Origin of the sequence: Rhodovulum imhoffii (assembly GCF_003046545.1) — a bacterium.
Classification (GTDB): Bacteria; Pseudomonadota; Alphaproteobacteria; order Rhodobacterales; family Rhodobacteraceae; genus Rhodovulum; species Rhodovulum imhoffii.
On sequence record NZ_QAAA01000010.1, the window covers coordinates 1 to 112080 of the forward strand.

110 protein-coding genes, 1 tRNA gene, 4 pseudogenes and 1 riboswitch (1 of these 116 only partly in view) are annotated in these 112080 nt (G+C 64.5%); of the genes and pseudogenes, 48 read left to right on the plus strand and 67 right to left on the minus strand.

The annotated features are described in order from the left end of the window. Positions 1-626: 626 nt before the first annotated feature. The 6 genes from C8N32_RS09205 to C8N32_RS09230 all read right to left on the minus strand — a co-directional run bounded on the left by C8N32_RS09205 (position 627) and on the right by C8N32_RS09230 (position 6719). Complete coding sequence (locus C8N32_RS09205) at positions 627-1619, minus strand: ABC transporter ATP-binding protein (RefSeq protein WP_107892701.1); 993 nt, start codon at positions 1617-1619, stop codon at positions 627-629. Beyond that, a complete protein-coding gene (locus C8N32_RS09210; protein ID WP_107892702.1) occupies positions 1616-2605 on the minus strand; it encodes an ABC transporter ATP-binding protein in 990 nt (329 codons plus the stop codon). Before C8N32_RS09210 ends, C8N32_RS09205 begins: the two co-directional genes overlap by 4 nt. Before the next feature lie 3 nt (positions 2606-2608). Further along, positions 2609-3517, minus strand: coding sequence for an ABC transporter permease subunit (locus tag C8N32_RS09215; RefSeq protein ID WP_107892703.1), 909 nt, complete (start codon positions 3515-3517; stop codon positions 2609-2611). 5 nt (positions 3518-3522) lie between these two features. Further along, on the minus strand, positions 3523-4530 hold the full coding sequence (locus C8N32_RS09220; RefSeq protein ID WP_107892704.1) for an ABC transporter permease subunit: 1008 nt from the start codon (positions 4528-4530) through the stop codon (positions 3523-3525). A 78-nt stretch (positions 4531-4608) separates the two neighbouring features. Next, positions 4609-6201, minus strand: a complete 1593-nt coding sequence (locus C8N32_RS09225) for an ABC transporter substrate-binding protein (RefSeq protein WP_107892705.1) — start codon at positions 6199-6201, stop codon at positions 4609-4611. A 122-nt stretch (positions 6202-6323) separates the two neighbouring features. After that, entirely contained in the window at positions 6324-6719 is a 396-nt protein-coding gene (locus C8N32_RS09230) for a DUF2147 domain-containing protein (RefSeq protein ID WP_107892706.1), read from the minus strand. Positions 6720-6841: 122 nt separating this feature from the next. Between C8N32_RS09230 and hisA the strand changes: the two genes are divergently transcribed. Genes hisA through C8N32_RS09245 form a run of 3 tightly spaced genes read left to right on the plus strand, consistent with a single transcriptional unit; the run spans position 6842 to position 8637 of the window. Further along, on the plus strand, positions 6842-7561 hold the full coding sequence (gene hisA, locus C8N32_RS09235) for a 1-(5-phosphoribosyl)-5-[(5-phosphoribosylamino)methylideneamino]imidazole-4-carboxamide isomerase (RefSeq protein WP_107892707.1): 720 nt from the start codon (positions 6842-6844) through the stop codon (positions 7559-7561). 4 nt (positions 7562-7565) lie between these two features. Then, complete coding sequence (gene hisF, locus C8N32_RS09240; protein ID WP_107892708.1) at positions 7566-8324, plus strand: imidazole glycerol phosphate synthase subunit HisF; 759 nt, start codon at positions 7566-7568, stop codon at positions 8322-8324. A 1-nt stretch (position 8325) separates the two neighbouring features. Beyond that, positions 8326-8637: a phosphoribosyl-ATP diphosphatase gene (locus C8N32_RS09245; RefSeq protein WP_107892709.1), complete on the plus strand. Its 312-nt coding sequence runs from the start codon at positions 8326-8328 to the stop codon at positions 8635-8637. Positions 8638-8783: 146 nt separating this feature from the next. Here the strand turns inward: C8N32_RS09245 and C8N32_RS09250 are convergent, their stop codons facing one another. Together C8N32_RS09250 and rlmB are read right to left on the minus strand one after the other, a co-directional pair. Beyond that, positions 8784-9071, minus strand: coding sequence for a hypothetical protein (locus C8N32_RS09250; protein WP_107892710.1), 288 nt, complete (start codon positions 9069-9071; stop codon positions 8784-8786). A gap of 8 nt (positions 9072-9079) precedes the next feature. Then, positions 9080-9859, minus strand: coding sequence for a 23S rRNA (guanosine(2251)-2'-O)-methyltransferase RlmB (gene rlmB, locus C8N32_RS09255; RefSeq protein ID WP_107892808.1), 780 nt, complete (start codon positions 9857-9859; stop codon positions 9080-9082). A gap of 111 nt (positions 9860-9970) precedes the next feature. On the opposite strand from rlmB, the gene C8N32_RS09260 reads away from it, so the two are divergent. From C8N32_RS09260 to C8N32_RS09270, 3 genes are all read left to right on the plus strand, one after another. Next, positions 9971-10054 (plus strand) — tRNA-Tyr (locus C8N32_RS09260). A 620-nt stretch (positions 10055-10674) separates the two neighbouring features. Further along, positions 10675-11673 (plus strand): hypothetical protein, encoded by a 999-nt coding sequence (locus tag C8N32_RS09265; protein WP_107892711.1) that lies wholly within the window; start codon positions 10675-10677, stop codon positions 11671-11673. Positions 11674-11820: 147 nt separating this feature from the next. Further along, a complete protein-coding gene (locus C8N32_RS09270) occupies positions 11821-13113 on the plus strand; it encodes an O-acetylhomoserine aminocarboxypropyltransferase/cysteine synthase family protein (RefSeq protein WP_107892712.1) in 1293 nt (430 codons plus the stop codon). A gap of 34 nt (positions 13114-13147) precedes the next feature. On the opposite strand, the gene C8N32_RS09275 is transcribed toward C8N32_RS09270, so the two are convergent. Next, complete coding sequence (locus C8N32_RS09275) at positions 13148-14938, minus strand: hypothetical protein (RefSeq protein ID WP_107892713.1); 1791 nt, start codon at positions 14936-14938, stop codon at positions 13148-13150. 104 nt (positions 14939-15042) lie between these two features. Here C8N32_RS09275 and C8N32_RS09280 point away from each other — a divergent pair, with 104 nt between their 5' ends. Together C8N32_RS09280 and C8N32_RS09285 are read left to right on the plus strand one after the other, a co-directional pair. Beyond that, on the plus strand, positions 15043-15717 hold the full coding sequence (locus C8N32_RS09280) for an SIMPL domain-containing protein (RefSeq protein WP_107892714.1): 675 nt from the start codon (positions 15043-15045) through the stop codon (positions 15715-15717). A gap of 107 nt (positions 15718-15824) precedes the next feature. Next, positions 15825-17702 (plus strand): cation:proton antiporter domain-containing protein, encoded by a 1878-nt coding sequence (locus C8N32_RS09285; RefSeq protein ID WP_107892715.1) that lies wholly within the window; start codon positions 15825-15827, stop codon positions 17700-17702. A 51-nt stretch (positions 17703-17753) separates the two neighbouring features. Here the strand turns inward: C8N32_RS09285 and C8N32_RS09290 are convergent, their stop codons facing one another. From C8N32_RS09290 to C8N32_RS09310, 5 genes are all read right to left on the minus strand, one after another. After that, positions 17754-18263 (minus strand): CarD family transcriptional regulator, encoded by a 510-nt coding sequence (locus C8N32_RS09290; RefSeq protein ID WP_107892716.1) that lies wholly within the window; start codon positions 18261-18263, stop codon positions 17754-17756. 282 nt (positions 18264-18545) lie between these two features. Continuing rightward, positions 18546-18884, minus strand: coding sequence for a ferredoxin FdxA (fdxA, locus tag C8N32_RS09295; protein WP_107892717.1), 339 nt, complete (start codon positions 18882-18884; stop codon positions 18546-18548). A gap of 52 nt (positions 18885-18936) precedes the next feature. Continuing rightward, a complete protein-coding gene (locus tag C8N32_RS09300) occupies positions 18937-19290 on the minus strand; it encodes an RNA-binding S4 domain-containing protein (RefSeq protein ID WP_107892809.1) in 354 nt (117 codons plus the stop codon). Between the two features lie 15 nt (positions 19291-19305). Continuing rightward, positions 19306-22056, minus strand: a complete 2751-nt coding sequence (locus C8N32_RS09305; RefSeq protein WP_107892718.1) for a helicase-related protein — start codon at positions 22054-22056, stop codon at positions 19306-19308. A gap of 21 nt (positions 22057-22077) precedes the next feature. Beyond that, entirely contained in the window at positions 22078-22629 is a 552-nt protein-coding gene (locus C8N32_RS09310; protein WP_242509589.1) for a tetratricopeptide repeat protein, read from the minus strand. Between the two features lie 57 nt (positions 22630-22686). On the opposite strand from C8N32_RS09310, the gene C8N32_RS09315 reads away from it, so the two are divergent. The 3 genes from C8N32_RS09315 to C8N32_RS09325 all read left to right on the plus strand — a co-directional run bounded on the left by C8N32_RS09315 (position 22687) and on the right by C8N32_RS09325 (position 25801). Then, positions 22687-22980: an SCP2 sterol-binding domain-containing protein gene (locus C8N32_RS09315; RefSeq protein WP_107892719.1), complete on the plus strand. Its 294-nt coding sequence runs from the start codon at positions 22687-22689 to the stop codon at positions 22978-22980. Then, on the plus strand, positions 22981-23910 hold the full coding sequence (locus tag C8N32_RS09320) for an alpha/beta fold hydrolase (RefSeq protein WP_107892720.1): 930 nt from the start codon (positions 22981-22983) through the stop codon (positions 23908-23910). It abuts the gene before it with no gap. Positions 23911-23980: 70 nt separating this feature from the next. Further along, complete coding sequence (locus tag C8N32_RS09325) at positions 23981-25801, plus strand: M3 family oligoendopeptidase (protein WP_107892721.1); 1821 nt, start codon at positions 23981-23983, stop codon at positions 25799-25801. Positions 25802-25842: 41 nt separating this feature from the next. Here C8N32_RS09325 and C8N32_RS09330 read toward each other — a convergent pair whose 3' ends face one another. From C8N32_RS09330 to C8N32_RS09370, 9 genes are all read right to left on the minus strand, one after another. Next, positions 25843-26151: a DUF4389 domain-containing protein gene (locus C8N32_RS09330; protein ID WP_107892722.1), complete on the minus strand. Its 309-nt coding sequence runs from the start codon at positions 26149-26151 to the stop codon at positions 25843-25845. A 119-nt stretch (positions 26152-26270) separates the two neighbouring features. After that, on the minus strand, positions 26271-27164 hold the full coding sequence (gene rpoH, locus C8N32_RS09335; RefSeq protein WP_107892723.1) for an RNA polymerase sigma factor RpoH: 894 nt from the start codon (positions 27162-27164) through the stop codon (positions 26271-26273). Between the two features lie 398 nt (positions 27165-27562). Further along, on the minus strand, positions 27563-28189 hold the full coding sequence (locus tag C8N32_RS09340) for a hypothetical protein (protein ID WP_107892724.1): 627 nt from the start codon (positions 28187-28189) through the stop codon (positions 27563-27565). Positions 28190-28507: 318 nt separating this feature from the next. Beyond that, on the minus strand, positions 28508-29536 hold the full coding sequence (gene ruvB / locus C8N32_RS09345; protein ID WP_107892725.1) for a Holliday junction branch migration DNA helicase RuvB: 1029 nt from the start codon (positions 29534-29536) through the stop codon (positions 28508-28510). Between the two features lie 3 nt (positions 29537-29539). Next, positions 29540-30193 carry a Holliday junction branch migration protein RuvA gene (gene ruvA / locus C8N32_RS09350; RefSeq protein WP_107892726.1) on the minus strand — a complete coding sequence of 218 codons (654 nt, stop codon included), beginning with the start codon at positions 30191-30193 and terminating at the stop codon, positions 29540-29542. Continuing rightward, the gene (ruvC, locus tag C8N32_RS09355) at positions 30190-30696 is read right to left on the minus strand and encodes a crossover junction endodeoxyribonuclease RuvC (RefSeq protein ID WP_107892727.1); all 507 of its coding nucleotides are present in this window, start codon (positions 30694-30696) and stop codon (positions 30190-30192) included. Before ruvC ends, ruvA begins: the two co-directional genes overlap by 4 nt. 88 nt (positions 30697-30784) lie before the next feature. Then, the gene (locus tag C8N32_RS09360) at positions 30785-31654 is read right to left on the minus strand and encodes a 50S ribosomal protein L11 methyltransferase (protein ID WP_107892728.1); all 870 of its coding nucleotides are present in this window, start codon (positions 31652-31654) and stop codon (positions 30785-30787) included. Positions 31655-31706: 52 nt separating this feature from the next. Beyond that, on the minus strand, positions 31707-32357 hold the full coding sequence (gene msrA / locus C8N32_RS09365; protein ID WP_107892729.1) for a peptide-methionine (S)-S-oxide reductase MsrA: 651 nt from the start codon (positions 32355-32357) through the stop codon (positions 31707-31709). 51 nt (positions 32358-32408) lie between these two features. Then, entirely contained in the window at positions 32409-33638 is a 1230-nt protein-coding gene (locus C8N32_RS09370; RefSeq protein WP_207186987.1) for an MFS transporter, read from the minus strand. A 118-nt stretch (positions 33639-33756) separates the two neighbouring features. On the opposite strand from C8N32_RS09370, the gene C8N32_RS09375 reads away from it, so the two are divergent. Next, on the plus strand, positions 33757-34827 hold the full coding sequence (locus C8N32_RS09375; RefSeq protein ID WP_107892731.1) for a YeeE/YedE family protein: 1071 nt from the start codon (positions 33757-33759) through the stop codon (positions 34825-34827). Here the strand turns inward: C8N32_RS09375 and C8N32_RS09380 are convergent. From C8N32_RS09380 to C8N32_RS09410, 7 genes are all read right to left on the minus strand, one after another. Further along, the gene (locus tag C8N32_RS09380) at positions 34815-35552 is read right to left on the minus strand and encodes a glutamine amidotransferase (RefSeq protein ID WP_107892732.1); all 738 of its coding nucleotides are present in this window, start codon (positions 35550-35552) and stop codon (positions 34815-34817) included. The genes C8N32_RS09375 and C8N32_RS09380 overlap by 13 nt on opposite strands. A 12-nt stretch (positions 35553-35564) precedes the next feature. After that, the gene (argE, locus tag C8N32_RS09385; protein ID WP_107892733.1) at positions 35565-36731 is read right to left on the minus strand and encodes an acetylornithine deacetylase; all 1167 of its coding nucleotides are present in this window, start codon (positions 36729-36731) and stop codon (positions 35565-35567) included. Between the two features lie 14 nt (positions 36732-36745). Continuing rightward, the gene (locus tag C8N32_RS09390; RefSeq protein WP_107892734.1) at positions 36746-38029 is read right to left on the minus strand and encodes a DUF3422 family protein; all 1284 of its coding nucleotides are present in this window, start codon (positions 38027-38029) and stop codon (positions 36746-36748) included. A 73-nt stretch (positions 38030-38102) separates the two neighbouring features. Further along, complete coding sequence (locus tag C8N32_RS09395; protein WP_107892735.1) at positions 38103-38480, minus strand: RidA family protein; 378 nt, start codon at positions 38478-38480, stop codon at positions 38103-38105. A gap of 3 nt (positions 38481-38483) precedes the next feature. Continuing rightward, positions 38484-39743, minus strand: a complete 1260-nt coding sequence (gene clpX / locus C8N32_RS09400) for an ATP-dependent Clp protease ATP-binding subunit ClpX (protein ID WP_107892736.1) — start codon at positions 39741-39743, stop codon at positions 38484-38486. Between the two features lie 118 nt (positions 39744-39861). Next, positions 39862-40491, minus strand: coding sequence for an ATP-dependent Clp protease proteolytic subunit (locus C8N32_RS09405; protein WP_107892737.1), 630 nt, complete (start codon positions 40489-40491; stop codon positions 39862-39864). A gap of 83 nt (positions 40492-40574) precedes the next feature. Further along, positions 40575-41075 carry a MarR family winged helix-turn-helix transcriptional regulator gene (locus tag C8N32_RS09410; protein ID WP_244905912.1) on the minus strand — a complete coding sequence of 167 codons (501 nt, stop codon included), beginning with the start codon at positions 41073-41075 and terminating at the stop codon, positions 40575-40577. A gap of 248 nt (positions 41076-41323) precedes the next feature. On the opposite strand from C8N32_RS09410, the gene ectA reads away from it, so the two are divergent. The 10 genes and pseudogenes from ectA to C8N32_RS09465 all read left to right on the plus strand — a co-directional run bounded on the left by ectA (position 41324) and on the right by C8N32_RS09465 (position 53147). Beyond that, positions 41324-41833: a diaminobutyrate acetyltransferase gene (ectA, locus tag C8N32_RS09415; protein ID WP_107892739.1), complete on the plus strand. Its 510-nt coding sequence runs from the start codon at positions 41324-41326 to the stop codon at positions 41831-41833. 28 nt (positions 41834-41861) lie between these two features. Beyond that, the gene (gene ectB, locus C8N32_RS09420; protein ID WP_107892740.1) at positions 41862-43151 is read left to right on the plus strand and encodes a diaminobutyrate--2-oxoglutarate transaminase; all 1290 of its coding nucleotides are present in this window, start codon (positions 41862-41864) and stop codon (positions 43149-43151) included. Positions 43152-43155: 4 nt separating this feature from the next. Then, a complete protein-coding gene (locus C8N32_RS09425; protein WP_107892741.1) occupies positions 43156-43551 on the plus strand; it encodes an ectoine synthase in 396 nt (131 codons plus the stop codon). A 44-nt stretch (positions 43552-43595) separates the two neighbouring features. Then, on the plus strand, positions 43596-45017 hold the full coding sequence (locus C8N32_RS09430; protein ID WP_107892742.1) for an aspartate kinase: 1422 nt from the start codon (positions 43596-43598) through the stop codon (positions 45015-45017). Between the two features lie 76 nt (positions 45018-45093). After that, positions 45094-46281, plus strand: a complete 1188-nt coding sequence (locus C8N32_RS09435; protein ID WP_107892743.1) for an ABC transporter substrate-binding protein — start codon at positions 45094-45096, stop codon at positions 46279-46281. Further along, positions 46281-47957 carry an ABC transporter permease gene (locus C8N32_RS09440; RefSeq protein WP_107892744.1) on the plus strand — a complete coding sequence of 559 codons (1677 nt, stop codon included), beginning with the start codon at positions 46281-46283 and terminating at the stop codon, positions 47955-47957. Before C8N32_RS09435 ends, C8N32_RS09440 begins: the two co-directional genes overlap by 1 nt. Beyond that, a complete protein-coding gene (locus tag C8N32_RS09445; RefSeq protein WP_107892810.1) occupies positions 47954-48583 on the plus strand; it encodes an ATP-binding cassette domain-containing protein in 630 nt (209 codons plus the stop codon). Before C8N32_RS09440 ends, C8N32_RS09445 begins: the two co-directional genes overlap by 4 nt. A 416-nt stretch (positions 48584-48999) precedes the next feature. Then, a pseudogene (locus C8N32_RS09450) lies at positions 49000-49985 on the plus strand (NnrS family protein). A 416-nt stretch (positions 49986-50401) separates the two neighbouring features. Next, the gene (locus C8N32_RS09460; RefSeq protein ID WP_107892747.1) at positions 50402-52684 is read left to right on the plus strand and encodes a Tex family protein; all 2283 of its coding nucleotides are present in this window, start codon (positions 50402-50404) and stop codon (positions 52682-52684) included. A 124-nt stretch (positions 52685-52808) separates the two neighbouring features. Further along, positions 52809-53147, plus strand: coding sequence for an acyl-CoA thioesterase (locus C8N32_RS09465; protein WP_107892811.1), 339 nt, complete (start codon positions 52809-52811; stop codon positions 53145-53147). On the opposite strand, the gene C8N32_RS09470 is transcribed toward C8N32_RS09465, so the two are convergent. Next, the gene (locus C8N32_RS09470) at positions 53144-53383 is read right to left on the minus strand and encodes an Lrp/AsnC ligand binding domain-containing protein (RefSeq protein WP_107892748.1); all 240 of its coding nucleotides are present in this window, start codon (positions 53381-53383) and stop codon (positions 53144-53146) included. The two genes, C8N32_RS09465 and C8N32_RS09470, sit on opposite strands and share 4 nt — an antisense overlap. A 127-nt stretch (positions 53384-53510) precedes the next feature. On the opposite strand from C8N32_RS09470, the gene hisB reads away from it, so the two are divergent. Further along, a complete protein-coding gene (hisB, locus tag C8N32_RS09475; RefSeq protein ID WP_107892812.1) occupies positions 53511-54098 on the plus strand; it encodes an imidazoleglycerol-phosphate dehydratase HisB in 588 nt (195 codons plus the stop codon). Between the two features lies 1 nt (position 54099). After that, positions 54100-54738, plus strand: coding sequence for an imidazole glycerol phosphate synthase subunit HisH (hisH, locus tag C8N32_RS09480; RefSeq protein WP_107892749.1), 639 nt, complete (start codon positions 54100-54102; stop codon positions 54736-54738). Here hisH and miaB read toward each other — a convergent pair. Further along, complete coding sequence (miaB, locus tag C8N32_RS09485; protein ID WP_107892750.1) at positions 54735-56060, minus strand: tRNA (N6-isopentenyl adenosine(37)-C2)-methylthiotransferase MiaB; 1326 nt, start codon at positions 56058-56060, stop codon at positions 54735-54737. The genes hisH and miaB overlap by 4 nt on opposite strands. Before the next feature lie 115 nt (positions 56061-56175). Here miaB and C8N32_RS09490 point away from each other — a divergent pair, with 115 nt between their 5' ends. Continuing rightward, positions 56176-57057 carry a hypothetical protein gene (locus C8N32_RS09490; protein WP_107892813.1) on the plus strand — a complete coding sequence of 294 codons (882 nt, stop codon included), beginning with the start codon at positions 56176-56178 and terminating at the stop codon, positions 57055-57057. A gap of 39 nt (positions 57058-57096) precedes the next feature. Here the strand turns inward: C8N32_RS09490 and irrA are convergent, their stop codons facing one another. Next, the gene (irrA, locus tag C8N32_RS09495; protein WP_107892751.1) at positions 57097-57537 is read right to left on the minus strand and encodes an iron response transcriptional regulator IrrA; all 441 of its coding nucleotides are present in this window, start codon (positions 57535-57537) and stop codon (positions 57097-57099) included. Between the two features lie 149 nt (positions 57538-57686). On the opposite strand from irrA, the gene fabA reads away from it, so the two are divergent. The 3 genes from fabA to C8N32_RS09510 are packed head-to-tail and all read left to right on the plus strand — an operon-like array spanning position 57687 to position 60241. Further along, entirely contained in the window at positions 57687-58193 is a 507-nt protein-coding gene (gene fabA, locus C8N32_RS09500) for a bifunctional 3-hydroxydecanoyl-ACP dehydratase/trans-2-decenoyl-ACP isomerase (protein ID WP_107892752.1), read from the plus strand. A gap of 23 nt (positions 58194-58216) precedes the next feature. Then, a complete protein-coding gene (gene fabB, locus C8N32_RS09505) occupies positions 58217-59446 on the plus strand; it encodes a beta-ketoacyl-ACP synthase I (protein ID WP_107892753.1) in 1230 nt (409 codons plus the stop codon). A gap of 6 nt (positions 59447-59452) precedes the next feature. Next, on the plus strand, positions 59453-60241 hold the full coding sequence (locus tag C8N32_RS09510) for an enoyl-ACP reductase FabI (protein WP_107892754.1): 789 nt from the start codon (positions 59453-59455) through the stop codon (positions 60239-60241). A gap of 35 nt (positions 60242-60276) precedes the next feature. Here the strand turns inward: C8N32_RS09510 and C8N32_RS09515 are convergent, their stop codons facing one another. Together C8N32_RS09515 and C8N32_RS09520 are read right to left on the minus strand one after the other, a co-directional pair. Beyond that, positions 60277-60705: an FKBP-type peptidyl-prolyl cis-trans isomerase gene (locus C8N32_RS09515; protein ID WP_107892755.1), complete on the minus strand. Its 429-nt coding sequence runs from the start codon at positions 60703-60705 to the stop codon at positions 60277-60279. A gap of 110 nt (positions 60706-60815) precedes the next feature. After that, positions 60816-61196 (minus strand): VOC family protein, encoded by a 381-nt coding sequence (locus C8N32_RS09520; protein ID WP_170106767.1) that lies wholly within the window; start codon positions 61194-61196, stop codon positions 60816-60818. A 95-nt stretch (positions 61197-61291) separates the two neighbouring features. On the opposite strand from C8N32_RS09520, the gene C8N32_RS09525 reads away from it, so the two are divergent. The 11 genes from C8N32_RS09525 to C8N32_RS09575 all read left to right on the plus strand — a co-directional run bounded on the left by C8N32_RS09525 (position 61292) and on the right by C8N32_RS09575 (position 70465). Next, entirely contained in the window at positions 61292-61975 is a 684-nt protein-coding gene (locus tag C8N32_RS09525; RefSeq protein WP_107892757.1) for a haloacid dehalogenase type II, read from the plus strand. After that, the gene (locus tag C8N32_RS09530; RefSeq protein WP_107892758.1) at positions 61972-62790 is read left to right on the plus strand and encodes an alpha/beta fold hydrolase; all 819 of its coding nucleotides are present in this window, start codon (positions 61972-61974) and stop codon (positions 62788-62790) included. Before C8N32_RS09525 ends, C8N32_RS09530 begins: the two co-directional genes overlap by 4 nt. Further along, positions 62787-63761: a threonine ammonia-lyase gene (locus C8N32_RS09535; RefSeq protein ID WP_107892759.1), complete on the plus strand. Its 975-nt coding sequence runs from the start codon at positions 62787-62789 to the stop codon at positions 63759-63761. Before C8N32_RS09530 ends, C8N32_RS09535 begins: the two co-directional genes overlap by 4 nt. A 57-nt stretch (positions 63762-63818) precedes the next feature. Next, positions 63819-64604, plus strand: coding sequence for a 3-oxoadipate enol-lactonase (gene pcaD, locus C8N32_RS09540; protein WP_107892760.1), 786 nt, complete (start codon positions 63819-63821; stop codon positions 64602-64604). Then, positions 64597-65325, plus strand: coding sequence for an alpha/beta fold hydrolase (locus tag C8N32_RS09545; protein ID WP_107892761.1), 729 nt, complete (start codon positions 64597-64599; stop codon positions 65323-65325). The genes pcaD and C8N32_RS09545 overlap by 8 nt, the downstream gene beginning before the upstream one ends. Continuing rightward, positions 65322-66152 (plus strand): 3-oxoadipate:acetyl-CoA acetyltransferase, encoded by an 831-nt coding sequence (locus C8N32_RS09550; RefSeq protein ID WP_107892762.1) that lies wholly within the window; start codon positions 65322-65324, stop codon positions 66150-66152. Before C8N32_RS09545 ends, C8N32_RS09550 begins: the two co-directional genes overlap by 4 nt. 1 nt (position 66153) lies before the next feature. Continuing rightward, complete coding sequence (locus C8N32_RS09555) at positions 66154-66840, plus strand: lyase family protein (RefSeq protein ID WP_107892763.1); 687 nt, start codon at positions 66154-66156, stop codon at positions 66838-66840. Positions 66841-66896: 56 nt separating this feature from the next. After that, a complete protein-coding gene (locus C8N32_RS09560; protein ID WP_107892764.1) occupies positions 66897-68153 on the plus strand; it encodes a TCR/Tet family MFS transporter in 1257 nt (418 codons plus the stop codon). Positions 68154-68478: 325 nt separating this feature from the next. Continuing rightward, positions 68479-68634, plus strand: a complete 156-nt coding sequence (gene pufB / locus C8N32_RS09565; RefSeq protein WP_107892765.1) for a light-harvesting antenna LH1, beta subunit — start codon at positions 68479-68481, stop codon at positions 68632-68634. Positions 68635-68649: 15 nt separating this feature from the next. Further along, positions 68650-68844: a light-harvesting protein gene (locus tag C8N32_RS09570; RefSeq protein WP_107892766.1), complete on the plus strand. Its 195-nt coding sequence runs from the start codon at positions 68650-68652 to the stop codon at positions 68842-68844. 190 nt (positions 68845-69034) lie between these two features. Next, positions 69035-70465, plus strand: a complete 1431-nt coding sequence (locus tag C8N32_RS09575; RefSeq protein ID WP_107892767.1) for a PucC family protein — start codon at positions 69035-69037, stop codon at positions 70463-70465. Here the strand turns inward: C8N32_RS09575 and C8N32_RS09580 are convergent. The 9 genes from C8N32_RS09580 to glpD are packed head-to-tail and all read right to left on the minus strand — an operon-like array spanning position 70417 to position 80651. Continuing rightward, positions 70417-71583 carry an iron-containing alcohol dehydrogenase gene (locus tag C8N32_RS09580; protein WP_107892768.1) on the minus strand — a complete coding sequence of 389 codons (1167 nt, stop codon included), beginning with the start codon at positions 71581-71583 and terminating at the stop codon, positions 70417-70419. The genes C8N32_RS09575 and C8N32_RS09580 overlap by 49 nt on opposite strands. Further along, positions 71580-73064 (minus strand): glycerol kinase GlpK, encoded by a 1485-nt coding sequence (glpK, locus tag C8N32_RS09585; RefSeq protein ID WP_107892769.1) that lies wholly within the window; start codon positions 73062-73064, stop codon positions 71580-71582. The genes C8N32_RS09580 and glpK overlap by 4 nt, the downstream gene beginning before the upstream one ends. 60 nt (positions 73065-73124) lie before the next feature. After that, the gene (locus C8N32_RS09590) at positions 73125-74828 is read right to left on the minus strand and encodes an ABC transporter substrate-binding protein (protein ID WP_107892770.1); all 1704 of its coding nucleotides are present in this window, start codon (positions 74826-74828) and stop codon (positions 73125-73127) included. A 40-nt stretch (positions 74829-74868) separates the two neighbouring features. Then, on the minus strand, positions 74869-75141 hold the full coding sequence (locus tag C8N32_RS09595; RefSeq protein WP_107892771.1) for a DUF2160 domain-containing protein: 273 nt from the start codon (positions 75139-75141) through the stop codon (positions 74869-74871). A gap of 12 nt (positions 75142-75153) precedes the next feature. Beyond that, positions 75154-75993, minus strand: coding sequence for a carbohydrate ABC transporter permease (locus C8N32_RS09600; protein WP_107892772.1), 840 nt, complete (start codon positions 75991-75993; stop codon positions 75154-75156). A gap of 1 nt (position 75994) precedes the next feature. Further along, the gene (locus C8N32_RS09605) at positions 75995-76867 is read right to left on the minus strand and encodes a carbohydrate ABC transporter permease (RefSeq protein WP_107892773.1); all 873 of its coding nucleotides are present in this window, start codon (positions 76865-76867) and stop codon (positions 75995-75997) included. Beyond that, on the minus strand, positions 76867-77943 hold the full coding sequence (locus C8N32_RS09610; RefSeq protein WP_107892774.1) for an ABC transporter ATP-binding protein: 1077 nt from the start codon (positions 77941-77943) through the stop codon (positions 76867-76869). The genes C8N32_RS09605 and C8N32_RS09610 overlap by 1 nt, the downstream gene beginning before the upstream one ends. 11 nt (positions 77944-77954) lie before the next feature. Next, positions 77955-79043 carry an ABC transporter ATP-binding protein gene (locus tag C8N32_RS09615; RefSeq protein ID WP_107892775.1) on the minus strand — a complete coding sequence of 363 codons (1089 nt, stop codon included), beginning with the start codon at positions 79041-79043 and terminating at the stop codon, positions 77955-77957. A 15-nt stretch (positions 79044-79058) separates the two neighbouring features. Then, positions 79059-80651: a glycerol-3-phosphate dehydrogenase gene (glpD, locus tag C8N32_RS09620; protein WP_107892776.1), complete on the minus strand. Its 1593-nt coding sequence runs from the start codon at positions 80649-80651 to the stop codon at positions 79059-79061. A 215-nt stretch (positions 80652-80866) separates the two neighbouring features. Between glpD and C8N32_RS09625 the strand changes: the two genes are divergently transcribed. Beyond that, entirely contained in the window at positions 80867-81625 is a 759-nt protein-coding gene (locus C8N32_RS09625; RefSeq protein ID WP_107892777.1) for a DeoR/GlpR family DNA-binding transcription regulator, read from the plus strand. A 2-nt stretch (positions 81626-81627) separates the two neighbouring features. Here the strand turns inward: C8N32_RS09625 and C8N32_RS09630 are convergent, their stop codons facing one another. The 4 genes from C8N32_RS09630 to C8N32_RS09645 form a co-directional block, all read right to left on the minus strand. After that, on the minus strand, positions 81628-83253 hold the full coding sequence (locus tag C8N32_RS09630; RefSeq protein ID WP_107892778.1) for an ABC transporter ATP-binding protein: 1626 nt from the start codon (positions 83251-83253) through the stop codon (positions 81628-81630). 1 nt (position 83254) lies between these two features. Continuing rightward, positions 83255-84376 (minus strand): ABC transporter permease, encoded by a 1122-nt coding sequence (locus C8N32_RS09635; RefSeq protein WP_107892779.1) that lies wholly within the window; start codon positions 84374-84376, stop codon positions 83255-83257. Beyond that, positions 84369-85286, minus strand: a complete 918-nt coding sequence (gene oppB / locus C8N32_RS09640) for an oligopeptide ABC transporter permease OppB (RefSeq protein ID WP_107892780.1) — start codon at positions 85284-85286, stop codon at positions 84369-84371. The genes C8N32_RS09635 and oppB overlap by 8 nt, the downstream gene beginning before the upstream one ends. 87 nt (positions 85287-85373) lie before the next feature. Beyond that, positions 85374-86960, minus strand: a complete 1587-nt coding sequence (locus tag C8N32_RS09645; protein ID WP_107892781.1) for a peptide ABC transporter substrate-binding protein — start codon at positions 86958-86960, stop codon at positions 85374-85376. 237 nt (positions 86961-87197) lie between these two features. Between C8N32_RS09645 and C8N32_RS09650 the strand changes: the two are divergent. Both C8N32_RS09650 and C8N32_RS15520 read left to right on the plus strand, forming a co-directional pair. Further along, positions 87198-87803: pseudogene (locus C8N32_RS09650) on the plus strand (IS5 family transposase); the annotation flags it as partial. A 243-nt stretch (positions 87804-88046) separates the two neighbouring features. Next, a complete protein-coding gene (locus C8N32_RS15520; RefSeq protein ID WP_338110840.1) occupies positions 88047-88136 on the plus strand; it encodes a hypothetical protein in 90 nt (29 codons plus the stop codon). 100 nt (positions 88137-88236) lie between these two features. On the opposite strand, the gene cobF is transcribed toward C8N32_RS15520, so the two are convergent. From cobF to cbiE, 6 genes are read right to left on the minus strand one after another with little or no spacing between them, the layout of a single operon-like run. Then, complete coding sequence (gene cobF, locus C8N32_RS09660) at positions 88237-88983, minus strand: precorrin-6A synthase (deacetylating) (protein ID WP_107892782.1); 747 nt, start codon at positions 88981-88983, stop codon at positions 88237-88239. Next, positions 88976-89707: a uroporphyrinogen-III C-methyltransferase gene (cobA, locus tag C8N32_RS09665; protein WP_107892783.1), complete on the minus strand. Its 732-nt coding sequence runs from the start codon at positions 89705-89707 to the stop codon at positions 88976-88978. Before cobA ends, cobF begins: the two co-directional genes overlap by 8 nt. Then, positions 89704-91014, minus strand: a complete 1311-nt coding sequence (locus tag C8N32_RS09670) for a cobyrinic acid a,c-diamide synthase CobB (protein WP_107892784.1) — start codon at positions 91012-91014, stop codon at positions 89704-89706. The genes cobA and C8N32_RS09670 overlap by 4 nt, the downstream gene beginning before the upstream one ends. Next, entirely contained in the window at positions 91007-91777 is a 771-nt protein-coding gene (gene cobM / locus C8N32_RS09675) for a precorrin-4 C(11)-methyltransferase (protein ID WP_107892785.1), read from the minus strand. The genes C8N32_RS09670 and cobM overlap by 8 nt, the downstream gene beginning before the upstream one ends. After that, on the minus strand, positions 91774-92136 hold the full coding sequence (locus C8N32_RS09680) for a cobalamin biosynthesis protein (RefSeq protein WP_342352790.1): 363 nt from the start codon (positions 92134-92136) through the stop codon (positions 91774-91776). Before C8N32_RS09680 ends, cobM begins: the two co-directional genes overlap by 4 nt. Positions 92137-92138: 2 nt before the next feature. Further along, positions 92139-93335, minus strand: a complete 1197-nt coding sequence (gene cbiE, locus C8N32_RS09685) for a precorrin-6y C5,15-methyltransferase (decarboxylating) subunit CbiE (protein ID WP_107892787.1) — start codon at positions 93333-93335, stop codon at positions 92139-92141. On the opposite strand from cbiE, the gene C8N32_RS09690 reads away from it, so the two are divergent. Beyond that, the gene (locus C8N32_RS09690) at positions 93334-94089 is read left to right on the plus strand and encodes a cobalt-precorrin-6A reductase (protein ID WP_107892788.1); all 756 of its coding nucleotides are present in this window, start codon (positions 93334-93336) and stop codon (positions 94087-94089) included. The two genes, cbiE and C8N32_RS09690, sit on opposite strands and share 2 nt — an antisense overlap. Here the strand turns inward: C8N32_RS09690 and cobJ are convergent. From cobJ to C8N32_RS09750, 11 genes and pseudogenes are all read right to left on the minus strand, one after another. Then, a complete protein-coding gene (cobJ, locus tag C8N32_RS09695; RefSeq protein WP_107892789.1) occupies positions 94062-94814 on the minus strand; it encodes a precorrin-3B C(17)-methyltransferase in 753 nt (250 codons plus the stop codon). The two genes, C8N32_RS09690 and cobJ, sit on opposite strands and share 28 nt — an antisense overlap. Then, complete coding sequence (gene cobI, locus C8N32_RS09700; RefSeq protein ID WP_107892790.1) at positions 94811-95533, minus strand: precorrin-2 C(20)-methyltransferase; 723 nt, start codon at positions 95531-95533, stop codon at positions 94811-94813. The genes cobJ and cobI overlap by 4 nt, the downstream gene beginning before the upstream one ends. A 2-nt stretch (positions 95534-95535) precedes the next feature. After that, on the minus strand, positions 95536-96165 hold the full coding sequence (locus C8N32_RS09705; protein ID WP_107892791.1) for a precorrin-8X methylmutase: 630 nt from the start codon (positions 96163-96165) through the stop codon (positions 95536-95538). Positions 96166-96197: 32 nt separating this feature from the next. Then, a pseudogene (locus C8N32_RS14960) lies at positions 96198-96646 on the minus strand (cobaltochelatase subunit CobN); the annotation flags it as partial. 249 nt (positions 96647-96895) lie between these two features. Continuing rightward, a pseudogene (locus C8N32_RS15325) lies at positions 96896-97524 on the minus strand (GTP-binding protein); the annotation flags it as partial. Between the two features lie 75 nt (positions 97525-97599). Continuing rightward, positions 97600-97786: riboswitch (cobalamin riboswitch) on the minus strand. A 17-nt stretch (positions 97787-97803) separates the two neighbouring features. Beyond that, the gene (gene tcuA / locus C8N32_RS14855; RefSeq protein ID WP_146159700.1) at positions 97804-100224 is read right to left on the minus strand and encodes an FAD-dependent tricarballylate dehydrogenase TcuA; all 2421 of its coding nucleotides are present in this window, start codon (positions 100222-100224) and stop codon (positions 97804-97806) included. Positions 100225-100276: 52 nt separating this feature from the next. Further along, positions 100277-100504 (minus strand): FeoB-associated Cys-rich membrane protein, encoded by a 228-nt coding sequence (locus C8N32_RS09730; protein ID WP_107892794.1) that lies wholly within the window; start codon positions 100502-100504, stop codon positions 100277-100279. Beyond that, positions 100501-102984: a ferrous iron transport protein B gene (feoB, locus tag C8N32_RS09735; RefSeq protein ID WP_107892795.1), complete on the minus strand. Its 2484-nt coding sequence runs from the start codon at positions 102982-102984 to the stop codon at positions 100501-100503. The genes C8N32_RS09730 and feoB overlap by 4 nt, the downstream gene beginning before the upstream one ends. Next, complete coding sequence (locus C8N32_RS09740; protein ID WP_201132406.1) at positions 102977-103408, minus strand: FeoA family protein; 432 nt, start codon at positions 103406-103408, stop codon at positions 102977-102979. The genes feoB and C8N32_RS09740 overlap by 8 nt, the downstream gene beginning before the upstream one ends. A 4-nt stretch (positions 103409-103412) precedes the next feature. Beyond that, on the minus strand, positions 103413-104201 hold the full coding sequence (locus tag C8N32_RS09745) for a DUF4198 domain-containing protein (RefSeq protein ID WP_107892796.1): 789 nt from the start codon (positions 104199-104201) through the stop codon (positions 103413-103415). Then, the gene (locus C8N32_RS09750; protein WP_107892797.1) at positions 104201-104518 is read right to left on the minus strand and encodes a carboxypeptidase-like regulatory domain-containing protein; all 318 of its coding nucleotides are present in this window, start codon (positions 104516-104518) and stop codon (positions 104201-104203) included. Before C8N32_RS09750 ends, C8N32_RS09745 begins: the two co-directional genes overlap by 1 nt. Before the next feature lie 195 nt (positions 104519-104713). On the opposite strand from C8N32_RS09750, the gene C8N32_RS09755 reads away from it, so the two are divergent. The 3 genes from C8N32_RS09755 (at position 104714) to rpsD (ending at position 108314) form a co-directional block, all read left to right on the plus strand. Then, complete coding sequence (locus C8N32_RS09755; protein WP_107892798.1) at positions 104714-107137, plus strand: heavy metal translocating P-type ATPase; 2424 nt, start codon at positions 104714-104716, stop codon at positions 107135-107137. Beyond that, positions 107134-107535: a Cu(I)-responsive transcriptional regulator gene (cueR, locus tag C8N32_RS09760; RefSeq protein ID WP_107892799.1), complete on the plus strand. Its 402-nt coding sequence runs from the start codon at positions 107134-107136 to the stop codon at positions 107533-107535. Before C8N32_RS09755 ends, cueR begins: the two co-directional genes overlap by 4 nt. 158 nt (positions 107536-107693) lie before the next feature. Next, entirely contained in the window at positions 107694-108314 is a 621-nt protein-coding gene (gene rpsD / locus C8N32_RS09765; protein WP_107892800.1) for a 30S ribosomal protein S4, read from the plus strand. A 49-nt stretch (positions 108315-108363) separates the two neighbouring features. Here rpsD and C8N32_RS09770 read toward each other — a convergent pair whose 3' ends face one another. Further along, the gene (locus C8N32_RS09770; protein WP_107892801.1) at positions 108364-108942 is read right to left on the minus strand and encodes a transglycosylase SLT domain-containing protein; all 579 of its coding nucleotides are present in this window, start codon (positions 108940-108942) and stop codon (positions 108364-108366) included. A gap of 152 nt (positions 108943-109094) precedes the next feature. Between C8N32_RS09770 and gatB the strand changes: the two genes are divergently transcribed. Further along, entirely contained in the window at positions 109095-110603 is a 1509-nt protein-coding gene (gene gatB, locus C8N32_RS09775) for an Asp-tRNA(Asn)/Glu-tRNA(Gln) amidotransferase subunit GatB (RefSeq protein WP_107892802.1), read from the plus strand. A 74-nt stretch (positions 110604-110677) separates the two neighbouring features. Beyond that, positions 110678-112030: an aminotransferase gene (locus tag C8N32_RS09780; RefSeq protein WP_107892803.1), complete on the plus strand. Its 1353-nt coding sequence runs from the start codon at positions 110678-110680 to the stop codon at positions 112028-112030. Here C8N32_RS09780 and C8N32_RS09785 read toward each other — a convergent pair. Then, positions 112027-112080: the final stretch of an ABC transporter permease gene (locus C8N32_RS09785; protein ID WP_107892804.1), read on the minus strand. 1605 nt of this gene lie beyond the right edge of the window; 54 of the gene's 1659 nt are visible here — the last part of the coding sequence; its start codon lies off the right edge, out of view; the stop codon is at positions 112027-112029. The two genes, C8N32_RS09780 and C8N32_RS09785, sit on opposite strands and share 4 nt — an antisense overlap.

Genomic DNA, 112080 nt, shown 5'->3' on the forward strand with positions numbered 1-112080 from the left:
GGTCCGCATCCTCACCTGGTACGACAACGAGTGGGGCTTCTCAAACCGCATGGCAGACACCGCCGTCGCCATGGGAAAACTCATCTGAAAAAAAAACAAGGCAGCCCCAAAAACGGGGCTGCCGGTTCCGGGAGGCTTTGCCCCCCGCTGTGACCTCACCACAGCTTTTCAGCGCATTGCGGCGATCAATCCCGCAAAGGAATTTTCTGTCTCTGACCGGTTCGGCTGGCTTTTCGTCACAACGAAACTGTCCCAACGGCACGGCCGGCCCGAAAAGCCCGCCTCCTTGCCATCGCTTTCCATGGGGCACAAACCGCCCCGGATCTGCCGGAAAACGCCTGGTTCAATGCTCCCGCGAGCCTTTCAACAGCACCCTGGTTTGGGTAGACGGCCCTCAACTCTGGGATGGGGCGTTCCGTGGCCTTTGAGAGAAAGGTCGTTTTACGCGAGTACCGGGGCCGGAACGAAAGCGCACAGGCGCACTCTCTGCGGGTTTCCCTCGTTTCCCAACCATCGCCGATCTTCCAAATTGCAAGAGAAACCCCTCCCGGTTGCGGGACCGCTTTCAGGAGATATGCAGACCTGCCGAAACTCTGAAAAGCGTTGAAGGCGGTATTCCGATCTGCTCACCCGGCTCCCGGATGGCCGTCTTCCCCCGGCTCGACAGGATGAAAACAGGCATAGCGATGGGTATTTCCGCTGATATCGGGAAAATTCTTCCGGCAGGCCTCGGTCGCTTTCCAGCAGCGCGGGTTGAACGGGCAGCCCTCCGGCACGGACATCGGCGAAGGCAGTTCACCCTCCAGCTTGATGCGATTGCGCTTGCGGCGCGGGTCCGCCATCGGTGTGGCCGAAAGCAGCGCCCGCGTATAGGGATGCCGCGGGTTGGTAAAGACATCCTCTTTCGGCCCCTGCTCCACCGGGCGGCCCAGATACATGACCATCACCTCATCCGCGAAGTGACGTACCACCGACAGATCGTGGCTGATGAACAGGTAAGCAAGCTCAAGCCTCTCCTGCAGGTCGACCAGAAGATTCAGAATCTGGCTCTGGATCGACAGATCCAGCGCCGAGACCGGCTCATCCAGAACGAGAATCTTCGGGTCCAGCATCAGCGCACGTGCCACGGCCACGCGCTGCCGCTGCCCCCCGGAAAACATGTGGGGATAGCGGTCGAAATGCTCGGGGCGCAAGCCGACCATGCCCAGCATATCACGGGCGCGCTGCTCACGTTCGGCAGACGAAACCTCCGGGCGGTTCAGCTTCAGTGGCTCCATCAGCGTCTGACCGATCGTCTGACGCGGGTTGAGCGACCCATAGGGATCCTGGAACACGATCTGCACCATTGCGCGCAAGGCGCGGTCACGGCTGGCACCTTCGGCCCCGATAGGATTGCCCCCGATGCGCATGGCCCCCCCGGAGGGCGGTTCGATCATGGTCACGACCCGGGCGAGCGTGGATTTGCCGCAACCCGACTCTCCCACCACGGCCAGGGTACGGCCCGGTGTCAGCTCGAAACTGGCCCCGTTGAGGGCCCGGACAACGGCGTGTTTTCCGAATCCGGCCTTGATCTCGTAGTGACGGGTCAGGTCCTCGGCTTGCAGGATCGGCGCGGTCATGCGGTATCCTTTCGGGGTTGCGGCACCCCCTTGTCCAGTGGGTAATGACACAGGGCAAAGCCCATCCCGGCATTGGCGCGAACCGGCACCTCAGCCCGGCAACGGGCGTCGGCAAAGCGACAGCGGGGTGAAAACAGGCACCCTTGCGGCCGGTCGAACTGCCCCGGTACGACGCCGGGAATGGTCGGCAGATGCCTCTCAGTCGCACGTTCGGGCAATGCGGCCAGCAGCGCGGCGGTATAGGGATGGTGCGGATTTTCAAAAAGATCCGTTACGGGCTGCTCCTCCACCCGTTGACCGGCATACTGGACCGAGACCCGCTGCACCGTTTCCGCCACCACACCCATGTCATGGGTGATCAGGATCAGTGCCATCCCCGTGGTTTCCTGAAGTTCGATCAAGAGTTCGAGGATCTGGGCCTGGATAGTCACATCCAACGCCGTGGTGGGTTCGTCCGCGATCAGCAGCTTGGGGCGGCACGCCAGCGCCATGGCGATCATGGCGCGCTGGCTCATCCCGCCAGAAAGCTGGTGGGGAAAGGCCGAAAGGCGCTTTTCAGGCGCCGGGATTCCCACAAGCGTCATCAACTCGACCGCACGGTCATGGCGCTGGCGGCGGGTCAGATCAGTATGAAGGCGCAAGCTCTCCTTGATCTGGAACCCGACGGTAAAGCACGGATTGAGGCTCGACATCGGTTCCTGAAAGATCATCGAGATGTCGCGTCCGACGATCTGCCGGCGCGCCCTGGGACTGATCTTTTGCAAATTCCTGCCGTCGAACGTCATGACGTCGGCAGTGATGGTCGCCGTCCAGGGCAGCAGCCCCATCAGCGCCAGCATCGACACGGACTTCCCCGAGCCGGACTCCCCCACAATAGCCATCAGATCGCCCTGATCGACAGTCACGTCGACCCCGTCCACGGCACGGAAAGCCCCGCTTGCGGTCGCGAACTCAACCGAAAGGTTGCGGATTTCCAGTAGAGACATGGCTCAGCTCCGCTTCAGTTTCGGATCAAGCGCATCACGCAGGCCATCGCCCATCAGGTTGATGGCCAACACGGTGATCAGGATGCACAGCCCCGGAAAGGTCACCACCCACCAGGCGCGCAGGATGAACTCCCGCGCTTCGGCCAGCATCGTCCCCCATTCGGGCGTGGGTGGTTGCGCCCCCATTCCCAGAAAGCCCAGCGCCGCCGCGTCAAGCACCGCAGTGGAAAAGGACAGTGCCGCCTGAACGATGATCGGCGCAAGGCAGTTGGGCAAAACGGTACGAAACATGATCCGAAGGCGCCCGGCCCCGGCCACCCGCGCCGCAGTGACATAATCCTTCGTGCGCTCCGACATCACCGCGGCGCGCGTCAACCGCACGAAATGCGGCTGAAGAACGATGGCAATCGCGATCATCGCATTAATCAGAGACGGTCCGAGGATCGCCACCAGAACCAGCGCCATCAGCAGGCTGGGAAAGGACAAAACGATATCCATCACCCGCATGATAAGCGTGTCCAGCCAGCGCGGGGCGAACCCGGCGATCACGCCGATCGTCACCCCGAAAAACGAAGCCACCCCGACAACAACAACCCCGATGAAAAACGAATACCGCGCCCCGTGCAGAAGACGGGAAAGCATGTCCCGCCCAAGCGGGTCGGTCCCGAGCGGAAACCGCCAGTTCCCCCCCTCGGACCACGCGGGCGGTTGCAGGAGATGCTCGCGAAACTGTTCAGAGGGCGAATAAGGGGCCAGCAACGGCGCAAAGATGGCAATGAACAGGAAAAGCGCAAAAACGAAAAGGCCGATCACCGCGCCACGATTTTCCCTGAAGGAGTTCCAGAAATCGCGCAGCGGCCCCGGCGGTGCGGGCGGCCTATAGGCGGTGGTGTCGGAGGTCGCGTCGCTCATGGCAGTCACCCCTTGCGGATCTTCGGGTTGATCAGGCCGTACAGCACGTCGACCGTCAGGTTTACGACCATCACGATGGTTGCAATCATCAGCAACCCGCCCTGTACCACCTGGTAATCGCGGCGGAAGATCGAATCGACCATCCACTTGCCGATTCCGGGCCAGGAAAAGATGGTTTCCGTCAGGATGGCCCCTGCCAGCAACGTCCCCACGGACAGGCCGATCACGGTAATCACCGGAATCATCGCATTGCGCAGCGCATGCACGCCGTTGATGACAAGCGGCGCCAACCCTTTGGCGCGGGCGGTACGGACGTAATCCTCGCCAAGGACCTCCAGCATGGCCGAGCGCGTCTGCCGCGCAATGATCGCCAGCGGAATCGTCGCCAGAACGATGGTCGGCAGGATCAGATGGCTGATGGCAGAGACAAAGGCCCCCTTCTGCCCGGACATAAGGCTGTCGATCAGCATGAACCCCGTGGGGGTGTCGAAGAAATACAACAGCGAAATCCGGCCCGATACCGGCGTCCACCCCAGCCCGCTGGAAAACACGATGATAAGCAACAGGGCCCACCAGAAGATGGGCATGGAATACCCGACCAGCGCGGTGCTCATCAGGGCCTGGTCGAAAAACTTGCCGCGATTCACCGCCGCGATGACCCCGGCGGGGATCCCCAGGACGACGGCCAGGGTGATCGCACAGATGGCCAGTTCGAGCGTCGCGGGGAAAAGCGCGAAGAATTCATCCAGAACCGGCTTCTTCGTCACGAAGGAGGTTCCCAGGTCGCCCTGAAAAATCCCTCCGATATATTCGAAATACTGTACCCACATCGGCCTGTCGAACCCGAACTGGGCGGCAAGTTCGTTGTAGCGTTCCGGGCTGACGCCGCGTTCCCCGGCCAAAAGCAGGATCGGGTCTCCGGGCAACAGGCGGATGAAGGCGAAGGCGACGATCGTTACCCCGAAAAAGGTCGGGACGAAAGTCAGCAATCTGCGGAGCAAAAAGGAAAACATGGGATCCCTGCCGTTTGCGGTTCGGGAATAGGAAGGCGGGCGGTTATTGAACCGCCCGCCCCCTCAGGTCAAGTTTTTTCAGTTCTCAAGCGAGACACCATAGAAGATATGCCCGCCGAACGGATCGATCTTGTAGTTCCCGACCTCGTTGCGGATCGGCTCGAACACGACCGAATGCGCGATCGTCGCCCAGGGCGCCTGATCCTTGAAGACAACCTGCGCCTCTTCGTAAAGCTTTGTGCGCTCTGCCTTGTCGGAGGTCAGCTTGGCCTTCTGGATCAGGGCATCGAACGTCTCGTTGCACCATTGGGCACGATTGGAGCCTCCGACGGCATCGCAGCCCAGCAGAACGGCCAGGAAGTTGTCCGGATCGCCATTGTCGCCGGTCCAGCCCAACAGGATCGCACCATCGCGGTCGATCTCCTTCGAGCGGCTGAGATACTCCCCCCACTCGTAAGAGACGATGTTGGCCTTGACCCCGACCTTGGCAAAATCCTCCTGGATCAGTTCGGCCATGCGGCGGGCATTGGGGTTGTAGGGCCGCTGAACGGGCATCGCCCAAACGTTCATCTCGAGGCCGCTGACCCCGGCCTCTTCCAGCAGCGCCTTCGCGGCTTCGGGGTCATAGGGATCGTCCTCGACGGCATCGTTGTAAGACCAGATCGTCGGCGGGATCGGGTTTTTGGCCGCCTTGCCCGCGCCCTGAAACACCACATCGATGATCGCCTGCTTGTTGATCGCCATGTTCAGCGCCTTGCGCACACGGGCATCGTCGAACGGGGCCATCTGGGTGTTATAGGCCAGATAGCCGGTGTTCAGGCCTTCCTGGCTCATCAGGTTGACATCCGGGTCGGATTTCATCGCCTCAAGGTCGGCAGGGTTCGGGTAGGGCATCACGTGACACTCCCCCGCCTTCAGCTTCTGGTAGCGGACCGAGGCATCAGGGGTGATCGCGAAAACAAGATTGTCGATTTCCGCCTTGCCGCGCCAGTAATCTTCGTTGGCACGATACCGGATCACGGCGTCCTTCTGGTACCCCACGAAGGTGAACGGCCCGGTGCCCACGGGTTGCTGGTTCAGCAACTCCAGCGTCCCGGCCTCCTCCAGTTGCGCGGCATATTCGGCCGACAGGATCGAGGCGAAGTCCATCGCGATGTTCGCGATGAAGGGTGCCTCGGGGCGGGTCAGGCTGAACTTCACGGTGTAGTCGTCGATCTTCTCGACGCTTTTGACCAGATCGGGCATCGACATGCCGTTGAAATATTCCCACGTCCCGCCGGAGGCGAGGTGGAACGGATGCTCCGGGTCGCGCTGACGTTCGAAGCTGAAGATCACGTCCTCGGCGTTGAAGTCGCGGGTCGGGGTGAAGAAATCGGTCTTCTGAAACTTCACACCCTGGCGCAGGTGGAAGGTGTATTCCATCCCGTCCTCGGAGACATCCCAGCTTTCGGCGAGGCTGGGAATGGTCTGGGTGGTGCCGCGCTCAAACTCCACCAGGCGGTTGTAGACGTTACGCGAAGAGGCATCGAAGCTCGTCCCGGAGGTGTAAAGGGCCGGGTCGAAGCCTTCGGGCGAGCCTTCGGAACAGTAGACGAGCGTACTCGCCGCCACGGAACTGGCGAGAAGCGCCGCACCAGAGGCCAGCGCTGCGGTTTTGAACAACCGGATCATGTGGTTTCTCCCATTTTCACATGCGGATGCCGGCCCAAGGGCGGGCATCAACTGCAACGAACGGTGGCGCGGTTTGTCCGGGGACGCAAGGCCAATCTCATACCACGCAGCACCGGACAAAATCACTCAACACGGCGCCAGCTGCCCCCATCACGGCAAATTCCGAAAACGCAACCGGATACCGACAAGACATTGCCGCGAAGCTGCATCTTGGAATTGTATGTCTTGTTGCGGTCCGGCGCCCAGACCTTGCCTTTACCGTAGGTTCCGTCGCTCATGGGGGCCATGTCCCAGACGATGCGCTTGCCGACATTCCCGGTCTGGATACGTTGCCCCTTGGAATCATACGCCCGCACAAGCGTGCCGCAGAACCTGTCCCCGCAAGGGCGAATCTCCACATGGCCAAAATTTCCGTTATCGTCAGGGCGGGTCTGCCAGGTGCCTTCAACCGGATCGCCCGCCTGTGCCATCCCCGCCAGCCCGAAAGCCAGCGCGGCGGCCAGCGTTATGTGCCGCATTTTCAATCCTCCCTTTTCTTTCAGTCTGGCGCGAGCGCCTGCTTCCGGCAAGCCTGACGTTGGGTGCGTTGCAATCGCGCGCCAAAGCTGCATAACACCCTCGAGCAGACAAGGAGGTCCGGATGATCCTTTACCCCGCCATCGACCTGAAGGACGGCCAGTGCGTTCGCCTGTTGCGGGGCGAAATGGACAAGGCCACCGTCTTCGGCGACGATCCGGCCGCCCAGGCACTGGCTTTCCAGGCGGCGGGGTGCGAATGGCTGCATCTCGTGGATCTCAACGGCGCCTTCGCAGGCCAGCCGGTGAACGGCGCGGCCGTAGAGGCGATACTCTCCGCCACAACCGTCCCCGCCCAACTGGGAGGTGGCATCCGCGACATGGCCACGATCGAGATGTGGCTGTCCAAAGGGCTGGCGCGGGTCATTCTGGGCACTGTGGCCGTGGAAACCCCCGCACTGGTACGCGATGCCGCCCGCGCCTTCCCCGGACAGGTCGCCGTTGGCATCGACGCGCGCAAAGGCCGTGTCGCCACCAAGGGCTGGGCAGAGGAAACCGACGTGCAGGCAAGCGATCTTGCCCGCAGCTTCGAAGATGCGGGCGTCGCCGCGATCATCTACACGGACATCGACCGCGACGGCGCGATGGCCGGCCCCAACATCCCCGCAACGCAGGCCCTGGCGCGGGCGATCTCCATCCCGGTCATCGCCTCGGGGGGGGTGTCCTCCCTCGAAGACCTGATGGCCCTGCGTGACACCGGCGCGATTTCCGGTGCGATCTCGGGACGTGCGCTTTACGATGGCGCCATCGACCTTGCCGCCGCGCTGACGGCGCTGAAAGGGTAAAGTGATGCTGAAGACCCGCGTCATCCCTTGCCTCGACGTCGCCGACGGGCGCGTTGTGAAAGGTGTGAATTTCGTCAACCTCGTGGATGCCGGCGACCCGGTTGAAGCCGCCAAGGCCTATGATGCCGCCGGCGCGGATGAGCTGTGTTTCCTCGACATCCATGCCACCCATGAGAACCGCGCCACGATGTACGATCTCGTCCAGCGCACGGCAGAGCAGTGTTTCATGCCGCTGACCGTCGGCGGCGGGGTGCGCACGGTCGCGGATGTGCGCGCACTGCTGCTGGCGGGCGCGGACAAGGTCAGCTTCAACTCCGCCGCCGTGGCGGACCCGGACGTGGTCCGCCGGGCCGCCGACCAGTTCGGCAGCCAGTGCATCGTGGTCGCGATCGATGCGAAAACCGTAGCTCCCGGCACGTGGGAGATCTTTACCCACGGCGGGCGCAAACCCACCGGCATCGACGCCGTGGATTTCGCCCGCACCGTGGTGGAAAAAGGCGCGGGCGAAATCCTGCTGACCAGCATGGACCGGGACGGAACCCGGGCGGGCTTCAACCTGCCGCTGACCCGTGCGATCTCCGGCGCCGTGACGGTGCCTGTCATCGCCTCGGGGGGGGTGGGCACGCTGGATCACCTTGTCGAAGGCGTCACCCGGGGCGGCGCCAGCGCGGTGCTGGCGGCCTCCATCTTTCATTTCGGCGATTTCACCATCGCGCAGGCCAAGGCCCACATGGCCAGGGCCGGTATCCCCGTGAGGCTGTGACATGACCCCGCTCGAACGGCTTGCCGCCACCATCGAAACCCGCAAGACGGCCGACCCGGACAGTTCATGGACGGCAAGGCTGCTTTCAAAGGGGCCGGAAAAATGTGCCGAAAAATTCGGTGAAGAGGCCGTGGAAGCTATCATAGAGGCCGTCAGGGGCGACCGCGACCGCCTGACCGGCGAAGCCGCGGATGTACTCTACCATCTTCTGGTGATGCTGGCCGCGCGCGACGTAACCCTGGCCGATGTCCTGAAAGAACTGGAACGTCGCGAGGGGACATCGGGCATCGTGGAAAAGGCCGCGCGCAAATGAAAAACGCCCGGACCGAAGCCCGGGCGTGAGTCGCGGAACGAGGGACAGTGAAGACAGGCAGGGAAAGTTCCGGTTTCCATGCCTACGTCCTCTACATGGGGTTGCATTTGCCATTGTCCAATAGCGGTAAAATAGCTGTGATCGAACTAGTCGAAAATATCCTCGACCACGTCGAAAGCCTCTTCCATCAGCCAGCGCAGGCGGCCTTTCCTGGGTTTCCTGCGTACTTTTCTTGCCTTTCGGCTGACAAAATCCGCACGAGCCAGTGTTTTCTGTCTCGGCTCCGGGGCAGTCTTCCTGGGCAACACCTTCATCTGGCGCAACGGCGCCCCACAGGCGGAACAGCTCAGTTCATGCCGGTCCCCGCCGCGCAGTACCAACGCCGCACGGGTGCCACAGTAGCAACAGGTCGCGATTTTGACACCGTCCGGCATGGTCCCCCTCAGGTCGTTACACTTGCATATAGGGCAACCGCCGCCGCATTGGAGACGTTGAGCGACCCGAATGTCCCCATCGCAGGGATTTTCACCAGCTTGTCACAGGTCGCGCGGGTCCGTTCCCGCAGGCCCGGCCCCTCGGCCCCCAGCACCAACCCCACGGGCTGGCCGCGCAATTCGTCCAGCGCCACACCAAGAGGCAGATCGGCCTCCCCGGCAAGGCCCAAAAGCGTATAACCCATCTCGCGCAGCTCTGTCATCGCGCTGGCGAGATTTTGCACCCGCAGATAGGGCTGACGTTCCAGTGCGCCCGAGGCGGTCTTGGCCAGGGCCCCGGTTTCCGGCGCGGAATAGCGGGCGGGCGCGATAACCGCGCGCGCCCCGAAGACCTCTGCCGAACGCAGGACCGCCCCAACGTTATGCGGGTCGCTCACCCGGTCGAGCAGCACAACACGGGGTGCCTCCGTCCCCCCCGGCGCGCAAACATCGCGTACCCTGCCCCAGTCCAGCGGCTTCACCTCCAATGCCGCACCCTGGTGCACCGACCCCGAATCGAGCGGCGCGACAAACCTTCTCGGATCACTGATTTCGGGCCTCACCCCTGACACGGCAATCGCATCGGCCAGCTTGTCGGCGGCATTTTTCGTCACCACCAGCCGCAGCTTGTCCCGCGCCGGGTTGAGCAACGCATCCCGGACCGCATGCAGCCCGAAAAGCCATACGGTCTGCGCCGCGGCGGCCCGGCGGGCGCGTTCCTTATCAACCACCCAGGCGGGTTTTTTCATGATCTTCGCCCTTTCCTCGACAGGGGCGGACCATGCGCCCATGGCGCGAAAGCCGCAAGGGATTTTCCTGTTGACGCCCCTGGCATGGACCAGTATTCACCGCCCCACTTAGGGCGACGTGCTGCAAGGTGCGGCAGCGGACTGTAACTCCGCCGGGGAGACCCATGCCTGGTTCGATTCCAGGGTCGCCCACCAACTCTCCAAATGCATATTGATTTCATTGACCTTTTTCGTGAAATTCCCGCGCTTGGAACGGGGGCGGGATTTGGACGTCATGTTTTCGCATATAGCGACGTGGGTTCGCAATCTTGGTGAAAATCTGATCTTTTCCCGATCGGGAATCATGGACATTCCTGGCAGAGGAGGGACGAGGATGAAGCTCCCCAGTCATCGGGCAACACCCGGCCACGACGTTTTCGCAGACATTGTTTTCCGGGCGGCCTGGCATATCGGGGCGGTGGGGCCGCTATTTGGCCCATGCCTCCATTGCTGTGAGCACCGCATATCGTGATCCACAAGGGCTGAGAGATCCGTGTTCAGGCAAATCCTCCAAAACCCATGTGATGAGCACCTGCGCCAGCCGCGCTTCCCTTCGTGACAGATGACTGCGGGGAAGGCCGGAGATTTCCGTTTGGAATCAAAGGTACGAATTCCTCCGCACCGCCGCCTTTAAAGTTTGGTCATGCCCGACAGACCGGAAACACAGGATCTCACGCCATTTCCCCCACAAAGATCATGGGCCATGAAAGGGGTTCAGCCTTGCCCGCCACGGTTCACGGCGGTACTCCTTGACCAACCGCGCAAGTGATTTCAGCATGCCCAAAACCAAAAACCCATTCAATATTGTCGTTGTGGCCCAATCCGGGCGCCTGCAATATGAAGCGGTCCTGTTCGCCGCATCGTTGCGCGCCAGCGATCCGGAATTCAGCGGCCGGCTGTTCGTGGCCGAACCGCAGCCCGGTCCGAAATGGGACCGCATCCCGCAGATCAACGACAGGGCGGCGCGCGATCTGCTGGAAAACGCGTTCGGAGCCGAGATCATACCTTTCGAATCCCGTGATTTCGGGAAGGACTATCCAAACGGCAACAAGATCGAGGCCCTGGAGGCCTTGCCCAAAGGCGAGCCGTTCGTGTTTTTCGACACCGATACGCTGGTTACCGGCCCGTTAAGTTCCGTGCCCTTCGATTTCGCGCGCCCCGCGGCCTCCATGAAGCGGGAGGGGACATGGCCGGAACTGGAGCTATACGGCCCCGGTTATGGCGAAACCTGGAAATCGCTCTACGACAAGTTCGGGCTGGATTACCAAAGTTCGCTCGACCCGAATCAACCCGATGAATACTGGCAGAAATATCTGTATTTCAACGCCGGATGGTTCTTTTACAAATGCCCCCACGCATTCGGGGCCCGCTTTCGTCAATACGCAACCCAGATTCGTGACAATCCTCCCGCACCGCTGGTGTGCCAGCAACTTTACCCGTGGCTGGATCAGATCGCGCTGCCACTGGTTATCCATGGACTGGGCGGTGGGCGTCCGGGGCCGGAGCTGGGCGGGCTGGACGGGAACATCACCTGCCACTGGCGCACCATGCCGCTGTTTTTCGCACGCGAGAGCGATCTTGCCGTCGACGTTCTGATGAACATCACCGCCCCCAACAAGGTCAAGAAGGTCATCAAATCCTACGAGCCCTTCAAGCGGTTCATCTATCAGGGCAAAGGCCAGAAGGCGCGGGCCCTGTTCGACCGCAACAACCTGCCCCGGCGTGAGCAGATGATCCGCAATCAACTCAAGCGCCACAAGCTGTGGATGCGGTAGGGACGGTTTTCCGCTCCACTCGCCCGCGGCGAAACAAAGCCCCGCTTTGGCGTCACCGGCGCCGCCGCTTTCCTTTCCCGTACGCCCCTTGTTGAGAAGCGCCAGCCCTTGCCCTAACCATAAATCGAGAGAAAGGGAGTTCTTGAGATGAGTGACAACCCCGCCTTCGGGTTCGATACCCTGCAAATCCACGCCGGTGCCGCACCAGACCCGGCCACGGGTGCACGCCAGACACCCATTTACCAGACCACGGCCTACGTGTTCCGCGATGCGGATCATGCCGCGGCGCTCTTCAACCTCCAGGAGGTAGGCTACATCTATTCCCGCCTGACCAATCCGACGGTTGCCGTGCTTCAGGAACGCATGGCGGCGCTGGAAGGGGGGGCCGGGGCAGTCTGCTGTTCCTCCGGGCATGCGGCACAGATTATGGCGCTTTTCCCGCTGATGGGACCGGGGCGCAACATCGTCGCCTCGACCCGGCTTTATGGGGGCACGATTACCCAGTTCAGCCAAACGATCAAACGCTTCGGCTGGTCGGCGAAATTCATCGATTTCGACGACCCCGATGCAATCAAGGCAGCCATCGACGATGACACACGCGCGATCTTCTGCGAATCGGTTGCCAACCCGGGCGGTTACATCACCGATCTGGATGCCATTGCCGCCATCGCCAACGACGCCGGACTGCCCCTGATCGTGGACAATACCTCGGCCACGCCCTACCTCTGCCGCCCGATCGAACATGGCGCGACACTGGTTGTCCATTCGATGACCAAATACCTCACCGGCAACGGGACGGTAATGGGGGGCGTCATCGTGGATTCGGGCAAATTCGACTGGTCCGCCAGTGACAAGTTCCCCGCCCTCTCACAACCCGAGCCGGCCTATCACGGGCTGAGCTTTCACAAGACCTTCGGGCCGATGGCATTTACTTTCCATGGCATCGCCATCGGCCTGCGCGACCTTGGCATGACGCTGAACCCCCAGGCGGCTCACTACACATTGATGGGGATCGAAACGCTCAGCCTGCGCATGTCCCGCCATGTCGAGAACGCCACCAAGGTCGCCAAGTGGCTCGAAACCCACCCGGCGGTGGACAAGGTCACCTATGCGGGGCTCGAAAACTCTCCCTACCGGGAGCGCATGTCACGCATCTGCCCCAAAGGCGCGGGCAGCCTGTTCACCTTTGCGCTGAAAGGCGGCTATGACGCCTGCGTGAAATTCGTCGACGCGGTGAAGCTTTTCAGCCATGTCGCAAATCTCGGCGATACACGCTCCCTGGTGATACACTCCGCCTCCACCACCCATCGACAGCTGAGCCCGGATCAGCAAGAGGCCGCCGGGGCCGCTCCGAACGTGGTACGGGTTTCGATCGGGACAGAGGATCCCAACGATCTGATCGCGGATCTCGAACAGGCGCTGACCGCGGCGTCGGCCTGATCCATGCCGCCGCCGGGTCATCCCCGGCGGCGGTTCAGTTCGGGATGCGCAGACGAACAGTGCGCCCGCCCTTGACGTATTGGATCTCTGACGAGGAAATCGCCGCGACCCGGCCCCCGTCTACCCGGTCGCCAACACCCACTTTCTTGTAGCGCCCGTTGGGCAGACGCAGCAGCGCCCGCCGGTTTGCCGCCGGTCCATACACCCCGATCAGGTTCAGTTGCCGCAAGTTGATGCGGTTTGCATCGGTTGCTTCCTGTGAAACAGATTTGTTCGTAGGCACTGCGGGCACAACGGCCACCGCCCGCGGAACCGCCGGAGCGGCCTTGAGCGGAAGGCGTTCTGGCCGCGCCCGCGGGCGTAGCGACGCGGACAAGGCCGGCACCGACACAGACGGCAATGTTTCGACAGCCTCGGCAGCTGCTGCGCCGGGGACCATATCCGGGATCGCTCCGGTACGGCTTTGCACCGGGCGCGGGCGGGGCCTCAGGCCGGCCGGACCCGCCACCTGAACGGGGACCGCATCGGACGGGGGAGACACCTGCGCATCTCCGCTCCTGTCGGCAAGATCATCACGCTCCGGGCGCGGCTTTGGGGTCAGAGCAGGGCTGTCCGGCGCGGGTGCATCCGCCCCCCTTTCAGCGGCCTCTTTCAGGGCTTCGCCCGGACGGACGGGGCGGGCCCGCGGACGACGGAAACCGCCATCAGACTGCGCGATTGCCACGACCTGCGGCGCCGGGCGCAGCCCTGACGCGGCATGCTGCGGCCAAGAGGAAGCAGCCACCGCTTCTGCGGCAATTCCCGGTCTCCGGGCCGCACGCAGGTCTGCGATGGGCAGCACCGGAATCAGATCATCCTGCGCCGGCGACGCAGACCGGATCTGATCCACGGGCACAGACAATTCCACGCTTGCCTTCACGACGGGGAAAAAGCCAGGCAGGTCCGGAGTGTCGGCCCCCGCCAAGGCGCGGGGGGCGGGTTCCCCGGACTCGACCGCGCCCCTGTCGTCCTGCGCCTGTTCCTGTGCGGGAGGTTCCGAATCCTCTTGGGATCCATGCCCGATCAGCGCCACGACAAGCCCGAACAGCAGCAAGGCAAGCACCAGTATCCCGGCTCCGGTCAGGTCGATCTCCTCCTCGAGATCCTGCACCTTGTCACTGCGCCAAAGCTGCCTGACACGGGTGATCCCTGTGGAAAACGTTTCCGGCAATGAACGTTTCCGCTGCATCCGTTCCTCACCCTGCCTGTGCTCCGAAGCCTGCTTTGGCATAGCCGCCTCCGCCGCCCCGGCCAAGTCCGTTTGCGAAGGGGGCAGGTGGGACGGGACAGGGCGATCGCTTTCGGGAAAAAGCGGGCGCCCCACCGCGCAAAGCCCGAACCACGGCGTACCGGGAAACCCGGCACGATCCGAAGCCCCGACAAAGCACGCGGGCAAGACCCCATGCTGGCGGGCAAAGTTTTCCGCCTTTTCCAGATCCTTTTTACAAACGGCCACCACCGCCGTTCCCTCACCCGTGCCACGGTGATCCGTTACGACATCTTCCACCGGAACCGGGAGACGCCCATCCAGCGCGCTCAGGACGGCTTCTTTCTGTGCGGGCAGGCTGCCAGATACGGGCGGCAGGGTTTCGCGGAACAGACATTCCTCGGGTAAAACCAGGCGCGTCAAGCCAGGGCTTTGCACCTGCGCAAGAAATTCGCGCATCCGCTCCGAGGTGGTGGGATCGTCGACCGGGATTCGCCCCAGGCACGCCCACTCCTCCGCCTGCCAATGCCAGACGGCGACATCCTCCGGCGTGAATACCAAGGCAAGATCAGACCGCATGACCCCAGTCTACTGCAAAGATGCTGGCTCCGCCGGGGCGAAGCCTCTAGGCTGCAAACTACAGCAGTTTTTTGCCGAAAGCACCCTTGGAACCGAGGTCCGTCATGCGACTTGTCTCCCTTTTTGTTCTGTTTTTTCTGATTTCCCCAATGGCATGGGCTGAAAATGCCCGGCTGACGGTCTCTGCCAGTGCCTCGGTGGAAACCGCGCCCGACATCGCGCGGGTGACATTGGGCACCATCCATCGTGCCGGGAACGCCGCCGATGCGATGGCGAAGGTCTCTGCCGACGCGGAGGCGATCATTGCGCAGCTCACCGGGGCGGGCGTGGACTCTGCGGATGTACAGACCGGCTCCCTGACCTTGGGCCCGGCCTGGGATCATCGTGAAACGCCCCCCCGCCAGACAGGATTCGAGGCAGGCACCACCCTGATCCTGAGCGTGCGGGACCTGCCCCGGCTGGGGGCATTGCTCGATACGCTGATAGATTCGGGGGCAAACCGACTGGACGGGGTGCAATTCGACATCGCCGATCCTGCCCCGCTTCTGGATACGGCCCGACGCAACGCGGTGGTCAAGGCGCGTCACAAGGCGGAAGTCCTCGCCGAGGCCGCGGGCCAGCGCCTCGGCCCGCTGATTTCGATCACCGAAACCCGCCACGCTCTTCCCCGTCCGGTCATGATGGATGCAGCCCGCGGGTCTTCGATCCCCATCGCTCCGGGCGAAATCAGCCTGTCGGCGGAGGTCACCCTTGTCTATGCGCTACAACCGGACATGTGACGGGACCCTTTGCAGGTTTCCCTGCATGTCGCATTGGAGAGAGCTTCAGGTCTTTCTAGTCTCAAAGGCAACCAGGCCCGCCCGGCCCACAGATCCGAGAGGACTCGATGGAGAGTTTCCTGCTACAGGCCACGATCTACCTTGGTGCGGCAGTAATCGCCGTACCGCTTGCCGCACGGCTGGGCCTGGGGTCGGTGCTGGGATATCTGGTGGCCGGTATCGTGATCGGCCCGATGCTGGGGCTGGTCGGCAACGAGATGGCCGACCTTCAGCATTTCGCCGAGTTCGGTGTCGTGATGATGCTGTTTCTCATCGGGCTGGAACTGGAACCCCGCGCATTGTGGGACATGCGCCATCGGTTGCTGGGGCTGGGAGGGTTGCAGATCGTCCTGACCACCGGCGCGGTGATGGGCGGGGGCGTGCTGCTGGACCTGCCGCCCCTGACCGCACTGGCCGTGGGCATGACGCTGGCGCTGTCTTCGACCGCCATCGTTCTTCAAACCCTTTCCGAAAAGGGGCTGATGCACACCGGCGGCGGGCGGGCGACCTTTTCCGTGCTTCTGACGCAGGATATTGCCGTTATCCCGATGCTGGCAATCCTGCCGCTTTTGGCGGTCTCTGGGGGGGCTTTCCACACAGGGGATACCCATGAGTCGGGATTGACCTCGCTGGTGGACGGGCTGCCCGCCGTCGGCGTGACGCTGGTCACGCTGACGGCCGTGGCATCGGTCGTGGCAGCGGGACACTACCTGACCCGGCCACTGTTTCGCTTCATTCACGCCACGCGACTGCGCGAAATGTATACCGCCGTCGCGCTGCTGATCGTGGTCGGGATCGCCATCGTGATGATCATGGTGGGCCTGTCGCCCGCACTTGGCACATTCCTGGCAGGGGTGGTTCTGGCCAACTCCGAATTTCGGCATGAATTGGAAAGCGATATCCAGCCGTTCAAAGGCATGCTGTTAGGCCTGTTCTTCATCACCGTCGGCGCCGGCATCAACTTCGGCGTCTTCCTGTCCGACCCGGTACGGCTTATGGGGCTGACGCTGGCACTGATCGTCATCAAGGGAATTTTGCTGTTCGTTCTGGGCACCGTCTTCCGCCTGCGCGGGCGGGACCGATGGCTGTTCACCCTGGGCCTGGCCCAGGCGGGAGAATTCGGATTCGTCCTTGTCAGCTTCGGTTCCCAGCAGGGTGTGATGGACAGTACCCTGTCACAACAGCTTTTGCTGGTCATCGCGCTCTCGATGCTGATCACGCCACTGCTTTTCATCCTCTACGAAGTGCTTTCGAAACGAATCGTCAGCGGCAGCGGCGAGACCCGCGAACCCGACATGATCGACGAACAGAACGCGATCATCATTGCCGGGATCGGACGCTTCGGGCAGGTCGTAAACCGGATGCTGCAAGTTGCAGGCTTTCGTGCCACGGTCCTCGACCACGATCTTGCCACCATCGAACTGATGCGGAAATTCGGGTTCAAGGCATTCTTCGGCGACCCCACCCGCCCCGAACTTCTGCACGCGGCGGGTCTTGGCAGCGCGAAGGTGCTGGTCGCCGCTTTGGGCAGCAAGGAGGCCACGACCCATCTCGTGACCTATGCCCGGCGCGAGCGCCCGGACCTGCACATCGTGGCGCGCGCCCATGACCGGGTTCACGTCTATGAACTGTATCGCGCGGGGGCCAACGACATTGTCCGTGAAATGTTTGACAGCAGCCTGCGCGCCGCCCGCTACGTTCTGGAAAACATGGGGCTGAGCGAGTTCGAAGCGAACGAGACCGAAACCGCCTATTATCACCATGATCGCAAGACACTGCGCGAGCTGGCCGATCTGTGGAACCCGGACCTGCCACTGGAAAAGAACGATGCCTATGTCCGGCGGGCGCAGGAACTGAACACCGAACTTGAAACCGCGCTCGTCAGCAGCCGCTCGGAACAACACCAAAGCGGGGATGAATCCTCGGCCAATAGAGATCCGGGATAAAAAAGACCGCGGCGTGCGTCGCCGCGGCCTTCGGATCACGGGGAAGAAAGGTCAGGCCGCGCGGGAAATCAGAACCTCGCCGACCTGCTTCTGCGCACCGGCCTCGTCCACGCCGCTGACGGCAGCGACTTCCCGGGTCAGCCGCTCCAGCGCCGCCTCATAAAGCTGGCGCTCGGAGTAGCTTTGCTCACGCTGATCGTCGGTGCGATGCAGGTCGCGCACGACCTCGGCAATCGAAATCAAGTCGCCGGAGTTGATCTTCTGCTCATATTCCTGCGCCCTGCGCGACCACATTGCGCGTTTGACCTTGGCCTTCCCCTTGAGCGTCTCCATCGCTTTCGAAACGACATCCGGCGAAGACAAGGACCGCATGCCCACTTCCGTCGCCTTGTTGGTCGGGACACGCAGGGTCATCTTGTCTTTCTCGAAAGAGATCACGAAAAGTTCCAGAGGGATACCGGCGATCTCCTGTTCCTCTATCGAAACGATCTTGCCAACACCATGGGCGGGATACACAACGTAATCATCCGGGCGAAACTCGGCTTTCTTGATTTTGGTCATCTAGTCTTCCTCGCAAAGACCCTTCAGAATTCTGCGACACTCCCCGCGTCCGGAAAGGGGCACCTCCGGCGAACACAGAAGATTCTGGCGCGAAAAAACCACAACGCAGGTACGTAATCTGCGCGTGGCATCGGTATGGGTCGGCCATATACGAAGAAAATATAACAGATTTTTTCCCGAAGTGGAAGAACCCCTGCACGAAAGCGCGCTCAACATATTGACCGCTTTGGGAAAAACGATCCGCGCCGCTCCCGCGGAACGTCACGGCAAGGCGAATCAGGTTCAGCCACCCTCGCCCGGCGCCTCGGAAAAATACTTGTCCCGTTTTCCGGTTTCTCCGTCACGATCCTGCGCTTCGGGCAACGGATCCTTGCGGGTCACGATAACCGGCCAGATCTCGGCATATTTGCGGTTGAACTCCACCCAGGCATCCATATCCGGCTCCGTATCGGGGCGGATGGCATCTGCGGGGCATTCGGGTTCGCACACGCCGCAGTCGATACACTCATCGGGGTGAATGACCAGCATGTTCTCGCCCTCATAGAAGCAATCGACCGGGCAGACCTCGACGCAGTCGGTGTATTTGCAGGCAATACAGTTGTCGGTGACGACATAGGTCATGTGCAGACTCTCTCTTCTCGGATTGCAGGTGTTGCTAGAACAGCCGGGCCGATCATTCAAGCCGGGCTTTTCCGGTTTGCTCCATCCTGCGTCGATCTTTCTTTGTCGGGCGCCCTCCTCCATCGTAGCGCGGCACGGAAGGCGATGTCTCTTGAGCCGTGGTCAGATCTTCGTAAAGCATCCTGGCCTCGGGGGACGGACCACGCCGCTCCCCCAAGGCCAAAACGCGTACGACACGTATCACCCGACCTTGGGGAAAGGTCAACGTATCCCCCACCCCCACACGATGTGCGGGCTTGTCCGTTCTGACGGAATTGACGCGCATGTGACCCCGGGAAACGGCCTTGGCCGACAGGCTGCGGCTCTTGAAAAAACGAGCCTGCCACAGCCATTTGTCCAACCGCACCCGGACGTCCAAGCCTTACCCTTTTTTACGCAACCCCATCAGGGCCGCAGCAAAAGGATTATCCGGGTCGATCGGCTTTTCCCGGCGCGGAGGGCGTGCCTCGAAGGTCTTGGCCTTGTCCCGCGAAGGAGGTCTTTTCCCCTGCGGCTTGGGTTTGCCCTTGCGGCCCTTGCCGTCATCGCGCGGACGCTGGCCTCCTCCCCGGCGACGGGGCGCCCAGGTGAAGGTATAGAAGACCTCGTCCTGCACTTCGGCCGGGTCGGCGACTTCGGCGGGCACGGCCGTCTCGGTCGCGGCCTCCGCCGGCGTTTCGCCGGGCACGGACGGCAAGGGCGTTTGGGTCTCCGTTTCGCCCGCCACGTCTCCGGCGGGGGGATCCGGCACGACGCACGGCTTGGGGCGCTCCCCCCGCTCGGCCTTGTAGCCAAGCCCCTGCATCAGGTCGGCGAACTGTTCCAGTGTCATGCCGGTGATCGACAGCATGTCGGGCTTAGCCTCAAACCCAGCCCGGCTGTCTTCCGCACGCAGCAGATCGGCCAGGCGTTCCAGCATGTCGATACGGATAGCCCGCGCGCCCGCTTCACGATACCCGGACAAGGTCACGCATCCCTCGGGCACCCCTTCGATCATGGGAATGGTCACAAGACCCGCCGGTGGCGCTTCGGGAAATTCCTGGAGATCTTTTGAAAGCGACCAGAGCACCAGCCGCAGCCGGGTCGGCGCCGGTTTAAGCAAAAGCGGCATGAAAACCGTGAACTGCCCAAAGCGGATACCATGCTTGCGCAGGGCGCCACGGGCATCCTGGTCCAGCTCCTTTACCTCGGCGGCGACGCGATCGCGCGGAATGATCCCGAAATTTTCCACCATGCGGAAGGCAAAGCCGCGGGCGAGGCCGGTCAGAGTCTCGTCCTTCTGAAGACCGACAAGCGGCTCAAACAGGGTCGCGACACGGCGATCCATGAAGTGCTGCAACCGGCGCTGTACCTTTTCGGCCACGTCCGCCCCGGCCTCTTCATCAACGAAGGCCTTGACAACGGGCCGAAGCGGATCCGCCCCGGCAGTCAGTTTGCCAACGGCATTCTCGCCCCACATGAGGCCACCCTGCTCGGTGAAATCCAGTTCCGTGTCGGGGGCGTTGTAGAACCTGTCCGCGCGCAGGTGAAACTCCGGCGCAAGCGCGGCGATACTGGCCTGTCGCAGGGTCTTGGCCTCCTCGGCGCCGGCGCTGGCATCCTGGCGGAAGCGGAACCCCTCCAGACGGCCGACGAATTGTCCTTCGACCGTCACTTCACCCTTGTCGTTCACCTCGGCCACAAGGCCCTCCTTCTGTTTCAACCTGCGCAACAGAACCGAAGTGCGCCGGTCAACAAATCGTTTTGTCAGCGCCGCGTGCAACGCATCGGACAAGCGGTCTTCTACCGCGCGGGTCTCGCCGCGCCAATGAGATTCATCGCCAACCCAACCCGTGCGCTGTGCGACATATGTCCAGGTCCGGATATAGGCCAAACGTTTCGACAGTATGTCAATGTCGCCATCTGTCCGGTCGATCCGGTGCACCTGCCGGGCCAGCCAGTCGTCGGGCACCTGGCCCGGCCCGCTGAGAAAGCCGAAGATCCGCGCCAAAAGCCCCGCGTGCTCTGCCGCGGAAACCCCGCGGAAATCCGGGATTCGACAAACATCCCAAAGCATTTGCACCGCACGCGGCCCCGTCACGCATGCGCGGATCTCCGCCATCGCGGCAAGAGATTTGAGTGCGGTCAGGTCATCGGCTTCACGCACGCGGGTCAGCCATTCGCCCTCCGCCGGTGCCTCCAGCGTGGCAATCAGCCGCTCAGGGCTGGCAAAATCCAGCCGCGCATTCCGCCATTGCAGCCGACTCAGGGGGGCGAAGCGATGGGTCATGATGGCCTCCGCCAGGCTGTCCTCCATCGGCGGGGCCGCGCCGGTGACACCAAAGCTGCCCGGCGCGGTATGTCGTCCGGCACGACCGGCAATCTGCCCTATCTCATGCGGAAACAGGGGGCGCATGCGGCGACCGTCGAATTTGGTCAGCGACGAGAACGCGACATGCCGGATATCGAGGTTCAGCCCCATCCCGATGGCATCGGTGGCGACGAGGTAATCGACATCCCCGTTCTGGTACAATGCCACTTGCGCATTCCGCGTCCGCGGGCTCAGCGCGCCCATCACAACCGCACAGCCACCCTTTTGCCGGCGGATGAGTTCCGCCATGGCGTAGACGCCATCGCCCGAAAACCCCACGACAGCCGAGCGTGCCGGCATCCGGCTGATTTTCTTCGACCCGCCATAGACGAGTTCCGAGAATCTTTCCCGCCGCACGAACACCACACCCGGAACCAGCGCGGCGATGGCCGCGCGCATGGTATCGGCACCTAGAAACAAGGTCTCGTGCCGGCCGCGGGCATTGAGAAGCCTGTCGGTAAAGACATGGCCGCGCTCCGGATCGCCGCAAAGCTGAATCTCATCCACGGCCAGAAAATCCGCCCCTGTGCCGACAGGCATCGCCTCAACGGTGCAAACCCAGTACTGCGTACGGGGCGGCACGATGCGTTCCTCTCCGGTCACCAGCGCCACCACCGATGGCCCGCGCAGGCGGACGATCTTGTCATAAACCTCCCGCGCCAGCAGCCGCAGTGGCAAACCGATCACACCGGTACGACAGGCCAGCATCCGGTCGATCGCGTAATGGGTCTTGCCGGTGTTGGTCGGCCCCAGGACCGCGGCGATCCGCCCGTTCCGTTGCATTTCCGCCCCTCGCCCGCGTCCTCAAAGCGGCAGGCCGGAAAGCTCTCTTTCCAGCCGCGCCACGGCGGCTTCTAGATCAGGATCGTGGGGATGTATAGCACGCGCGGCGCGAAACACCTCCAGCGCACGGGCGGTCTGGCCCGTTTCCTCCAGAATCGCCGCAAGCCCGGACAGCGCCCCGAAATGCCGGGGGTTGAGCGTCAGGCTTCGGTGCAGGTCGGCCATCGCCGGGCCGTAATACCCGGCCCGATACCAGGCCAGCGCACGGGCGTTGAAACCCTCGGCGAAATCCGGGGCATGGTCTGTCAGGGCGCTCAAATGCGCCAGCGCGGCCTGGGTGTCGCCCGCTTCCAGCGCGCTTCGGCCCCGGGTCAGCAACAGATCCATCGCCGGGGACCCGGACGCCCTCCAGCGGTCGCGAATCCGGGCCTCGACCTGCCGCCAGTTGGGAAGGTCCGGACGGGCGAGTTCCTCCATCAGTTCTTCAAGCGGAACCGCACCCGCCGGTCCGCCCAGCCCCGACGCCAGCACTGCCGCAAGGGCACGATTGAGATGACTCGCCCAAATCCTCATAACACACGTATAGTAACCCGGAATCGGGCAAAGTCTAAACCCCAGGAAGGAGCGCCCATGAGCGAGGTAATCGAGAAGGCCGTCGAGGCCCTGAACGCAAAGATGGAAGGTGGGTTCGACGGTCTCGCCAAGTTCGTCATCAGCGGCGAAGGCGCCGTGATCATTGATGAAAACGGGGCCCGTGCAGCGACCGGGGACGACCCGGCCGATGTGACCCTGACCGCCGACACGGACACGTTCCGCGGCATGCTGGACGGCGACGTGAACCCGACTTCGGCCTTCATGACCGGCAAGCTCTCGGTCGATGGCGACATGGGGCTGGCAATGAAGCTGGGCGCGGCGCTGGGATGAATGGAGCCCGCGCCGCTTCATAGCCTGGCCAACGGCCCCGAAAGCGGCGCGGCCTTCTGGTTGCGGGCCCAAGACGACGTACGCCTGCGCATGGCGTACTGGCCCGGCGGCGCAAAAGGTACGGTACTGCTGTTTCCCGGCCGCACCGAATATATTGAAAAATACGGACCCGCCGCGCTGGAGCTTGGCGCGCGCGGGTTTTCCACCGTCACCCTCGACTGGCGCGGGCAGGGTCTGGCGGACCGATTGTTGCCGAACGGGACGGTCGGCCATGTCGAGAGCTTTGCAGATTATCAGCGCGACGTCACCGCCCTGATGGACGCGGTGGCGGATCTCGGCATCGGCCAGCCCCTGTTTCTGCTGGCCCACTCGATGGGCGGGGCGATCGGGCTGCGGGCCCTCACGACCGGGCTGCCTGTTCGGGCCGCGACCTTCAGCGCGCCGATGTGGGACATCCGCTTCCCACCCTTCCTGTGGCCAGTCGCATGGGGGTTGAGCGCAGGCAGCCGGGCGCTGGGACTTGGCGCACGCTTTGCGCCCGGCACGGCGGGGGAAAGCTATGTCACGGACATTGCCTTCGATGACAACGCCCTCACCAACGACCCGGATATGTATGCGTGGCTGCGCAGCCATATCCGCGACTGCCCGGAGCTGGCCCTGGCCGGGCCCAGCCTCGGCTGGCTGCACGAGGCCCTGCGCGAGGGGCGGGCGCTGTCCCGCCTGCCCTCTCCAGGTCTGCCCGCGCTGACGTTTCTTGGCGGCGCGGAAACCATTGTCAGCCCTGGCGCAATCCGCAACCGCATGCGCCGCTGGCCCGGCGGGCGGCTCCATTTCCTGCCCGGCGTCAAGCACGAGCCGATGATGGACACGCCCGCCACCCGTGCGACGGTGTTCGACGAAACGGCCGCCCTGTTCGGCGCCCAGACCTGACCCCGGAACACGCCTTGCGGCGCTGCCGCCCTGCCCCATATTTGTGGGGAACAGTAAAAAGAGGTTTCCCATGCGTTTCACCCCCCCGATGCCCGTCTTCGATGCCAACGCCGGTTCCGGGGGGCTGGGCGATTTGCCCGAATGGGATCTGAGCGATCTTTACACCGCCCCCGATGCCCCCGAACTGACCCGCGACATGGCATGGCTGGAAACCGCCTGCGCCAGCTTCGCAGCCGATTACGAGGGCAAGCTGAAAACCCTCGACGCGGCGGCAATGCTGGACTGCGTGCATCGCTACGAACGGATCGACGTGGTTGCCGGGCGCATCATGTCCTTCGCGGGGCTGCGCTACTACCAGAACACCACCGACGCCGGGCGCGCCAAGTTCCTCTCCGACTGCCAGGACAAGATTACCGCCCATACCACGCCGCTGGTGTTCTTCAGTCTCGAAATCAACCGCCTGCCCGACGATCACTTGACCGCGCTGTTCACCGCCAGCACGGAGCTGGCGCGTTACAGACCGGTCTTCGAGCGCATGCGCGCCATGCGCCCCTATCAGCTTTCGGACGAACTGGAGAAATTCCTGCACGATCAATCGGTCGTCGGCGCCTCGGCGTGGAACAAGCTGTTCGACGAAACCATCGCGGGGCTGAGTTTCGATGTGCACGGGGAGGATCTGAACCTCGAAGGCACGCTGAACCTGCTGACCGACCATGACCGCGCGCATCGGGAAACCGCCGCCCGTGAACTGGCCCGCGTCTTCGGTGAAAACGTCAAGACCTTCGCCCGCGTTCACAACACGCTGGCCAAGGAGAAGGAAATCGAAGACCGCTGGCGTGGCATGCCAACCCCGCAAACGAGCCGCCATCTGTCCAACCACGTGGAGCCCGAAGTCGTCGAAGCCCTGCGCAACGCCGTGGTCGCCGCCTATCCCCGCCTGTCCCACCGCTACTACGCGCTGAAAGCCCGCTGGCTGGGGCTGGACAAACTGGAAATCTGGGATCGCAACGCCCCCCTGCCCATCGAACCCGCGAAAACCGTGGATTGGGATGGCGCGAAACAGACCGTTCTGGAGGCTTATGCCGGGTTTTCCCCCCGAATGGCCGAAATTGCCGCACCATTCTTCGACAAGGGCTGGATCGATGCCGCTGTAAAGCCCGGCAAAGCCCCTGGCGCCTTCGCCCACCCCACGGTCACCGAAGTACACCCCTACGTGATGCTCAACTACCTGGGCAAGCCGCGGGACGTGATGACCCTGGCCCATGAACTGGGCCATGGTGTACACCAGGTTCTGGCCGCCGGTCAGGGGGAACTGCTTTCCTCCACGCCGCTGACGCTGGCTGAAACCGCCAGCGTATTCGGCGAGATGCTGACCTTCCGAAAGCTGCTGGACGGTGCACGCACCCCGCAGGAGCGCAAGACCCTGCTGGCCGGCAAGGTGGAGGACATGATCAACACCGTCGTTCGACAGATCGCCTTTTACGACTTCGAGTGTAAACTGCACGAGGCCCGGCGCGGCGGAGAACTCACCCCCGAGAACATCAACGCCCTGTGGATGAGCGTGCAGGCCGAAAGCCTTGGCCCGGTCTTCAACTTCATGGACGGGTACGAAACATTCTGGGCCTACATTCCGCACTTCGTGCACTCACCCTTCTACGTTTATGCTTATGCTTTCGGCGATGGGTTGGTGAACGCGCTTTACGCCGTTTACCGGGAACAGGGCGAAGGTTTTCAGGACAAGTATTTCGAGATGCTCCGGGCGGGGGGATCAAAGCACCACAAGGCGCTTCTGGAACCCTTCGGCCTTGATGCCAGCGACCCGGCCTTCTGGGACAAGGGGCTGGGCATGATTGCCTCGATGATAGACGAGCTTGAAGCCCTGGAAAGCTGAAACAGGCCTGCTGCCCCGCAAGGGGCAGCAGCGCGGTCCTGCTATTTCCACTCACTCCAGGGGAAAGGCTTTTCCTCACCGGAGACGGCCTGGAAACGGGCATTCATGGCCATCCAGTTCCCAAGTTTTTCGCCGAAATCGGCGATGTTCTCGTTGTGCTTGCGCGTAAACAGCATCCACGCGAACTGCAACACGGCCGTAATGACCAGCAGCGTCTGGGCCACGGAGAACAGGATCAACAGGACAAGCATCCAAAGCCCCCGGAACCAGACTGCCTTGCGCGGGTCCCGGCCCTCGGCAGACTGGGGTTGCGGAGTGGGTTGAGATTGGTCGTTGGTTACGTCGGACATCTTGCACCTCTCTGGCAAAGCCGGACATTCCGGCCTGGCTATGCTACCTCAGATGGAAGTCGGAGCGCACGGATACAACCCTTCGGGTCCATGTGTCACGCCTGCGGGAAAGGTCTGCATTATCCGGCCAAAAGCCCGCGCTCACGCGCGATGTCCTTCATCCGCTTTTGCAACTTTTCAAAGGCGCGCACCTCGATCTGGCGGATTCGTTCCCGGCTGACGTCATAGACGCCGGACAGGTCTTCCAATGTCACCGGATTTTCCTTCAGGCGGCGCTGCATCAGAATGTCCTTCTCACGATCGTTGAGCACATCCATCGCCTCCATCAGCATCTCGCGGCGGTTTTGCAACTCGTCCTGCTCGGCATAGGCGCGGGCCGGGTCGGCGGTTTCGTCCTCCAGCCAGTCCTGCCACTGGGCGGCACTGTCGTCGTCGCTGCCGATCGTGGCGTTGAGCGACGCATCCCCCCCGCTGAGCCGGCGGTTCATGGCGATGACCTCATCCTCGGAGACGTTCAGATCATGGGCGATCCGGCGCACGTTTTCCGGGCGCAGGTCGCCATCCTCCAATGCACCGATCCGGGCCTTGGCCTTGCGCAGATTGAAGAACAGCTTCTTTTGCGCGCTGGTGGTGCCCAGTTTCACAAGGCTCCAGGACCGCAGGATATATTCCTGGATGCTGGCGCGAATCCACCACATCGCGTAGGTCGCAAGGCGAAAGCCTTTTTCCGGGTCGAACCGCTTGACCGCCTGCATCAGGCCGACATTGGCCTCGGAGATAACCTCCCCCTGGGGCAGGCCATAGCCGCGATAGCCCATGGCAATTTTCGCCGCCAGCCGCAGATGCGACGTGACCAGGCGGTGCGCCGCCTCGGTATCCTGATGATCCACCCACCGCTTGGCCAGCATGTATTCTTCCTCCGGCTCCAGAAGCGGGAATTTGCGAATCTCCTGCAAGTACCGATTGAGACCCTGTTCCGGAGACGGGGCGGGAAGATTGGCGTAGCTGTTCATAAACGTTCCGATATGCTCCACTGTTTTGGTCAGAATATATGTCCAATCCGACCCGTTTCAAGTCGCATGATTCGACGGTTAAACGGCAGGTATGAAAACTTCCGTCGAATTTCCCGAATTGTGAAGGGGTCCCAACAAATCGGGCCATGGGCCGGGCTGGGACCTGGGGGCAGAACATGACAGCGCGCGCGCCTTCTTCAATGACCTCACGCGATCGATCCGCACCACAGCCAGAATCCGCAAACAGATGCCGCAGGTGCCCCCCATCCATCGCGACACAGACAGCGCCCTGCTGTGACGCAGGGTCTTCCACCTGCTTTCACGGTCCCACCAGGACCGGGCGCCGGCATCGGCACCGATCCTGCCCGGCTTTTCCGGCGGATTGGGCAATGGGTCACTCATCCCGCTCGCTCCACCCGGGCGAACAGGCGCAGGGCGTGGCCGGGATCTCGGGCCACCGGTGGCATTGCCGGATCATAGGCGGCCCGGATCACGGCAGCGATATCGGGACGCAAGACGACCGTTCCATCGGCAAGACGGCCAAGGGCGCTGGTCCCGGAAAAAGCCGTCTCGGACCATAGCAGAACCACCTGAACCGCCTGCGCCAAGGCGATTTCCTCCGCCGGCAAGGCAGCCAGCGCGGCATCCATGCGAATGAACACAAAAGCCGCCTTGATCGCACCGGCCTCATCGAAGCGGAAAAACCGGTACTGTGTCGCCCCCACTTCGCGCAACCGCGCGACCCGTGAAACGAGATCCGGCACGAGATGATCCATGTTCGGAACCGCGATCAGTTCTTCCCAGTCCCGGATAAAGAACATCATCAGGTTCGCCCCCAGTTCCGGGTCGGTCTCGGTCATCTTGTGGGCAGCCAACGCCACGACAGCCTCTACCGCACCCTTTACTGTTTTCAGAGTTTCGTCGGCAACACCGAAGACGACGGGCGCGATGGGGCGCCCCCAGCGGGCGAACAGGTATTGCCCGTCGGCACGGGTGAACAGGGATTCAATGTTTTTCGGGGTCATTTTTCCTCCGGGTACCGGGCCCACTTGCAAACGCACGCCGCGCCAGGGTTCACTTTCTGCCAATCCGCGAATATCCGCAAACTCCCCGGAAGGTCGACCGGTTCGCCCCCCCGTAGCCTTGCAGGGGGGACACCGGCGCGGCGCGCCCTGCCCCGTGCACCTCAGGGGCGCGGCGGCGCCTGCGCACAGATCTCCGGCCCCTTTGCCCCGGTGAAAACCGGTGGCGCGGTCGGCGCCGCGCGCGGGCGGGACCCCGCCCTTCTTCGGACGCTTCGGCCCGAAGCCGGTCCAGGGCCTTGCCTCGCATCAGACCCCTCTTCAGTCTTCGAACAACGCACCCTGCCCCGGCGGGCGCGGCGCGGGCAGACCAAGATGCGCCCAGGCCTTGGCCGCCAGCATCCGTCCGCGCGGGGTGCGCTGTATCAGTCCCTGTTGCAGAAGGTAGGGTTCGATCACCTCCTCCAGCGCATCACGGGATTCAGACAGGGCCGCGGCGATGGTTTCGATTCCTACAGGACCGCCGCCATAGTTTTCGGCAATCAGGCCAAGGTAGCGCCTGTCCGCCCCGTCCAGCCCCATGCCGTCCACGCCCAGCCGGGTCAGCGCCCCGTCTGCCAGGCTGAGGGTGATCTGGCCATCCCCCTCCACCAGCGCGAAGTCCACGACCCGGCGCAGCAACCGCCCGGCGATACGGGGCGTGCCGCGGGCGCGCCGCGCGATCTCACGCACGCCATCCGGGTCGGCGGGCACCCCTAAAAGCCGCGCCCCGCGCAAAACGATCTGCTCCAGCTCCGGCACCGTGTAAAACTGCAACCGCGTGGGGATGCCGAACCGGTCGCGCAAGGGCGTTGTCAACAGGCCCAGACGCGTCGTCGCCCCGACCAGCGTGAAGGGCTGCAACTCGATCCGCACGGTGCGTGCGGCGGGGCCTTCGCCAATCACGAGGTCCAGTTCGAAATCCTCCATAGCGGGGTAGAGCACCTCCTCCACGACGGGATTCAGCCGGTGAATTTCATCAATGAACAGCACATCGCGGGAGTCGAGATTGGTCAGGATCGCCGCCAGATCCCCCGCCTTGGCCAGAACCGGGCCGGAAGTCATGCGGAAATTCACCCCAAGCTCGCGCGCCATGATCTGTGCGAGCGTGGTCTTCCCCAGCCCCGGCGGACCATGGAACAGAGTGTGATCCATCGCTTCGCCCCGCCTGCGCGCGCTTTCGATGAACACCCGCAGGTTGGCTCGGGCCTCGGCCTGGCCGATGAACTCCTCCAGCACCTGCGGGCGCAGGGCGCGGTCGGCATCCTCGGGCCGTTTTTCGGGGCGCAGGGTCGGGTCCGGTTCGGTCATCGCCTAGCCTTTCGGGGCCAGAAGTTTCAGCGCCGCCCGGATCAGCGCGGGGGTCTCGGCCTCGGGCGCCTCCCCGGCGGCCTGCGCCACGGCCTGCGCGGCCTCGGACGGGCCATAGCCGAGATTGCCAAGGGCCGAAAGCGCCTCCGCCTGTGCCGAAGCCGAAGAGACGCGCCCCGGAACAGGGGCAGACACCATCGCAGGCGCGGCAGGGGCAGGACCCGTGGCCTGTACCGTACCGCCCAGCGCCATCACGCCGGGGGCCTTGTCCTTCAGTTCATTGACCACGCGCTGGGCGATCTTCGGCCCCACGCCCGGCGCGGCCTTGATCGCCGCCCAGTCGCCCAGGGCAATGGCGCGGCCCACGCCTTCCGCCCCCAGTGTGCCCAGGATGGCCATGGAGGCTTTCGCCCCGATACCCTGCACGCTCATCAACAGCCGGTGCCACTCACGCTCCAGCAGCGTGAGAAAGCCATAAAGCTGCAACAGATCCTCCCGCACCAGCAAATCGGTATAAAGAGCGATCGCCTCCCCCACCCCGGGCAGCGCCGCCAGAGTACGCTCAGACACATGAACGATGTACCCGACCCCGCCGACGTCAATCAGAACGTGATCCGCGGCCCGGTGATCCAGACGCCCGGACAGCTTGCCGATCATGCGCCCGCCCTCCCGATGGCGGCGGCCAGGCGCCCCACCCCCTGCACATGATACGCGTGGCACAGCGCGATGGCCAGCGCATCCGCCGCATCGGCCCCGGCAATCCTGACCCCCGGCAATTGCAGCCGCACCATATGGGCAATCTGCGCCTTGTCCGCATGCCCGACACCCACGATGGTTTTCTTGACCGCGTTCGGGGCATATTCCCCCACCGTCAGCCCCGCACGGGCCGGAACCAGCAGCGCGATTCCCCGCGCTTGCCCCAGCTTCAGCGTTCCGGCGCCATCCTTGTTCACGAATGTCTGCTCCACCGCCGCGGCCTGCGGCGCATAAAGGGAAACGATATCAACCAGTTGATCATGCAGGGACAGCAACCGCTCCGGCAGGGCTTCACCCTTGGGGTGCAGGATACCGTTGGCAACATGGGACAGGCGCGACCCGTTTGCGTCGATCACGCCCCAACCGAGATTGCGCAATCCAGGGTCGATTCCCAAAACCCGCATGTCTGCCCCTGGTCTTGTTGCTTTTCCGACGCACTAGCACAAAAAGCGAACACCGGCCAGTGTCAATCCTGCAACTTCCATCAAGGTCTCATGCCTTGCGCAGGGTCAGGGTCGTCCATTCGCCGATTTCCTCGTGATGGTCGGGGACCAGCCCGTTTTCTGCATAGGCGGCCAGCACGTCAGCGGCCTGTTCGTTCAAAAGGCCCGAAAGAACAGCGTAGCCCCCCGGTGTGAGGTGGGCCGCCATATCCGGGGCCAGACCGATCAGGGGGGCCTTGAGAATATTCGCGAACACAAGGTCAAAAGGGCCGGAGGCGGCAATCTCGGGGTGATCGAATCCGGTCGCCTCCAGACATGCGATCCGCCCCTCCAACCCGTTGCTCGCGGCATTGGCGCGGGCGACCTCAACCGCGACGGGGTCGATATCGCTGGCGATCATGGTTCCGGGCCACAAGCGCGCCGCCGCCATCGCCAGAACGGCAGTGCCACAGCCGATATCCGCCACGCCGCCGGGAGAAAACCTTGCATCGGCCAACCGGTCCAGCGCCCGAAGGCACCCTTGCGTGGTGCCATGGTGGCCAGTGCCGAAAGCCATTGCCGCCTCCATCAACAGGGCGATCTTGCCCTGCGGAACCTTGTCCGCATCGTGGCTGCCGTAAACGAAAAACCGTCCCGCCTCGACCGGGCAAAGCTCCCGCTTGACCTTGGCGACCCAGTCCACCTCGGGCAGTTCGGAAATGACAAAGTCCTTCGCCCCGTGGATCGAAGCCAGCAGCGCAAGACCTGCCGCGTCAGGGCGTTCGGTGAAATACCCACCCACTTCCCACAAGCCCGCCCCATCCTCGATCTCGAACACGCCAACGCCGGTGGGCTGCGGGGTCAGGCTTTCCATCGCGGCGCCAAGCCCCTCGGCGGCTTCCTTGCCGGGCAGGGTCGTCAGGGCAGTGAAGGTGGGCATGGCGGGCTCCTGTCAGAGGTCAGGGCGGCGATACCTCCCTGCCCCGGCCGCGTCAAGCACCGGCCCCCGCCGGGCAGGCCACGCCGGTCCCGCCCAGGCCGCAATAGCCGCCCGGATTCTTCGCGAGATATTGCTGATGGTATGCTTCGGCATAGTAGAATTGCGGCGCGCGGCAGATTTCGGTCGTGATCGCCCCGAACCCGGCGGCCCGCAAGCGGGGGACAAACGCGGCGCGGGTGGCTTCGGCCTGTTCCCGCTGGGCTGCCGTGAAAGTATAAATCCCGGATCGGTACTGCGTGCCCCGGTCATTGCCCTGCCGCATCCCCTGAGTCGGGTCATGACCGTCCCAAAAGCTCTGCAATAAATCGCCATAATCGATCCGCGCCGGGTCAAAGACAAGATGCACCACCTCATTGTGACCCGTCCGGCCGGTACAGACTTCCTCATAGGTCGGGTTGGGCGTGTAGCCTCCGGCATACCCCGCCGCCGTCATCCACACACCGGGCAAGGACCAGAACCGCCGCTCCACCCCCCAGAAGCACCCCATACCAAACATCGCCTGCCCGAACCCTTCGGGGGCCGCCCCTTTCAGCGGCCGGTCGAATACGAAATGGGTCTGCGCGGTGGGAATGGGCGTTTCTCGACCCGGCAACGCCTCGTCCGGGGTCACCATATCGGTCTTGCGGTTGAAAAGGGAAAACATGTCCTGCTCCGTTCTGTCCGCAGCAGGATATAGGGCGCGGGCGGCGCGCGCCTACTCCGCCGGGGCAGCGGCAAGGCCGGAAAACACGGTTTCGTTTCCGGGCTCCGGGTGGCGCGGGATCATCAGCGCCAGAATCAAAGACCCTGCCGCCATGCACGCCGCCAGCAAAAACACCCCGCCCGGCGAACGCACCCACAAATACCCCAGCGCCGCGGGCAGAAACACCGCCGCGATATGATTGATGGTAAAGGCGACCGCGGCCGTGGGCGCAATGTCGCGCGGATCGGCAATCTTCTGGAAATAGGTCTTCAGCGCAAAGGCCAGCGCAAAGAACAGATGGTCGATCACGTACAACGCCGCCGCCAGCGCCACCCCCCAGCCAAAGTAATAGACGCCGCCATAAGCAAGGAACACGACGACCAGCCCGACATATTCAAACGCCAGCGCGCGACGCTCCCCCCAACGCGCCACCGCTTTCCCCATCAGCGGCGCAAAGGCCATGTTGGCCAGAAAGTTGACAAGAAACAGCGCCGTGACTTCGTGAACCTCGAAGCCGAATCGCTCCACCATCATGAAGGCCGCGAATACGACGAAGATCTGCCGCCGCGCCCCGGACATGAACTGCAACAGGTAATACAGCCAGTACCGCCGCCGCAGAAACAGCCGCTTGACCTGCGGGTTCGGGGACTCGAACTGCGGAAAAGCCAAAAGGCAAAACAGGGCAACCGCCGCAGTGAACCCGCCCGCCGCAAGATAAACGGTATTGTACGACAAATCGAAGGCCTGCCACGTTGCCACCAGCGCCCCGTAGGCCAGCAGCGACGCCGCCGATCCCGCCGCCACCAACCAGCCCAGCGTCTGGGGTGCGCGGTCCTTTTCGATCCACTGGAGTTGAAGGGACTGGTTGACCGTCTCGTAGTAATGAAACCCGATGGAGCTGAGCAGCGTCACCGCCAGCAGCCCGCCCAGGCTGGGAAACCACGCGGTCACCGCCGTCGCCAGCCCCAGCATCAGAAGGGAGATGAGCCCCAGCACCTGTTCACGGATAAAAATGATCAGCGCGATCACTCCAACGGCCAGAAACCCCGGCACCTCACGCACACTGTGCAGCCAGCCGATCTCCACCCCGGTGAAACCCGCGGCCTCGATGACGAAATTGTTGAGAAGCGCCGACCACGTCGCGAAAGCCACCGGCATGGCGAAGGCCATCAGGAACAGAAGCGTCACCGGGCGCCGCCAGCGCGGCAAATCCTGGGCCTGTGCGAGGGGAACGATCCGCATGATCGCCCTTTACGCCGATTTCCACCTAGTGGCGAGTGCAAACTGAAATCCTGACCTGGATCAAGGTATGGTCGGCGAATCTGTTGCAGCACCAATAAATTGCGACCAGGAAAACTGCATGGACATCCTGCCTCTCGTAGAGCTTTATGGCGAAGCCCCCGCCGCCGCGCTGTTCGGACTGATCGCCGGGGCGATCTTTGGGGTCGCGGCGCAACGGTCGGCTTTTTGCCTGCGCGCGGCGACGGTGGAATTCGCCCGCGGCAAGCTCGGGCCGCGAATGTCGGTATGGCTGCTGACTTTCTCCACCGCGCTGGTCTGGGTTCAGGCGGCAGAGCTTGCCGGGCTCATGCGGGGCAGCGAGGCGCGGATGATGGCCGTCACCGGGTCCTGGTCGGGCGCGATCATCGGGGGGCTTTTGTTCGGCATCGGCATGGTATTGGCACGCGGGTGCTCCGGGCGGCTCCTGGTGCTGGCGGCCACGGGAAACCTGCGGTCGGTCGTCTCCGGGCTGATTTTCGCGGTGGTCGGACAGATGAGCCTGCATGGCTGGCTCTCCCCCTTGCGGGACAAGCTGGCGGCGCTGTGGATCACGCCGGGCGGCAAGAACCTGGACCTGCTGGGCGCCCTTGGCCTGCCAGGGGGGACGGGGCTGGCGCTCGGGCTGGGGCTGGCAATTGCGGCGCTGACGCTGGCACGCATGAACCGCATCAGCGCGCGCAAACTGGTCTTTGGCGCAGGTGTCGGGTTTGCCGTCGCGGCGGGCTGGGTTCTGACCTTCCAACTGTCGCAAGTCGCCTTTGAGCCAGTGCAGATCGAAAGCATTACCTTTACCGGGCCATCGGCGAACATGCTGATGTTCTTCCTCGACCGCAGCGCGGTTCTGGAGTTCGATATCGGCCTGGTGGTGGGCGTTTTCCTTGGTGCCTTCCTCGCCGCGCTGGCGGGCGGCGACCTGCGCTTTCAGGGGTTCGAAAGCGAGGTAAACATGCGCAAGGCGATGATCGGCGCGGCGCTGATGGGATTTGGCGGGATGCTGGCGGGGGGCTGCGCGATCGGCGCGGGCGTAACCGGCGGATCGATCTTCGTGGCGACGGCATGGGTGGCGCTGTTGTGCATGTGGATCGGCGCGGTCCTGACCGACCTGCTGATCGACCAGCCTGCCTCCTCCGGCTTGGGTTACCGCGCGTAGCGGCGCACGAAATTGCGCAAAAGGCGCTCCGGCCAGGTCACGTCGGCAGATCGGCACAGCGCAATCAGGGCGTCGGCGTCCTCTGGCCGGAAATAACACTTGTGGCGATAAATCCGGATGCGGGTTTCGAACCCGGCGCTGTCCGCCTCCGGGTGGAACTGGGTGGCATAAACGTTCTGCCCGAAGCGGATCATCTGGTAGGGGCAGGTTGGCGATGACAGCAGATGCGCGCACCCCTCGGGCAGGTGTTGAACGGCCTCCTTGTGCCCGACGAAAGCATCGAACCGGTCGGGAAAACCCGCCAGCAGCGGATCGGCGCGCCCCGCTTCGGTCAGGCGGCAACAGGTCGTGCCCACGGGTTCGCCATACCGGTGCTTGGCCACTTCCGCGCCAAGATGATGGGCCAGCACACCGATGCCGTAACAGCACCCCATGAAAGGAAAATCCCGCCCGGTGATCCGGGGCATCAGGGCCAGGGCGGAATTCTCTATCTGCCGCTCCAGCGGGCTTTTCTCCGCCACCGGGTCAGAGACACAGCCCGGCCCGCCCCCGACAATCACGCCGGAATATTCCTCAAGCCGCAGATCCGCCGGCACCGGGGCCTGGTCCAGCCGGATGCGATGCGCCTGCCCGGCACTCAGCCCCCCCTTGGAAAGAATTGCGGCAAATTCATCATCCGAGGCTTCGGTCTCGGGACGAAGCTGCAAGATCAGGAAGGGACGCAAGAGGATCTCCGTTCAGGCCTGCAATTCAACCAGCAGGCGCTCCATCAATGCCTGCCCGGCGTGGAACTGGTCAAGGGAAAGGTATTCGTCGGGCTGGTGAGCCTGCGCGATGCTGCCCGGGCCGCAGACGACAACGGAAAAGCCGCCATCCTGAAACTGCCCCGCCTCGGTCCCGTAACTGACCACATGCACCGCGTTGTCCCCCGTGAGCCGCCGGGCCAGGGCCTCGGCGGCGCCGTTCTCTTCGGGCCGCAAAGCCGGCAACATGAAACTCTCCGTCATTTCTATCCCGGCTTCGGGGCGGACCGCCTGCATCGCATCGGCAAGGTGGCGGACCTCCTCGGCCAGCGCGTCGCGCCAGCCTTCCAGCGTATCGCCGGGCACACAGCGGAAATCCAGCAGCAGCCGACACTCGGCGGCGGTAATGTTGTGGGCCGTGCCGCCGCGGATCTCACCGACATGAAGCGTCGTCCAGGGCGGGTCGAAATGGGTATCCGCCCCCTGGGGTGCGTGGGCCGCGTTTTCGTCGTTGATCCGGTTGGCCCAGCCGATCAGGCGCGCGGCCTCCATGATCGCGGAAACCCCCTTGTGCGGAATTGAACTGTGGACCTCATAACCGCGAAAATGCAGGTCGAACCCCATGCTGCCCTTGTGGCCCGTGACCACCTGCATCATCGACGGCTCCCCGACGATCACCGCCTGTGCACGGGGAAAATCATGGGCGGCCATGTGGGCGATCATCTCGGGCGCGCCAAGGCAGCCGACCTCCTCGTCATGGCTCAGCGCGAATTGCAGCGGCCGGGACACACCGCGGCGCTGAGCCTCGACCAGTGCCCAGAGCGCGAGCGCATCGAATCCTTTCATATCGCAGGTGCCGCGACCGTAAAGGCGCCCCTCCCTCTCGCTCAGCCGCCACGGATCGGTCGTCCAGTGCTGTCCATCCACGGGCACGACGTCGCTGTGCCCCGAAAGCAGGATCGCCCCGGCGCAGGCCGGCCCCGCATGAGCATAAAGGCTGGCCTTCGCACCAGTGGCATCGGGAACGCGGGTCACGCCGATCCCGTGCCCCTCAAGGTAGTCCTGCACCCAGTCCACCAAGGGCAGGTTGCTGTCCCGGCTGACCGTCGGGAAAGCCACGAGCCGCTCAAGCAACTCACGCGGTGTCAGAATGCGGGCCATCTTCCCCCTTGGCTTCATTCGATTTCACGACGTATCCGGCGGATCATATACCACACGGCCAGAACCACCAGCGGGGTCAAAAGTGCCGTCAGCATCCCCTTGCTGATCGAAAGCCCGCTGGCCAGAGGGTAGACCATATATGCCACGAGGCTGACCGCGTAATAGCTGATCGCCACGACCGAAAGCCCCTCGACCGTGCGTTGCAGGCGCAATTGCAACTCAGCCCGCTTGTTCATTCCCTCCAGAAGCTGCTGGTTCTGGGCCGAACGTTCCACGTCCACCTGGGTCCGCAGCAGGTTGGCGGCGCGGGCAGTCCGCTCCGTCATGGCCTGAAGCTGGGTCTCGGTTGCCTGAACGGTGCGCATCGCCGGGTCATAGCGGCGCATCATGAATTCGCGAAAGGTCTGGCGCCCCTCGAAGCGTTGCTCCCGCATCAGGTCGATCCGCTGATCCACCAGTGCCGCATAGGCCGAAGTCGCGGAAAAGCGGACCGCCGATTGCGCCAGCAGGCTTTCCAGTTCGGCGGAAATCGACAGCAGGTTTTTCAATGTCGCCTCCGGATGACGGCGACCGGCGTTCATCTCACCCACGAGTTCCGTCAGTTCCGCATCCAGTTGCCCCATGCGCGCGTTCAACTCACGCGCCCGCGGCAGGGCCAGCATCGACATCGCCTTGTAGGTCTCGATCTCGGTTAGGCGCTGAACCATCCGGCCCACACGGCGCCCGCTGGAGTTGGGCCGCACGAACAGGGCAAAGCGCACATGCCCGGCACTGTCGATACGAAAATCGCTGGCCATCACCGCGCCATCATCGAGCACCCGCGACGAGGCCAGCCCATCGGGGACGAACCAGCGCGAGAGCTTCTGTTCGATATTGTCATTGTCTCCGGCAAGCTGCTCAACCCGCAAAAGCCCCGAGGTCAGGCGTGTCCCCGGCGTCTTCTCAAGCCAGTCGTCAGGAAACACCTCAAACGCCGCCGGATCGAAGGGGCGCTCCGCAACACCGGTGGTGAAAATCGTGTAGGTGACAAACTCACTGTGGGATTCCCACTTGATCTTGTGCCGCCCCATGCGCCCGAAGAAATGGTTGGCGCCGGGATGCGGGTGCTGTGCGCCGAACCTGTCCAGCAAATCCAGAAGATGGGCGCGGTCCGCGTCACGGTCCCGGTTCACGGCATCCTTCGGTTGCTTGATCGCCAGATAGGCCGCGTGGCACGGCACCTCAAGCTCCGGGAACGGACGGGCGTGCAACTCGTTCGTCAGGAGGTAACGCAGCGGGTGGTCTTGGATGGGACTCATGGAACCTCGCCTTTGCCTGGTTCCCAAGTCCTAGCGCATAGTTTCGAATTGTAAACGTGACAGGCCGCCAATGTCACGACAGAGGACGGCGCGCGGTCACTTCGATCTCGATTTTCATCTCCGGTGCCTGCAAACCAGCCGAAATCATCGTGGCCGCCGGCCGGGCGCGGGCAAAAGCCTCCCGCACGATCGGCCAGCACGCGGGCCAGTCTGCGGGATCGGGCAGGATGTAACGCACCCGCACCACGTCATCGAGCGATGCGCCCACTCTCTGCAGAGCCGCGCCGATGGTGGCCAGGGCGTTGGAACACTGGGCGGTGACCGGCCCCGGCATCGTCATGGTCGCGTAGTCATAGCCCGTTGTCCCGGCGACAAAAATCCACCCGTCGCACAAAACAGCGCGGGAATAGCCGATCTTGTCCTCGAACGGAGACCCGGACGATACCCGCATGGCTTAACCTGCGGCACCTTCCTTTTTCTGGTCGGCATAGATCATCAGCGGCGCGGCGGCGGCGGTGACGGCCTCCTCGTTGACGACGACTTCCTCGACCTTGTCCATTCCGGGAAGATCGAACATCGTGTCGAGCAGGATATCCTCCATGATCGAACGCAGTCCACGCGCCCCGGTCTTGCGCGCGATGGCACGCTTGGCGATCGCGTTCAGCGCATCTTCGGTAAAGGTCAGTTGTGTGTCTTCCAGTTCGAACAAACGCTGATACTGCTTGACCAGCGCGTTCTTGGGCTCCGTCAGAATGGTGACCAGCGCCTCCTCGTCAAGGTCCTGCAAGGTGGCGATCACCGGAAGGCGTCCGACGAATTCAGGGATCAGGCCGAACTTCAGCAGGTCTTCCGGCTCCAGTTCGCGAAACATTTCCCCGACCCCGCGGGTGTCGTTCTCCTTGACGTCGGCACCGAACCCGATGGCCGACCCCTTGCCCCGCTGGGCGATGATTTTCTCAAGCCCGGCGAACGCCCCCCCGCAGATGAAGAGGATGTTGGTGGTATCCACCTGAAGAAATTCCTGCTGGGGGTGCTTGCGCCCCCCTTGCGGCGGCACGGATGCCACGGTGCCTTCCATGATCTTCAAAAGCGCCTGCTGAACGCCTTCCCCCGACACGTCGCGGGTGATCGAGGGATTGTCCGACTTGCGGGTGATCTTGTCCACCTCGTCGATGTAAACGATCCCGCGCTGGGCACGTTCCACGTTGTATTCGCTGGCCTGAAGCAGCTTGAGGATGATGTTCTCGACATCCTCGCCGACATACCCGGCCTCGGTCAGGGTCGTGGCGTCGGCCATGGTAAAGGGCACGTCGAGAATCCGCGCCAGCGTCTGCGCCAGCAACGTCTTGCCGCAGCCCGTGGGTCCGATCAGCAGGATGTTGGATTTCGACAGTTCGATATCCGTTTTCGACGCGTGGTTGAGCCGCTTGTAATGGTTGTGCACCGCAACCGACAAAACCCGCTTGGCATGTTCCTGTCCGATCACGTAATCGTCGAGAACATCGCAGATTTCCTTGGGCGTCGGCACCCCTTCGGAAGATTTCAGCCCGGTGGTCTTGGTCTCTTCCCGGATGATATCCATACACAGTTCGACGCATTCATCGCAGATGAACACCGTCGGCCCGGCGATCAGTTTGCGAACCTCATGCTGGCTCTTGCCGCAGAACGAGCAGTAAAGCGTATTCTTCGAATCGCTGCCTGAGTTATTCGCCATCTCAATCCTTTGGGCCTTCGCCCGGGTCCGGTTTCAAAATTTCCGCCCAGCGTAGGGCAGGTATGGGGCGGGCACAACGCAAAATTACCGCCGGTCCCGCATGTTACTTGTCGTCTTCTTACTTGTCGTCCTCGACCTTGGCGCGGCTCTCCACGATCTCATCGATCAGGCCCCATGCCCTGGCAGCCTCGGCATCCATGAAATTGTCCCGCTCCAGCGCATCCACGACGGTTTGCAGATCCTGCCCGGTGTGACGCACATAAATCTGGTTCAGCCGGTCCTTCAACTTCTGCGTCTCCTGCGCATGGATCATGATATCCGTTGCCTGCCCCTGATAGCCGCCCGAAGGCTGGTGCACCATGATGCGCGAGTTGGGCAGCGAAAAGCGCATGCCCGGCTCCCCCGCCGCCAGCAGAAGCGACCCCATCGAGGCGGCCTGGCCCACGACCAGCGTGGAAACCTTGGGCTTGATGTACTGCATCGTATCGTAGATCGACAGGCCCGAGGTCACGACGCCGCCCGGGCTGTTGATATACATGGAAATATCCTTGGTCGGGTTTTCCGCCTCCAGGTGCAGCAACTGCGCCACGATCAGGCTGGACATGCCGTCGTGAACCGGCCCGGTGATGAAGATGATCCGCTCCTTGAGCAGGCGTGAAAAAATATCGTAGGCTCGCTCCCCGCGGGAGGTTTGCTCAACCACCATGGGGACAAGGTTGTTCATGTAGAACTCGTATGGATCGTTCATGGGTTCCCGCCTGTGTGTTTGCAGGGCGCACGCCCCGTTGTTTGCCCGAGTCTTAGTTGGGCGCCCGCAGACCTGCAAGTGAATCACTGCGCTTTCTCCTGGTCGGCGGCCGGGGACTTGCGGATATCGCCCATGTCGAGAACCGGCGCCACGTCCAGATGGCCTGCGTCCAGCAACCCGGCAACCCGTTCCAGCGCGGCGACGATCATCGCCTGCTCCCAGTCCGGCAGCGCATCGAACGCCTCGACATACCGATCCTGAAGCGGGTCCGGCGCACGCTCCAGCGCCGCCTCCCCGGCGGCGGTGATCAGGATATTCATCTGCCGGCGGTCGGTTTCGGAGCGGTGGCGCTCCACCAGCGCCTTGGCCACCAGCCGGTCGATCAGCGTGGTCATGGTGGCCTGGGAGACCCCCATCCGCGCGGAAAGCGCCTTGGGCGTACTGCGCCCGGTTTCGGAGACGATCTGCAAAACCCGGATCTGCACCGGGGTCAGGCCCGCGGCGCGGGCCAGTTCCCGACCGTAGAGTTCCGTCGCACGCAAGATCCGGCGCAGAGCGATCAGGCTGACATCAGAGCGTTTCACGTCCACCTCCATGGGGATCAGGCACCGTTCTCATCAAAACCGCCGCCGGGCAAGGCCCACAGGTCAAATTTTTATTTGTTTAACTAAATAAAATTTACCCAAACTCCTCGCAATGCTTTCCACATCAAGCTTTTATTATTCATTTAAAGGCGGCTTTACTTATAAATTTAAGCTTTTTGCTTTGTCTATTGAAGTTTTGTAAGGCTAAGTATATATCCTCCTCAACCAACCCGGAAACAGGACGCCAGATGACCGTTTCGACTCTCCGCCTGCGCCCCCCCCACGCCTCGGATGGCCACGCCGTCTGGTCTCTCGTGCGCGATTGCAAGCCGCTGGACGAAAACTCGATGTACTGCAACCTGCTTCAATGCGATCATTTTGCCGAAACCTGCGTCCTGGCGGAGATGGGCGGTGATGTCGTTGGCTGGGTCTCGGGATACATCCCGCCCACCCGGCCCGACACACTGTTCGTCTGGCAGGTTGCGGTGTCTGCGAAAGCCCGCGGCATGGGCCTGGGGCGCAGGATGCTGGGCGAATTGCTGGCGCGCGGCGCCTGCGCGGATGTCACCCGCCTGCAAACCACCATCACGCCGGACAACGCGCCCTCCTGGGGGTTGTTTCGTGGCCTTGCGCGCCGCCTTGGCGCGACGCTCTCCGACGCCCCCCACTTCACGCGGAACCGGCATTTCGACGGCGCCCACGCCACCGAGCACATGGTGACCATCACCCTGACACAGCCGCTGGCCAAAGCGGCCTGAACCTTTTCGCAACCGATAGGGCTTTTTCATGTCGACTGCCAAGACAGCTGAAACCGACGTTTTCACCCGTCGCGAATCCGCCGCGCGCAGCTATTGCCGCGCCTTCCCGGTGGTCTTCGACACGGCGCAGGGCAGCATCCTGACCGACATCGACGGTCGGGATTTCATCGACTTTCTTTCCGGATGTTCGTCCCTCAATTACGGCCACAACGACCCGGACATGAAAGCCGCGCTGATCGACCACATCTCCCGTGACGGCATTGCCCATGGGCTGGACCTGCATACCAATGCCAAGGCCGCATTCCTGGAAGCGTTCGAACGCCACATCCTGACCCCGCGCGGCATGGGCCACAAGGTGATGATGACCGGACCCACCGGGACCAACGCGGTGGAGGCCGCGATCAAGCTGGCCCGCAAGGTGACGGGGCGCACGAACGTGGTTTCCTTTACCAACGGGTTCCACGGCATGACGCTGGGCGCACTGGCGCTGACCGGCAACGAAAGCAAGCGCGCCGGCGCCGGCGGGGTGTCCCTGGGCGACGTCACGCGCATGCCATACGAGAACGCACTGGGCGAGGATGTCGATACGCTCCAGATGATCGAGATGCTGCTGACCAACCCGTCCTCGGGGGTCGAACCGCCCGCCGCCTTCGTCGTGGAACTGGTGCAGGGCGAAGGCGGGCTGAACGCCGCCTCGACGGACTGGCTACAGGGCGTGGCCCGCATCGCCCGCGAAAACGGCGCGCTTCTGATCATAGACGATATCCAGGCCGGGATCGGCCGCAGCGGCAGCTTCTTCAGCTTCGACGGCATGGGGGTCGAACCCGACATGGTCACCCTGGCCAAATCGCTTTCGGGCTTCGGGCTGCCCTTTGCCTGTCTGCTCATCAAGCCCGCGCACGATATCTGGAAACCGGCCGAGCATAACGGCACCTTCCGGGGCAACACCCATGCCTTCGTGACCGCCCGCGTCGCCCTGGAGAAGTTCTGGGCCGACGACCGCCTGCGCAACGAGATCGCGCTGAAATCGCAGGTTCTGGAAGAGCGCCTGCACCGCATCGCGGAGCGTCTGCCGGGCGCACGAGTCAAAGGCCGGGGCATGATGCGGGGCGTCGATGTCGGCAGCGGGGACCTGGCGGGAAGAATCTGCGCGAAATGCTTCGACGACGGCCTGATCATCGAAACCTCGGGGGCCGAGGACGAGGTGGTAAAGGTTCTCGCCCCACTGACCATCCCGATGGACCAGTTCCGGGAAGGTCTCGACATCCTCGAAAGCGCGGTGGAGTCCCTCCCCCCTTTTGCCTTCGCAGCGGAGTAAGCCGATGATCGTACGTGATTTTCACAAACTCAAGGACACCGACCGCGCGGTCGCCGATGCCCGGTGGACCTCCGTGCGCATGCTGCTGGCCGATGACGGGATGGGCTTTTCCTTCCATGTCACGACACTCCGGGCCGGGTCCGAGCACACGTTCCACTACAAACATCATTTCGAAAGCGTCTACTGCATGTCCGGCAGCGGTGCGATCACCGACCTCGCCACCGGCGAGACCTACCCGATTCGCCCGGGCGTGATGTACGCGCTGGATCAGCACGATCACCACACCCTGCGCGCCGACGAAGACCTGGTGATGGCCTGCTGCTTCAACCCGCCCGTGACCGGCAAAGAGGTTCACCGCGCCGACGGCTCCTACGCCCCGGCAGACGCTCTGGCCGACTGACCCCCAACAGAAGGCACCCGGAATTGCCCGACGGTGACAGCCCATTGACCAAACAAACCCATACGGTCGAGAAAATCGGCGGAACATCCATGAGCCGTGTGGATGAGTTGCGCGAAACGCTCTTTATCCGTCAGGGCGACCCCTATGGCCGCATCTTCGTGGTCTCTGCGTTCGGCGGCATCACCAACCTGTTGCTGGAACACAAGACATCCGGAGAACCGGGCGTCTACGCCCTGTTTTCCAATGCCGATAACGACCACGGCTGGTCCGATGCCCTGACCCGTGCCGCCGGGGCGATGGGCAAAGCCCATGCCGGGGTTCTGGGCCATCCCGCCGATCTTTCCGCCGCAGACGACTTCGTGCGGGAACGGATCGAGGGTGCGCGCTCCTGCCTGATCGACCTTCAGCGTCTGTGTTCTTACGGGCATTTCCGGCTTTCCAGTCACATGCTGGTGATCCGGGAGCTTCTGTCCGGACTGGGAGAGGCGCATGCCGCCTTCGTGACCGCCGTGATGCTGCGCCGCGCGGGGCTGGATGCCCGATTTGTCGATCTTTCCGGCTGGCGCGACGAGGGCCAGTACACATTGGAAGAACGCATCCGCCAAGGGCTGTCGGACGTGGATGCGGCCTGCGAAATGCCCATTGTCACCGGCTACGCCCAATGCACCGAGGGGCTGATGAAAGCGTTCGATCGCGGCTACTCCGAGGTGACCTTCTCCAAGGTCGCGGCACTGACCGGCGCGGCGGAGGCGATCATCCACAAGGAGTTTCACCTGTCCTCCGCCGACCCGAAACTGGTTGGCGAGAATGCGGTGGTCAAGCTGGGGCACACCAATTACGATGTGGCCGACCAGCTTTCGAACATGGGAATGGAGGCCGTTCACCCCAAGGCCGCCAAGATGCTGCGCCAGGCCGGTATTCCGCTGCGCGTGACCAACGCGTTCGAACCTGAAGATCCCGGCACTCTCATCGACGACACCCCTGCGCAAACCCCGCGCGTGGAGATGATCACCGGGCTGGGGGTTTACGCTCTGGAACTGTTCGAACAGGACATGGTTGGCGTGAAAGGCTACGATACCGCGATCCTCGAGGTCCTGACCCGCCACAACGTGCGTATCGTCGCGAAGACCTCGAACGCGAACACGATCACGCATTATCTGGACGCGCCGCTCAAATCCGTCCGCCGGGTGGAACGTGACCTCGAACGCATCTACCCGACCGCCACGCTGAACGCGCGCAACCTTGCCGTGGTCTCCGCCATCGGGCGCGACCTGGGCGGGCTGAAGGTCCTGTCGCGCGGATTGGCGGCGCTGGAGGACGCCGGGGTCGAACTGGTTGCCGCCCAGCAAACCACCCGCACCGTCGATGCCCAGTTTGTCGTCCCCAGGGACCGGATGAACGCGGCGATCCGGGCCCTCCACACGGCACTGGTGGAACGCACCGGGAAGGGCGCGCTGGCAGCCTGACGAGCAACAGGGAAAAACCGTGCTTTGCCTTGTGACGAAAGGCTTGCAATAAGGGGTCATCACTGCGGAGGACCCCATGCGCCTGACCTTTTTGATCGCCGCCCTGTTCGCCCTGCCCCTGCGGGCCGACCCGGATCCGACCGACTGGACCGCCGTTCTGGAAGACGCGCGCGGCCAGACCGTCTACTGGCACGCCTGGGGCGGCGCAACCGCCACGAATGATTTCATCCGCTGGGTCGCACAGCAGGTCGATGACCGTTTCGGCGTCCGCCTCACCCATGTCAAGCTGGCCGATACGGCCGATGCCGTCAGCCGGGTCATTGCGGAAAAGAACGCCGGCAAGACCGATGGCGGGGCGGTCGACCTGATCTGGATCAACGGCGCGAACTTCGCCGCGATGAAGGAGAACGGCCTCCTGTACGGTCCCTGGGCAGAGGATCTTCCCAACCGGCGCTATGTCGATATCACCGACAGAGCCACGACCCATGACTTCACCGTTCCCACGGAAGGTTACGAAAGCCCGTGGGCCAAGGCGCAGGTTGTCTTTTACCACGACACCGCCCGCCTGCCCGCACCGCCCGTTTCCATGCCCGCCCTGCTAAACTGGGCCCGGCAAACCCCGGGCCGCTTCACCTACCCGCAACCGCCGGATTTTCTTGGCACAACGTTCCTAAAACAGGCGCTTTATGAACTGACGCCGGATCCGGCAGCCCTGCAATCGGCGGCGGGTGAGAATTACGACACGGCGACGGCCCCGCTCTGGGCCTTTCTCGACGATCTTACCCCGCACCTGTGGCGGCAGGGGCGCGCCTATCCCCAGACCGGCCCGCGACAGTTGCAACTGATGGCCGATGGGGAAATCGACCTTGCCATCTCGTTCAGCCCCGGCGAAGCTTCCACCGCCATTGCCAGCGGACAACTGCCCGATACCGTGCGCACCTTCGTGCTGGAGCGGGGCACGATCGGCAACGCCAGCTTCGTCGCGATCCCGTTCAATGCCTCCGCCAAGGCGGGGGCGATGGTGGTGGCGGATTTCCTGCTCTCGCCCATGGCACAGGCCCACGCCCAGGACCCGGTCGTTCTGGGCTATGGCACCGTTCTGGCCCTGGACAAACTGCCCGCGCCCGACCGCGCCCGGTTCACCGCGCTGGAACTGGGCATCGCCACCCTTCCGCCCGAGGCACTCGGCCCCACCCTGCCCGAACCACACCCAAGCTGGACGACGCGGATCGAGCAAGACTGGGCGCGCCGGTTCGGCGGCTGATGCAACTGCTGCGCGCGGCCCCCGCGCTGACGCTGCTGATCCTGCTGGGGCCGGTCGCGGCGGGCCTCATGGGGACTCTGGCCCCCGCTTTCGGGGTGCTGCCGGCCCTGGGCGGGACCACGCCCGGCCTCGCCCCCCTGCGCACTCTGCTGGCCTGGCCCGGCCTGACCGAGGCGGTGGGACTGTCCATCAGCACGGGGATCGCCGCGACGATCCTCTCGCTGGGGGTGGTGACGCTTTTCACGGCGGGTTGGTACGGCACCCGACCGATGCGCTGGCTGACCCGGCTTCTGGCCCCGCTGCTGGCCATCCCGCATGCGGCGGCGGCGTTCGGGCTGGCGTTTCTCGTGGCTCCCTCAGGGTGGCTGGCGCGGGTCTTCTCCCCCTGGGCGACAGGGTGGGACCGCCCGCCCGACCTGCTGATCGTACAGGACCCGCTTGGCCTGACCATGATCGCCGGGCTGGTGGTCAAGGAAATCCCCTTTCTGATGCTGATGACCCTGGCCGCCCTGCCACAGGCCCATCCCGAAAAACGCCTGACGATTGCCCGCGCCCTGGGCCACGGGCGGGTGTCGGGCTGGCTCAAGGCGGTGTTCCCGGCGGTTTACACCCAGATCCGGTTGCCGGTTTACGCAGTGCTCGCCTATTCGTTAACGGTGGTGGACGTGGCCATCATCCTTGGCCCGAACACCCCCCCGCCGCTAGCGGTTCAGGTGGTACGCTGGATGTCCGATCCGGATCTTTCGATGCGCTTTCCGGCCTCCGCGGGGGCAATGCTGCAATTGGTTCTGGTACTGGGGGCGCTGGGTCTGTGGCGACTGGGAGAACACATGATCGCGCGGCTGGCCCGCCCCTGGGCCGAGGCCGGACCACAGCACCTGCCGATGCGCGGCGCCGGGCTGGCGCTTGCGGCGCTGGGCGCCGGCACGGTCCTGGCCGGGCTGGGGGTACTCGGGCTCTGGTCGGTGGCCGGGTTTTGGCCGTTCCCCGACGCATTGCCCCGGAGCACGGAGATGGCAGGCTGGGTCCGTCACGGCGCGGCCTTGGGCACAGCGGCGTGGGAAACGCTGCGGATCGCCACCGCCGCGACCGGGGCGGCGCTGGGGATGGCGCTCGCGTGTCTTGAGGCCGAACACCGCTTTGGCCTGACACCGGGAACACGCAGCCTTTGGGTGCTGTATCTGCCGCTGCTGATACCGCAGGTGGCGTTCCTGCCGGGGTTGCAAACGCTTGCCCTGATCACGGGGGCACCGGAGGGGGGCATGGTTGTTCTTGGGCATCTCGTGTTCGTTCTGCCATATGTGTTTCTCACACTGGCAGCGCCCTGGCGCGCGTGGGATACACGCCATGCCACGGTGGCCGCCGCGCTGGGGGCGGGGCCGTGGCGCGTGTTCTGGACCGTGCGTCTGCCGATGCTGGCCAGCCCGGTGTTGACGGCGGGGGCGGTAGGGCTTGCGGTGTCGGTCGGGCAATACCTGCCAACACTGCTGATCGGGGGCGGGCGGATTCAGACCCTGACGACCGAAGCCGTCGCGCTGGCATCGGGCGGGGACAGGCGGGTGATCGGCGTAACCGCACTGGCCCAGACGGCACTGGCAGTGGGGGGGTTTGCCCTGGCTCTGGCAATACCGCGCCTGATGTGGCGCAACCGGCGCGGATTGAGGGGGGGAAGGTGAACGGATTGCATCTGGACAACATCGCCATCACCGCAGGCGGCGTGCCGCTGGTGGCGCTGTCCGCACATATCCCACCGGGAGAGACGCTGACAGTGATGGGGCCCTCTGGCGTGGGAAAATCCACGCTGCTGGCCGGGGTGATGGGCACACTCCCGGCAGGCTTTGCCCTGGGCGGGCGGTTGCGGCTGAACGGGCGCGAATTGACCGGCCTGCCGCCGGAAGACCGCCGGCTGGGCATACTGTTTCAGGACGAACTGCTGTTTCCGCACTTGTCGGTGGGGGGGAACCTGGCCTTCGCGCTGCCAGCCCGCCTGAGAGGCCGGGCCCGGCGGGCGCGGATTGAGGATGCACTGGACCGCATCGGCCTGTCCGGTTTCGCAACCCGTGACCCGGCAACGCTTTCGGGGGGACAGAAAGCGCGGGTGGCCCTGATGCGGATGCTCTTGGCGGACCCGCAGGCGCTGCTGCTGGATGAACCCTTCTCCCGCCTCGACACCGCCTTGCGCGCCCGGATCCGGGCGCTGGTTTTTGGCCTTGCGGCGGACCGCGGTCTGCCCGTCCTGCTGGTCACCCACGATGGCGAAGACGTACCTCCCGGCGGGCGTGTGGTGCAACTGGGCGGCTGACCCGCAGTTGCCGGCAGCCTCCTTCATACCGTGTCTTTCCGGCTTTCAGGACCGATATTCCTGCTGTAGCGGCAGGCACACGGGCTGAAACGCCGCGACGCAGGGCCCTCCGGTTGCAGCCCCCGGTGACACGACATAATCTGACTTTTAAAGTCGGAATTAGAGTCTCCCATGCCCGACCCCTCCGGTCCTCCCCGCCTTTCAGCCCCCGGCCGCGGCCAGGGACGCAGGCGGCGACACGGGTATGCCGCCGGTCAGGACGGGGGCCGCGGAACCGGGAACCGATACGCAAACGGACACGGCCTGCCGTCGCCGCACCCGTCCCTGAGCGGCCTTTGGGCCTGCCCCCGCCGCTTCTGGGCACGACGACGTTGTGGCACGCCCATGAAATGATCACCGGCTTCGGCGGCGCCTGCATGGCGGCCTATTTCCTGACCGCCCTGCACAACTGGACCGGCGGCCGGCCCGTCACCGGCCACACGCTGGCACTGCTGGTGGCGCTTTGGGCCGGTGCGCGGGTGGCCCTGGCCTTCGACGAGACGGCGCCGCTGGCCTGCGGCATTGCACCGGGGATAGCGTTTTACGGTCTGTTTGCCATCATTTATGCCCGCGCGGTCTGGCAAGGGCGCCGCTGGGGATGGCTCTTCCTGCCCGGCGTCATAGCCGCGCTGGGGGTATTCGATGCGCTTTTCGTCGCCGCCGCGCGCGGCGCCGTTTCCCTGCCCGACAGTATCGTGATGACAAGGGTCCTGGTTCTGTTCTTCGCCATCAAGGTTTCGATTGTCGCCGGTGGAATGACACCGCGCTTTACCGGCAACTGGATACGCCTGTCCGGCATGGGCCGCCTGCCGGTCTCCCGGCCGCTGGCCACGCGTGTCGGGCTCGGGCCGATGCTTCTGGCGATGGGGCTGACCTTTGGCGGGGCATGGCGGGCGGCCAGTCTGGCGCTGATCCTCGCCGGCGGGGTCCAACTCTGGCGGATGTGGGGCTGGCGCAGCTTGACAGCGCGCCGCTACGCACCCGCCCTGATGCTGCACCTCGCCTTCGCCTGGGTGCCGCTGGGGCTGGTCTTGACGGGACTGGCAGGGCTGTTCCGCCTGCCATGGCAGGAAACGGATGCCATTCACGCCCTGATGATGGGGGCGATGGCAGGGCTGGCGATGTCTATCGCCCTGCGGGCGCGCGCCGCGCCGGGCCGGTGCTGCGCCTGTCGGCCCTTCAGGTGGCAGGCTACGGGATGATCTGGAGCGCGACCTGGGTACGGCTGGCGGCCCCGGTCTGGTTCCCGCCGGGGTATGACGCCCTGCTGCGCCTTGCGGCCGTACTCTGGTGCCTGGGCTGGGGGGCATTCGCCCTGTCCTATCTGCCGGCCCTGCCGGCCCGTCCTGCGCCCGGTCTTTAACGCCCCCGGCGGTGGCGGCAGGCAGAGGAGCTTTCGGATGCCGGGGCACGAAGGGCCTGAAAACCGGCCTCACGATCGGTTGCCGCGCCGGGGCAACCGGGCAGACCTGCCTGGATGACAAGGCAAGGCTGCCCTCCTGCATCCGCGCGGACAGGCCCGCCCTTCCCGCGCCCCCACCCATCGTCGCCCGGATCAGATCGCGCCCCGCGACCCTGCCCGCCCGCAAAGCCGACAAGACCACGAAAGCGGGTAAGAACACCCTTCAGAAGACCTGGGGGCAGACCGCACAGCGGCAACGCCACGCGGGGCACCGCAACCGTCTGCCTGCACGAAAGGCCCGGCCTGAGATGGCCGCATGCGGCTTGCACCCGGCGAAAGGACGGATAGTGTGGCCTTCCCTGACTCGGAAAGTTCTCATGACGCACACGCTCCGCATCGCCCAGACCATCGCCGCCGAGATCGGCGCCCGCCCGGATCAGGTGGTCGCCGCCGTCGCCCTCCTGGACGAGGGCGCGACGGTGCCCTTCGTCGCCCGTTACCGCAAGGAAGCCACCGGCGGACTGGATGACACCCAGTTGCGGACCCTGTCAGACCGGTTGGCCTACCTGCGTGAGATGGAGGCCCGGCGCGAAACGATCCTCGACAGTGTCCGTGAACAGGGCAAACTGACCGACGATCTGGAGGCCCGCCTGCGCAAGGCCGCCACCAAGGCGGAACTGGAGGACCTGTACCTGCCCTACAAGCCCAAGCGCAGGACCCGCGCTGCGATCGCGCGGGAAAACGGGCTGGGCCCACTGGCGGAAAGCATCCTGTCCGACCGCATGACCCCCCCGGAAAAGCTGGCCATGGGCTACATCACGAAAGCCGTTCCCGATGTGAAGGCCGCGCTGGCCGGGGCGCGCGACATCCTCGTGGAAGGGGTGGCCGAAAATGCCGACCTGATCGGCCGCCTGCGGACCTTTCTGCAAGGCAACGCGCTGCTGATCTCCCATGTGGTCGCTGGGCAGGAAGACTCCGGCACGAAATACGCCGACTATTTCGACCACCGGGAGCCCTGGGCCAAAGTCCCCGGCCATCGCGCACTGGCAATGATGCGCGGCAGCAAGGAAGGGGTGCTGACCCTCGACATCGCACCGGACCCGGAAACCGGCCAGCCGCAGGTGGAGGCGATGATCGCTGCGGCGCTGGAAACCCGCACGGACGCGCCCGGTGACATCTGGCTGCGCGGTGTGGCGGGTTGGGCGTGGCGGACCAGGCTGAGCCTGTCGATGATGCTGGACCTGATGTCGGATCTGCGCACCCGCGCCCAGGAAGAGGCCATCCGTGTCTTCGCCCGCAATCTCAAGGATTTACTGCTGGCCGCACCGGCGGGAAACCGGGCGACAATGGGGCTGGATCCCGGAATCCGAACCGGCGTGAAGGTGGCCGTGGTGGACCCCACCGGCAAGCTGCTGGACACTGCCACCGTCTACCCCTTTCAACCCAGGAACGATCTGGGGGGCACGCGGGCCACGCTGTCGGCGCTGATCCGCAAACACGGGGTGGAACTGATCGCCATCGGGAACGGCACCGCCAGCCGCGAAACCGAACGTTTGGTGGCGGAGGTTCTGTCCGGCCTGCCGGCGCCGGTGCCGGGGAAAGTCGTCGTCTCCGAGGCTGGAGCGTCGGTCTATTCCGCGTCCGAGATGGCCGCGCGGGAATTTCCCGATCTTGACGTATCGCTGCGCGGGGCGGTCTCCATCGCGCGGCGGCTTCAGGACCCGCTGGCGGAGCTTGTGAAGATCGACCCGAAATCCATCGGAGTCGGCCAGTACCAGCACGATGTGGATCAGCACCGTCTGGAAAAGGCGCTGGATGCCGTCGTCGAAGATGCCGTAAACGCCGTGGGTGTGGATCTGAACATCGCTTCCGCCCCGCTGCTGGCGCGGGTCTCAGGGCTGGGGCCGTCCCTGGCCGAAGCCATCGTGGAACACCGTAACGCCCTGGGCGCCTTTGCAACCCGCAAGGACCTGATGCGGGTCCCCCGGCTTGGCCAGCGTACCTTCGAACAATGCGCGGGCTTCCTGCGCATCCGCAACGGGCAAGAACCGCTGGACGCCTCCTCGGTTCACCCCGAAGCCTACAGCGTCGCCCGGCGAATCGTGACGTCCTGCGGACGCGACCTGCGCAGCCTGATGGGCGATGAAACCCGCCTGAAGGCGCTGAACCCCGCAGATTTCACCGACGATACCTTTGGCCTGCCCACGGTGCGCGACATTCTTGCCGAGCTTGCCAAGCCCGGTCGCGACCCGCGCCCCGAGTTCGTCACCGCGAAATTCGCCGACGGGATCGAGGAGATTGCCGACCTGCGCCCCGGCATGCATCTGGAGGGCACGGTGACCAATGTCGCCGCCTTTGGCGCGTTCGTGGATATCGGCGTACATCAGGATGGGCTGGTGCATGTTTCACAACTGGCGGACCGGTTCGTGAAAGACCCCCACGAGGTGGTAAAAGCCGGCGACGTAGTGACGGTGCGCGTGGTCGAGGTGGACATCCCCCGAAAGCGTATCGGCCTGTCCATGCGCCGCGACAGCCCCCGCCCGGCGCGCAACGCCCCACCTGCAGAGAAGGGCAGCAAGTCCAAGCCGCGAAAGGATCGCGCCCCCAGAGAAACCGGCACCCTTGGCGCCGCCCTGGCGCAAGCGATGAAAAGGCGATAGGCGCGACACCCTGTCGCTTTCACACAGGCTGTGCGCCGTCATACCCCCGCGCGCAGGAGGACACCCCGTGAACGAAGACGACCTTTGCCCCCATGCAGGGGAACCCGTGATTCGGACCATCGCCATGCCCGCCGACACCAACCCGGCGGGCGACATTTTCGGCGGCTGGCTGATGTCCCAGATGGATCTTGCGGCCGGCAGCGTCGCGGCGCGCGTGGCGCGCGGGCGGGCGGCCACGGTCGCGGTGGACGGCATCCGCTTTCACAAGCCCGTGGCCGTCGGCGACGAGGTCTCGCTTTATGGCAAGCTTCTGAAGGTCGGGCACAGTTCGATGCAGATCAAGGTTCGCGCCTGGCACAGGGCACGGTGCAGCACGGCCAGCGAAGTCGTGACCGAAGCCATCTTCACCTTCGTCGCCATTGACGATTCCGGCCAGCCCCGCCCGGTGCCGCAGACGGGCTAGAAGGCCTTGAAAGTCAGCGTGGTCAGGGACCGGTCGATATCGGGAAGATCCAGAAGCCGGTCATTAATGTACTTGCCCACATCCTGCCCCTCGGGAATATACAGCTTCAGCAGCAGATCAAACTCCCCGCTGGTGGAGTACAGCTCCGAATGGAGTTCGCGCAGCACGATTTCCTCGGCCACATCGTAGGTTTTGCCCGGACGGCAGCGAAGCTGAACGAACACGCAGGTGGTCATCGGGGGCTCCTTCTTGTGACGGCGCAAACCTAGTCAGGCCGCCCCGCTCCGGCAAGCGGGAAAACGCGGGGCTTGGAAGGGGTGACGCCCCGGTGTAGGAAACATGGGCAATAAAACGGAGACCCCGATGCGGACGGCAAAGATCACGCGCAAGACGTCTGAAACCGACATCACCGTCGAGGTAAACCTGGACGGGACCGGCACCTATGACATCGCGACGGGGGTTGGCTTCTTCGACCACATGCTGGAGCAACTGGCCCGGCACTCGCTGATCGACATGAAGGTCCGTTGTTCGGGCGACACCCATATCGACGACCACCACAGCGTGGAGGACGTGGGCATCGCGCTGGGGAAGGCGCTTGCGCACGCACTGGGCGACAAGCGTGGCATCCGCCGCTACGGCGCCTGCCTGCTGCCGATGGACGATGCGCTGGTTCGCACGGCGCTGGACCTGTCCGGCCGGCCCTATCTGGTGTGGAATGTCGGGATGCCGACCGCCAGGATCGGCAGCTTCGATACCGAACTGCTGCGCGAATTCTTCCAGGCGCTCAGCACCAATGGCGGCATCACCCTGCACATCGATGCCCTGCACGGGTTCAACAGCCACCACATCGCGGAGGCGACCTTCAAATCCGTTGCCCGCGCCCTGCGCGAGGCCGTGGAAACCGACCCGCGCAAGGCGGATGCGATCCCCTCGACGAAGGGGGCCCTTTGACGTGCTGACCGCGATCGTCGATTACGAGTCGGGCAACCTGCACTCGGCCCGGAAGGCGTTTGAGCGGGTCGCCCGCGACACCGGCGCGGGCGAGGTGTGTGTGAGCGCCGACCCCGAGCTGGTGCGCCGGGCCGACCGGATCGTGCTGCCCGGCGACGGGGCCTTTCCGGCCTGCCGGCGGGCATTGTTCGACCATTCCGGACTGTTCGAAGCCATCGAGGAAACCGTTCTTGAAAAGGGCCGCCCCTTCATGGGGATCTGTATCGGGATGCAGATGCTGGCCACACGCGGGCTGGAATACATGCCGACCGACGGGTTTGACTGGATCGGTGGCGATGTCGTGCCCATCACCCCCGCGGATCCGGCGCTGAAGGTCCCCCACATGGGCTGGAACGATCTCGTCTGCGACGCGCCCCACCCGGTACTTCAAGGGATCGAAACCGGCGACCACGCCTATTTCGTGCATTCCTATCACTTCAAGCTGTCATACCCCGCCCAGCGTTTGGCCCATTGCGGGTATGGCGGACCGATCACGGCCATCGTGGGGCGCGACAATATCGTCGGCACCCAGTTTCACCCGGAAAAAAGCCAGGCCACCGGGCTACGGCTGATCGCGAATTTCCTGGGCTGGAGGCCCTAACCCAACAGCCTGCCGCGCAGCGAATTCGGGGCGCTTTCCACGATCTGAACCTGTGCGATGCGCCCCATATAGGTTGAAGCGGCCTCGACATGAACGGCGTGCAGATGGTCGGATTTCCCCGCCAACTGCCCCGACATGCGGCCCGGTTTCTCGAACAAAACGCCGACGGTCTTGCCAACCATGGCGGCCTGCGCGGCCTGTTGCTGCTCTCCCAGCAGGGACTGAAGGCGGTACAGGCGCTCCGACGCGGCGTCCGGGTCCACCTGATCCCGTTCGGCGGCAGGGGTACCCGGGCGCGGCGAATACCTGAAGCTGTAGGCCTGCCCGTAGCCGACCGCACGCACGAGGTTCAAGGTATCCTCGAAATCCGCCTCGGTCTCGCCGGGGAAGCCGACGATGAAATCGCCCGACAACAGCAGGTCGGGCCGCGCGGCGCGAATGCGCGCCACCAGCCGCAAATAACTTTCCGCGCTGTGCTTGCGGTTCATCGCCTTGAGAATCCTGTCGCTGCCCGACTGCACGGGCAGGTGCAGGTAAGGCATCAACTTGGCGCAATCGCCATGCGCGGCGATCAGGTCGTCTTCCATGTCATTCGGGTGCGATGTGGTGTAGCGGATGCGCTCCAGCCCCTCGATTTCGGCCAGTGCGCGAACCAGACGCGCCAGGCCCCAGTCCCGCCCGTCGGGACCCTCGCCATGATAGGCGTTGACGTTTTGCCCCAGAAGCGTGATTTCGGCCACCCCACGCGCCACCAGATCCCGCGCCTCGGTCAGCACGCGGACGACCGGGCGGCTGGCTTCGGCCCCGCGCGTGTAGGGCACAACGCAGAAGGCACAGAACTTGTCGCATCCCTCCTGCACCGTCAGGAACGCGGACGGACCACGCATCGCCTTGGGGCGGACGGCAAGATGCTCAAACTTGTCCTCCTCGGGGAAATCGGTATCCAGCGCCCTTTTCCCCTTGCGCGCAAGGGTTTCCAGTTCGGGCAGACGGTGATAGCTTTGCGGCCCCACCACCAGATCCACCATCGGCTGTCGGCGCAGGATTTCCTCCCCCTCCGCCTGTGCGACACATCCGGCGACGCCGATCTTCAGGTCCGGATTCGCAGCCTTCAGCCCCTTGAAACGCCCCAGTTCCGAATAGACCTTCTCGGCGGCCTTTTCACGGATGTGACAGGTGTTGAGCAGGATCATGTCCGCGCCTTCCGGGCTGTCGGTCAAGGTATAACCTTTCCCGCCCAGGGCCTCGGCCATGCGCTCACTGTCATAGACGTTCATCTGACAGCCATAGGTCTTGATGAAAAGCTTCCTGTCGCCGGCCATGCCTTACCCCCGTTTCCGGTGCGGCTTCCTACACAATGTACACGCACGCCGCAACGGCTTGCATCCCGGCGCGCTTTGTCAGACCTTCGTCCCATCACGGTTTTACGGATTGCAGATGATCGAAAATTCCTTTTCCGGACTGGGCGACTTTCTGAACCGCGCCAAACCCCTTCTGGCGAAAGGCCCGGTGGCGCTGATTTTCGCCGAGGATGGCACAGAGGTCGAAAGCACGGTCCAGCACCACCTGAACCTGGGCTTTCGGCAGGTTTTCCTGTTCGCGCCCCCCTCAGTCCGCCTGCCGCACTCCTCCAGTCAGCCGAACCTGCACCGTGTCACATACGACACCCGCGCCGAGGCGGCCCTGACCCACGCGATCAACCGTACCTGCGCCGCAGCACCGGGAACATGGTTTTACTACTGCTTCAACGCCGAGTATCTGTTCTTTCCCTTCTGTGAAACCCGGACCGTTGGCGAGATGCTGGATTTCCATACCGAGGAACGGCGTGAGGCAATGCTGGCTTTCGTGGTGGACCTTTACGCCGAGGATATTTCCGCCCATCCCGATGCCGTCTCGCTGGAAACCGCGCACCTGGACACGTCGGGATACTACGCTCTGACCCGCGAGGATGCTGAAAACGACTGGCAACCCAAAGAGCGGCAAATGGATTTCTACGGTGGCCTGCGCTGGCGGTTCGAGGAATTCGTGCCCTACGAACGCCGCAAGATCGACCGCATCGCCCTGTTCAGGTCCGCGACCGGGCTGAAGCTTCGCGATGACCATACGTTCAACATGGAGGAATACAACACCTATTCCTGCCCATGGCACCACAACATGACCGCAACGATCTGCTCTTTCCGCACGGCCAAGGCACTGCGGACGAATCCGGGGTCACGCCCGCATATCGACAATTTCATCTGGCACAAATCCCGCCCGTTCGAATGGTCTTCGGGTCAACTCATGGATCTGGGCCTGATGGAACCCGGCCAGTGGTTCTAGGAAGCGCCCCCTGGGGCGTTTCCCGTTTTTTCGCCCGCTTCAGGCCCGGCGCAACCGCAACACCACATCCACTTTCGAGATGCGTGTCCCTTCGGGAGGCTTGGGCAGGTTGACGATTTCAAGCTGGTCGCCGGGCGCATCCGTCAGGCGACCCTCATCTTCCCAGAAGAAATGCGGGTGATCGTCGACACGGGTATCGAAATAGCTTTTCGACCCGTCGACCATGACCTCCTGCATCAGCCCGGCCTCGCAAAAAGCGCGCAGCGTGTTGTACACAGTCGCAAGAGACACCTTTTCACCGCTTTCGCAAGTTGCGGCATAAAGGCTTTCGGCCGTCACATGGCGGTTTTGGCCGTCACCTATCAAAAGTGTCGCCAGCGCGACACGCTGCCGGGTAGGGCGCAATCCGGCCCGCATCAGCCAGTCTGCGCTGCGGGCCGTGATTTCGGCTTGGTTGATATGTGTGTTCAGCTTGTCCATGAAACTTATATATGTACTTGAGGTAGTGCGATTCAAATTATTTTCAGTCGCAGCGGCGGTTTGGCGCGCCCCCGGCCCCTATTGCCACCCGCCGAAGCGGGGTGTTAGAGGAAACGGAACCAGAACCAACCGCAAAGGGACGGGTCCGCATGGCCGATTTTCCGACAAGTTTCGACAAGGACGGGCTTTTGAAATGCGCACGGGGGGAGCTTTTCGGCCCCGGCAACCCGCAACTGCCGGAACCGCCGATGTTGATGATGGACCGCGTGACCGAGATCAGCGCCGATGCCGGGGAATTCGGCAAAGGTCATGTGGTCGCCGAATTCGACATCCATCCCGACCTGTGGTTCTTCAAGTGCCACTTTCCGGGGGACCCGGTGATGCCTGGCTGCCTGGGGCTGGATGCGCTGTGGCAACTGACCGGCTTCAACCTGGGCTGGCGCGGAATGCTGGGGCGCGGGCGCGCCCTGGGCGTGGGTGAGGTGAAATTCACCGGCATGGTGACGCCCCAGGTCCGGAAAGTCACCTATATCGTGGATTTTACCCGCGTCATCGACCGCAAATTGAAAATGGGTATCGCCAACGGCAAGATGCTGGCGGATGGCGAACATATCTATTCGACCGAAAACATGAAAGTCGGCCTGTTCACCGAGTGATCCGGCCCCGAAGGAGGACAGACATGCGCCGCGTCGTTATTACCGGGATCGGCATCGTCTCGCCGATCGGCAACACTACCGAAGAGGTTGAGGCATCTCTGCGCGCCGGCCGCTCCGGCATCCGTTTCGAAGAGGTTTACGCCGCCAACGGTTTTCGCAGCCAGGTGGCGGGCATTCCCCAGATCGACCTGACCGAGGCCGTCGACAAGCGCATGTTGCGCTTCATGGGGCCGGGGGCCGCCTACAACTACATATCGATGGAACAGGCGGTGGCCGATTCCGGGCTTGAGGAAAGCGACGTGTCAAATGAACGCACGGGCCTCATCATGGGCTCCGGCGGACCGTCCACGTCGAACTTTTTCGCCGCGCACCAGATCGTTAAGGAAAAAGGCAGCCCAAAGCGGATGGGCCCGTTCATGGTCACGCGCTGCATGTCCTCGACCAACTCCGCCTGCCTGGCGACGCCGTTCAGGATCAAGGGGGTGAACTACTCCATCACCTCCGCCTGTTCGACCTCGGCGCATTGCATCGGCAACGGGGTGGAACTGATCCAGATGGGCAAGCAGGATGTCATCTTCGCCGGCGGCGGGGAAGAAGTGGACTGGACGCTGTCATGTCTTTTCGACGCGATGAACGCGATGTCCTCCAAATACAACGATACGCCTCAGACAGCCTCACGCCCCTTCGACGCCACGCGCGACGGGTTCGTGATTGCCGGGGGCGGTGGCGTCGTGGTCCTGGAGGATCTGGAGCACGCCAAGGCCCGCGGCGCGAAAATCTATGCCGAGGTAACCGGCTACGGCGCCACCTCGGACGGCTACGACATGGTCGCCCCCTCCGGCGAAGGCGGGGAACGGTCCATGAAGCTGGCCCTGTCCACCCTGCCCGAAGGCCGCAAGGTGGATTACATCAACGCCCATGGCACATCGACCGTCGCAGGCGACGTGGTGGAGGTCCAGGCCGTGCGCCGCGTCTTTGGCGAAGACACCATGCCGGTGATCGGCTCCACCAAATCGCTGACAGGGCATTCCCTGGGTGCGACCGGCGTACATGAGGCCATTTACTCTCTCATCATGCTGAACAAGGGGTTCATCGCCGCCTCGGCCAACATCGTCGAACTGGACCCCGAAATCCGCAAGGGCGAAATCGTCACCGAACTGCGTGAGGGCGTAGAGATCGACAGCATACTGTCCAACAGTTTCGGCTTTGGCGGAACCAACGCCAGCCTTGTTCTGAGCAAATTTCAAGGATGACCTTCCATGCCTGACCTGATGAAGGGGAAGCGCGGCCTCGTCATGGGGGTCGCCAATGACAGGTCCATCGCCTGGGGCATTGCCAAGGCACTGGCCGATGAGGGGGCCGAGCTTGCCTTCAGCCACCAGGGGGAAAGTTTCGGAAAGCGGGTGCTGCCGCTGGCCGAAAGCGTGGGGTCCTCATTTCTTCTGGATGTGGACGTGACGGACGATGCCTCGCTCGAAGCCGCCTTCGGAAGGCTCGAACGGGAATGGGGATCCCTGGATTTTCTTGTCCATGCCATCGCCTTCTCGGACAAGGCCGAACTGTCGGGCCGGTTCATCAACACCAGCCGCGAGAACTTCAGGAACAGTCTCACGATTTCCTGCTATTCGCTGATCGATGTGGCGCGCCGGGCCCGGCCTCTGATGTCCAATGGCGGTACGATCCTGACGCTGACCTATCAGGGGTCCAACCGGGTGATCCCGTATTACAACGTGATGGGCGTTGCCAAGGCGGCTCTGGAATCGACAGTGCGCTACCTGGCCTCCGATCTTGGCCCGGACGGCATCCGCGTCAACGCGATCTCGCCGGGGCCGATGAAGACGCTGGCGGGGGCGGCCATCGGGGGCGGCCGGAAGACCTTCCGCCATACCGAGGCCAACGCCCCGCTGCGCGCCAATGCAACACTGGAATGTATCGGGGGAACAGCCGTCTACCTTGCCTCCGACCACGGGGCCTGTACCACCGGCGAAGTGATCGCCGTTGACGGCGGCTACCATGTGCTGGGAATGCCCCGTTCGGAAAACCTTTAGGGGGACAAGGCCCCATCCGCGCGGGGCCTTGTTTTTCAGACGATCTCGACCAGCTCGATGGCGAAGGTCAGATCCTTGCCGGCCAGCGGGTGATTGGCGTCAAGGATCACCTCGTCGTCAGTCGCTTCGGCTACGGTGACGGCCATCACCTGCCCATCGGGCGTCTGCAACTGCAACTGGGTCCCGATTTCCAGCGGAATATCGGCCGGAACCTGCGCGCGGGGCACCGCCTGTGTCGCCTCCGGGTTATGGGCGCCATAGGCTTCGGCACAGGGCACTTTCACGGTTTTCTGCGCACCGGCTTCCATCCCCGGCAGTGCCTTGTCGAGGCCGGGGATGATCTGCCCCGCGCCCACGGTGAATTCCAGCGGGTCGCGGCCCTCGGAACTGTCGAAGGTCGTTCCGTCGTCCAGCGTGCCCGTGTAATGAATGCGAACGGTGTCGCCCGGCTTTACGGTCATCAAACTCTCATATCGCTAGGGGTGAATTGCAGAGGCCGCGACCATGCCGCAGGTTCTCCGGGTGCGCGGTCAGGGTAAGCCCTGAGAACACGATGTAAACCCCCGGCGTCGCTTCAGGCGGTTTCAGGCTCTATCAGGCCCATCGCCGCCCCCGTCGGGTCGATGACGATGGCGATCCGCCCAACACCGGGCATGGCAAAGGGCGGTTTGCCGACTTTGCCTCCCAGCGCGGCGCTCCGCTCCAACGCGGCGCCGAGATCGTCCACCGCAAAGTAGCTGAACCAATGGGCGGGCAGCCCGTCGAAACCATCCATGCCGGTGATGTCCATCACCCCGACGCTGGGTTGGCCGTCGCGACTGCCGATATGATAGGTCATGGTGTCGTGATCGACCTTTTCAAAGGTCCAGCCGCAGACATCGCTGTAATAGCGCAGCGCCGCAGGCACATCGCGGGTCATCAGTTCCGTCCACCAGACGGTGCCGTTTACGGTCATGGGAAATCTCCTTTGCCATCCCGCCATCCTACACTATTTCCGCGGGGCTTTCCCCGGGCGCGTCCCTGTGCAAGTGTCACGGTCGGGAGGCAACCATGACCATCACGACCTGCATCTTCGACGCCTACGGCACGCTCTTCGACGTCACCGCCGCCGCACGGCAGGCCGCCGTAGAACCGGAACACGCGTCACTTGCCGCACATTGGCCGAAACTGGCCTTCGACTGGCGGCGCAAACAGCTGGAATACACCTGGTTGCGCGCCGTCACCGGGGCGCATGCGGATTTCTGGGCCGTCACCGGGGACGGGCTGGACTGGGCGCTGGAGGCCAACGGCCTCACCACCCCGTCCCTGCGCGCACGCCTGCTTGATCTGTACCGGGAACTGTCCCCCTACCCCGAAGTCCCGGCGATGCTCTCGGCGCTGAAACAAAGGGGGAAGGCAACGGCGATTCTTTCCAACGGCTCGCCGGGAATGCTGGAGGATGCGGTCGCCTCCGCCGGAATCGGCGGCGCGCTGGATGCCCTGCTGTCGGTTGAAAGCGTGGGCATCTTCAAGCCCCATGCCAGGGTTTACGACCTTGTCGGTCAGCGGTTCGGCTGCCCACGGAACACGGTTCTGTTTGTCTCCTCCAACGGCTGGGACGCTGCGGCGGCGGCGGGCTACGGGTTCAGGACCGCGTGGGTCAACCGCGACGGTGCGCCGGTGGATCGCCTGCCCTGGCGCCCCGCCCATATCCTGCCGGACCTGACCGGCATCCCCGAAATCGCGGAGGCATGATGCAGTATTTCACCGCCGCGGATGGCGCCCGGCTGGCCTTTCGGGACACGGGCGCAGGCCCGGCCCTGATCTGCCTTGCCGGGCTGACGCGCAACTCCACGGATTTCGACGATCTTGCCCCGCATCTTCGCGCGCGCCTGATCCGGCCCGACTATCGCGGGCGCGGCGCGTCGGAGTGGACCGGCCCCGCCACCTATACCGTCGCACAAGAGGCGCAGGACGTTCTGGCCCTGATGGATCACCTGGGCCTTGAGGCCACGCCGGTTCTGGGCACCTCGCGCGGGGGGCTGATCGGCATGGCGCTGGCGGCGATGGCACCCGAGCGGCTGACCGGGGTGTGCCTGAACGATATCGGGCCGGAGATCGCGCCCGAAGGGCTGGCCCGCATCGCCGATTATGTCGGTCGACCGCCCAGGATCGCGACTCTTGGCGACGCCGCCGCCGCGCTGGCTCAAAGTCCGGGGTTTGAAACCGTGCCGATGGTGCGCTGGCACGCCGTCGCACTGCGATTGTTCCGCGTAACCGAAACAGGCCTGACCCTGCCCTATGATCCCGCCTTGCGGGAAGCCTTCCTCAGCGCGTTCGAAAGCCCGCAGATGGATCTCTGGCCCCTGTTCGATGCGCTGGCCGGCAAGCCCGTGGCGCTGCTGCGGGGGGCGAATTCCGACCTCCTGACCCCGGACACCGTGCAAGAGATGCGCCGCCGCCGTCCGGACATGCTTTATGCCGAAATACCCGGACGCGGCCACGTGCCGTTCCTCGACGAACCCGAAAGCCTGCGCATTCTGCGCGCATTCCTGGAGCAGACCGCATGAACATCGACATGATCGAGGCCGCCGCCGCCCGCCTCGCGGGGCATGCGCGGGTGACGCCGCTCCTGTCTTCACCGTTCCTGGACGAAATTGCCGGACGGCGGGTGTTCGTCAAGGCCGAATGCCTGCAACATACGGGCAGCTTCAAGTTTCGCGGGGCGTGGTCGGCGCTTTCGGGGATGCCGCAAGCACAGCGCGCGGGGGGGGTGATCGCGTTTTCCTCCGGCAACCATGCGCAGGGCGTGGCGCGGGCGGCGCAACAACATGAAACACGGGCGGTAATCGTGATGCCGTCCGACGCACCCCGGCTCAAGATCGTCAATACACGCGCATTCGGGGCCGAGGTGGTGGAATACGACCGGACCACCGAAGACCGGGACGCCCTTGGCGCGGAGCTTGCCGAAAGCCAGGGGCTGACACTGGTCAGGCCCTTCGACGACCCGCAGGTCATCGCCGGACAAGGCACCGTGGGGCTGGAATTGGCCGACCAGGCACGGGCGGCCGGTGTGCGGCAGGCCGATGTACTGATCCCCTGCGGCGGCGGCGGGCTGACCGGCGGCATCGCGCTGGCGCTGGAGGCGCGCGCGCCCCACCTGCGCCCCCGCCCGGTGGAACCGCAGGGGTTCGACGACGTGGCCCGTTCGCTGTCTGCGGGACGAATCGAGCGCAACCCGGCACTGGTCGGGTCGCTTTGCGACGCGATCATCACGCCTGCACCGGGGCAGATCACCTTCCCGATCATGGCCCGGCACTGTGGCCCCGGTATCGTTGTCAGTGACGAGGACGCCCTGCGCGCCATGGCCGCCGCCTTCACCCGGCTGAAGCTGGTGCTGGAGCCCGGTGGGGCCGTCGCGCTTGCGGCGGCGCTGTTTCATCCCGAAACGGCGGTGGGCGACGCGGTGATCGCGGTGGCCTCGGGCGGGAACGTGGACAGCGCGTTTTTCACCCGCGCACTGGAACTTTACGGCGCGTAATACGCTTGCGGCAGGCCGGGGCCTGGCCGAAAATACCGCGAGGAAGGGATAATTGCCATGAAAGCTGTCGATCTGGGCGATGTAGTTTTGCATTACCGCGAGGATGGCGACCCGGACGGGGCGCCCATCGTTTTTGCCAATGCGCTGGGCACCGACCTGCGCCTGTGGGACAACGTGGTGCCATACCTGCCGGGATTGCGGATCATCCGCTATGACATGCGCGGGCACGGGGTGTCGTCCTGTCCGGACGGGCCTTACTCCATGGGGCAACTGGTGCGCGACGCGGAGCGTCTGCTCGACCGTCTGAAGGTGCGGGAATGCGTCTTCGTCGGGCTGTCCATCGGGGGGATGATCGCACAGGGGCTGGCCGTCAAGCGGCTGGACCAGGTTCGCGCGCTGGTGCTGTCAAACACCGCCGCCAGAATCGGTACTGCCGATATCTGGTCCGAGCGGATGCAGGCGGTGCGGACCGGCGGCATCGCCGCACTGGCCGATGGCACGATGGAACGCTGGTTTACCCGCGCCTTCCGCGACAGCCCGCAGGCGATTCTCTGGCGGGCGATGCTGACCCGCCAGCCGGTGGAAGGCTACCTTGGCTGCTGCGCGGCGATTTCGGGGACGGATTTCTACACACCGACCTCGGGCCTGAGCCTGCCCACACTGGCGATTGCCGGCAGCGAAGACGGATCCACCCCGCCGGATCTGGTGCGCGAAACGGCAGACCTGGTAAAAGGTTCGAAATTCCGGCTGATCCGCGGCGCGGGCCACCTGCCCTGCGTGGAACAGCCGGAAACCTATGCCGAAATCCTGAAAACCTTCCTGGCGGAGATCGGTCATGTCTGAGGCGCGTTTCATCCTTGTTCACGGGGCGTGGGGCTCCTCGGCAAGCTGGGGCGGCCTGCCCGCGCTTTTGCGCGCCCAAGGCCACAGCGTGCGGGCCCTTGACCTGCCCGGCCATGGGGAAGACCGCACCCCCCCCGAAACCGTCACGCTGGCCGATTATGCCCGCCATGTCGCCGGAGTGTTGCGTGCCGGCCCCCCCGCGGTCCTGGTTGGCCATTCGATGGGCGGCATGGTGATCTCCGCCGCCGCCGAGACCGCGCCGGAGCATCTTGAACGGCTGGTCTATCTTGCCGCCTTCCTGCCGAAATCCGGTGACAGCCTGATGAGCCTCAAGCAGCGGGAGGGCCCGACCATCGCCGCCGCCGTACGCCCCGGCCCGGTCAGGGGCACGACCGTTCTGGACCCGGATACCGCCGCCGGCTTTCTGTTTCAGGATGCCACGCCAGAACAGCGCGCAAGCGCGCTTTCGCGTCTCGGCCCGCAACCCAATGCCCCACAGGTGGAACGGATCAACCTTTCCGCCAACAGGTTCGGGCAGGTGCCGCGCCATTACATCCTGTGCGAAAACGATCAGACCGTGACACCCGAACTTCAGCGCGCCATGGCCACCGAAACCCCTTGCGAAACACTGCACAGCCTGCCAACAGGCCACCTGCCGCAACTGACCGCGCCCCAGGCGCTGGCCGACCTTCTGAACCGCATCGTCTCCGAGGCAAAATGACCAAACCCTGTATCATTTGCGTGGCCATCACCGGCTCTGTCGCCCGCAAGGAAAACAACCCCGCCGTCCCGACCGCCCTGAACGAACAGATCGAAAGCACCCACGCCGCGTTCGAAGCCGGGGCCGCGATTGCCCATTGCCACGTGCGCAACGACGACCAGACGCCTAGCTCCGACCCGGAGCGTTTCGCAAAGCTGATGGAAGGGATCCGCACCCACTGCCCCGGCATGATCGTGCAACTTTCCACGGGGGGGCGCTCCGGCTCCGGACAGGAGCGGGGCGGCATGCTGCACCTGCGCCCGGAGATGGCGTCGCTTTCGGTTGGCTCGAACAACTTTCCCACCCGCGTGTACGAAAACCCGCCGGAACTGGTGGACTGGTTGTCGGGCCTGATGCTGGACTACGACGTCAAGCCTGAAATCGAGGCCTTCGACCTCTCGCACATCTTCCAGGCCGTGAAGATGAGCGAGGACGGCAAGTTGCGCAAACCGCTTTACGTACAGTTCGTGATGGGGGTGAAAAACGCCATGCCCGCGGACAAGCGCAGCTTTGACTTCTACGTGGAAACGCTCACCCGCCTTGCCCCGGATGCGCAATGGTGCGGCGCGGGCGTGGGCCCGAACCAGATCCGGGTGAACGAATGGGCCATCGCCGCGGGCGGGCACACCCGCACCGGGCTGGAAGACAACGTGCGGCTGGATCGCGATACTCTCGCCCCCTCCAACGCGGCGCTGGTGGAACGGGCCGTGGACCTGTGTGCGCAATACGACCGGCCCGTGGCCACCTGTGCCCAGGCGCGTGAGATCCTGAACCTGCGGGCCGCATGACATGGCGGTCACCCCGTTTGACAGCGCGCTCTACCGCGATCTGTTGACCGACGCGGAAATCGCTCCGCTTTTCACGGACAGCGCCGAAATCCGGGCAATGCTGCTGGTGCTGGGCACGCTGGCGCGGGAACAGGGGCAGCTGGGCGTGATCCCCGAAACCTCCGGCGCGTTTCTGCATCGGGCCGCAATGGAGGTACAGGTGGACCCGGCAGGCCTTGCGGCGGACACGGCGCGGGACGGCAGCCCTGTCCCCGCGCTGATCGCGGCCTTTGCCAAGGTGCTGGAAGCCCCCGAGCACGCCTCCTGTCTGCAACACGGCGCCACCGACGAAGACATTGCCCGGACCGCGCTGGCCCTGCGGCTGCGGCAGGCCCTGGCCATTCTCGAAACCCGGCTGACCGGCGCGTTTCGCAACCGTCTTCAGGTGCTGCGCCCCAGGGTTCAGGCCGTATCGCTCAGCGATGACCGTACGCGCGCGGCGCTGGCCAGGGCGTTGCACCTTTCCCCCGCGGGCGGAGGGGCAGAGGACCGGCAGAGGCTGGCCCGGCTTCTGGCGGAAATCGTCGCCTCCCGCCCGGGCCCGCTTGGCGCCTTTGCGGCAGGGCTGACAGGGCCCTCTGGCGGGCCGCTGCAAGATGCGCTGTGCCTTGGCCCCTTGACGATGTGTGCGGCACGCGCCGCGCAATAGGGCTTTTCCAGCCCCGCGCGGGCGGGTAAGACCGCCCCGTCCAACCCGGATCGCCCATGACAGAGCATTCCCACCGCCTTCCGATCGTTTTCATCCTGATCACGCTGGTTCTGGATGCCATCGGCATCGGACTGATCCTGCCGGTCATGCCTGACCTGATCCGCGACATCGAGGGCGCGGGATTGAGCGACGCTGCCATCTGGGGTGGGGTTCTGGCCACGGTTTTCGCGGTGATGCAGTTCCTGTGCGGGCCGCTTGTGGGAAATCTGTCAGACAGGTTCGGGCGGCGCCCTGTCCTGTTGATCTCTCTGGCCACGATGGCGCTGGACTATGTGGTGATGGCGCTGGCCGGGTCGATATGGCTGCTTCTGGCGGCACGGGTCATCGGTGGCGTCACCGCCTCGACCCAGGCCACGGCAAGCGCCTTCCTCGCCGACATCTCACGCCCGGAACAGAAGGCCGCCCGCTTCGGGATGGTCGGCGCTTCCTTCGGAATCGGCTTTGTGATCGGGCCGGTGATCGGTGGATTTCTTGGCGAATTCGGCCCTCGTGCCCCGTTCTGGGCGGCCGCCGGTCTGGCCGGGGTGAATTTCCTGTTCGGTCTCCTGGTTCTGCCGGAAACGGTGACAGAGCGCACCCGCCGCCGGTTCGACCTGCGGCGCGCCAACCCCCTTGGCGCATTTCGCGAAATGCGCCGCCTGCCGGGAGTGGCGCCACTTCTGGTGCTGTTTTTCCTGTATGAGTTCGCGATGTTCATCTACCCGGCGATCTGGGCCTACTTCACCCAGTACCGCTTTGGCTGGAGCCCGGGCACGGTGGGAATATCGCTGGCGATGTTCGGTATCGGCGTAGCCGCCGTACAGGGCGGGCTGATCCGCGTCATCCTGAGGGCGCTGGGGGAGCGGTTTACCGTCTGGTACGGCCTGGGCTACAACCTGCTGGCGTTCCTTCTGATCGGGGTCATCGAAAGCGGGCGGGCGATCCTGCTTCTTACCCCGTTGATCGCGCTGGGCGCGGTGGTGACGCCCGCGCTTCTGGCAATGATGTCCAGGGCGGCCGGGGACAATCAGCAGGGGGAAGTCCAGGGAACGGTAAGTTCCCTGCGCTCGGTCGCGATGATCCTGTCCCCCCTGGTGATGACCCAGCTCTTTGCCGCGTTCACCAGCCCGCAGGCAAAGGTACACCTGCCTGGTGCACCGTTCTTTCTTGCCGCAGGCGTGATGGGGATTTGCGGCCTCGTCTTCGCATACGGGGGCCGCTTGAAACCTCCCGGAAAGACTCACCGCTGCCCGGAATCGGCTGAATCCCGCTAATTCTTCCTTGGATCGCGTTGCATTTCTGCGACGGATCGCACCCTGCGGCGGTTTGTGCCCAAGCCTCTGCACAAAGGCTTTTTTCAAAGGGGTTTTGGCACTATTCCTGCCTGATGAAGGGTTCGAAATGTCGCATGATTTTGGCGACTGTCAGGGGTGCCTGACATTGCCATCGTCAACTTGATGTGACATTCTCCGGAAGTGACGATGCCAGGCTATGGTCGCCGGGCGCCCAAGGCGCTTTGCCTCTGGAACCTGGGTTGTCGATGCCCGCGTGCAGGCCATGCACGCACACAGTCGAAAACCATATTGGGGAGACGACAATATGTCTGACGATGCTGACAAAGTCTGGCCGACCGGCCTGACGCTTGCCGAGGCCGAAGAAGTGCACAAGCAGCTCATCGATGGCACCCGTGTATTCGGTGCGATCGCTCTGCTGGCGCATTTTCTCGCCGCTGTTGCCACGCCGTGGCTGGGCTAAGGGAGGTACCAAGATATGAACAACGCTAAAGTCTGGCTCGTGGTCAAACCGACCGTCGGTGTTCCGGTTTTCCTGGCCGCCGTCGCCATTGCTTCGTTCCTGGTGCACCTGGTGCTCGTCCTGAACACCGGCTGGATGCAGGACTACTACATGGGTTCGGCCGCTGAAACCGCCGCGATCACCGTGGCTGCGCCGGAAACGACCGCCTAAGATGGCTTTCGGCGCCTGACGCCGGGTCATTCGTGTCGCAGATCTCGCGAGGGCCGGGGCCAAGTGCTTCGGCCTTCGCATCCGTCCGGAGGCGGCCGCGGGGCGCGCCAGCCCCGCCCTCTACGAATGGCCCCCTGAACGCGCGAACATTCAAGGACCTGCGGGTCCTGCCATTCGGAGCCCGAACCCCATGAACCGATTCAGCAAGATGGCCGTCCAGCGTCTGGCAACGGTCGCGCCGCGCTTCCTGCCCTTTGCCGAAGCCGCCAGCGACGACCTGCCCCTGTCGCGTCTGTTGCGGCTTTCGCTGTTCCAGGTCTCGGTCGGGATGGCACTGGTGCTCCTCGTCGGGACGCTGAACCGGGTCATGATCGTCGAACTGGGCGTGCCGGCTTCACTCGTGGGGATCATGATCTCCCTGCCGCTGGTCTTTGCACCGTTTCGGGCGATGATCGGATACAAGTCCGACACGCACAAATCCGCCCTGGGGTGGCGGCGGGTACCCTACATCTGGAAGGGCACGCTGCTGCAATGGGGCGGCTTTGCGATCATGCCTTTTGCCTTGATCGTGCTCTCCGGGCAGGGCTCAGCCGAGGGAGCCCCGGTCTGGCTGGGGCAGGCCAGCGCGGCGCTGGCCTTTCTGCTGGTGGGCGCGGGCGTGCACACGGTACAGACCGTTGGCCTTGCGCTGGCGACCGACCTGGCCCCACGCGACCAGCAACCCAATGTCGTCGGCCTGATGTACGTAATGATGCTGGTCGGCATGATCATCAGCGCAATGGTGTTCGGCATCCTGCTTGAGAATTTTTATCACGCCAAGCTGATCAAGGTGATACAGGGGGCGGCGCTTGTGACCCTGGTGCTCAACGTCATCGCGGTCTGGAAACAGGAGCCGCGCAACCGCGCCCGCGCACTGGCCCAACAGGCCCGCGACAATGACCCCAGCTTTACCGAAGCCTGGCGCCATTTCGCCAGCGGACCGAATGCGATGCGCCTTTTATGGGTAATCGGGCTGGGCACGATGGGCTTTGGCATGGCCGACGTCCTTCTCGAACCCTATGGCGGACAGGTCCTGGGCCTTTCGGTGGCGGCCACGACCAAGCTGACCGCGACGCTTGCCGGGGGCAGCCTGGTGGGTTTTGCGCTGGCCTCCCGGGTGCTCAGCAGGGGGGCGGACCCGGTGGCGATGGCGGCCTGGGGCGCCGCGGCGGGCCTGCCGGGTTTCGCGGCAATCACATTTTCCGCAACGTTGCAATCCCCGGAAATCTTCGTTCTGGGGACGCTTGCGGCCGGATTTGGCGCCGGGCTTTTTGGCCACGGGACGCTGACGGCGACGATGCGTTCCGCCCCGAAGGAGCGGGTCGGCCTGGCGCTGGGGGCGTGGGGCGCGGTGCAGGCGACCGGTGCAGGGATAGCCATCGCACTGGGCGGCATTCTGCGCGACGTCGTCATGACTCTGCCCGCCGGGGATACGTTCGGCGCGGCAACGCCTTATTTCGTTGTGTTCTCGCTGGAATTCCTGATGCTTGCACTGGCACTGATCGTGGTGGTGCCGCTGCTGTCCAAGCACATCTACGCGGATGTCCGCCCCCCGCAGGCAGGCAGACCTCCGGCGGAGTGACCCTGGCCCCCCAAGGCGCTCCGCAGGACCGTCTCCAACTGCGGTGGTGAAAGGGGGGCCGGGTTCCCTTTCATCGACGATGACATGGATGCGGCGCGGGCGATCTCGGGCACGTTGTCCGGTGTCACGCCCAGGTCCGACAGGCAGGGAAGGCCCGCCCCGTGCGCCCAGTCGGCCATTTCGGCATATCCCCCCCCTATCCAGGTGCGGATCTGCTCAAACCGGTGGGTGTCCTGTCCAAGCGTACGGCACACGGTTTCATTCAAGGACAGGACATGTGGCAGCAGCGCACCGCAGATCGCTCCATGGGCGGCCCCCGTGACCCCGCCGATAACCCCGGCGAGCCCGTGTACTGCCCCCAATCCGGCATTCGTCAGCGCCATCCCGCCCGTCAGGCTGACCAGTGCCATGTCATCGCGCGCGGCGGCATCTTCGGTCTCCATCAGGCGCCGCAGGGCCGCAAACCCGCGTGGAATCATCGCGGCGCACAGCGCGTCGGTCACAGGGTTTGCCCGGCAGGAGAGGTAGGGCTCAATCACCTGCGTGACGGCATCCAGCCCGGACGCAAGCGTCACCGCGCGGGGGGTGCCATCGGCCAGCGCCGGATCGACCAAGGCAAGGTCGGCAAGCATCCGGTCATCGCGCAGGCTGACCTTGCGGCGGTGACCGGGCACACCGATCACGGCGTTCCTGGTGACCTCCGCGCCAGTCCCGGCGGTAGTGGGCACGGCAATGAAGGGCAACGGTGCGGCGTCCAGGGCCTGCCCTTCCCCCACGACCTCGAGGTAACGCATCGCCTGCCCCGGTGCCGGCACAAGCGCCGCCAGCGCCTTGGCCAGATCGAGCACCGCGCCGCCGCCGATGCCCAGCACGACCTCCACCCCCGCGGCGCGCGCGACGGGAAGGGCCTCGTCCAACATGTCCAGCGTGGGTTCCGCGGGGCAGGGCAATAAAATCGCCCCCTTCAAACCCGCCAAAACCGGCGCGGCGCGGGCGGTGGAACGCCCGTGAACGATCAGAACCCGGTCGCCCCTTGCCCGTGCCTCTGGAACGGCCTGAGAGGCCACACCCCGGCCAAAGCGAACCCGGCCCGCAGTTTGAAACGCGAATGGGGTCATGCCTGCATGGTCGCGGCAACAGCGCGCTTCCAGATGGCGTAACGGTCATCGCGGGTTCCGGCATCCATCCGGCTTTCGAAACGCCGCTCCAGCGCCCAGCCTCTGGCGAAACCCTCGGCGTCCGGGTAGAGCCCGGCGCGCATCCCGGCCAGCCACGCCGCCCCCAGCGCGGTGGTTTCCAGCATCTCGGGACGATCCACCGGGGCCCCAAGAATGTCGGAAAGAAACTGCATCGTCCAATCCGAAGCCGACATACCGCCATCCACCCGCAGCACCGCCTGCCCGCCGCCCCGCCAGTCGGCGCGCATCGCCTCCAGCAAATCGCGGGTCTGGAAGCCGACGCTTTCCAGTGCCGCGCGGGCGAACTCCGCCGGGCCGGAATTGCGGCTCAGCCCGAAAATCGCCCCCCGGCATTCGGGTTGCCAATAGGGGGCGCCAAGCCCGGTAAAGGCAGGCACGATCACCACGTTCTGTGTCGGATCGGCGGTTTCAGCCAAAGGCTGGGTTTCCTTTGCCTCCCGAATGATCTTCAGCCCGTCGCGCAACCATTGGACCACAGCCCCCGCGATAAAGATCGAACCCTCCAGCGCGTAGGTGGGCGTACCGTCCAACTGATAGGCAATGGTGGTCAGCAGGCGGTTTTCCGATAACACCGGGGTGCTGCCGGTATTCAGCAGCGCGAAACAGCCCGTGCCATACGTGGATTTCATCATCCCCGGAGCGAAACACGCCTGCCCGACCGTGGCGGCCTGCTGATCTCCGGCCACCCCAAGGATCGGAATCTCACGCCCGAACAGATCGGCCCGCGTAACGCCAAATTCGGCGGCGCAATCCCTGACCTCGGGCAGCATGGCCATCGGCACGCCAAGCATGTCGCACATGGTCCGGCTCCAGCGGCCCTTGCGGATGTCGTAAAGAAGCGTGCGCGCCGCGTTGGTGGCGTCGGTGGCATGGACCTTGCCCCCTGTAAGCTTCCATATGAGGTAGGTATCGACCGTACCGAACAAAAGCTCCCCCGCCTCGGCACGGGGGCGGGCGCCTTCGACGGTATCGAGAATCCACGCCAGTTTCGTACCGGAGAAGTACGGGTCCAGCAGCAGTCCGGTGCGTTCGGCGGCAGTGGGCTCGGCCCCTTCGGCGCGCAGGCGAGCGCAGGTTTCCGCGGTGCGGCGATCCTGCCAGACGATGGCGTTATGCATCGGACGGCCGGTGGACTTTTCCCAGACCAGGGTGGTTTCGCGCTGATTGGTGATGCCGATGGCGGCGATATCGGCCGCAGAGAGACCTGCGCGCTCAATCGCCTCACGACAGGTGCCGGCCGTGGTGGACCAAAGGTCCGCCGGGTCATGCTCCACCCAGCCGCTGGCGGGAAAATGCTGGGGAAATTCCTCTTGCGCGATGGCCTTGATCCGCATCCCCTCATCAAACACGATCGCCCGGCTGGAGGTGGTGCCCTGATCGATGGCAAGGACATGGCGCATGGGAAACTCCGTCATTGAGAGGGGCCGGGGCGCGCGGATCCGCGCCCCGGCCCGGAGAGTTTACTGCCAGCTCGCGATCAGCTCGTCGTAATCGACGGTGATCGGGGTCGGCTTTTCGTTCTCCAGCTTCGCCTTGGGCGCACCGGGCTGAGAGAGCCAGACTTCCGGGTCCTGCTCATCGTTGAGCTTGGGCCCGAGGTCGCCCTGGATACCGGCACGCTCCAGCCGCTCCAGCACGCGCTCCTGCTGTTCGCACAGGCTGTCGAGCGCCTCCTGAGCCGACTTCGCGCCCGAAGACGCATCGCCGATATTCTGCCACCACAGCTGCGCCAGCTTGGGGTAGTCGGGCACATTGGTCCCGGTCGGCGACCACTGCACCCGCGCGGGCGAACGGTAGAACTCCACCAGGCCGCCCAGTTTCGGCGCGCGCTCGGTAAAGCTGTCGTGCTGAATGGTGGATTCGCGGATGAAGGTCAGCCCGGTATGGGCCTTCTTCACATCCACGGTCTTGGAGACCACGAACTGCGCATAGAGCCAGGCCGCCTTCGCCTGGTCGAGCGGCGTGGATTTCATGAGCGTCCAGGACCCGGCGTCCTGGTAACCGACTTTCATACCCTCTTCCCAGTAGGCTCCGTGGGGGCTGGGGGCCATGCGCCATTTGGGCGTGCCGTCATCATTCATGACCGGCAGGCCTTCCTTCACCATATCGGCGGTAAAAGCGGTGTACCAGAACATCTGCTGGGCGATGCTGCCCTGTGCCGGGACCGGCCCCGCCTCCGAGAAGGTCATGCCCGCGGCGGCGGGGGGCGTGAACTCGGTCAGCCACTTGATATACTTCTCGATCGCGTAAACGGCAGCCGGGCTGTTGGTCGCCCCGCCCCGCGCCACGCAGGAGCCGGTCGGCTGGCTGTTCTCGTTCACGCGGATGCCCCATTCATCGACCGGCAGGCCGTTGGGTTCCCCCTTGTCGCCCATGCCGGCCATCGACATCCACGCATCAGTAAAGCGCCATCCCAGGGAAGGGTCCTTCTTGCCGTAATCCATGTTGCCATAGACCACCTGGCCATCGATCTCGCGCCCGGTGAAAAACTCGGCGATATCCTCGTAAGCCGACCAGTTGACCGGCACACCAAGGTCGTAGCCGTAAGCTTCCTTGAACCCGGCCTTCAGGTCGGGGTCTGTGAACCAGTCGTAACGGAACCAGTAAAGGTTGGCGAATTGCTGATCGGGAAGCTGGTAAAGCTTGCCATCCGGTCCGGTGGTGAACTCGGTCCCGATGAAATCGTCGACGTCGAGGCCGGGGTTGGTGACGTCCGCCCCTTCGCCGGACATCCAGTCGGTCAGGTTGCGCGCCTGCTGATAGCGCCAGTGGGTGCCGATCAGGTCGGAATCGTTGATATAGGCATCATAGATGTTTTCGCCCGACTGCATCTGGGTTTGCAACTTTTCGACCACATCGCCTTCGCCGATCAGGTCATGGGTGACCTTGATGCCGGTAATCGCGGTGAACGCCGGCGCCAGCACCTTGGATTCGTATTCATGGGTGGTGATGGTTTCCGACACCACCTTGATCTCCATCCCCGCGAAGGGTTGGGCGGCGTCGATGAACCACTGCATCTCAGCCTCCTGCTCGGCGCGGGAGAGGCTGGAAAGATCGCCGATTTCGGCGTCCAGGAAAGCCTTCGCGGCCTCCATGTCAGCCATGGCAGGGCTGGCCATAAGCGCCAGTGCCGCAAGGGCCGTTGTGGATTTCAGGTTCAACATTGGTTCCTCCCTTTCATGAACCGGTCTTGTCCGCCGGGCGTCAGACCCAGCGAAACACCGCCGCAGCGTAGACGAGGCAGACGATCAGTGCGTAGGGCTGATACGCCTCCACCACCCCCAACCAGGCGAGATTGATGAAGGCCGAGCCCAGAAGCGTGATGAACAACCTGTCGCCGCGCGTGGTCTCTATGCGCAGGATGCCCCTGCGCGGAGTTTCGGGAAAGCGGATCGCAAGGATCGTGAAGATCACCAGAAGCGCCGCAATGGTGGCGAAAAAGATCGCGGTGGGCAGGGTCCAGGCCATCCAGTCCATGAGTGTCCTCCCTCAAACCCGGCCCAGGGCAAAGCCCTTGGCGATGTAATTGCGCACGAACCAGATAACCAGCGCACCGGGCACGATGGTCAGCACACCCGCCGCGGCCAGCACGCCCCAGTCCAGCCCGCTGGCGGAAACCGTGCGGGTCATCGTGGCGGCGATGGGCTTGGCCGCCACGCTGGTCAGGGTACGGCTGAGCAGCAGTTCCACCCATGAAAACATGAAGCAGAAGAACGCCGCCACCCCGATCCCGCTGGCGATCAGCGGCATAAAAATTTTCACGAAAAAACGCCCGAAGGAATAGCCGTCGATATAGGCCGTCTCGTCGATCTCCCTGGGCACGCCGCGCATGAAGCCCTCCAGGATCCACACCGCCAGCGGCACGTTGAAAAGGCAATGCGCCAACGCCACGGCCACATGGGTATCAAACAGCCCCACACTGGAATAAAGCTGAAAGAACGGCAGTGCGAACACGGCGGGCGGTGCCATCCGGTTGGTCAGCAGCCAGAAGAACAGGTGCTTGTCCCCCATGAAGTGATAGCGCGAAAACGCATAGGCCGCCGGCAGGGCCACCGCCACCGAGATGACCGTGTTCATCACCACATAGATCAGCGAATTGACATACCCCATGTACCAGCTCGGGTCCGTCAGGATGGTGACGTAGTTCTGAAGCGTCAGGTTTCGCGGCCATAGGGAGAAGGTGCTCAGGATTTCCTGGTTGGTCTTCAGGCTCATGTTCACCAGCCAGTAGATGGGCATCATCAGGAAAAGAAGGTAAAGCCCCATCACCACTGCGCTGCTGTTGATGCGCAGCCGGCTGCGCGGCGCTTCCATCGTCAGATCGGCCATTTCAGACACCCTCCCGTTTGTCGAGGTTGGTCATCACCGTGTAGAAGACCCAGCTGATCAGCAGGATGACAAGGAAATACATCAGCGAGAACGCCGCCGCCGGACCAAGGTCGAACTGCCCCAGCGCCATCTTCACAAGATCGATCGACAGGAACGTGGTGGCGTTGCCCGGCCCACCGCCGGTAACGACGAAAGGTTCGGTATAAATCATGAAACTGTCCATGAATCGCAGCAGGATCGCGATCATCAGCACACCTGCCATCTTGGGCAGCTCGATATAACGAAACACCTTCCACCGGCTCGCCTGGTCGATGCGCGCGGCCTGGTAGTAGGCGTCAGGGATGGATTGCAGCCCCGCATAGGCCAAAAGGGCGACCAGCGAAGTCCAATGCCACACGTCCATCACGATCACCGTGATCCAGGCGGCCAGCGAATCCTGTGTGTAGTTGTAGGCAATGCCCAGCTTGTCCAGCGTATGACCCAGCAGCCCGATATCCACCCGGCCGAAAATCTGCCAGATCGTACCCACCACGTTCCACGGGATCAGCAGCGGCAAGGACATCAGAACCAGGCAGAACGATGCCCAGACACCCCGTTTGGGCATATGCAGCGCCACGAAAATGCCCAGCGGCACCTCTATGGCCAGAATGATCGCGGAAAACGCAAGCTGCCGGCCCAGCGCATCCCACATCCGTTCGGAGTGCAACAGTTCATCGAACCACTCCAGCCCGGCCCAGAAGAACTGGTTGTTTCCGAAGGTATCCTGAACCGAATAATTCACCACCGTCATCAGCGGGATCACCGCCGAGAACGCCACCAGCGCCAGAACCGGAAGCACCAGGAACCATGCCTTGTGGTTGACCGTCTTGTCCATCACGCTGCCTCCCCTTCCACACGCCAGTCATCGGCATACACGTTGACACGCGCCGGATCGAAGCTGACGCGGGTCATGTCGGGGCCGATCTCTTCGCCTTCTTCGGCGATTATGTTGATGTCATACCCAAAGAAATCGGCCCGCACGATCTTGTGGCGCCCGACATCCTCGACCCGGCGAATCCGCACAGGCAACCCTTCTGTCGCGGACAGGCGCGCATATTCCGGGCGCACGCCGATCTCCACCTTGCCATCCAGCGCGCCATAGGCCCGCGCCATGGGAATGGAGGCCCCGTTGATATAGGCCTGCGCCCCCTCCACCCTGGCCGGGATCACGTTCATCCCCGGTGAACCGATGAAATACCCCACGAAGGTGTGGGCCGGGGCTTCGAACAACTCCTCGGGTGTGCCGATCTGCACCACGCGCCCGTCATGCATCACGACGACCTTGTCAGCAAAAGTCAGGGCCTCGGTCTGGTCGTGGGTGACGTAGATCATCGTATGACCGAACTGGCGATGCAGCGCCTTGAGCTGAGTGCGCAGTTCCCACTTCATGTGCGGGTCGATCACCGTCAGGGGTTCGTCGAACAGCAGCGCGTTGACATCCTCGCGCACCATCCCGCGACCAAGGCTGATCTTCTGCTTGGCATCGGCCGTCAGGCCGCGCGCGCGCTTGTCCAGAATTTCCTCCATGCCGATCATCCGGGCGATGCCCTGAACGCGGCGGGCGATGTAATCGGGCGCCGCGCCCCGGTTTTTCAGCGGGAAGGCAAGGTTTTCACGCACGGTCATGGTGTCGTAGACGACCGGGAACTGGAACACCTGCGCGATATTGCGCGCGGCGGTGGGGGCGTGCGTGACATCGGCATCGTTGAACAGGATGCGCCCACGGCTGGGGCGCAAAAGCCCCGATATGATGTTCAGCAGCGTGGTCTTGCCACAACCCGACGCGCCAAGCAGGGCATAGGCCTCACCGTCGGCCCAGACATGGTTGAGCTCCTTCAGCGCGTAATCGTCCTCCCCCGCCGGGTCGGACAGATAGGAATGGGCCAGGTTATCAAGAGTGATCTTCGCCATTCGTCCCTCCCTCAGGCCGCCAGAGCGTAAGCCGCAGGGGCCACCAGCCGCCCGTCCGCCCCGAACACGTAAACATGGGCCGGGTCCAGGTAGACTTTCAGATCCCGCCCCAGCGTCAGGTCATGCACGCCATGCACCAGCCCCACCCAGCGTTCGCCATGATGGTCGAGATGGATGAACGTCTCCGATCCGGTCAACTCCGTCACGCTCAGTTGGGCGGTGAACTCCATCGCCTCGCCATTGTGGCGGGAAATCTCCAGGTGATTGGGACGAAACCCGGCCAGGTAACGCCCGTCCGGCAACTCGGCCAGCTTGCCCGCAGCGTCGGCACCCTGCCCATCCCCGAACATCAGGCGCCGGCCCGTCTTGCTGATTTGCAGGAAGTTCATCGGCGGGTCGGAAAACACCCGCGCCGTCGTCGCATCCACCGGACGGCGATAGACCTGCGGCGTCGGGCCGAACTGCGTCACCCGCCCCTCCCACAACGTGGCGGTGTTACCCCCCAAAAGCAGGGCTTCTTCAGGCTCCGTGGTGGCGTATACGAAAATGCTGCCCGACTCCTCGAAGATCCGGGGGATTTCCACACGCAACTCCTCGCGGAGCTTGTAGTCGAGGTTGGCAAGCGGTTCATCCAGCAACACCAGGCCCGCCCCCTTCACCAGTGCCCGCGCCAGCGCACAACGCTGCTGCTGCCCGCCCGAAAGCTCAAGCGGCTTGCGGGTCAGCATCGGCGTCAACTTCATCATTCCGGCGGTCGCCCGGACCGCGGCGTCGATCTCTGCCGCCGGCTTGCCCATCAACCGCAGCGGAGAGGCGATATTGTCGTAAACCGTCATCGCGGGATAATTTATGAACTGCTGGTAAACCATCGCCACGCCCCGGTCCTGGACACGCTGGCCGGTAACGTCCTGCCCATTCCACAGGATGCGCCCGGCAGAGGGCACGTCCAGCCCCGCCATCAGCCGCATAAGTGAGGTCTTGCCGGAAAGCGTCGGCCCAAGCAGCACGTTCATGGTCCCGTTTTCCAGCGTCAGATCCGTGGGGTGGATATGCGCCTGCCCCCCGACGGTCTTGGACACCCCCTCCAGCGTCAATGTCATGCGTTTCCTCCCCGGCTATTCCGCCGCCGCCCGCCTGCGCAGGTGGCCGTCGATCCATTCCTCCAGCCGCGCGGTCGCGGCCGCATCCAATCTCAGCCCCAGCTTGCTTCGTCGCCAGAGCACGTCCTCCGCGCTGCGGGCGAATTCCCGGCCAACCAGCCAGCACAGCTCCCGCTCGGTCAGGGTCGCGCCGAAATCTTCGCCAAGATCGCCCGCCTTGTGCGCCCTGCCCAGAACGTCCCAGGCTTCCGTTCCGTAAGCCCGGACAAGCCTGAGCGCCCAGGCGCCGGTCAGGAAGGGGTAGTCCTGCCGCAGCCGGACCACCAGAGCCGACGCGCCGTCAACCGGAAAATCCCCGCCGGGCAGCGGCACACCCGCCGTCCAGCCCCCCGCCACACCTTGAAAGAAAGGCGCGATTCGCTCCATCGCGCTTTCGGCCAATCGACGGTACGTGGTGATTTTCCCTCCGAACACGTTCAGCAACGGCGCGCCCGCGCTGTCCACCGTCAGGGTATAATCCCGCGTGGCGGCGGTGGCGGAACTGGCCCCGTCATCGTAAAGCGGACGCACGCCGGAATACGTCCAGACGATATCTTCCCGCGTCACCGGGCGCCGGAAATAGCGCGTGACGAAGGCGCACAGGTACTCTTGTTCCGCTTCGGTGCAGACGGGGGGCGTGCCGGGATCCGGGTGGTCCCGGTCGGTGGTGCCGATCAGGGTAAACTCCTGCTCATAGGGGATGACAAAGACGATCCGCCCATCTTCCCCCTGCAGGAAATAGGCCTTGTCATGTTCGAAGAGCTTCCTGACCACAATATGGCTGCCGCGCACCAGCCGGACACCCTCTCGCGTTTGCAGGTTCAGCCGGCCATGCAGCACATCGCCCACCCACGGTCCGGCGGCATTCACCAGCATCCGGGCCCGCACCTCGCGCAGGGCGCCGGTATCGCCGTCACGCAAGGCGATGACCCATACAGCCCCATCCCGGCGCGCTTTCTCAACCCGCGTGCGCACGAGAACCTCGGCCCCGCGCGTCTGCGCATCACGCGCATTGAGCACCACAAGACGCGCATCGTCCACCCAGCAATCGGAATACTCGAAGGCCCGGCCGAATTCCCGCTTCAGCGGCGCGCCCTCGACGGTTCCGGGCAAGGCCAGAACCCTGGTCGGCGGCAGGATCTCGCGCCCGCCCAGCCAGTCGTAAATTGCCAGCCCCGCCCGCAACAGCCACGCCGGGCGGCGGCCTTTCATCCACGGCATCGCAAGGCTCATCAGGCGCGAGGTCGGGGTATCGCTGTCGAAACGCATATTTCCATGATAGGGCAGCACAAAGCGCATCGGCCAACTGATATGCGGCATGGCACTCAAGAGGGTCTCCCGCTCGATCAGCGCCTCACGGACAAGCCGGATCTCGAAATACTCAAGATACCGAAGCCCCCCATGGAAAAGCTTGGTGGAGGCGCTGGAGGTCGCCTGCGCCAGGTCCCCCTGCTCGGCCAGCCCGACACGCAAACCGCGCCCGGCGGCATCCCGGGCAATTCCGCATCCGTTGATGCCGCCCCCGATGACGAACAGGTCGTAAGCCTGCGGCGCTTCGGCCTGCGGCATAGGCGCACCCCCCCCTTGATTGTCGCACCTCCGATAGAAGCAGGCGATGCGCTTTTCGTCAACTTTTTTGTTCGTATTTTTTCGTTTAGGGGCGATTAAGACGGAAGGCTCACGCAAAAACCTTTTATTCTGCGGCGCAGAAACCGCAAACCATGCGGCGATCGGAGTTGAAAAAACGAACATAAGCGAAGATAATTCGGGGAAAAGGAACGCCCATGGCCCAGACATTCCGCCAGCCCGAGATCCTCGAAATCGCCCGCAAGGAAGGCAAGGTCATTGTCGAAGACCTGGCCGTGCGCTTCAACGTCACGGTTCAGACGATCCGCCGCGATCTCGCCGAACTGGCCGAAACCGGGCAGTTGGAGCGTGTCCACGGAGGGGCCATCCTGTCTTCGGGGGTGGCCAATATCGGCTATGAAGAACGTCGCGGCCTCAACGCCGAGGCCAAGGCCGACATCGCACGCCGCTGCGCCCGCGACATCCCGGAGAACACCTCGCTTTTTCTCAACATCGGCACCAGCACCGAGGCCGTGGCGCGTGAGCTCCTGCATCACCGCAACATGCTGGTGGTCACGAACAACATGAACGTGGCAAATATCCTCGTGGCGAACCCGGATTGCGAAATTCTCGTGGCCGGGGGTACGCTGCGCCGCGCGGACGGGGGGCTGGTGGGCAACCTGACCGCGGAAACCATCCGCCAGTTCAAGTTCGACCTCGCGGTGATCGGATGTTCGGCCATCGACGAAGATGGCGACATGCTGGATTTCGACATCCAGGAGGTCAATGTCAGCCGCACCATCCTGCGTCAGTCACGGCGCGCTTTCCTCGTCGCGGACAGTTCAAAGTTCCAGCGCACGGCGCCGGCGCGTATCGGCGCCCTGTCGGAACTGGACGGCTTCTACACGGACCGCCCACCGCCCGCCACCGTGGCCCGGCGTTGCGCGGATTGGGGGTTGCACGTGGCAACCCCCTGATCTCACCCCGCGTCCAGAAGGCTTTTCAGATCGAAGGCCGCACGCATCAGGCTGTGCGTATACTCCTGCTGCGGGGCATCGAAGATCTGCGCGGTCGGGCCCTCTTCAACGATCTTCCCCTCCTTCATCACCATGACATAGTCCGACATGGCGCGCACCACGGCCAGGTCATGACTTATGAAGATGTAGGAAAGCGCGTGCTCCTCCTGCAGGCCGCGCAAAAGATCGATGACCTGCTTCTGCACCGAACGGTCCAGCGCGGACGTGGGCTCGTCCAGCACGATCACCCTTGGGCGCAGGACAACCGCACGGGCGATGGCGATGCGCTGACGTTGCCCGCCCGAAAACTCGTGCGGGAACCGGTTGCGCATCGCACCGCTCAACCCGACATCTTCCAGCGCCTGCGCGGCACGGGCGGCACGCTCCTTGCGCGTGAGGCCGGGCTCATGCACCAGAAGGCCTTCGGTAACGATTTCGCTGACCGTCATTCGCGGAGAGAGCGATCCGTACGGGTCCTGGAACACCATTTGCAGCCCGTCACGATGCTGTTTCATGGCCTGCCGGGTCAGGCCGTTGATGTCGCGGCCCAGGTAGATCACGCGCCCCGCCGCAGGCAAAAGCTGCAAAAGACCCCGCCCCAGCGTGGATTTACCCGAGCCGGACTCCCCCACCACCCCGATGGTCTGCTTCTCCCGCAGGGTCAGATCGACGCCCTTGACGGCTTTGAACAGGTTGGATTTACTTAAAAAACCGCCGGGCTTGCCGAAGGTGATCTCCACGTCCTGCCCTTGCAGCAGCACCGGCGCGCTGTCTGGCACCGGGGGCTTCTCCCCCTCCGGTTCGGCAGCCAGCAGCATGCGCGTGTAATCGGTCGCGGGGGCATGGAAGATGCGGGCGGTCGGCCCGTCTTCCTCCAGCCGACCCTGACGCATCACGTATACACGGTCGGCGAAGGCCTCGACGATCCCGAGGTCATGGGTAATGAACAGGATCGACATGCCCAGCTTGCGCTGCAACTCCGCCAGCAGGCGCAGGATTTCGGCCTGGATGGTCACGTCCAGCGCGGTGGTGGGCTCGTCCGCGATCAGCAGATCCGGATCGTTGGCCAGCGCCATCGCGATCATCACCCGCTGGCGCTGCCCCCCGGACATCTCGTAGGGGTAGGATTTCATTCGCCTCTCGGGATCGGGGATTCGGACGAGGCGGAGAAGCTCCAGAACCCGCGCGGAGGCCTGCGCCCGCGTCAGCCCGCCATGCACGCGCAGCGGCTCCGAGAGCTGATCCTCGATCGTGTACAACGGATCGAGCGAGGTCATCGGCTCCTGGAAGATCATGGTGATCTTGGCCCCGCGCAGCTTGTTCAACTGGCCGGGAGGCAGGTTCAGGATGTTCTGGCCCCGATAGCGCACCGCCCCCACGGCCCGCCCGTTGGAGGCCAGAAGCCCCATCGCGGCCATCATGATCTGGCTTTTGCCAGAGCCGCTTTCCCCCACCACGGCAACGGTTTCCCCCCGGTCGACATGGAGCGAGACACCGCGCACGGCCTCCACCTTCCCATCGGGCGTGTCGAAGGTCACATGAATGTCGTCCACCTCGAATACACGGTCCTGATTGGTCTGGTCAGTCATCTCAGCGGTCCTTCGGATCAAGCGCGTCACGCAGCCCGTCGCCCAGGAAGTTCAGCGCAAACAGCAAGATGGTCATCGTCACCGCCGGAAAGAACAGCATGAAAGGCGCGTTGCGCATGTTCTTCGCCCCTTCCGAAATCAGCACCCCCAGCGATGTCAGCGGTTCCTGCACACCAAGCCCGAGAAAGGAGAGAAAACTTTCCAGAAGGATCACCTTGGGGATCAGCAGCGTCATGTAGATGATGACCGTTCCCAGCGTGTTGGGAACGATGTGGCGGCGAATGATCGCGCCGCTCGAAACGCCCAGGGCTTCGGCAGCCTGCACGAATTCGCGCCGGCGCAAGGACAAGGTCTGCCCGCGCACGATCCGGGCCATGTCCAGCCACTCCACCGCGCCCACGGCCAAAAACATCAAAACCAGGTTGCGCCCGAAAAACACCACCAGCAGGATCACGAAGAACACGAAGGGCAGCGAGTAAAGGATATCCACGAAGCGCATCATCAGGTTGTCGATGCGCCCGCCCAGAAACCCCGCCGTGGCGCCGTAGGCGACCCCGATCACCAGCGCCACAGCCGTGGCCAGCGCGCCGATCATCAACGAAATGCGCAGGCTGATGAGGATACGCGCCAGCAGGTCGCGCCCGTTCGCATCCGTCCCCATCAGGAAGTAAAGTTGCTGCACCTCGGCGGTAACGGTCGCGGTTTTTCCATCCGCCGACAGTTCGGCAACCTGCGCGCCGGAAAAGATGTCGGACCGCTCCAGGTAGCGCGCCAGGCGCGGGTCGATTTCACGCGCGGAAGAGATCGGGATATGGACCGTGCCGTTTTCCACGACGATTTCCCCCATTTCCACGCGGGCACGGCTCAGGGCGCGCTCAGCGGCGGGAATGACCTGCTCAGCCTGCGGATAGGGCGCCAGGCTGGGCCGGACCTTGACGAATTCCGGATAGACCTGGGAATAGGAATGGGGGGCCAGCGGCGGCCCGAAGATCGCCAGAACCCCCAGCAATGCCAGAACGAAGATCGACGCCATCGCCGCCCGGTTGCGGCGCAGGCGCATCATTGCGGTCGCCCAGAGCGAGCGCCCCCCGACCGCGGCGTCTGTGAATGCGGTATCAGTCATAGCGGACCCTCGGGTCGAGAACGGCGTACAGGAGATCGACGATCAGGTTGAAAACAACTACGAAAGTGGCCACGATCACCACCGTTCCCATCACCAGCGTGTAATCGCGGTTCAGCGCCCCGTTCACGAAATAGCGCCCGATGCCGGGCAGGTTGAACACCTGCTCCACCACGATGGACCCTGTCAGCAGCGCCGCCGCCGCCGGCCCCATGTAACTGACCGCAGGCAGGATCGCCGCGCGCAGGGCATGCTTGACCACGACCATCCGGGCCGGCAACCCGTAAGCCCGCGCCGTCCGCACATGGTCGGAGCGCAGCGCCTCGATCATCGAGCCCCGGATCAGCCGCGCCACGATCGCCACCTGAGGCAGCGCCAGCGCGATCACCGGCAAAAGCATCTGGTTCCAGTCGCCCCAGCCCTGGGCGGGCAACCAGCCCAGCATGACCGCGAAAACCAGCGACAGGACCGGAGCCACCACGAAATTGGGCACCGTGATTCCGAAAGTCGCCACCGCGATCACCGCGAAATCCGTGCGCGAGTTCTGCCGCAGCGCCGCGACCGTGCCCAGCGCCGACCCCACCACCAGCGCCAGCACCAGCGCCGTGGCGCCGAGCTGCATCGAGACCGGCAGGCCCTCGGCCAGGATCTCATGCACACGCATGTCGCGATAGATGAAGGACGGCCCCATATCGCCGCGGAGCAGATTGCCAAGATACATGGCGTATTGCTCCCACAGGGGTTTATCCAGACCGAAGGTGCGGTTGAGGTTCTCCATCACCGTCGCCTCCAGCGTACGCTCCTGGTCGAAGGGGCCGCCGGGGGCAACGCGCATCATGAAGAATGCGGCCGTGACGATCAGGAAGATGGTGGGAACAGCGCCAAGCAAGCGTCTTATGGCGTAGCTGAACATCGGGCCTCCACGAGGTGGGGGTGGCGCTTGCGCCACCGCCCCGTTCAAAAGAAGGGCGGCATGGTCACCACGCCGCCCGGTGCCGGATCACTCCGACAGGCTCATGTACCGGGTGGCATGCACATTCTGGATGTTGTCCTCCCAACCGGAAAGGTTAGGCGACACCAGCGACTTGGACGTGTAATACACCAGCGGCAGGAAGGGCAGATCCCGCATGAACATGGCCTCGGCCTGTTGCAGCAGGCCGGCCCGCTTGTCGAGATCCGTCTCCCTGGCGGCCTGATCCATCAGCGCGTCATAGTCGGGGTTCTCGTAACGCGCGTAGTTGAAGCCGGTATTGTCGGATTCGACCATGAACAGGAAGTTCTGCGGATCCGAGTAATCTCCGATCCAGCCCGCGCGGGCGACGTCGAAATCGCCCCGGTCGCGCAAATGCGCATAATGGGCCGAGGCATCGCGCACGTTGAACTCCACCTTCACGCCAAGGTTGGCCCACATGTCCGCGATCGCGGTGGCGACGGCTTTGTGGTTTTCACTGATGTTGTACATGATCTCGAGCGTATGCGGCGTCTGCGGGGTCACGCCCTTGCCGGCAAGGATTTCCGCGGCCATGTCCTCACGGTCCAGCATCGACATGGAGAAATAGTCCACCTCGGGCGAACCGGCGTAGTTGCCGATCCCCGGCGGGACAAAGCTGACCGCGGGCAGCATGGTGCCCTGCCAGATCTCGTCGGCCAGGAACTCCCGGTCGATCGCCATCGACAGCGCGCGCCGCACGTCGGGGTCGGACAGGAACTCATCCTCATGGTTGAGCGCGTAGTAGTAGGTGCCCAGGTAGGGCACGATGCGCGTCCCCTCGCCGTGGGCTTCCTTGAGACGCGCGATATCTTCGGCCGGCAGGTCGGAACAGGAATGCACCTCCCCCGCCTCCCAGGCCCGCACGCAGGTCGCGCGTTCCTCGAAGGGCAGATAGTGGACCGTGTCGATGGCCACGTTCGCGGCATCGTGGAAGTTGGGGTTCCTGGTCAACTCGATCTTGTCGTTGAGCGTGTTCGACACCAGCATGTAAGCCCCGTTGGAAACCATCGTGCCGGGCTGCACGAAATCGGCACCGGCGGCCTCCACGGTGGCGGGGTGGACCGGCAGGCCGGTCTGGTGGGTCAGCAACTCAAGGAAAAACGGCGTGGACGCCTCCAGCGTGATTTCCAAAGTCTTGTCGTCGAGCGCCCGGACACCAAGATCCTCGGGCGGCATCTCGTCCTTGTTCACCGCCTCGCCGTTCTTGATGGGATACAGGATGTTGGCATATTTCGCCCCGGTCGCCGGTGTCATGATGCGGCGCAGAGAGTAGACGAAATCCTCCGCCGTCAGGTCATCGCCGTTGGACCATTTCGCGTCGGCCCGCAGGACAAAGGTGTAAACCGTGCCGTCTTCGCTGATCTCCCAGCTTTCGGCCGCGCCGGGCACGACATTGGCCTTGGTGTCATACACCACCAGCCCCTCATAAAGGTCCCGCAGGATGTGGGCTTCGGCCACGGTCGAGGTCTTGTGCTGGTCCAGCGTTTCGGGGTTGCCGTCATTGCCACGCATGTAGGGGGCGGCGGATGCCGCGCCGGCCAGACCGGCCAGAATGGTCGCTGCCATCAGGGCCCGCTTGGTGGACTGGATGAACATGGGTCTCTCCCTGGAAAATGAGATGATGGGAAAGGCTGCCCCACCGACCCAGTGTTTTGCAAGCGTCCTGGCGATGCGCAAGCATGTAACTTCGCGGCACTTTCCGGCTACGCAATTTTGTTACATAACCATTGATCGGACTTTTTGAATTGTCTCCATATGACCCTGAAATCGAACCGGGCGACAACTTGCCGCAGACCCTGCGGGGAAAGGCCCGCAATTTCCCCCACCGGATTTTTGCCAATTCACAATCCCGCCCGCCCCTTGCCAACTGCGCCCGTGACCGGTTCCCCGCGGGGATCAAAAGGGAACGCGCGCAAGCATGGCGGCCCCAAACGCCGGGTTTGGCGCAAGATACACATAGGGTTCGATGAAAAAACACTGGAGGTCCGGGCCGTCGATGACACGACCAGCAACGTCGGCGACGCGCCGATGCTGCCGGAATTGCTCGACCAAATCCCGTCCGATCAGGACATTGGGTCAGTGACTGCCGACGGAGCATACGACACGCGCAAATGCCACGATGCCATTGCCGCCCGTGGTGCTCATGCTGTCATACCACCGCGCAAAAACGCCAAACCGTGGAAACCTACCAGCCCCGGCGCCATCGCCCGTAACGATGCGGTCAATGCCTCGCGCTATCTCGGGCGATCCATCTGGAAGCGGTGGGGCGGATACCGCCGCCGGAGCCGCGTCGAGAGCAAGATGCATTATATGAAACGGCTGGGCCAATCTTCGATGGCGCGGGACTTCGACCGGCAGGTCGCAAATATCCAAATCCGCGTCGCCGTGCTCAATCGCGACACTGCCCCTGACATTCCTGTCACAGAGCCTGTCGGATAAGTCCGACCGGGGAAAGGGAAACTGCGCTCACACACGGATTTGTGCAACAAAGCCATTCCAGAACCCCGATGACATGCTCTTCTGTCCCGCCGTCGCAGAGGGCATCGCCTTCGGCCCCCTCAACCTCGGCAAATCCGGGGCCGAGGCGCAGGCCATCGTCGAAAATGGGGCCGGGCTTTTACGCCGTCCCCCCTGTACAACCGGGTTACACACCACCTGTCCGGCGGGGAAAACCGGCTGGTCATCCTTGCCGCCGTTCTGGCGATGGCACCGGAGGTGCTGATCCTCGACGAACGGACCAACGCGCTGACCACGAAAACGAAGACAGACTGAGCGAGAGACTCCACATCCTTCCACAGGCGATGGTGCTGATAAGCCATGACGCCGCCTTCCACGCGCGCCACACCGTCCGAAGCCTGATACGGAAAAACGGTCAGCCTTCCTGACGGCGCAACAGGTAGATATCCATGATCCAGCCGTGGCGTGCCCGCGCCGCGGCCCGGGCCTCAAGAATACGGGGGCCGGTTTGCGCCAACGGACCGGAAAACAGAATTTCTTCGGCCATACCAAGATAAGCGCCCCACCAGATCTTTATGCCCTCGGGCGGAAGGGTCCGAAACGCACAGTCACCGTCCAGCATGACGACCGCCGTATCCGCCCCCTCGGGCCAGCCTTCATCGCGCAACCTGCGCCCGGTGGTAATGACCACCGGCGCGCCAATCGCATTGAGCGGGATGCAATGCGCCGCGCAAAGCGCCTGGATCGCGGTGATCCCCGGCACCACGCGCAAGCGCGGCACGGGCGACAACCGGCGGGCAATCCGCAGGGAACTGTCATAAAGCGACGGATCGCCCCAGATCAGCAACGCCACCTTTCGCGGAGCGCCCGCCCCGGAGATGGTCTCCGCCCAGACATGGGCGATGGCGTCGTGCCAGGCCTCCACCCCCTGCCGGTAGTCGCCGCCGGCATCGCGCACAGGCAGGTTGAATTCCACGATGCGCGGGGCGGTCTGCCCCAACACCTGCGCGCAAACATGACGGCGCAGGTCGGCCAGATCGGCTTTCGCCGCCCCCTTGCGGGGGATCAGGATCAGATCCGCCGAGCGCAGGGCCTTGCGCCCTTCGCCGGTGATATGGTCCGGGTTGCCGGTGCCAATGCCAACCAGGGTCAGATCAACCATCGCGCGCCTCCGCCAGCGCCCCATAAAGGATCAGCCCCGGCTGCGGTCCCGGCGGGGTTGCCGCCAGTTCCGCCGCCAGTTCCGCCACGGTCGCCCGCCGGAGCGTCTGCTCCGGGGTGGAAACCGCCTCGGCCAGCAGCGCGGGCGTGGCGCCTGGCAGGCCGCGCGCCATCAGCCGTTCGGCAAGGGCGGCAAAGGTACGCCGCCCCATATACACCACGGTCGTCGCGTGCGGGTCGGCCAGGGCGTCCAGGTTGATGTCCTTCGGCAGGCCGCCGGTCACGTCATGCCCGGTCACGAACTGGACCCGCCGCGCGGTCAGCCGCCGGGTCAGCGGGATCCCCGCCGCCGCAGCAGCGGCACTGGCCGACGTGACCCCGGGAACGATCTCATACCCGATCCCGGCGGCTTCAAGCGCGGTGATTTCCTCTTCCAGCCTGCCAAACAACCCCGAATCCCCGGATTTCAGCCGGACCACACGCTGCCCCGTTCGGGCATACTCCACCAGCAGCCGGCTGACATGGTCCTGCCGGGGCGAAGGCCGCCCGGCCCGCTTGCCGACCCCGACCAGATCCGCGCCCGTGCGCACATGGGACAGGATCGGCCCCGAGGACAGATCATCGAACAGCACCGCATCCGCCGATTTCAGGCGGTCCACCGCCTTGAGGGTCAAGAGATCCGGGTCGCCGGGACCGGAACTGACGAAACTGACAAAGCCGCTCATGGGGCCTCCGCAATCAGATGAAAGAAACTGCCCGTGACCCGCCCCCGGACAGAACCGGTCTCGGCCACCGGTCGCCCACCGGCATCGGTCACCTCGGCCAGCGGTGCATCGGGCTGATCCAGGATGGTGGAATAGTGGAACTCATGCCCCAAAAGACGACTGCCGGGGGCGTGGCCGGGAACCGCGTTCAGCACCCGCGCACGCCGATAGCCAAGGTGCAGGCGCCGCGCGGCATAGCTGGTGACAAGACCCAGGAGACCGACCATCCGGTGGCGCGTGCCGGCTTCATCCACCAGCCCCGTCCCCAGCACCATATAGCCGCCACATTCCCCATGCACAGGCCGGGTTTCGGCATGGCGGTGCATTCCGGTCCGGAATGTCTGCGCTGCGGCCAGACGCCCGGCGTGCAATTCCGGGTAGCCGCCGGGCAACCACACGAGGTCGGCCCGCGGGTCCGGGGCCTCATCGGCCAGCGGCGAAAAGGGCAGGATCTCTGCCCCCGCCGCGCGCCAGCCCTTCAGAAGATGGGGGTAGGTAAAGGAAAAGGCGGCATCCCGGGCCAGCGCGATCCGCTGCGCCGGGGGGGCGGGCAACGGGCCTGGCACAGGCACGCGCCCCACCCGCGCGGCGGCACGCAGGGTATCCAGATCCACGTGATCGCGCATCAACGCGCCCAGGTCCGCGATGATGCGCGCGGCCTCGGCATGCTCCTGGACCTGCACGAGGCCAAGGTGCCGTTCAGGCAGAGACAACCCGGCATCGCGCGGCACCTCCCCCAGAACCTTCAGGTGCAGCCGCGCCATTTCCGCCCGGACCATCGCCGCGTGTTTTGCCCCGGCCACACGGTTCAGGATCACCCCGGCCAGTGCCGGTGCCTGCGGGTGGGTGGCAAAACCCAGCGCCGTCGCTGCCGCCGATTGGGCCTGCCCGCCCACATCCAGTACCAGGACCACGGGCCAGCCGAACCGCCGGGCGATCTCGGCGGTACTGCCGGTGCCGCTGACGCCTTCGGTCATGCTGCCATCAAAAAGACCCATCGCACCCTCGACGATCGCAAGATCGGCCCCCTGCGCGCAGGCGACGATGGCGTCCAGCATCGCGCCCCCCATCGCCCAGCCATCGAGATTGAACGACTCCCGCCCGGCCGCCAGCCTGTGAAAGGCCGGATCAATATAATCCGGTCCGTTCTTGAAGGGCTGCACCGCAAGACCCGCATCACAAAGCGCCCGCATCAGCCCCAGCGCGACGGTCGTCTTGCCCTGCCCCGAGCCGGGGGCGGCGATCACAAGCCCGGCAGGCTCAGCCATTGCGCCCCCCCTCGGCGCGTTGGGGGCGGAAGCGCCGGTCGTAATCGGTGGAATAGAGGCAACTTTCCTCGAACCCCTGCTGCCCCAGCGCGGGGCCGACAAGGATCAGCGCGGTGCGCTCGATCTCCTCGGGGACGGACACGGTGCCAAGGGTTGCGCGCAGGATCTTCTGGTCGGGCCAGCTTGCACGATAGACGACCGCCACCGGGCAGTCCGCCCCGTAATGGGGGGCCAGTTCCGCCACCACCCGCGCAAGGTTGTGGATGGACAAATGAACCGCCAGCGTCGCCCCCGTGGCGGCGAAATTGGCCAGGCTCTCCCCCTCCGGCATTGAGGACGCCCGCCCCGGCGTACGGGTCAGGACAACCGACTGCGCCAGCCCCGGCAGCGTCAGTTCCGCCCCCAGTGCAGCGGCGGCGGCAGCAAAGGATGGCACACCGGGCGTGACCGAAACGGGGATGCCTTCCGCCCGCAAGCGGCGGATCTGCTCCCCCATCGCGGACCAGACCGAGACATCCCCCGAATGCAGGCGCGCGATATCCTGCCCCGCATCATGCGCAGCGCGGCATTCTGCGACGATCGCGTCAAGGTCAAGCGGCGCGGTGTTCACGATACGCGCTCCGGGCGGGCAATGGGCCAGAATGCCCTCGGGCACCAGGGACCCGGCGTAAAGACATACCGGGCAGGATGCAATCAGGTCGCGCCCGCGCAAGGTCAAAAGATCGGCAGCGCCCGGACCGGCGCCGATGAAGTGAACGGTCATGTCCTGTCTCCGGTTGCGATGGCACAGGCGGCCATCCGGTCGGTCGATATCTGTCTTGGCATCTTCAGCCGCGCACCGGGGCCCGCACCGGCCAGCGCGGCGGCCTCGGCCACGCTGCCGGTGCCACGGGCGCGCTGTACACGCGGGGCCTGCGTGCAGGTGGATTGTGCCGCCAGAGCCCCCTGGGAAACCCGCACCACCGGCAGGGCCAGCGCACGGGCAAAGGCCATGAAACACGGGGCCGAGGCCTTGTCCACGGGCGCGGCCAGCGCCGTCAGCCCGGCGACTCCACCCGCCTGCTCCAGCGCGTCGTGCAGACTGGCCGCGGTTGCCGCCGCCCGGAATCCGAATCCCGCCACCCTCAAAGCGTTACACTCCATTGCACCACCGGAAAGGCCGCGCGCCAGCCACGCTTGCGGCCAAGGGGGGCGGCCTCGGCCAGGTCCACCCGCAGAAGATGTCCCCCTCTCTCGGCCTGTCCCCGCGCCAGAAGCGCCTCGGCTTCCAGCGTCACGCCATTGGCGACAAGCCGCGTCCCCGAAGACAGGCGCCCCCACAGCCAATCCAGCATCTCTTGCGAAACTCCACCGCCGATGAATACGGCATCGGGCAGATCCAGCCCTTCCAGCGCCTCCGGCGCGCGCCCTTCTATAACGCGCAGCCGATCCTGCCCCAGCGCCCTGGCATTTTCCACGATCCGCGCCGCACGGATGGGGTCCGGTTCCACCGCTGTCGCGGAATTGGCCGGATGGCAGGCCAGCCACTCGATCCCGACAGAGCCAGACCCGCCGCCGATATCCCACAGCGCCTCTCCCGCGCGGGGGGCAAGGGCCGAAAGCGTCAGCGCCCGCATCGGGCGCTTGGTGATCTGGCCGTCATGGTCGAAAAGGGCGTCAGGCCAACCGCTGGCACAGGGCAACCCCGCCCCCCCGGCACATTCCAGCCCGACACATACCGGATGAAGAATATCTTTGAAATTCAGCGTTGCGGCCGTGGTCTCACGCAAACGCTCCCGCGGGCCGCCCAGGGCCTCCATGACCCACAGGGGGCTGTCGCCAAAGCCCAGAGCGCACATATACGCAGCCAGATCCGCCACCGCCGCCCCATCGCGCAACAGCACGATGACCCGTTGCCCCGGCACAAGATGCGGGCGCACCCGCTCCAGCGGTGCGGCGTGCAGGCCAACACAGGCCGTACGCTCCAACGGCCAGCCCAGCCGCGCGGCGGCCCATGAAAACACCGACGGCCCCGGCAACGCCCGCCATTCCCCCGGCGCAAGGTGGCGGGCGATGACCCGGCCCGCACCGAACCAGAACGGATCGCCCGAAGCCAGCACCACCACCTTGTACCCCCGCAGCGCCAACAGTCGGGGCAGCCCATCGGCAAAAGGCACCGGCCACTCAACGGGTTCTGCGCTCAGCCCCGGCAAAAGCGCCAGATGCCGGGGCGGCCCCATGACAAATTCCGCAGCCTCCAGCGCATGACGACTTGCGGCGGGCAGGCCGTCCGGGCCATCTTCGCCCAGCCCGATGATCGTCAGCCACGGAATCTCAGCCATGCAGCCCAACCTTCTGATCCTTGGCGGCACGACAGAAGCCACCGCACTGGCCCATGAGGTCGCCGCGCGCGGGGTTCCGGCCACGCTGTCCTTTGCGGGCCGGGTGGAACGGCCCAAGCCCCAGCCCATCCCGGTGCGGGTGGGCGGATTTGGCGGCGTGGACGGGCTGGCCACCTATCTCCTCCGGCACAGGATAACCCACCTGATCGACGCCACCCACCCCTTTGCCGCACGGATAAGTCGCAACGCAGTGGCCGCCTGCGCGCAAGCCGGCGTGCCAATGGCGGCGCTGTCCCGCCCGGCATGGGACGAAACCGCCACGGACCGCTGGCAACATGTGCCGGACATCCCCGCCGCGGTCACCGCGCTGGCGGGCACCGCACGCCGGGTTTTCCTGGCCTTGGGCCGGATGCACCTGGCGGCCTTTGCCACCCGCCCGCAGCATTTCTACCTGCTGCGCCTTGTCGATACCCCCGCCAGCCCACCGCCCCTGCCCGAACACGTGGTCATCGTGTCGCGCGGGCCATTCACTGTCGGGGACGATACCGCCCTGATGCGCCGGTACGGCATCGACCTGATCGTATCGAAGAATGCCGGCGGCTCCGGCGCGCGGGCAAAGATCGAGGCCGCACGGGCGCTGAGCCTGCCGGTCCTGATGATCGACCGCCCCGCCCTGCCCGAGCGGACCGAGTTGCACAGCCCGGCACAGGTTTTCACGTGGCTGGCTCATTCCGGGGCAAATCTCGGCGTGTAGACAATGGGGGTGCCGTCGCGGGCAATGATCCGCGTGCGTGAAGACCCAACCAGAACCACGGTGCGCATGTCCGCCATGTCGGGCGCAGCCTGCGGCAGGGGAACGACACGCAGCGTTTCCTCCGGCGTGCTGACGGCACGGGCAAAGATCACCGGGCGGTCGTCGGCACATTCCGCGCGCAACACCTCCAGTGCACGGGTGAACCCTTCCGGGCGCGCGCGGGAACGCGGGTTATAGAACGCCATTGCGAAATCGGCCTGCGCGGCCAGGCGCAACCGCTTTTCGATCAGCGCCCAGGGCTTGAGGTTGTCGCTGAGATTGATCGCACAGAAATCATGACCCAGCGGGGCACCCGCCCTGGCCGCTGCGGCCAGCATCGCGGTGATGCCCGGCAGTACCCGGATATCAAGGTCGCGCCACGCCGGCGGGCCGACCTCCACGGCCTCGAACACCGCCGAAGCCATGGCAAACACCCCCGGATCCCCCGAAGACACAACCACGACACGCCCCCCCGCCCGGGCCATTTCAAGGGCGTGGCGGGCCCGGTCCAACTCCACCCGGTTGTCGCTGGCGTGCAGGGTCAGGCCGGGGCGTTCGGCCACGCGGGCGACATAGGGAATATAGCCCACCACATCGGTGGCCCGCGCCAGCGCGGCGCGCACCTCCGGCGTGACAAGCTCTTCCGCGCCGGGGCCAAGCCCGGCAATAACGATCCATCCGCTCATGGCCTGCGTCCCTGCCCATGCACCACAACGATCGAGAAATAGGGCGTCTTGTTCCCCGGAAAATTCCGCAGGGGCAGCACGGCCTGCTCCGGCATCGCGGCGTTCTGCACAAGCCACGCGTCCTCCAGGCGCCCTGCGGCCTCCAACACCCGGCGCAGCTTGTTCAGATGGGCAGTGATCTTCATGAAAACCAGCGCGTCCGCCCCGGCAATCCCCCGTGCCAGAGCCTCCTCGGGCAAAGTGGCGGGCAATACGCTCAGCACATCGTCGCCCCAGGTCACAGGCTGACCCGTGGCAGTCCAGGCCGCCGACATGCCGGTAATGCCGGGCACCACCTCCACCCGAACAGCACCATGCAGCCGGGTGTAGAGATGCATGAACGACCCGTAGAAGAACGGGTCCCCCTCACACAGGACCACGACATCCTCACCCGCCTCTGCCAGGGCACGCAACCGGGCGCTGCAATCGGCATAAAAGGCGGACAACACCTTGTTATACTGCGGGTCGTCAAAAGGGATTTCCGTCGTGACGGGGTATTCCATGGGGATCTCGGCCGCCTCACCGGGGATCAGCCCCTCCACGATGCGCCGCGCCTGACCTTCCCGGCCCGCCTTGCGGAAATAGGCCACGTGCCGCGCCTGCCCCAGAAGCCGGGCGGCGCGCAGGCTCATCAGGTCCGGATCCCCCGGACCGAGACCGAGACCATGGATCGTGCCCATGTCTACTCCCTCCGGCTGGCGATGGCGTTGATCGCGGCCACGGTGATGGCGCTGCCCCCCAGACGGCCTGCGACAATGCAGCAGGGCACGGGCTGCGCCTGCCAGAGCGCCGCCTTGGACTCCATCGCCCCGACAAACCCAACCGGGCAACCGATAATGCCCGCCGGGCGCGGGCAGGCCGGATCTTCCAACATGTTCAACAGGTGGAAAAGCGCCGTCGGCGCATTGCCGATGGCCACCAGCGCGCCGGCCAGATGCGGTCGCCACAACTCCAGCGCCGCGGCAGAGCGGGTGTTGCCCATCCGGGCGGCCCGCTGCACGACATCCTCCGCCTGAAGGGTGCAGATCACGCGGTTCTCCGCGGGCAGGCGAGATCGCGTGACCCCTTCGGATACCATCCGCGCATCGCACAGAATCGGCGCCCCCCCTTCCAGCGCCGCGCGGGTACGGGCCACGAAACCAGGCGAAAAGCGAATATGCGGAGCAAGCTCCACCATGCCGGCGGCATGTATCATCCGCACCGCGACCTGTTCCTCATCGGCGTCAAAGCGGGCCAGATCGGATTCGGCGCGGATGGTGGCGAAAGACCGCTTGTAAATCGCAGCCCCGTCTTTTTCATATTCATACGGCATGGCAGGCTCTTTTTCACCGGGGGCACGCGGCGTCAAGCGCGGACAGGGTCCGATCCCAGCGCCGCCGCGATGGAATTGCGTCTTGTCTGCCAAATACCCCCGCGATGCAAGGCGTCAAACCGCGCGCGCATCGCGGCACAGGCCGCCGGGTTGGTCTCTTGCAGCAAGGCCAGCGTATCTTGCAGGAAGGCCAGCGTATCCGGAGTGCCCGGCGTGGCGTCGAAATACGCATCGAACAGGTGACCGGGGACGACATGGGCAAGCTGCGCGAACGCGGCGAGATGCTCCAGCGTCGCCGCAATCTCCGCCGCACCGCGAAAGCCATGGCGCTTCATTCCGGCGATCCAGCCGGGATTGGCGGCCCGGGCACGCACCACGCGGGCGATTTCCTGCGTCAGCGTCCGGGCGCGGGGACGGGCCGGATCGGTGTTGTCCCCAGGTGATGGAGCAGGGCACGCCCGCCGGTCAGTGCCTGCGCGGCCTCACCGGGGTCGTTCGCGATGAAGGGGTAAACCACCCCGGCAGATCCCCGGTCAGCGCCTCGGGCCAGCAGAGGCCGGACAACACGACGGCCTTGCCCGGCGACCATTCCAGCGTGCCATGCACCCCATATGGACCAGCGCGTCCACCACCTGCGACCGCAACCACAGGTAAAACGCGACATAGCCGTGGCGCGGCGGGGGTAAAATGTCGCGATATTCCGCATCGTGCATAGGGGGCTGGCGCGCTCCGGTTGCAGGTCCGCTGCCGTCAGGCAGGCGCGGTAAAAGGTCAGCACCACGCGCACATCCACCCTGCTTCCGCGGGTTTCGATGACGGGCACCCGGCGGGGGAGTCTTGCGGCGATGGCGGCGCGCGCGGGCCACACCCCAACCCCGGCCAGGTCAGGCTCGCTCAACAGCACGATATCCGCACAGGAAAGCTGATCCTCGAAGACCTCGGAAAGCGGCGTCTCGTGATCAGGGCTGTCATCGGCGGCGCGCCGGATTTCCGGCGCCGCGCGGGCGGGGGCGAACCGACCCGCTGCCACGGCCTCCGCGTCGGCCAGTGCGATCATTCCGTCAATCGTGATGCGGGCGCGGGTCAAGTGCCATCAGCGCCTCGATGGTCGGGGTGAAATCCTCGGCCACGGTGCAGCAGATACAACCATTCGCCAGTTCCATGATGTTTTCCGCCGATCATCCGGGAGAGGAACAGGATTTCAGGATCTCTCCGTCCACACCGGCATCGCCGAATTCGTTTGCCCCCACCGCAAGGCGCCTGGCTTGCAGGGTTTGTATCAGGTGGCGAATGCGGGTCGTCTCCCAACCCTCAAAACCCGGCAATCACGGTTACAGGCAGCTTGGTCAGGTCGCTCATGCCAATCCCCCCGCTTGGGGGCAAGGGCAGATGGCGGGCCTTGGGCCGGATCCGTCACCGGAACACCCCGCCCGGTTTAACGTCGTGGCGCTGGCAGGTCTCCCGCTTGCGGATTTCAGGGGGGCCTGTCAGCATCCCGGCCTTCCCGGCTTTTCGGCCAGTGGCACGGGCTCCTCACCGGTTACGGCCGCGGGGGCGGCTGCGGTCTGCATTCCCTTTCCGCCTGTCTGCGACAACAGGCACCAGAGGGGGCGACATGCGCCACCGCGCACGGGATTGTCAAGGCTGACGGTGCGCCCGCTCCGCCCTGTTGCGCAGAAGCGCGACAGCCCGGTACCCCCCGTGCGAAAGCTTGCCAAACGGCACCCCCAGCCCCAGCCCCAGCACACTGCCCAGATGCAGCGCCAGCAAAAGCCCCATCGCGGCCGTGTCGCGGAACGTCAGCAATGCCAGCCCGCTGGCCGCAACGGTGCCCAGAGCCCGGCGCGCCCCCCGATCCGCTGCCTCCTGGGCAGGCGCAGCCGGGGCGCGGTCAGCCCGGCCGCGCAGCCAGCCAAGACCGACAACCCCCGCCAGCATACCAGCCCCTCCCAGCGCCCCCAGAAGGACCGGCGGGCTAAACATCGGGTAAGGCGCGGACTGGCCGGCGGCATGCAGCCCGCCGGCCCAAAGCGTCGCCAGAAAGGTCAGCCCGAATCCATAGGCCAGCGCATGATGGGCCCATCGCCGCGCACGACCGGTCGTACCGTGCCGGGTTTCACAGTCCCCAAGGTTGCGCAGGCTGGCCACATCCCACAGCGCCCACAGAATCGCGCGCGGGCCAAGGCGCACCTGCGGCCCCCGCCCCGCGCGCCAGAACCGCCACACCCGCCACGTCAGCCCCGCCGCCGCACCGCCAAGGGCCAGCCCCGCCAACCCCGACATCACACCATGGGGAATCACGCGGTAAAACGCGCCCGGCCCCTGATGGGCGGAGAACAGCACCTCTGCCGGGATCAGCCCCAGCACCAATAACGGCAGGCCCAGTGTGCAGGCCAGGAAAACCCTCCACGGCATGGATGCCCCCCCCCCGTATTCGACCATCCGCACCGCAGAGAGCGTCTGCGGTACGTTCACGGCGAAATCGTGGGGGGGCACGTACTGACAATCATAAAAACATGACCGGCAATCGTGGCACAGATGTGCAAGATGGCGGATGTCGCCCCTGGCCAGACCTTCGCGCAGTTGCGCCGCCGGAAAGACATCGCACAGCCCGGAACAGAAGCCGCAGGTGTTACAGATATTGAGCACGCGGGCGGCCTCCTCCAGCGGGTCGCCCGCAGGCGGGGGCGAGGCGGGAAAAGCGGGCCGGGGCAGGCGCGGGGCCACGCCCGTCGCGCCGGCATCGGCTGCGGCACGACCCGCGCGCCGCCCGAACACCCCCGCGATCGCCAGCGCCGCACCGGAGACGTACCCCTCCCCCAGAACGGCCGGGGCCATCAGCGCCCCCGCCGCGAACAAGCGCGGACACGACTCTCCAAAGGCAGTCTCGACCCGACCGTCGCTGTCCACGGCGACGCCATGGCGGGAAAACGCCGCGCCGGGCCGCATCGGAAAAGCCGCAAACGGCGGCCGCAGGAGCGGCGGTGCCGGCGCTGTGTGCGGCGGATCGGGCGGCGCCCCCTCCTGCACCGCGCGGTTATATTCCGTCACGGTCCGGGCAAGACCCTGCGGATCGATCCCGCACAGACCGGCCAGGGCCCGGAGCGTTTCGGCGCGCAGCGGCGGATAAAGAAGCGGCGGCAGGCGCGCCGCCCCGTCCGCATCCAGAACCAGCCAGGCGGCGCCGTCCCCCCGCGCGGCAAGGATCTGCCCCCACCGGGAAAACCGCGCGGGGGTCAGCGTCGCACCCTCGTCCTGGAAACGTGCCCCGTCACATCCGACGACTATTCCCATCGCCATGCCATCCATCCGACTGACGATCCCGGCATCGTCCTGCGGTGCACGGGCATCCACGGCCACCAGATGTGCCTGTCCCGGCGAGCCGATCTCTGCCGCGCCATGCTCCACAAGCCAGGCCAGAAGCTCCCCCCGCTGAAAAGGCGTTCCCCGATTTGCGACGCCCTGCGGCAACGCCGCCCCGCAGGCCAGCACTACCGCCCCCGCACGCACCGGCCACGGGCCGCGCGGGGATCGCGCCGCAAGCTCCAGGGGGGTATCCTGCACCATCGCGGCCGCGGGCAGGTCCGTCAGGCGGGTATCATAGGCGACCTGAACCCCCAAGGCCTCCGCCCGGGCGTACAACGCGTTTACCATCGCCTGCCCGCCGCCGCGCAGGAACATCGTCTTGCGGGAATAAGGCAGGTTGCCAGCGGACCACGGCTCGAATCGTATGCCCTGACCGGCCATCCAGTGGCCCAGGTCAGCCGAATCCTGCACCACCTGTCGGGCCAGGGCCGGGCGCGGCGGGGCCAGCCCTGACAGGTCGGCAAGATACTCTTCGACCGGGTAGCTGCCGCGCTGAAACGGGGTCTGGGCCGCGTTCGCCAGACGGATATTTCGGGAATGGCGGGCGTTTCCACCGCGCGCCACGGGCGGGGCGGCTTCCAGAAGCAGAACCGACGCCCCCTGAAGGCGCGTCTCTATCGCGGCGGCAAGACCTGCAAAGCCACCGCCGGCCACCACAACATCCGCACAGGCAGGAGTGTCAAACCCGGTCATGCCATCATCGCCCTCCGGCCCTGACCTATTGCATCGGGCGGGAACGGTCCAGTCAGAGCTTGTCAGGGGGGCTGGGATCGCGCAGATCGACCATCGGGCAGCTTTGCCCGCCGCTGCATCCGCCGCACCCCGCACAGCCCCGCGCGGCCCCGCGGCGGCGGCGGCGCAGCCCGCGGGCAAGACCCCCCAGCGCCACGACAAGCGCAAGGCCGATCAATCCGTATTCCAGAAGCGTGATGCCCGCCTCCTCGCCAAGACTGATGGCAGGTGTATCTGTCATGGCCGTTCCTCCGCCGGGATGGCTTTGGACAAATGCAGCCGCGGCTTCGGCAAGGCCACCAGCAACAGGAGGGCCAGGGCGCCGAAATAGACCCCCGTCATGGTTTGCATTCCGCTCAGCCCCAGCCAGGTGCCGACGGTAAAGGTCAGGCTTGCCACACCAAGCCCCAGAATCGTCGGAAAGACGATCGAGAAGACCATCCACATGTAGCTTTCGGTCTGTACCCGCACCATGATGACAGTCGCCAGGCAGGGTGGGTAAAGCGCGAAGAACAACATCAGCGCCACCGCCGACAGGGCGGTATAGCCCTGGCTGTTCTGCGCCGTGCCCATGCGTTGCTCCAGCGGGACGTTTTCCCCGTCATCCTGATCGAACAGAACCCCCAGCGTTGCCACGCTGCTTTCCCGCGCGGCGAAGGACGCCAGAAGCGCAACGTTGATCTTCCAGTCGAAATCCGCAAAGCGTGTCACCGGCTCCAGCCCCCGCCCGACATGGCCCAGCAGGCTGCTTTCGATCCGGTCTTCCCGCATTTCCCGGCGCAGCGTCGTGCGGGTATTGACCAGGTCCCGCAATGCCTGCGCCGCGGCCCGTGCCTCCGGCGCGCGGGAGCGCAGGACAAAGGGCACGAAGTCCGGATGACGTGCGGCAAAGCGATCGTCGAGGGCCTGCGCGGCGGCACGCCCACCGGCGTTCAGCCTTTGCGCCCTGTAGGCGCTATACGCATTGACGAGATCGACGAGATCCCCTTGCGAGGCCACCGCCCCAAGGTGCGGGTTGCCCGAGAGCGCATCGTAGAACCCTGCGATGGCGGTCTCCGCCTGTTGCCGGTAGTCTGCCTGCCGCTCCGCCGGGACGCCGGGGAATTGCAGCAGCACATAGATCACCACCGCAATCGCCACCACAACGGTGCCGACCTTCTTGATGTAAAGCCACGTCCGGTCGAACGCTCGGCGCAAGACGCCGGTGATCGTGGGCAGGTGATAGTTTGGCAGTTCCATCACGAAGGGCGCGGTTTCCTCGTTCCGCAGGACCGATACGGTCAGCAGTTTCGCCACCAGAAGCGCGGCGATCACCGTGATGGTGGAAAGGTAAAACAGCATCAGCCCCTTGGTTTCAGGGAAGTAGATGTTGATCAGCAGTGTGTAGAGCGGGATCTTGGCCATGCAGTTCATGAACGGCACGGTCAGGATGGTCGCCATTCGCGCCCGGTGATCGGGGATGCCTTTCGTCGCCATCACGCCGGGCACGGCACAGCCCCCTGCGAACACCCCGGCCAGAATAAAAGGCAGGGTGGACTGACCATGCAGCCCGAAGCGGTTGAGAATGCGATCCAGGATGAACGCGATGCGCGCCATGTAGCCGGAATCCTCCAGAACCGCGATCAGCGCGAACAGGATCAGGAAGATCGGCACGTAGTTCAGCAGCGTATTGGCGGAATCCACCATCCACAGCCCCAGGGACCGGACCTGCGGATCGTACAGAAACCCCGCATCCGGCAGAACCTCGGAGGCAAGGTTGCGAAAGCCTGCGAGAACCGGCCAGGTCACCTTGGTCAGTTCGTAACCCTGCACGATGGAAAGCTGATAAATGGCCCAGACCGTGGCAACCAGAAACACCGGCGCCAGCCATCGGTTCAGAAGAAAGCGGTCGATCCGCTCCGACAGCGGGACCTGACCGGCCTTGGTGTCGGCAACGCAGGTGGTGACGATATCGCCCGCCAGCCGGTCTCGGGCGGCACCGACTTGGTCGGCGGCCTCACTTCCCGGTCCGAAACCGCGGCGCAAACGGTGGGCGAGGTCCAGTAACGGGCGCGGGTTTTCCAGCCGGTCGCACAGCAGTTTCGCCGCCTCGGAATCATCCTCCAGCAGCTTGACCGCCAGCCAGCGCGCGGACATGTCGCGCAGGGCGGGCTGTTCGGCCACGGCCCGCTGCACCTCACCCACGGCCTCCTCCAACGGGCCGTAATTGAGCGTCGCCGGACGCGACGCACGCGCCCCCGCAATGGCGATGCGCAAAGTCTCCACCCCCTGCCCCTTGCGCCCGACCACGGGCACCACCGGGACGCACAGGCGCTTTTCCAGCACGGGCAGGTCGATCTGCAACCCGCGCTGTCCGGCCACGTCCATCATGTTGAGGGCAACGACAACGGGACATCCCATTTCCAGAAGCTGAAAGGTCAGCGGCAGGCCACGGCGCAGGTTCGAGGCATCCAGCACGTTGACGATCACGTCCGGACGGCCTTCCAGCAGGAACCGGCGGGCGACGCGCTCCTCCAGTGAATAGACCGTCAGGGAGTAGCAGCCGGGCAGGTCCACCACCTCGACCCGCCGGCCGTCATGTGTGTAGCTTCCCGATTTCTTGTCCACGGTCACGCCGGGATAGTTGGCGATGTGCTGAGACAAGCCGGTCAGCATGTTGAACAGGGTGGATTTTCCAGCGTTCTGCTGGCCCGCCAGCGCGACGACAAGCCGGTCAGACATGCTCGACCTCGACCTGGGCGGCCTCGCGCCGGCGCAGAATTATGAACGTATCTCCGACCTGTAATTCGATCGGATCGCGCAAAGGCGCACTGCGGATCACGGTGACCTCGCGGCTGGGATGCAGGCCCAGATCCATCAGCCGCTGGCGTATCGGGCCACATCCCAAAAGCCGCGAAATCCGGCAGGTCGTGCCCGGCGCGGTGTCGTTCAGACTGCGGCCCGGACAGGCCGCGCATGGTCCCTCCGACCAGCCGCGCCCGTGACGCCTGCGCCCCCCCCCCTTGCCCATACCCCAGCCTTTGTGCCCGAATTCACCGTTTCCCATTGCCTGTCCTGTCATGTCCTGCCGAAGGTCGGTCAAAAGCCCCCGGAACGGCCTGTGCCGTCCGGGGAAGGGGTCTGCCACGATGGCCGGCAGACCCATGTGCCTAGTTCAGGTCATATGCCTTGATCCAGATCACGGCGTCCTGGCTGAGCGCCTTGCCCTCATGTTCCGTGTCCGGGCCGACCCCCAGCGCGGCGAAACCCCAGTGACCGGCCTTCGGAACACCGAAGGTGAACACGCCGTTTTCATCGGCAATCGCCACGATCGCGCCCCCCGGCATGGGCCCCGCCGCCACCGCGGAAACGGTGTTGGTCTGGGTATCCGGCTCCGCGGCAAGGTATTCGATCTCGATCTCCGCGCCGGCCACCGGCGCGCCGGCGGAAAGCACCCGCCCGGAGAAGGTCGACCCGGCGATCACATTCGTCGGCTTGTTCAACGGCACGATCTCCGCAGGCAGGCCCAGCGGGTCGTTCCAACCCGTGGGAATGCCGCCCTTGTTGAGGAAACTCTTGGTGAATTGCTGGATGTAGATGTCCTCCGAGCCTTCGTAATACGGCGTGGGGACGACACCCAGGATATAGTCGCCGTTGCGCTTGACCGGCAGGGTCACCTCATAGGCCTGTGCCGCATTCTGCGCGCCGGTAAACGTGATCGGCGTCAGGGACTCCGACAGGTCGTGGCGTTCTCCCTTGAAAACGTAAAAGACATCCTCGGGCTGGCCGATGTCCATCGCATGACCGTTTTCCATCGGATGCCAGAAGATCAGCTTGACCGGAAGCCGGGCAGGTGCCTCCAGATTCGCCTGCCCCGTATAGGCCAGTTGAAAATGCGCCAGTGCCGGGGTCACGCCCGCAAGGGTGGCGGCAAGAAGGGAAAATGTCAGGCGGCGCATCAGAAAATCTCCCCGGACGGGATCTCGATCCTGTGGCCTTCGCCAGCATCGAACAGCACCGTGTAGGGGCCATCGGGGATACCGAAGGTGAACTCGCCGTTGTTGTCGATCTTGCCCTCGACCAGCACCGCGCCCGCCCCGTCGATCACCGAAATCATCGCCCCAGAGGCCGAAGACCCGTCGGAAAATCCACCTTCGCACAGGGCCGTGCCATCGCCATTGTCATAACAGGCGCAAAGCGGCGTATGTGCCTGTACCGCGCCGGCCAAACCAAGGGCAATCGCCCCGGCTGCGGAAAGAGAAAGAAGCTTGGTCATGGGGTCCTCATCGCTATTGGACAGAAACGCCCTGGCTATGGCTCGGGCATGAACGCCTTCAGGCCTATTTTGTCCTACAAAAATAGTCAAGTATTGGGCCTGCGACCTTCTGACCTCCCCGGACTCGGCACCCTCTTGACCTTCCAGTGACTGGAAACACTACCTGACAAGGACAACGATCCCAAGGAGTCGACCATGACACACGCGCAGCCCCTTCGCCTCTCGGTCGGGTCAATGAACTGCGCCGCTTGTACGGGCCGGGTCGAAAAGGCCGCCTTGTCCGTGCCGGGTGTCTCGGACGTGGCGGTCAACCTTGCCAGCGGCACGCTACAATTGCGGATCGCGCCCCCGGCAGACACCGCGCGAATCGCGCAAACGCTCGATGACGCCGGCTACCCGGTACGGCGCGCGCAAGCGACCCTGACGGTTTCGAAACTGAACTGTGCCTCCTGCGTGGGACGCGCGGAAAAGGCCCTGACCGCCCTGCCCGGCGTGCTGGAGGCCGCCGTGAACCAGGCGACGGGCCGCGCAACGGTCCGCTATGCGGAGGGCGCCCTTACCCCGCGCGACCTTGCGCAAGCCGTGACACAGGCGGGCTACCCGGCGGAGATTGCGCAAGCGGCCCGGCCCCATACCCACCATGACGATACCCCCGCTGCCCTGCGCAGGTTTCTCATCGCGGCGGCGCTGACCCTGCCGGTTTTTGTGCTGGAAATGGGCGGGCACCTGTTCGGCTGGCAGGGGGGACAGCCAAGCCGGATCGTACAGTTCATCCTGACCAGCGCGGTTCTTGTGTGGCCGGGGCGGGCGTTTTACACCACCGGCTTTCCCGCGCTTTTCAAGGGCGCACCGGACATGAACAGCCTTGTCGCACTCGGCACTTCCGCGGCATATGCCTATTCTGTCGTTGCAACATTCCTGCCGGACCTGCTGCCAGAGGACGTTCGCGTGGTCTATTACGAAGCGGCGGCCGTGATCGTTTCCCTGATTCTGCTTGGCCGTTTTCTTGAGGCCCGCGCAAAGGGCCGCACCGGCGCGGCAATCGAACGGTTGATCGGGCTTCGACCCCGCACCGCCCGCATCCTGCGCAACGGTACGCCCGAGGATGTGCCCCTGGAGCGGGTCGTTTCCGGCGATGTGATTCTCGTCCGCCCGGGGGAGCGCATCGCCGTGGACGGGGAAATCATCCACGGAGAGTCCCATATCGACGAAAGCATGATCACCGGAGAGCCGCTCCCCGTGGCCAGGGGCATGGGCGACGCGGTAACCGGCGGCACCGTGAACGGTGCGGGCAGCTTCCGCTTCCGCGCGACCCGCGTCGGCGCGGACAGCACGCTGGCCCGGATCATCCGCATGGTCGAGGAGGCCCAGGGCGCGAAACTGCCTATTCAGAGGCTGGTGGACCGGATCACCCTGCGCTTTGTCCCCGCCGTTCTGATCGTCGCGGCGATCACGGTTGCGGCATGGCTGATTTTCGGCCCGACCCTTACCATGGCGCTGGTGGCCGGGGTTTCCGTTCTGATCATTGCCTGCCCCTGCGCGATGGGGCTTGCCACGCCCACCTCGATCATGGTCGGCACGGGCCGCGCGGCGGAAATGGGCGTCCTGTTTCGCAAGGGCGATGCGCTCCAGCGACTGACCGGCGTGCGGACCGTCGCTTTCGACAAGACCGGCACGATCACCGAAGGCCGCCCGGACCTGACCGACCTGCATCTCGCGCCGGGGTTCGGACGGGCACAGGTGCTGGGTCTTGTCGCAGCGGCGGAATCCGCCTCGGAGCACCCGATCGCAGCGGCGCTGATGCGCGCGGCGGCGGCCGAAGGCCTGCCCCCTGCACAGCCGGAAGAGTTCGATCCCCTGCCCGGCTACGGGCTGCACGCCCGCGTCGCGGGGCACAGGGTGCTGGTCGGCGCGCAACGCCTGATGGCACGGGAAGGGATAGAAACCGCTCCCCTTGCAGAGGTGGAGGCCAACCTCGCCCGGCGCGGCCGCACGGCGGTGTTCGCTGCCGTGGACGGGCAGTTGGCCGCCGTTCTGGCGGTCTCCGACCCGGTCAAGCCGACCAGCCGCGCAGCGGTCGCGGCCCTGCACGCGCAGGGACTGAAAGTCGCCATGATCACCGGCGACAAGGCGGAAACCGCCGAGGCGATCGCCCGCGAGACCGGGATCGACACGGTCGTTGCCGGCGTTCTGCCCGATGGCAAGGTTGAAGCGGTGGAAACCCTGCGCAACACCGGCCCGGTGGCCTTCGTCGGGGATGGCATCAACGATGCCCCCGCGCTGGCCTCTGCGGATGTCGGCGTGGCAATCGGCACCGGAACTGACATCGCCATCGAATCCGCGGACGTGGTCCTGATGTCGGGGGACCTGCGCGGGGTGGTGAACGCTTTCGCCGTGTCCAAGGCCACGATGGGCAACATCCGACAGAATCTGTTCTGGGCTTTCGGCTATAATACTGCCCTGATTCCTGTCGCTGCCGGGGTATTTTACCCGCTGCTGGGGGTTTTGCTGTCGCCGGTTCTGGCGGCCGGTGCGATGGCGCTGTCGTCGGTCTTCGTCCTGTCGAACGCCCTGCGCCTGCGCCGCCTGGCCCCGGCCATGCCAAAGGAGGCCACATGAATATCGGAGACGTCGCCCGACGCTCGGGCCTGCCCGCGAAGACCATTCGCTACTACGAGGAAATCGGCCTGATCGCCCCCCTGCGCGGGGCCAACGGATACCGCAGCTTTCGCGAAAGCGACTTGCACAAGCTGGCGTTCCTTGGCCGCGCGCGGTCCCTGGGCTTCAGTATCCAGGACTGCCGCGGCCTGCTGAAGCTTTACGAAGACCGGGACCGCGCCAGCGCGGACGTAAAGCGCATCGCACAGGAGCACCTTGCCCGGATAGAGCGGAAAATCGGCGAGTTGAGCGACATGCGCGACACGCTGGGGCATCTCGTCTCCTGCTGTGCCGGGGACGACCGGCCCGACTGCCCGATCCTGGCCGACCTGGCCGCCGCACCCGACAAGTCGGGTTGACAGGCCCGCGCGGGCGCGTATAAGCAGCCCAGTCCCGGCCCGCGTGGCCGGGTTTTCATTGGTGTTGGTGGCCCCCGCAAGGGGATGCCTGTCAGGCTAGGCCAAAGGACAACGCCCTTCATCGCCGCGCTTGCGGCACCTGACGAAGGAGATCAGCCGTGACCAAACGCACGTCTGCCAAGTACAAGATCGATCGCCGGCTGGGCGAAAATATCTGGGGGCGCCCGAAATCCCCCGTGAACCGTCGCGAATACGGCCCCGGCCAGCACGGTCAGCGCCGCAAGGGCAAACTTTCCGACTTCGGCATCCAGCTGCGCGCCAAGCAGAAGCTGAAAGGCTACTACGGCGACCTGACGGAAAAACAGTTCCGCCGCATTTTCGCGGAAGCCGAGCGGGTGCGCGGCGACACCGGGGAAATTCTCATCGGCCTGCTGGAACGCCGCCTCGACGCTGTCGTGTATCGTGCCAAGTTCGTACCGACGATCTTCGCCGCACGCCAGTTCGTCAACCACGGCCATGTCCTGGTGAACGGCAAGCGCGTCAACATCCCCTCCTACCGCGTTCAGGAAGGCGACGTGATCGAGGTTCGTGAACGTTCCAGGCAACTGGCCTGCGTTCTGGAAGCCGTGCAACTGGCCGAACGCGACGTCCCCGATTACATCGACGCCGATCATTCCAAGATGACCGCGACTTTCGTACGCACCCCGGCACTGGGCGATGTGCCCTACGCGGTGCAGATGGAACCCCATCTGGTCATCGAATACTACGCGCAGAACTGATCCGCGTTTTTCCGGAATTCAGGGCCCGCCGCAACTGCGGCGGGTCTTTTCATTGCCGGCAATAGCTCTGGGACGCGGTCCACCCGGCGATGTCGGCCCGCTTGACAGCACTGTGAAACGGGCCCCAATCGGCCGCGATACCGCGCATTCCCCGTGACACGACCCCGTCCCGCGGCACGGTATGGGCCGCAATGCGTACCGCGCAGGACAGGTTCAGCACCCCATCCTTGAGGGCCATGCCGCTTTTCGCCGCACAGCCGTACCCGCGCGCGGTCGCCGGCGCGATCTGGACCAGCCCGAACCAGCGCCCGCCGCCGCCCACGGCGGCAGGGTTCCACGTGCTTTCATGCTTGGCCAGCGCCGAAAAAAGCCCCGCCCAGAATGCCCGCCGCTGGGCGGGGCCGGCCTCCGGGTAGGCCGGACAGTAGGTCGCGATATCGGCGGGAACCACATCCGTCAGCACCGCCCCGTGACCTTCCAGCGCCGCCAGCGTGGCGTTGGTCCAGTCTTCGGCCTCGGCACGGTGGTCCCAGCGCATCTGCGGGCGGATCGGGTCGCTTCGGGTGGACAGGCCGGGTTCTGCGGAGCAAGCCCCCAACAGCAGGCAACAGACAAGGGCACGCAGCATCGGAACCTCGTTTCCATGAGTGCGCGCATGGTGACAACAAAGCCTTCGCAATGCAACGTGCAGCCCCCCCTATCGGCGAATCCCCGCACGCGGACTTGCCCCCCGGCGGCACGTGCCATAGAACGCATTCCGACCCCAAAGAGGACAAGAAGATGCTCGACCTCAGCTACAAAGCCCCAGACCCAAAGGTGATTGCCGGCGCCAGGTCGGATTGGGAACTTGTCATCGGGCTGGAGGTCCATGCGCAGGTTGCCAGCGAGGCCAAGCTGTTCTCGGGTGCCTCGACCCGCTTCGGCGCGGAGCCGAACTCCAACGTCTCCTTCGTGGATGCCGCAATGCCGGGCATGCTGCCGGTCATCAATGAATTCTGCGTGGAACAGGCGGTGCGCACCGGGCTGGGCCTGAAGGCGCAGATCAACCTGTTTTCGGCCTTCGACCGGAAGAATTACTTCTACCCGGACCTGCCACAAGGGTACCAGATCAGCCAGCTCTACCACCCCATCGTCGGCGAGGGCGAAGTGCTGGTGGACATGGGGCCCGGCATTGCCCGCAAGGTAAGGATCGAGCGTATCCACCTGGAACAGGACGCTGGAAAATCCATCCACGACATGGACCCGAACATGTCCTTCGTGGATCTCAACCGCACGGGCGTCGCATTGATGGAAATCGTCTCCCGACCCGATATCCGCAGCCCGGAAGAAGCCGCCGCATATGTCGGCAAGTTGCGCCAGATCCTGCGCTACCTGGGAACCTGCGATGGCAACATGCAAAACGGCAACCTGCGCGCAGATGTGAACGTTTCCGTCTGCCAGCCGGGCGCCTATGAGGCATACCGTGAAACCGGCGACCATTCGGTGCTGGGGACGCGCTGCGAGATCAAGAACATGAACTCGATGCGTTTCATCCAGCAGGCCATCGAGTATGAAGCCCGCCGCCAGATCGCGATTCTCGAAGACGGCGGCGAGGTGGTGCAGGAGACCCGTCTCTACGACCCGGACAAGGGCGAAACACGCTCCATGCGATCCAAGGAAGAGGCGCATGACTACCGCTACTTCCCCTGTCCCGACCTGCTGCCACTGGAGATCGAGCAAGCCTGGGTGGACAATATCCAGGCCAGCCTTCCGGAACTGCCGGACGAGAAAAAGGCCCGTTTCGTCACCGAATTCGGCCTGACCGAGTATGACGCCGGCGTCCTGACCGCGGAAACCGAATCCGCCGCCTATTTCGAGCAGGTGGCCCGGGGGCGCGACGGCAAGATCGCCGCGAACTGGGTCATCAACGAACTGTTCGGCCGTCTGAAAAAGGACGACCGGGATATCATCGAAAGCCCGGTCAGCCCCGCACAGCTGGGCGGCATCGTCGACCTGATCGCCAAAGGCGACATTTCCGGCAAGATCGCCAAAGAGTTGTTCGAGATCGTCTACACCGAAGGCGGCGACCCGGCAAAAATCGTGCAAGCGCGGGGCATGAAGCAGGTGACCGACACCACCACCATCGAAAAGGTCGTGGACGAGATCATTGCAGCCAACCCCGCACAGGTTGAAAAAGCCAGGGGAAACCCCAAGCTCGCGGGTTGGTTTGTCGGACAGGTCATGAAGGCCACCGACGGCAAGGCCAACCCAAAGGCGGTGAACCGGATCGTGGCGCAAAAACTCGGCTGACAGGCGCGGCTTTTGCGTTTGCCCGCCTGTCCCGCGCGGCCTAGTCTCCGACCGTACAAAGATGGAGACAGCACATGGATACAAGCTGGGAAGCGCGGGCCGAAGCCGCCTCGTTCTACGGGTTTACCGATCTGCCGTCGGTTCACCAACGCGGCACCGTGGTTCTGACCCACGGACAGGGGCCGTATGTCGTGGATACCAACGGGCGGCGCTACCTTGATGCCAATTCCGGGCTGTGGAACATGGTGGCCGGGTTCGACCACCCTGGCCTGGCCGCCGCCGCCAAGGCGCAATATGATCGCTTTCCCGGCTACCACGCGTTTTTCGGACGCATGTCCGACCAGACCGTAACGCTCAGCGAGCGGCTGATCGAAGTCTCCCCGTTCGAAAGGGGGCGCGTTTTCTACACCAACTCCGGGTCCGAGGCCAACGACACCCTCATCAAGATGCTGTGGTTTCTTGCCGGAGCCGAAGACCAGCCGCAACGGCGCAAGATCCTGACCCGCGCGAACGCCTATCACGGGGTGACGCTGGGCGCGGCCTCGATGACGGGCAAACCGTACAACAGCGTCTTCGGCCTGCCGCTGCCGGGGTTTCTCCATCTCACCTGCCCCCACTACTGGCGCGAGGGGCACGCGGACGAAAGCGAGGCCGCATTCACCGCCCGCATGGCCCGGGAACTGGAAGACACCATCGCCCGCGAGGGGGCGGACACCATCGCCGCCTTCGTCGCTGAACCCGTCATGGGGGCGGGCGGGGCCATTCCGCCCAGCGCGGGATATTTCCAGGCAATCCAGCCGATCCTGAAGAAACACAGTATCCCGCTGATCTCGGACGAGGTCATCTGCGGCCTCGGCCGCACCGGCGAGGTCTGGGGCTGCGAAAGCTACGGCTTCATGCCCGATGCAATCATCAGTTCCAAGGTGCTGACGGCGGGGTACTTCCCCATGGGGGCGGTGATCCTTGGACCGGATCTGGCGGACAGGCTTCAGGCAGCCTCCGAAACGGCCGAGGAATTTCCCCATGGCTTCACCGCCTCCGGCCACCCGGTGGGCTGTGCGATCGCTCTGAAAGCCATCGACGTTGTGCTGAACGAAGGGCTGCTGGACAATGTCCGCACGCTGACCCCGCTGTTCGAAGAGGGCATGGCCCGGCTGGCCGAACACCCCAATATAGGCGAATGGCGCGGCAAGGGCCTGATGGGCGCGCTGGAGGCCGTGGCCGACAAGGACACCAAGACCCCCTTCCCCGGCCACCTTTCGGTCAGTGAGCGCATCGCCAACACCTGTACCGACCACGGGCTGATCTGCCGTCCGCTGGGGCAATCCATCGTGCTGTGCCCGCCTTTCATCCTGACGTCAGGGCAGATGGACGAAATGTTCACCAAGCTCCAAGGCGCGCTGAACGAGGTCTTCTCGAACCTCTAGACCCGATGATTCGCGCGGGCGAGCAACCCGACCGCCACCAGCCCGACGGC

Coding starts and splice junctions, on each gene's coding strand:
- ruvB (WP_107892725.1), bottom strand. CDS start 29,536: ATGACCGAACCGGACCCGACCCTGCGCCCCGAAAAACGGCCCGAGGAT.
- C8N32_RS09510 (WP_107892754.1), top strand. CDS start 59,453: ATGCCTGACCTGATGAAGGGGAAGCGCGGCCTCGTCATGGGGGTCGCC.
- tcuA (WP_146159700.1), bottom strand. CDS start 100,224: ATGACCGGGTTTGACACTCCTGCCTGTGCGGATGTTGTGGTGGCCGGC.
- C8N32_RS09730 (WP_107892794.1), bottom strand. CDS start 100,504: ATGACAGATACACCTGCCATCAGTCTTGGCGAGGAGGCGGGCATCACG.
- C8N32_RS09595 (WP_107892771.1), bottom strand. CDS start 75,141: ATGGACTGGATGGCCTGGACCCTGCCCACCGCGATCTTTTTCGCCACC.
- C8N32_RS09395 (WP_107892735.1), bottom strand. CDS start 38,480: ATGCGGGTATCGTCCGGGTCTCCGTTCGAGGACAAGATCGGCTATTCC.
- C8N32_RS09305 (WP_107892718.1), bottom strand. CDS start 22,056: ATGCAACGGAACGGGCGGATCGCCGCGGTCCTGGGGCCGACCAACACC.
- msrA (WP_107892729.1), bottom strand. CDS start 32,357: ATGTTTTCCCTTTTCAACCGCAAGACCGATATGGTGACCCCGGACGAG.
- hisF (WP_107892708.1), top strand. CDS start 7,566: ATGCTGAAGACCCGCGTCATCCCTTGCCTCGACGTCGCCGACGGGCGC.
- C8N32_RS09605 (WP_107892773.1), bottom strand. CDS start 76,867: ATGGACAAGACGGTCAACCACAAGGCATGGTTCCTGGTGCTTCCGGTT.
- C8N32_RS09465 (WP_107892811.1), top strand. CDS start 52,809: ATGCCCGCCGACACCAACCCGGCGGGCGACATTTTCGGCGGCTGGCTG.
- C8N32_RS09205 (WP_107892701.1), bottom strand. CDS start 1,619: ATGACCGCGCCGATCCTGCAAGCCGAGGACCTGACCCGTCACTACGAG.
- pufB (WP_107892765.1), top strand. CDS start 68,479: ATGTCTGACGATGCTGACAAAGTCTGGCCGACCGGCCTGACGCTTGCC.
- C8N32_RS09525 (WP_107892757.1), top strand. CDS start 61,292: ATGACCATCACGACCTGCATCTTCGACGCCTACGGCACGCTCTTCGAC.
- rlmB (WP_107892808.1), bottom strand. CDS start 9,859: ATGAAAAAACCCGCCTGGGTGGTTGATAAGGAACGCGCCCGCCGGGCC.
- C8N32_RS09425 (WP_107892741.1), top strand. CDS start 43,156: ATGATCGTACGTGATTTTCACAAACTCAAGGACACCGACCGCGCGGTC.
- cueR (WP_107892799.1), top strand. CDS start 107,134: ATGAATATCGGAGACGTCGCCCGACGCTCGGGCCTGCCCGCGAAGACC.
- clpX (WP_107892736.1), bottom strand. CDS start 39,743: ATGGCGAATAACTCAGGCAGCGATTCGAAGAATACGCTTTACTGCTCG.
- C8N32_RS09635 (WP_107892779.1), bottom strand. CDS start 84,376: ATGACTGATACCGCATTCACAGACGCCGCGGTCGGGGGGCGCTCGCTC.
- C8N32_RS09560 (WP_107892764.1), top strand. CDS start 66,897: ATGACAGAGCATTCCCACCGCCTTCCGATCGTTTTCATCCTGATCACG.
- C8N32_RS09530 (WP_107892758.1), top strand. CDS start 61,972: ATGATGCAGTATTTCACCGCCGCGGATGGCGCCCGGCTGGCCTTTCGG.
- glpK (WP_107892769.1), bottom strand. CDS start 73,064: ATGCGCCATGTCCTTGCCATCGATCAGGGCACCACCTCCAGCCGGGCG.
- C8N32_RS09360 (WP_107892728.1), bottom strand. CDS start 31,654: ATGCCCACCTTCACTGCCCTGACGACCCTGCCCGGCAAGGAAGCCGCC.
- C8N32_RS09545 (WP_107892761.1), top strand. CDS start 64,597: ATGTCTGAGGCGCGTTTCATCCTTGTTCACGGGGCGTGGGGCTCCTCG.
- C8N32_RS09275 (WP_107892713.1), bottom strand. CDS start 14,938: ATGCGGTCTGATCTTGCCTTGGTATTCACGCCGGAGGATGTCGCCGTC.
- C8N32_RS09245 (WP_107892709.1), top strand. CDS start 8,326: ATGACCCCGCTCGAACGGCTTGCCGCCACCATCGAAACCCGCAAGACG.
- irrA (WP_107892751.1), bottom strand. CDS start 57,537: ATGGACAAGCTGAACACACATATCAACCAAGCCGAAATCACGGCCCGC.
- C8N32_RS09580 (WP_107892768.1), bottom strand. CDS start 71,583: ATGACCCCATTCGCGTTTCAAACTGCGGGCCGGGTTCGCTTTGGCCGG.
- C8N32_RS09370 (WP_207186987.1), bottom strand. CDS start 33,638: ATGCGGATCGTTCCCCTCGCACAGGCCCAGGATTTGCCGCGCTGGCGG.
- cbiE (WP_107892787.1), bottom strand. CDS start 93,335: ATGGCTGAGATTCCGTGGCTGACGATCATCGGGCTGGGCGAAGATGGC.
- C8N32_RS09755 (WP_107892798.1), top strand. CDS start 104,714: ATGACACACGCGCAGCCCCTTCGCCTCTCGGTCGGGTCAATGAACTGC.
- C8N32_RS09745 (WP_107892796.1), bottom strand. CDS start 104,201: ATGCGCCGCCTGACATTTTCCCTTCTTGCCGCCACCCTTGCGGGCGTG.
- fdxA (WP_107892717.1), bottom strand. CDS start 18,884: ATGACCTATGTCGTCACCGACAACTGTATTGCCTGCAAATACACCGAC.
- C8N32_RS09315 (WP_107892719.1), top strand. CDS start 22,687: ATGAGCGAGGTAATCGAGAAGGCCGTCGAGGCCCTGAACGCAAAGATG.
- C8N32_RS09230 (WP_107892706.1), bottom strand. CDS start 6,719: ATGCGGCACATAACGCTGGCCGCCGCGCTGGCTTTCGGGCTGGCGGGG.
- C8N32_RS09250 (WP_107892710.1), bottom strand. CDS start 9,071: ATGCCGGACGGTGTCAAAATCGCGACCTGTTGCTACTGTGGCACCCGT.
- glpD (WP_107892776.1), bottom strand. CDS start 80,651: ATGCCGCAGGCCGAAGCGCCGCAGGCTTACGACCTGTTCGTCATCGGG.
- cobF (WP_107892782.1), bottom strand. CDS start 88,983: ATGGTTGATCTGACCCTGGTTGGCATTGGCACCGGCAACCCGGACCAT.
- ruvA (WP_107892726.1), bottom strand. CDS start 30,193: ATGATCGGCAAGCTGTCCGGGCGTCTGGATCACCGGGCCGCGGATCAC.
- C8N32_RS09290 (WP_107892716.1), bottom strand. CDS start 18,263: ATGACCAAAATCAAGAAAGCCGAGTTTCGCCCGGATGATTACGTTGTG.
- C8N32_RS09390 (WP_107892734.1), bottom strand. CDS start 38,029: ATGAGTCCCATCCAAGACCACCCGCTGCGTTACCTCCTGACGAACGAG.
- C8N32_RS09435 (WP_107892743.1), top strand. CDS start 45,094: ATGCGCCTGACCTTTTTGATCGCCGCCCTGTTCGCCCTGCCCCTGCGG.
- miaB (WP_107892750.1), bottom strand. CDS start 56,060: ATGGCCGGCGACAGGAAGCTTTTCATCAAGACCTATGGCTGTCAGATG.
- C8N32_RS09520 (WP_170106767.1), bottom strand. CDS start 61,196: ATGACCGTAAACGGCACCGTCTGGTGGACGGAACTGATGACCCGCGAT.
- cobA (WP_107892783.1), bottom strand. CDS start 89,707: ATGAGCGGCTTTGTCAGTTTCGTCAGTTCCGGTCCCGGCGACCCGGAT.
- C8N32_RS09630 (WP_107892778.1), bottom strand. CDS start 83,253: ATGACTGACCAGACCAATCAGGACCGTGTATTCGAGGTGGACGACATT.
- C8N32_RS09320 (WP_107892720.1), top strand. CDS start 22,981: ATGGAGCCCGCGCCGCTTCATAGCCTGGCCAACGGCCCCGAAAGCGGC.
- C8N32_RS09575 (WP_107892767.1), top strand. CDS start 69,035: ATGAACCGATTCAGCAAGATGGCCGTCCAGCGTCTGGCAACGGTCGCG.
- C8N32_RS09265 (WP_107892711.1), top strand. CDS start 10,675: ATGCCCAAAACCAAAAACCCATTCAATATTGTCGTTGTGGCCCAATCC.
- gatB (WP_107892802.1), top strand. CDS start 109,095: ATGCTCGACCTCAGCTACAAAGCCCCAGACCCAAAGGTGATTGCCGGC.
- C8N32_RS09330 (WP_107892722.1), bottom strand. CDS start 26,151: ATGTCCGACGTAACCAACGACCAATCTCAACCCACTCCGCAACCCCAG.
- C8N32_RS09690 (WP_107892788.1), top strand. CDS start 93,334: ATGCAGCCCAACCTTCTGATCCTTGGCGGCACGACAGAAGCCACCGCA.
- hisB (WP_107892812.1), top strand. CDS start 53,511: ATGCGGACGGCAAAGATCACGCGCAAGACGTCTGAAACCGACATCACC.
- C8N32_RS09325 (WP_107892721.1), top strand. CDS start 23,981: ATGCGTTTCACCCCCCCGATGCCCGTCTTCGATGCCAACGCCGGTTCC.
- C8N32_RS09310 (WP_242509589.1), bottom strand. CDS start 22,629: ATGAGGATTTGGGCGAGTCATCTCAATCGTGCCCTTGCGGCAGTGCTG.
- C8N32_RS09440 (WP_107892744.1), top strand. CDS start 46,281: ATGCAACTGCTGCGCGCGGCCCCCGCGCTGACGCTGCTGATCCTGCTG.
- C8N32_RS09570 (WP_107892766.1), top strand. CDS start 68,650: ATGAACAACGCTAAAGTCTGGCTCGTGGTCAAACCGACCGTCGGTGTT.
- argE (WP_107892733.1), bottom strand. CDS start 36,731: ATGGCCCGCATTCTGACACCGCGTGAGTTGCTTGAGCGGCTCGTGGCT.
- C8N32_RS09375 (WP_107892731.1), top strand. CDS start 33,757: ATGGACATCCTGCCTCTCGTAGAGCTTTATGGCGAAGCCCCCGCCGCC.
- C8N32_RS09270 (WP_107892712.1), top strand. CDS start 11,821: ATGAGTGACAACCCCGCCTTCGGGTTCGATACCCTGCAAATCCACGCC.
- C8N32_RS09285 (WP_107892715.1), top strand. CDS start 15,825: ATGGAGAGTTTCCTGCTACAGGCCACGATCTACCTTGGTGCGGCAGTA.
- C8N32_RS09600 (WP_107892772.1), bottom strand. CDS start 75,993: ATGGCCGATCTGACGATGGAAGCGCCGCGCAGCCGGCTGCGCATCAAC.
- C8N32_RS09555 (WP_107892763.1), top strand. CDS start 66,154: ATGGCGGTCACCCCGTTTGACAGCGCGCTCTACCGCGATCTGTTGACC.
- C8N32_RS09645 (WP_107892781.1), bottom strand. CDS start 86,960: ATGTTCATCCAGTCCACCAAGCGGGCCCTGATGGCAGCGACCATTCTG.
- C8N32_RS09770 (WP_107892801.1), bottom strand. CDS start 108,942: ATGCTGCGTGCCCTTGTCTGTTGCCTGCTGTTGGGGGCTTGCTCCGCA.
- C8N32_RS09550 (WP_107892762.1), top strand. CDS start 65,322: ATGACCAAACCCTGTATCATTTGCGTGGCCATCACCGGCTCTGTCGCC.
- C8N32_RS09615 (WP_107892775.1), bottom strand. CDS start 79,043: ATGACATTGACGCTGGAGGGGGTGTCCAAGACCGTCGGGGGGCAGGCG.
- ectA (WP_107892739.1), top strand. CDS start 41,324: ATGACCGTTTCGACTCTCCGCCTGCGCCCCCCCCACGCCTCGGATGGC.
- pcaD (WP_107892760.1), top strand. CDS start 63,819: ATGAAAGCTGTCGATCTGGGCGATGTAGTTTTGCATTACCGCGAGGAT.
- C8N32_RS09280 (WP_107892714.1), top strand. CDS start 15,043: ATGCGACTTGTCTCCCTTTTTGTTCTGTTTTTTCTGATTTCCCCAATG.
- C8N32_RS09215 (WP_107892703.1), bottom strand. CDS start 3,517: ATGAGCGACGCGACCTCCGACACCACCGCCTATAGGCCGCCCGCACCG.
- ruvC (WP_107892727.1), bottom strand. CDS start 30,696: ATGCGGGTTTTGGGAATCGACCCTGGATTGCGCAATCTCGGTTGGGGC.
- C8N32_RS09490 (WP_107892813.1), top strand. CDS start 56,176: ATGATCGAAAATTCCTTTTCCGGACTGGGCGACTTTCTGAACCGCGCC.
- cobM (WP_107892785.1), bottom strand. CDS start 91,777: ATGACCGTTCACTTCATCGGCGCCGGTCCGGGCGCTGCCGATCTTTTG.
- C8N32_RS09470 (WP_107892748.1), bottom strand. CDS start 53,383: ATGACCACCTGCGTGTTCGTTCAGCTTCGCTGCCGTCCGGGCAAAACC.
- C8N32_RS09460 (WP_107892747.1), top strand. CDS start 50,402: ATGACGCACACGCTCCGCATCGCCCAGACCATCGCCGCCGAGATCGGC.
- C8N32_RS09625 (WP_107892777.1), top strand. CDS start 80,867: ATGGCCCAGACATTCCGCCAGCCCGAGATCCTCGAAATCGCCCGCAAG.
- C8N32_RS09590 (WP_107892770.1), bottom strand. CDS start 74,828: ATGTTGAACCTGAAATCCACAACGGCCCTTGCGGCACTGGCGCTTATG.
- C8N32_RS09610 (WP_107892774.1), bottom strand. CDS start 77,943: ATGGCGAAGATCACTCTTGATAACCTGGCCCATTCCTATCTGTCCGAC.
- C8N32_RS09670 (WP_107892784.1), bottom strand. CDS start 91,014: ATGGCTGAGCCTGCCGGGCTTGTGATCGCCGCCCCCGGCTCGGGGCAG.
- C8N32_RS09705 (WP_107892791.1), bottom strand. CDS start 96,165: ATGCCGTATGAATATGAAAAAGACGGGGCTGCGATTTACAAGCGGTCT.
- rpoH (WP_107892723.1), bottom strand. CDS start 27,164: ATGAACAGCTACGCCAATCTTCCCGCCCCGTCTCCGGAACAGGGTCTC.
- C8N32_RS09225 (WP_107892705.1), bottom strand. CDS start 6,201: ATGATCCGGTTGTTCAAAACCGCAGCGCTGGCCTCTGGTGCGGCGCTT.
- fabB (WP_107892753.1), top strand. CDS start 58,217: ATGCGCCGCGTCGTTATTACCGGGATCGGCATCGTCTCGCCGATCGGC.
- C8N32_RS09340 (WP_107892724.1), bottom strand. CDS start 28,189: ATGACCCCGAAAAACATTGAATCCCTGTTCACCCGTGCCGACGGGCAA.
- C8N32_RS09210 (WP_107892702.1), bottom strand. CDS start 2,605: ATGTCTCTACTGGAAATCCGCAACCTTTCGGTTGAGTTCGCGACCGCA.
- cobJ (WP_107892789.1), bottom strand. CDS start 94,814: ATGAGCGGATGGATCGTTATTGCCGGGCTTGGCCCCGGCGCGGAAGAG.
- C8N32_RS09220 (WP_107892704.1), bottom strand. CDS start 4,530: ATGTTTTCCTTTTTGCTCCGCAGATTGCTGACTTTCGTCCCGACCTTT.
- fabA (WP_107892752.1), top strand. CDS start 57,687: ATGGCCGATTTTCCGACAAGTTTCGACAAGGACGGGCTTTTGAAATGC.
- feoB (WP_107892795.1), bottom strand. CDS start 102,984: ATGTCTGACCGGCTTGTCGTCGCGCTGGCGGGCCAGCAGAACGCTGGA.
- cobI (WP_107892790.1), bottom strand. CDS start 95,533: ATGGGCACGATCCATGGTCTCGGTCTCGGTCCGGGGGATCCGGACCTG.
- C8N32_RS09405 (WP_107892737.1), bottom strand. CDS start 40,491: ATGAACGATCCATACGAGTTCTACATGAACAACCTTGTCCCCATGGTG.
- C8N32_RS09750 (WP_107892797.1), bottom strand. CDS start 104,518: ATGACCAAGCTTCTTTCTCTTTCCGCAGCCGGGGCGATTGCCCTTGGT.
- ectB (WP_107892740.1), top strand. CDS start 41,862: ATGTCGACTGCCAAGACAGCTGAAACCGACGTTTTCACCCGTCGCGAA.
- oppB (WP_107892780.1), bottom strand. CDS start 85,286: ATGTTCAGCTACGCCATAAGACGCTTGCTTGGCGCTGTTCCCACCATC.
- C8N32_RS09535 (WP_107892759.1), top strand. CDS start 62,787: ATGAACATCGACATGATCGAGGCCGCCGCCGCCCGCCTCGCGGGGCAT.
- C8N32_RS09780 (WP_107892803.1), top strand. CDS start 110,678: ATGGATACAAGCTGGGAAGCGCGGGCCGAAGCCGCCTCGTTCTACGGG.
- C8N32_RS09740 (WP_201132406.1), bottom strand. CDS start 103,408: ATGGGTCTGCCGGCCATCGTGGCAGACCCCTTCCCCGGACGGCACAGG.
- hisA (WP_107892707.1), top strand. CDS start 6,842: ATGATCCTTTACCCCGCCATCGACCTGAAGGACGGCCAGTGCGTTCGC.